General features: G+C 41.0%; 103 protein-coding genes and 1 tRNA gene (2 of these 104 cut by a window edge). 37 read left to right on the top strand and 67 right to left on the bottom strand.

The window, feature by feature from the left end; genetic code table 11:
• Both VS868_RS00800 and VS868_RS00795 read left to right on the top strand, forming a co-directional pair.
• On the top strand, positions 1–673 hold the 3' portion of the coding sequence (locus tag VS868_RS00800; RefSeq protein ID WP_345598873.1) for an aldose epimerase family protein. The gene continues 308 nt to the left of window position 1, outside the view; only the last 673 of its 981 coding nucleotides appear in the window; its start codon lies beyond the left edge, outside the window; the stop codon is at positions 671–673.
• Between the two features lie 119 nt (positions 674–792).
• A complete protein-coding gene (locus VS868_RS00795; RefSeq protein ID WP_266068974.1) occupies positions 793–2,469 on the top strand; it encodes a sodium/sugar symporter in 1,677 nt (558 codons plus the stop codon).
• Between the two features lie 122 nt (positions 2,470–2,591).
• Here VS868_RS00795 and VS868_RS00790 read toward each other — a convergent pair whose 3' ends face one another.
• Positions 2,592–3,632: a UDP-glucose--hexose-1-phosphate uridylyltransferase gene (locus tag VS868_RS00790; RefSeq protein WP_266068973.1), complete on the bottom strand. Its 1,041-nt coding sequence runs from the start codon at positions 3,630–3,632 to the stop codon at positions 2,592–2,594.
• A 5-nt stretch (positions 3,633–3,637) separates the two neighbouring features.
• Complete coding sequence (gene galK / locus VS868_RS00785) at positions 3,638–4,798, bottom strand: galactokinase (RefSeq protein ID WP_345598872.1); 1,161 nt, start codon at positions 4,796–4,798, stop codon at positions 3,638–3,640.
• 104 nt (positions 4,799–4,902) lie between these two features.
• Here galK and VS868_RS00780 point away from each other — a divergent pair, with 104 nt between their 5' ends.
• Together VS868_RS00780 and VS868_RS00775 are read left to right on the top strand one after the other, a co-directional pair.
• Positions 4,903–5,628: an NUDIX domain-containing protein gene (locus tag VS868_RS00780; protein WP_266068972.1), complete on the top strand. Its 726-nt coding sequence runs from the start codon at positions 4,903–4,905 to the stop codon at positions 5,626–5,628.
• 82 nt (positions 5,629–5,710) lie between these two features.
• Complete coding sequence (locus tag VS868_RS00775) at positions 5,711–8,083, top strand: glycoside hydrolase family 2 TIM barrel-domain containing protein (RefSeq protein WP_345598869.1); 2,373 nt, start codon at positions 5,711–5,713, stop codon at positions 8,081–8,083.
• Positions 8,084–8,245: 162 nt separating this feature from the next.
• Here the strand turns inward: VS868_RS00775 and VS868_RS00770 are convergent, their stop codons facing one another.
• Positions 8,246–10,945, bottom strand: coding sequence for a glycoside hydrolase family 20 zincin-like fold domain-containing protein (locus tag VS868_RS00770; RefSeq protein WP_345598868.1), 2,700 nt, complete (start codon positions 10,943–10,945; stop codon positions 8,246–8,248).
• 463 nt (positions 10,946–11,408) lie between these two features.
• Here VS868_RS00770 and VS868_RS00765 point away from each other — a divergent pair, with 463 nt between their 5' ends.
• From VS868_RS00765 to VS868_RS00745, 5 genes are all read left to right on the top strand, one after another.
• Positions 11,409–12,548, top strand: coding sequence for a sialidase family protein (locus VS868_RS00765; protein WP_345598867.1), 1,140 nt, complete (start codon positions 11,409–11,411; stop codon positions 12,546–12,548).
• A 52-nt stretch (positions 12,549–12,600) separates the two neighbouring features.
• Positions 12,601–14,262, top strand: a complete 1,662-nt coding sequence (locus tag VS868_RS00760; RefSeq protein ID WP_345598866.1) for a beta-N-acetylhexosaminidase — start codon at positions 12,601–12,603, stop codon at positions 14,260–14,262.
• 95 nt (positions 14,263–14,357) lie between these two features.
• Positions 14,358–15,884, top strand: coding sequence for a sialate O-acetylesterase (locus tag VS868_RS00755; protein ID WP_345598865.1), 1,527 nt, complete (start codon positions 14,358–14,360; stop codon positions 15,882–15,884).
• A gap of 284 nt (positions 15,885–16,168) precedes the next feature.
• Positions 16,169–17,647 (top strand): Gfo/Idh/MocA family oxidoreductase, encoded by a 1,479-nt coding sequence (locus VS868_RS00750; protein ID WP_266068966.1) that lies wholly within the window; start codon positions 16,169–16,171, stop codon positions 17,645–17,647.
• 300 nt (positions 17,648–17,947) lie between these two features.
• Positions 17,948–21,076, top strand: a complete 3,129-nt coding sequence (locus tag VS868_RS00745) for a glycoside hydrolase family 2 TIM barrel-domain containing protein (protein WP_345598864.1) — start codon at positions 17,948–17,950, stop codon at positions 21,074–21,076.
• A 305-nt stretch (positions 21,077–21,381) separates the two neighbouring features.
• Here the strand turns inward: VS868_RS00745 and VS868_RS00740 are convergent, their stop codons facing one another.
• From VS868_RS00740 to VS868_RS00715, 6 genes are all read right to left on the bottom strand, one after another.
• Entirely contained in the window at positions 21,382–23,196 is a 1,815-nt protein-coding gene (locus tag VS868_RS00740) for a glycoside hydrolase domain-containing protein (RefSeq protein WP_345598863.1), read from the bottom strand.
• A 73-nt stretch (positions 23,197–23,269) separates the two neighbouring features.
• Positions 23,270–24,496 carry a glycoside hydrolase family 27 protein gene (locus VS868_RS00735; protein ID WP_345598862.1) on the bottom strand — a complete coding sequence of 409 codons (1,227 nt, stop codon included), beginning with the start codon at positions 24,494–24,496 and terminating at the stop codon, positions 23,270–23,272.
• A gap of 216 nt (positions 24,497–24,712) precedes the next feature.
• Positions 24,713–26,014 (bottom strand): DUF3472 domain-containing protein, encoded by a 1,302-nt coding sequence (locus VS868_RS00730; protein ID WP_266068962.1) that lies wholly within the window; start codon positions 26,012–26,014, stop codon positions 24,713–24,715.
• A gap of 77 nt (positions 26,015–26,091) precedes the next feature.
• The gene (locus VS868_RS00725; RefSeq protein WP_345598860.1) at positions 26,092–28,083 is read right to left on the bottom strand and encodes a glycoside hydrolase family 20 protein; all 1,992 of its coding nucleotides are present in this window, start codon (positions 28,081–28,083) and stop codon (positions 26,092–26,094) included.
• A 195-nt stretch (positions 28,084–28,278) separates the two neighbouring features.
• A complete protein-coding gene (locus VS868_RS00720) occupies positions 28,279–29,874 on the bottom strand; it encodes a RagB/SusD family nutrient uptake outer membrane protein (RefSeq protein ID WP_345598859.1) in 1,596 nt (531 codons plus the stop codon).
• A 10-nt stretch (positions 29,875–29,884) separates the two neighbouring features.
• On the bottom strand, positions 29,885–32,896 hold the full coding sequence (locus VS868_RS00715; protein ID WP_345598858.1) for a TonB-dependent receptor: 3,012 nt from the start codon (positions 32,894–32,896) through the stop codon (positions 29,885–29,887).
• Positions 32,897–33,318: 422 nt separating this feature from the next.
• On the opposite strand from VS868_RS00715, the gene VS868_RS00710 reads away from it, so the two are divergent.
• The gene (locus VS868_RS00710) at positions 33,319–33,480 is read left to right on the top strand and encodes a hypothetical protein (protein ID WP_266068957.1); all 162 of its coding nucleotides are present in this window, start codon (positions 33,319–33,321) and stop codon (positions 33,478–33,480) included.
• A gap of 43 nt (positions 33,481–33,523) precedes the next feature.
• On the opposite strand, the gene VS868_RS00705 is transcribed toward VS868_RS00710, so the two are convergent.
• The 4 genes from VS868_RS00705 to VS868_RS00690 all read right to left on the bottom strand — a co-directional run bounded on the left by VS868_RS00705 (position 33,524) and on the right by VS868_RS00690 (position 37,693).
• A complete protein-coding gene (locus VS868_RS00705) occupies positions 33,524–34,513 on the bottom strand; it encodes a Stealth CR1 domain-containing protein (protein WP_266068956.1) in 990 nt (329 codons plus the stop codon).
• A gap of 155 nt (positions 34,514–34,668) precedes the next feature.
• Complete coding sequence (locus VS868_RS00700) at positions 34,669–35,733, bottom strand: CDP-glycerol glycerophosphotransferase family protein (RefSeq protein ID WP_266068955.1); 1,065 nt, start codon at positions 35,731–35,733, stop codon at positions 34,669–34,671.
• On the bottom strand, positions 35,730–36,788 hold the full coding sequence (locus tag VS868_RS00695; protein ID WP_266068953.1) for a glycosyltransferase family 9 protein: 1,059 nt from the start codon (positions 36,786–36,788) through the stop codon (positions 35,730–35,732). The genes VS868_RS00700 and VS868_RS00695 overlap by 4 nt, the downstream gene beginning before the upstream one ends.
• A gap of 89 nt (positions 36,789–36,877) precedes the next feature.
• Positions 36,878–37,693 (bottom strand): 2,3,4,5-tetrahydropyridine-2,6-dicarboxylate N-succinyltransferase, encoded by an 816-nt coding sequence (locus tag VS868_RS00690; protein ID WP_266068952.1) that lies wholly within the window; start codon positions 37,691–37,693, stop codon positions 36,878–36,880.
• 221 nt (positions 37,694–37,914) lie between these two features.
• Here VS868_RS00690 and ruvX point away from each other — a divergent pair, with 221 nt between their 5' ends.
• From ruvX to mazG, 5 genes are all read left to right on the top strand, one after another.
• Entirely contained in the window at positions 37,915–38,322 is a 408-nt protein-coding gene (ruvX, locus tag VS868_RS00685; protein WP_345598857.1) for a Holliday junction resolvase RuvX, read from the top strand.
• A 50-nt stretch (positions 38,323–38,372) separates the two neighbouring features.
• A complete protein-coding gene (locus VS868_RS00680) occupies positions 38,373–38,732 on the top strand; it encodes a four helix bundle protein (RefSeq protein WP_345598856.1) in 360 nt (119 codons plus the stop codon).
• Positions 38,733–38,773: 41 nt separating this feature from the next.
• Positions 38,774–39,364: a peptide deformylase gene (gene def / locus VS868_RS00675; RefSeq protein ID WP_345598855.1), complete on the top strand. Its 591-nt coding sequence runs from the start codon at positions 38,774–38,776 to the stop codon at positions 39,362–39,364.
• A 57-nt stretch (positions 39,365–39,421) separates the two neighbouring features.
• Positions 39,422–39,883 (top strand): DUF5606 domain-containing protein, encoded by a 462-nt coding sequence (locus tag VS868_RS00670; protein WP_345598854.1) that lies wholly within the window; start codon positions 39,422–39,424, stop codon positions 39,881–39,883.
• A gap of 89 nt (positions 39,884–39,972) precedes the next feature.
• Positions 39,973–40,746, top strand: a complete 774-nt coding sequence (gene mazG / locus VS868_RS00665; protein ID WP_266071233.1) for a nucleoside triphosphate pyrophosphohydrolase — start codon at positions 39,973–39,975, stop codon at positions 40,744–40,746.
• Between the two features lie 384 nt (positions 40,747–41,130).
• On the opposite strand, the gene VS868_RS00660 is transcribed toward mazG, so the two are convergent.
• From VS868_RS00660 to VS868_RS00620, 9 genes are all read right to left on the bottom strand, one after another.
• A complete protein-coding gene (locus VS868_RS00660) occupies positions 41,131–41,352 on the bottom strand; it encodes an addiction module protein (RefSeq protein WP_266071230.1) in 222 nt (73 codons plus the stop codon).
• A gap of 273 nt (positions 41,353–41,625) precedes the next feature.
• Positions 41,626–44,043, bottom strand: coding sequence for a DUF349 domain-containing protein (locus tag VS868_RS00655; protein WP_345598853.1), 2,418 nt, complete (start codon positions 44,041–44,043; stop codon positions 41,626–41,628).
• Positions 44,044–44,155: 112 nt separating this feature from the next.
• A complete protein-coding gene (locus tag VS868_RS00650; protein WP_345598852.1) occupies positions 44,156–44,890 on the bottom strand; it encodes a shikimate dehydrogenase in 735 nt (244 codons plus the stop codon).
• Positions 44,883–45,905, bottom strand: coding sequence for a DUF368 domain-containing protein (locus VS868_RS00645; RefSeq protein ID WP_345598851.1), 1,023 nt, complete (start codon positions 45,903–45,905; stop codon positions 44,883–44,885). Before VS868_RS00645 ends, VS868_RS00650 begins: the two co-directional genes overlap by 8 nt.
• Entirely contained in the window at positions 45,883–46,830 is a 948-nt protein-coding gene (locus VS868_RS00640; RefSeq protein WP_345598850.1) for a DUF368 domain-containing protein, read from the bottom strand. The genes VS868_RS00645 and VS868_RS00640 overlap by 23 nt, the downstream gene beginning before the upstream one ends.
• 33 nt (positions 46,831–46,863) lie before the next feature.
• Entirely contained in the window at positions 46,864–48,264 is a 1,401-nt protein-coding gene (locus VS868_RS00635) for a tetratricopeptide repeat protein (protein WP_345598849.1), read from the bottom strand.
• Positions 48,265–48,361: 97 nt separating this feature from the next.
• A complete protein-coding gene (locus VS868_RS00630; protein WP_345598848.1) occupies positions 48,362–49,549 on the bottom strand; it encodes an aspartate aminotransferase family protein in 1,188 nt (395 codons plus the stop codon).
• A gap of 4 nt (positions 49,550–49,553) precedes the next feature.
• Entirely contained in the window at positions 49,554–51,386 is a 1,833-nt protein-coding gene (locus tag VS868_RS00625) for an OstA-like protein (RefSeq protein ID WP_345598847.1), read from the bottom strand.
• Between the two features lie 351 nt (positions 51,387–51,737).
• Positions 51,738–52,271, bottom strand: coding sequence for a dihydrofolate reductase family protein (locus tag VS868_RS00620; RefSeq protein ID WP_345598846.1), 534 nt, complete (start codon positions 52,269–52,271; stop codon positions 51,738–51,740).
• A gap of 664 nt (positions 52,272–52,935) precedes the next feature.
• Between VS868_RS00620 and VS868_RS00615 the strand changes: the two genes are divergently transcribed.
• Positions 52,936–54,068 (top strand): IS3 family transposase gene (locus VS868_RS00615; RefSeq protein WP_345598845.1). Its coding sequence is split into 2 segments (ribosomal slippage): positions 52,936–53,197 and positions 53,197–54,068, totalling 1,134 coding nucleotides; the frame shifts between segments, so codons are not numbered across the junction.
• Positions 54,069–54,240: 172 nt separating this feature from the next.
• On the opposite strand, the gene VS868_RS00610 is transcribed toward VS868_RS00615, so the two are convergent.
• From VS868_RS00610 to VS868_RS00535, 16 genes are all read right to left on the bottom strand, one after another.
• A complete protein-coding gene (locus VS868_RS00610; RefSeq protein ID WP_345598844.1) occupies positions 54,241–54,465 on the bottom strand; it encodes a PLDc N-terminal domain-containing protein in 225 nt (74 codons plus the stop codon).
• A 1,219-nt stretch (positions 54,466–55,684) separates the two neighbouring features.
• Complete coding sequence (locus VS868_RS00605) at positions 55,685–56,131, bottom strand: hypothetical protein (protein WP_345598843.1); 447 nt, start codon at positions 56,129–56,131, stop codon at positions 55,685–55,687.
• Between the two features lie 164 nt (positions 56,132–56,295).
• A complete protein-coding gene (locus VS868_RS00600; RefSeq protein WP_345598842.1) occupies positions 56,296–56,820 on the bottom strand; it encodes a hypothetical protein in 525 nt (174 codons plus the stop codon).
• A gap of 49 nt (positions 56,821–56,869) precedes the next feature.
• Positions 56,870–57,187: a hypothetical protein gene (locus VS868_RS00595; RefSeq protein WP_345598841.1), complete on the bottom strand. Its 318-nt coding sequence runs from the start codon at positions 57,185–57,187 to the stop codon at positions 56,870–56,872.
• A gap of 646 nt (positions 57,188–57,833) precedes the next feature.
• Positions 57,834–58,277: a hypothetical protein gene (locus VS868_RS00590; protein ID WP_345598840.1), complete on the bottom strand. Its 444-nt coding sequence runs from the start codon at positions 58,275–58,277 to the stop codon at positions 57,834–57,836.
• A 215-nt stretch (positions 58,278–58,492) separates the two neighbouring features.
• Positions 58,493–59,287, bottom strand: coding sequence for an oxygenase MpaB family protein (locus VS868_RS00585; protein ID WP_266070958.1), 795 nt, complete (start codon positions 59,285–59,287; stop codon positions 58,493–58,495).
• A gap of 59 nt (positions 59,288–59,346) precedes the next feature.
• Positions 59,347–59,616: a hypothetical protein gene (locus VS868_RS00580; RefSeq protein ID WP_266070960.1), complete on the bottom strand. Its 270-nt coding sequence runs from the start codon at positions 59,614–59,616 to the stop codon at positions 59,347–59,349.
• An 84-nt stretch (positions 59,617–59,700) separates the two neighbouring features.
• Positions 59,701–60,003, bottom strand: a complete 303-nt coding sequence (locus tag VS868_RS00575) for a hypothetical protein (RefSeq protein WP_266070961.1) — start codon at positions 60,001–60,003, stop codon at positions 59,701–59,703.
• A gap of 6 nt (positions 60,004–60,009) precedes the next feature.
• A complete protein-coding gene (locus VS868_RS00570) occupies positions 60,010–60,294 on the bottom strand; it encodes a hypothetical protein (protein WP_345598838.1) in 285 nt (94 codons plus the stop codon).
• Positions 60,295–60,525: 231 nt separating this feature from the next.
• On the bottom strand, positions 60,526–60,825 hold the full coding sequence (locus VS868_RS00565) for a transcriptional regulator (protein WP_345598837.1): 300 nt from the start codon (positions 60,823–60,825) through the stop codon (positions 60,526–60,528).
• Complete coding sequence (locus tag VS868_RS00560; RefSeq protein WP_345598835.1) at positions 60,822–61,436, bottom strand: hypothetical protein; 615 nt, start codon at positions 61,434–61,436, stop codon at positions 60,822–60,824. The genes VS868_RS00565 and VS868_RS00560 overlap by 4 nt, the downstream gene beginning before the upstream one ends.
• Positions 61,437–61,647: 211 nt before the next feature.
• Positions 61,648–62,919 carry an adenylosuccinate synthase gene (locus VS868_RS00555; RefSeq protein WP_266070966.1) on the bottom strand — a complete coding sequence of 424 codons (1,272 nt, stop codon included), beginning with the start codon at positions 62,917–62,919 and terminating at the stop codon, positions 61,648–61,650.
• 11 nt (positions 62,920–62,930) lie between these two features.
• On the bottom strand, positions 62,931–63,386 hold the full coding sequence (locus VS868_RS00550) for a transcriptional repressor (protein WP_266070967.1): 456 nt from the start codon (positions 63,384–63,386) through the stop codon (positions 62,931–62,933).
• 23 nt (positions 63,387–63,409) lie between these two features.
• On the bottom strand, positions 63,410–65,611 hold the full coding sequence (locus VS868_RS00545) for a RelA/SpoT family protein (RefSeq protein WP_266070969.1): 2,202 nt from the start codon (positions 65,609–65,611) through the stop codon (positions 63,410–63,412).
• A 40-nt stretch (positions 65,612–65,651) separates the two neighbouring features.
• Positions 65,652–66,884, bottom strand: coding sequence for a M48 family metallopeptidase (locus VS868_RS00540; protein ID WP_266070970.1), 1,233 nt, complete (start codon positions 66,882–66,884; stop codon positions 65,652–65,654).
• A gap of 1,055 nt (positions 66,885–67,939) precedes the next feature.
• On the bottom strand, positions 67,940–68,740 hold the full coding sequence (locus VS868_RS00535; RefSeq protein ID WP_345598833.1) for an RNA methyltransferase: 801 nt from the start codon (positions 68,738–68,740) through the stop codon (positions 67,940–67,942).
• Between the two features lie 115 nt (positions 68,741–68,855).
• Here VS868_RS00535 and VS868_RS00530 point away from each other — a divergent pair, with 115 nt between their 5' ends.
• On the top strand, positions 68,856–69,299 hold the full coding sequence (locus tag VS868_RS00530; protein WP_345598832.1) for a hypothetical protein: 444 nt from the start codon (positions 68,856–68,858) through the stop codon (positions 69,297–69,299).
• Positions 69,300–69,456: 157 nt separating this feature from the next.
• On the opposite strand, the gene VS868_RS00525 is transcribed toward VS868_RS00530, so the two are convergent.
• The 4 genes from VS868_RS00525 to VS868_RS00510 form a co-directional block, all read right to left on the bottom strand.
• Complete coding sequence (locus VS868_RS00525) at positions 69,457–70,770, bottom strand: amidohydrolase family protein (protein WP_345598831.1); 1,314 nt, start codon at positions 70,768–70,770, stop codon at positions 69,457–69,459.
• Positions 70,771–70,780: 10 nt separating this feature from the next.
• Positions 70,781–73,738 (bottom strand): amidohydrolase family protein, encoded by a 2,958-nt coding sequence (locus VS868_RS00520; RefSeq protein ID WP_345598830.1) that lies wholly within the window; start codon positions 73,736–73,738, stop codon positions 70,781–70,783.
• Between the two features lie 65 nt (positions 73,739–73,803).
• Positions 73,804–74,874, bottom strand: coding sequence for a DUF3810 domain-containing protein (locus tag VS868_RS00515; protein WP_345598829.1), 1,071 nt, complete (start codon positions 74,872–74,874; stop codon positions 73,804–73,806).
• An 803-nt stretch (positions 74,875–75,677) separates the two neighbouring features.
• Complete coding sequence (locus VS868_RS00510; RefSeq protein ID WP_266070976.1) at positions 75,678–76,169, bottom strand: DUF559 domain-containing protein; 492 nt, start codon at positions 76,167–76,169, stop codon at positions 75,678–75,680.
• A gap of 389 nt (positions 76,170–76,558) precedes the next feature.
• Here VS868_RS00510 and VS868_RS00505 point away from each other — a divergent pair, with 389 nt between their 5' ends.
• Positions 76,559–78,022 carry an aminoacyl-histidine dipeptidase gene (locus VS868_RS00505; RefSeq protein ID WP_345598828.1) on the top strand — a complete coding sequence of 488 codons (1,464 nt, stop codon included), beginning with the start codon at positions 76,559–76,561 and terminating at the stop codon, positions 78,020–78,022.
• A 75-nt stretch (positions 78,023–78,097) separates the two neighbouring features.
• Here the strand turns inward: VS868_RS00505 and VS868_RS00500 are convergent, their stop codons facing one another.
• The 3 genes from VS868_RS00500 to VS868_RS00490 are packed head-to-tail and all read right to left on the bottom strand — an operon-like array spanning position 78,098 to position 80,808.
• A complete protein-coding gene (locus VS868_RS00500; protein ID WP_345598826.1) occupies positions 78,098–79,216 on the bottom strand; it encodes a peptidylprolyl isomerase in 1,119 nt (372 codons plus the stop codon).
• Between the two features lie 15 nt (positions 79,217–79,231).
• On the bottom strand, positions 79,232–79,789 hold the full coding sequence (gene gldI / locus VS868_RS00495; protein ID WP_345598825.1) for a gliding motility-associated peptidyl-prolyl isomerase GldI: 558 nt from the start codon (positions 79,787–79,789) through the stop codon (positions 79,232–79,234).
• A 2-nt stretch (positions 79,790–79,791) separates the two neighbouring features.
• Positions 79,792–80,808 (bottom strand): bifunctional oligoribonuclease/PAP phosphatase NrnA, encoded by a 1,017-nt coding sequence (locus tag VS868_RS00490; RefSeq protein ID WP_345598823.1) that lies wholly within the window; start codon positions 80,806–80,808, stop codon positions 79,792–79,794.
• 164 nt (positions 80,809–80,972) lie between these two features.
• Here VS868_RS00490 and VS868_RS00485 point away from each other — a divergent pair, with 164 nt between their 5' ends.
• The gene (locus tag VS868_RS00485) at positions 80,973–81,392 is read left to right on the top strand and encodes a nucleoside-diphosphate kinase (RefSeq protein ID WP_266070981.1); all 420 of its coding nucleotides are present in this window, start codon (positions 80,973–80,975) and stop codon (positions 81,390–81,392) included.
• Positions 81,393–81,446: 54 nt separating this feature from the next.
• Here the strand turns inward: VS868_RS00485 and VS868_RS00480 are convergent, their stop codons facing one another.
• From VS868_RS00480 to VS868_RS00455, 6 genes are all read right to left on the bottom strand, one after another.
• The gene (locus VS868_RS00480) at positions 81,447–82,091 is read right to left on the bottom strand and encodes a protein-L-isoaspartate(D-aspartate) O-methyltransferase (RefSeq protein WP_345598822.1); all 645 of its coding nucleotides are present in this window, start codon (positions 82,089–82,091) and stop codon (positions 81,447–81,449) included.
• 708 nt (positions 82,092–82,799) lie between these two features.
• Positions 82,800–82,946, bottom strand: coding sequence for a hypothetical protein (locus tag VS868_RS00475; protein ID WP_345598821.1), 147 nt, complete (start codon positions 82,944–82,946; stop codon positions 82,800–82,802).
• 163 nt (positions 82,947–83,109) lie between these two features.
• Positions 83,110–83,256, bottom strand: coding sequence for a hypothetical protein (locus tag VS868_RS00470; protein WP_266070987.1), 147 nt, complete (start codon positions 83,254–83,256; stop codon positions 83,110–83,112).
• 267 nt (positions 83,257–83,523) lie between these two features.
• Entirely contained in the window at positions 83,524–83,820 is a 297-nt protein-coding gene (locus VS868_RS00465; RefSeq protein ID WP_266070989.1) for a DUF721 domain-containing protein, read from the bottom strand.
• Positions 83,804–84,238, bottom strand: a complete 435-nt coding sequence (locus VS868_RS00460) for a lipocalin family protein (RefSeq protein WP_266070991.1) — start codon at positions 84,236–84,238, stop codon at positions 83,804–83,806. Before VS868_RS00460 ends, VS868_RS00465 begins: the two co-directional genes overlap by 17 nt.
• The gene (locus tag VS868_RS00455) at positions 84,235–85,314 is read right to left on the bottom strand and encodes a DNA replication/repair protein RecF (protein WP_266070993.1); all 1,080 of its coding nucleotides are present in this window, start codon (positions 85,312–85,314) and stop codon (positions 84,235–84,237) included. Before VS868_RS00455 ends, VS868_RS00460 begins: the two co-directional genes overlap by 4 nt.
• A 138-nt stretch (positions 85,315–85,452) precedes the next feature.
• On the opposite strand from VS868_RS00455, the gene VS868_RS00450 reads away from it, so the two are divergent.
• From VS868_RS00450 to VS868_RS00420, 7 genes are all read left to right on the top strand, one after another.
• On the top strand, positions 85,453–86,223 hold the full coding sequence (locus tag VS868_RS00450; RefSeq protein WP_266070995.1) for a tetratricopeptide repeat protein: 771 nt from the start codon (positions 85,453–85,455) through the stop codon (positions 86,221–86,223).
• 11 nt (positions 86,224–86,234) lie between these two features.
• Positions 86,235–86,732: a 6,7-dimethyl-8-ribityllumazine synthase gene (gene ribH / locus VS868_RS00445; RefSeq protein ID WP_266070996.1), complete on the top strand. Its 498-nt coding sequence runs from the start codon at positions 86,235–86,237 to the stop codon at positions 86,730–86,732.
• Positions 86,733–86,844: 112 nt separating this feature from the next.
• Positions 86,845–87,144, top strand: coding sequence for a hypothetical protein (locus tag VS868_RS00440; protein WP_266070998.1), 300 nt, complete (start codon positions 86,845–86,847; stop codon positions 87,142–87,144).
• A complete protein-coding gene (mutL, locus tag VS868_RS00435; protein ID WP_345598820.1) occupies positions 87,145–88,998 on the top strand; it encodes a DNA mismatch repair endonuclease MutL in 1,854 nt (617 codons plus the stop codon).
• Positions 88,999–89,766 (top strand): rhomboid family intramembrane serine protease, encoded by a 768-nt coding sequence (locus VS868_RS00430; protein WP_345598819.1) that lies wholly within the window; start codon positions 88,999–89,001, stop codon positions 89,764–89,766.
• Complete coding sequence (locus VS868_RS00425) at positions 89,766–90,677, top strand: rhomboid family intramembrane serine protease (RefSeq protein ID WP_345598818.1); 912 nt, start codon at positions 89,766–89,768, stop codon at positions 90,675–90,677. The genes VS868_RS00430 and VS868_RS00425 overlap by 1 nt, the downstream gene beginning before the upstream one ends.
• Complete coding sequence (locus VS868_RS00420; RefSeq protein ID WP_345598817.1) at positions 90,677–91,714, top strand: endonuclease/exonuclease/phosphatase family protein; 1,038 nt, start codon at positions 90,677–90,679, stop codon at positions 91,712–91,714. The genes VS868_RS00425 and VS868_RS00420 overlap by 1 nt, the downstream gene beginning before the upstream one ends.
• Here the strand turns inward: VS868_RS00420 and VS868_RS00415 are convergent.
• The 13 genes from VS868_RS00415 to VS868_RS00355 all read right to left on the bottom strand — a co-directional run bounded on the left by VS868_RS00415 (position 91,703) and on the right by VS868_RS00355 (position 104,295).
• Positions 91,703–92,335 (bottom strand): WbqC family protein, encoded by a 633-nt coding sequence (locus VS868_RS00415; protein WP_345598816.1) that lies wholly within the window; start codon positions 92,333–92,335, stop codon positions 91,703–91,705. The genes VS868_RS00420 and VS868_RS00415 overlap by 12 nt on opposite strands.
• A 9-nt stretch (positions 92,336–92,344) precedes the next feature.
• Positions 92,345–93,910, bottom strand: a complete 1,566-nt coding sequence (gene lepB / locus VS868_RS00410; protein WP_345598815.1) for a signal peptidase I — start codon at positions 93,908–93,910, stop codon at positions 92,345–92,347.
• 40 nt (positions 93,911–93,950) lie between these two features.
• Positions 93,951–94,649, bottom strand: coding sequence for a 4-hydroxy-tetrahydrodipicolinate reductase (gene dapB / locus VS868_RS00405; RefSeq protein ID WP_345598814.1), 699 nt, complete (start codon positions 94,647–94,649; stop codon positions 93,951–93,953).
• Complete coding sequence (locus tag VS868_RS00400) at positions 94,649–95,227, bottom strand: DUF5683 domain-containing protein (RefSeq protein ID WP_345599856.1); 579 nt, start codon at positions 95,225–95,227, stop codon at positions 94,649–94,651. Before VS868_RS00400 ends, dapB begins: the two co-directional genes overlap by 1 nt.
• The gene (locus VS868_RS00395) at positions 95,223–96,128 is read right to left on the bottom strand and encodes a ParB/RepB/Spo0J family partition protein (protein ID WP_345598813.1); all 906 of its coding nucleotides are present in this window, start codon (positions 96,126–96,128) and stop codon (positions 95,223–95,225) included. The genes VS868_RS00400 and VS868_RS00395 overlap by 5 nt, the downstream gene beginning before the upstream one ends.
• A gap of 6 nt (positions 96,129–96,134) precedes the next feature.
• Entirely contained in the window at positions 96,135–96,899 is a 765-nt protein-coding gene (locus VS868_RS00390) for an AAA family ATPase (RefSeq protein ID WP_266071008.1), read from the bottom strand.
• A gap of 172 nt (positions 96,900–97,071) precedes the next feature.
• Entirely contained in the window at positions 97,072–97,953 is an 882-nt protein-coding gene (locus VS868_RS00385) for an SDR family oxidoreductase (RefSeq protein ID WP_345598812.1), read from the bottom strand.
• 213 nt (positions 97,954–98,166) lie between these two features.
• Entirely contained in the window at positions 98,167–100,251 is a 2,085-nt protein-coding gene (scpA, locus tag VS868_RS00380; RefSeq protein WP_345598811.1) for a methylmalonyl-CoA mutase, read from the bottom strand.
• A 3-nt stretch (positions 100,252–100,254) separates the two neighbouring features.
• The gene (locus tag VS868_RS00375) at positions 100,255–101,646 is read right to left on the bottom strand and encodes a methylmalonyl-CoA mutase subunit beta (RefSeq protein ID WP_345598810.1); all 1,392 of its coding nucleotides are present in this window, start codon (positions 101,644–101,646) and stop codon (positions 100,255–100,257) included.
• Positions 101,647–101,688: 42 nt separating this feature from the next.
• Positions 101,689–102,006, bottom strand: a complete 318-nt coding sequence (locus VS868_RS00370; protein WP_266071094.1) for a septum formation initiator family protein — start codon at positions 102,004–102,006, stop codon at positions 101,689–101,691.
• A gap of 18 nt (positions 102,007–102,024) precedes the next feature.
• A complete protein-coding gene (gene udk / locus VS868_RS00365; protein ID WP_345598809.1) occupies positions 102,025–102,633 on the bottom strand; it encodes a uridine kinase in 609 nt (202 codons plus the stop codon).
• 49 nt (positions 102,634–102,682) lie between these two features.
• On the bottom strand, positions 102,683–103,117 hold the full coding sequence (locus tag VS868_RS00360; RefSeq protein WP_345598808.1) for a cytochrome c: 435 nt from the start codon (positions 103,115–103,117) through the stop codon (positions 102,683–102,685).
• Positions 103,117–104,295 carry a PQQ-dependent sugar dehydrogenase gene (locus VS868_RS00355; RefSeq protein WP_345598806.1) on the bottom strand — a complete coding sequence of 393 codons (1,179 nt, stop codon included), beginning with the start codon at positions 104,293–104,295 and terminating at the stop codon, positions 103,117–103,119. The genes VS868_RS00360 and VS868_RS00355 overlap by 1 nt, the downstream gene beginning before the upstream one ends.
• A 63-nt stretch (positions 104,296–104,358) precedes the next feature.
• On the opposite strand from VS868_RS00355, the gene VS868_RS00350 reads away from it, so the two are divergent.
• Complete coding sequence (locus VS868_RS00350; RefSeq protein WP_345598805.1) at positions 104,359–104,514, top strand: hypothetical protein; 156 nt, start codon at positions 104,359–104,361, stop codon at positions 104,512–104,514.
• A gap of 137 nt (positions 104,515–104,651) precedes the next feature.
• Complete coding sequence (locus VS868_RS00345; protein ID WP_345598804.1) at positions 104,652–105,233, top strand: Crp/Fnr family transcriptional regulator; 582 nt, start codon at positions 104,652–104,654, stop codon at positions 105,231–105,233.
• Between the two features lie 150 nt (positions 105,234–105,383).
• On the opposite strand, the gene VS868_RS00340 is transcribed toward VS868_RS00345, so the two are convergent.
• The gene (locus tag VS868_RS00340; protein WP_345598803.1) at positions 105,384–105,806 is read right to left on the bottom strand and encodes a PIN domain-containing protein; all 423 of its coding nucleotides are present in this window, start codon (positions 105,804–105,806) and stop codon (positions 105,384–105,386) included.
• The gene (locus VS868_RS00335; RefSeq protein ID WP_345599855.1) at positions 105,806–106,057 is read right to left on the bottom strand and encodes a DUF6364 family protein; all 252 of its coding nucleotides are present in this window, start codon (positions 106,055–106,057) and stop codon (positions 105,806–105,808) included. The genes VS868_RS00340 and VS868_RS00335 overlap by 1 nt, the downstream gene beginning before the upstream one ends.
• Positions 106,058–106,308: 251 nt before the next feature.
• On the opposite strand from VS868_RS00335, the gene VS868_RS00330 reads away from it, so the two are divergent.
• From VS868_RS00330 to VS868_RS00305, 6 genes are all read left to right on the top strand, one after another.
• On the top strand, positions 106,309–106,836 hold the full coding sequence (locus tag VS868_RS00330) for a YceI family protein (RefSeq protein WP_266071103.1): 528 nt from the start codon (positions 106,309–106,311) through the stop codon (positions 106,834–106,836).
• A gap of 37 nt (positions 106,837–106,873) precedes the next feature.
• Positions 106,874–107,365, top strand: coding sequence for a hypothetical protein (locus VS868_RS00325; RefSeq protein WP_345598802.1), 492 nt, complete (start codon positions 106,874–106,876; stop codon positions 107,363–107,365).
• A 2-nt stretch (positions 107,366–107,367) separates the two neighbouring features.
• Complete coding sequence (locus VS868_RS00320) at positions 107,368–108,000, top strand: DsbA family oxidoreductase (RefSeq protein WP_345598801.1); 633 nt, start codon at positions 107,368–107,370, stop codon at positions 107,998–108,000.
• A gap of 57 nt (positions 108,001–108,057) precedes the next feature.
• A complete protein-coding gene (locus VS868_RS00315) occupies positions 108,058–108,627 on the top strand; it encodes a YceI family protein (protein ID WP_266071107.1) in 570 nt (189 codons plus the stop codon).
• Positions 108,628–108,712: 85 nt separating this feature from the next.
• Positions 108,713–109,162 carry a DoxX family protein gene (locus tag VS868_RS00310; RefSeq protein WP_266071108.1) on the top strand — a complete coding sequence of 150 codons (450 nt, stop codon included), beginning with the start codon at positions 108,713–108,715 and terminating at the stop codon, positions 109,160–109,162.
• Positions 109,163–109,364: 202 nt separating this feature from the next.
• A tRNA-Pro gene (locus VS868_RS00305) sits at positions 109,365–109,439 on the top strand.
• Between the two features lie 129 nt (positions 109,440–109,568).
• Here the strand turns inward: VS868_RS00305 and VS868_RS00300 are convergent.
• Positions 109,569–111,548 (bottom strand): PAS domain S-box protein, encoded by a 1,980-nt coding sequence (locus tag VS868_RS00300; protein ID WP_345598800.1) that lies wholly within the window; start codon positions 111,546–111,548, stop codon positions 109,569–109,571.
• Positions 111,549–111,982: 434 nt separating this feature from the next.
• Between VS868_RS00300 and VS868_RS00295 the strand changes: the two genes are divergently transcribed.
• From VS868_RS00295 to pxpA, 3 genes are all read left to right on the top strand, one after another.
• A complete protein-coding gene (locus VS868_RS00295) occupies positions 111,983–113,521 on the top strand; it encodes a YifB family Mg chelatase-like AAA ATPase (RefSeq protein WP_345598798.1) in 1,539 nt (512 codons plus the stop codon).
• Positions 113,522–113,529: 8 nt separating this feature from the next.
• A complete protein-coding gene (locus VS868_RS00290) occupies positions 113,530–114,681 on the top strand; it encodes a DUF2891 domain-containing protein (RefSeq protein WP_345598797.1) in 1,152 nt (383 codons plus the stop codon).
• Between the two features lie 87 nt (positions 114,682–114,768).
• Positions 114,769–115,343 carry the 5' portion of a 5-oxoprolinase subunit PxpA gene (pxpA, locus tag VS868_RS00285; protein ID WP_345598796.1) on the top strand. Its footprint extends 163 nt past the window's final position, so only the first 575 of its 738 coding nucleotides appear in the window; the start codon lies at positions 114,769–114,771; its stop codon lies beyond the right edge, outside the window.

Genomic DNA, 115,343 nt, shown 5'->3' with positions numbered 1-115,343 from the left:
ATTTTCTTATAAATTCTGGAAACTCATTGAGCAGGGAGAAGGGCATAATCCATACGTGGTGCTGGAATATTTTTCTCCTGATGGGGAAGAGGGCTACCCCGGAAATCTTACAGTTCGGGTAAAATACACGCTTACAGAAGAAAACGAGGTGAGTATAGCTTATTGGGCAAAAACAGATAAAGACACTGTGGTGAATATTACCAACCACGCATATTTTAACCTGAATGGTAGTGGTGATGTGAATGGTCACCGGCTCAAGATTCCTGCAGATGCATTCCTTGAGCCCGATGCCCAACTGGTGCCAACAGGAAAGATGACCGGTGTGACGGGTACCGAATTTGATTTTAGGGAGGTAGCATTAATAGGAGAGGTGCCGTTAGATACCGTGTATCAATTGAACGGGAATGGAGAAAAGATCTTTCTGAAAGGAGACAAATCGGGAATAAAGCTGGAGGTAGAAACCAATCAGCCGGCTGTGGTGGTTTACGTTCCCGAAGATCTGCCCACAGATTGGGAGTATTCTACAGAGGTAGGATCTGAACGTGCTGCAGTATGTCTTGAGACCCAAAAATTTCCAGATGCCCCGCATCATTCCCATTTTCCATCGGTAAGATTAAGTCCGGGAGAAACTTATGAGAATACCACCAAATGGAAGTTTATAACCGGTTCATAACTTTAACTGTATAACTTACCTTTATTTTTGCTAATCTCTTATATTTAACAAAATTTTAGTAGGCCCCGACCTGCGTGGTGGTGGCCTGCGATCACTAATTCTCCTTAATTTTTGGTTTTATGGAATTTGCATTACTCGATAAGATAATTTTTGCCTGCTATGCATTGATGATCATTGGGATAGGACTATGGGTCTCCCGTGGCAAAGGAAAAACTTCAGAAGATTACTTCCTGGCAAGTAAGTCGCTTCCGTGGTGGGCTATTGGTACTTCGCTTATTGCGGCCAACATTTCCGCAGAACAATTTATTGGAATGTCGGGTTCCGGTTTTGCGATCGGGCTGGCTATTGCTTCATACGAGTGGATGGCGGCTATTACACTTATTATTGTGGGGAAATACTTTCTTCCCATTTTTATTGAAAAGGGGCTGTACACCATTCCCGAATTTATTGAGGTAAGGTACAGTACGAACCTAAAAACAATCCTTGCGGTCTTCTGGATCGCACTTTTTATATTTGTTAACCTTACATCGGTTCTCTACCTGGGTGCTACTGCTTTAGATACTATTGTAGGTTCGGGAGATGGATCTATCTTCCTGTATTCTATTATAGGACTTGCGCTGTTTGCAGCTGCCTACTCTTTGTATGGCGGACTCGCTGCCGTGGCATGGACAGATGTTGTACAGGTGGTTCTTTTGATCGTGGGTGGTTTGATCACTACTTATATAGGTCTTTCTCATGTTTCTGAAGACGGCGGAATTATTTCGGGAATTGTCACCATATACGAACAGGTGCCCGAAAAATTCTCTATGATCCTTGAAAAAGGAGAGATCATTACCCCTGGCGGGAAAGATGCCTGGTGGGATCTTCCTGGTTTGGCTGTTCTTCTTGGAGGGATGTGGGTAGCAAACCTTTACTACTGGGGCTTTAACCAGTATATTATTCAAAGGACCCTTGCCGCCAAGAGTTTGCGGGAGTCTCAAAAAGGGATCATTCTTGCAGGGTTTCTGAAGCTTTTAATTCCGTTGATCGTGGTTGTACCGGGAATCATCGCTTATGTGATGAACACCGGCCCCGGCGGAGCTTTTGGCCCTGAATTTACAGATCCTTCTTTTGTTGCTGAAGGTGGCAGGATCATTAATGACAATGCTTTCCCATGGCTGATTAAAGAATTTGTGCCAATTGGGTTGAAAGGGCTTGTATTGGCAGCTCTTGCGGCGGCCATAGTTTCTTCAATTGCCTCTATGCTTAACTCTACTGCAACCATCTTTACAATGGATATTTACAAGCCGTACATACAAAAAGGAGCTTCTGAAAAACGACTTGTAACTGTAGGAAGGCTTTCAGCTACCCTTGCCCTTGTCATTGCTGTGTTACTGGCGCCACAACTTAGAAGTTTAGGACAGGTTTTTCAATATATTCAGGAGTACACAGGGGTGGTTAGCCCGGGAATCCTGGCCGTGTTCATGCTGGGCTTGTTCTGGAAAAAAACGACCAACAATGCAGCTATTTTTGGGGTGCTGGCTTCTATTCCTATCGCCCTCTATTTTAAAGTAGGTCCTTCAGGATGGATTGATAGTCCGATTTTCGTGGAATTGCCATTTATGCACCAAATGTTTATCACCTGGATACTTACCATGGCGATTATGATGTTGTTTAGCTATGTTGAGAATAAAGGTGCAACGCATCCAAAAGCGATAATTATTAGCAAAAGCCTCTTTAAGACAGGGCCGGCCTTTAATATTGGTGCTTTTGCGATCTTATTGATCGTAACAATGTTGTACGCAATTTTCTGGTAGATCTCTTCGGAAGTTTTTAATAAAAAAAGACCGTCAAATGATGGTCTTTTTTTATTTGGACGGCTTCAGAAATTTATATGAATAAAGCTGAAGAGGGTTTCAAAAATGGCATTTTTGACACCTTATTCCAGCGTGTAATGTTGGTCTGGAAGTTCCCTAAGAGTTTCTGCAGCCTGTTCAGCAGTGATGTCCCTCTGCGGGCTGGCAAAAAGCTCATATCCCACCATGAATTTCTTCACTGTTTTAGACCTTAACAGCGGGGGATAGAAAGACATGTGGAAATGCCATTCGGGATAATCGCTGTTGTTTGTGGGCTGTTGATGGATTCCCGAAGAATAGGGGAAAGAGGTTTGAAACAGGTTGTCGTATTTTATGGTGAGCTGTTTCAGGATCTCTGCATAAGCTTTTTCCTCTTCCGCAGTAAGCTGGCCAATATGTTGCATTTGCCGCCGCGGGATGATCATGGTTTCGTAAGGCCAAATTGCCCAGTAGGGCACAAGGGCAACAAAATGTTCATTTTTAATGACGATCCTTTCTTCTAATTTTAATTCCTGCTCAAGGTAATCTCCTAAAAGGCTTCTCTTATTGCGTTCCCAGTATTTTTTCTGATGTTCGGTCTTTTTTTGTACTTCTACCGGAACAGAAAGCTGTGCCCATATTTGCCCGTGTGGGTGCGGATTGCTACACCCCATCATGTCGCCTTTGTTCTCGAAGATCATAACGTGATTAATATCTTCCATGTTACCCAAATCGGCATATTCTTCTTTCCATTTTTGTACAACCTTAATGATATCTTCTGTCTCCATTACGGGCAGCGTGAGGGAATGATCGGGGGAAAAACAAACTACCCGGCAAAGGCCTGTTTCAGAACTTGCCTTTAACAATCCATCTTCAAAGTCTTCCTGTGGGCCTCCCGGCAATAATGCAGAAAAGTCGTTTCTAAAAGTATATGGCTCAACATACTCTGGATTCGTGTCTCCGCTAGCCCTTTTATTTCCGGGGCAAAGAAAGCAGTCGGCGTCATAAGAAGGCCTTTTTTCTTCAGCCACTTTTTCAAGTCGCCCCTGCCAGGGCCTTTTGGTGCGGTGGGGAGACACCAGGATCCATTCTCCTGTTAGAATATTATACCTTTTGTGAGGATGAGTATTGAAATCTTCAGACATGAATATTAATTTTTGATGAGGTAGGTACCCTGTTCGGGTGATACGACTATAGCTTCAGGAGTGATGTTGAATTCCTTTTGATATGCTTCCGAAGCAATTTTTATAAACTCTTCAATAGCGTTTTCTTCAATTAAATTAATGGTGCAGCCACCAAAGCCGCCGCCCATCATCCTCGCACCTTTAACCGGAGCATATTCGGTAGTGAGATCTACCAGAAAATCCAGTTCTTTACAGCTCACCTGGTATTCGTCGCGCAAGCCCTTGTGAGACTGGTACATGAGCAGCCCAAATTGTTCGAGGTCTTTTTGCTTCATAGCTTCTACGGCTTTAAGCACTCTTTCATTTTCTGAAACCACATAATGGGCCCGGGTGTAAAGCAGCTCGGGCAGGGTGTCTTTAAATTCGGCCAGGCGTGCCAGGTTAACGTCTCTTAGCGAGGCAACTTCGGGGTATCTTTGGTTTATAAATTTCACGGCCTCCTCACATTCTTTTCTGCGGGTGTTGTACTCGCTCGAGGCAAGGCTGTGTGAAACTCCAGTATTTAAAAGCAGCAGTTTGTGACCTTCAAAATCGGCCGGAATATAAGTAGCTTCAAGATTGCGGCAGTCAAGCAAAATGAGATGTCCCTCTTTACTTAGAATCGAAGAATATTGATCCATAATCCCGCATTTTGTGCCCACATAATTGTGTTCGGCATTCCTCGAAAGTTCGGCTATGGCCTGGCGGGAAAGATCGAGGTGAAAGAGTTCGTTCAGGCCAAAGGCTACTCCGCATTCCAGCGCAGCAGAAGAACTTATGCCGGCACCCACGGGTAGATCACTTTCAATAATGCAATCAAAACCTTCGGGATATTCCCCAAGTTTCTGTATTTCGTTGACCACCCCTAAAATGTAATTCTCCCACTCTTCATCACTTCTGGAGATTTGCCGGAGATCAAATTTTAAGTATTTCTGGTAAGTTTTGCTGTACACGTTGCAGGTGTAGGGAGTGTGGTTGGCTCTAAAGTGCAGCTTAATGGTCTTATCTATTGCTGTAGGCAGCACAAAACCATTGTTATAGTCTGTATGCTCACCAATAAGATTGATCCTGCCGGGGGCATATACCGTGAATTTTTTTTTAAAATTTCTGAAAGGTTCTGGTACGGTATCTTCCGTTATATTTTTCACAATGCTGAAAATTTAATTTTCTCAAAGTTAATAATTGTATATCGTACAATCATTTTTTAATCCGAAAAAAAATGGTTTTTTTGTAGTAAGTAATATCACTGTTAATGTACGAAGAAAAAGAGGGGCTGCCGGCTGTCACGAGAAAGTTCTATGAGCAAAGCGAGAAGATGTTGGTGGCGACAGATTGTATCATCTTTGGGTTTGACGCCGGAAGTTTAAAGCTGTTGTTGTTTAAAAGAAGGGTTTCGCCTTTAGAAGGGCAGTGGTCGCTCATTGGAAGTTTTGTGAAGCTTGATGAAGACGTTTCGGCTGCTGCCGAAAGGGTGCTCGAGGAGATCACAGGACTCAAAGAGGTCTACATGGAAGAGCTGAAGGTGTATGGCGCTGTAGACAGAGATCCCGGCTACAGGTGTATCTCGGTAGGGCAATATGCCCTCATCAGGCTCAATGAATACGATAAAGAGCTGGTAAAAGAACATGGAGCGGTGTGGCATGATGTGAACGATCTACCTCCTTTGGTGCTCGATCATGAACAAATGGTTGCCGACGCTCTTGAAAAACTCAAAAATAAAGCCCGGTACCAACCATTGGGGTTTGAATTACTTTCCGAAAAATTTACAATCCCGCAGCTTCAGAGTGTTTACGAGGCTATTTTTCAAAGGGAGCTCGATACCCGCAACTTCCGCAAAAAAGTTTTCTCTCATAATGTGCTTGTAAAACTTGATGAAAAAGATAAATCTTCCTCAAAACGCGGTGCATTTCTCTATAAATTTGACCACAAACGCTACAGCGACCTCATAAAAGGCGGAAGCGACTTCGGCGTGCTATAGGAAATTCTTCAGAAGAAATTTTTTCTAAAAAGTCTTTTTAATTTCAAAAATAATGGTAATATTTACATTTATAAACTGCTGTATGAAACAACAGTTAAAAGCTATCATTTTAGTCTGTTTATCCCTTACTTTTTTTGGTTGCGAGTCCCTACCTCCTTCCAAAAAAGTAGGGGCACAGCAGAAGCTTCCCCGACAGGTCATCAACTTTAACAACAACTGGAAATTTTACCGCGAAGATCCTTCAGGTTTAACAGAAAGACCTGTAGAAGAAGTGGTTTTGCCTCATTCTGTAAAGATCGAGCCTTTGGTGGTGAATGACCAGTGGCAGGGAAAATCGCTTTACAGCAAAGATTTTCCTGTTGAAAAGGTCAAAAATGAGAAGTGGTTTTTCCATTTTGAAGGCATAATGCAGGAGGCGCGCGTGAGCATCAACGATTCTCTGGTAAAGACGCACAAAGGCGGTTATCTTCCTTTTACTGTCGACGCAACGCCTTTTTTGAAGAATAATTCCCAAAACATCATACAGGTAGAGGTCATTAATGTTGATGACGCCACCATTCCTCCCGGAAAACCGCTGGCCGATCTCGATTTTAACCTTTATGGCGGCATTTATCGCAATGTGCAGCTCATAAAGACCAATCTGGTACATATTTCAGATCCCGTTTATGCAAAAGAGGTGAACGGCGGCGGAATTTTAGTGCATTTCGATAGCGTTTCTTCGGAAAAAGCTTCCGGATTTGTAAAAGTGCATGTTGTCAATGATGCTGAAGCTGAAAAAGAACTGAAAGTGCGTGCCATTTTTACTTCGGAAGAAGGCGTGAAAATGACATTTTTGACACCTTATAAAAAACTGGCTTCCGGCGGGGATGAACATTTTACCGCTGAAGTTTCCGTAGAAAATCCGAAGCTTTGGAGCCCTTCTCATCCGAATTTATACGAACTGGAAGTTGAAGTTCTGGAAGGCGAAGAAGTTATAGACCGGCAGGCCATCACCACCGGGATTAGGAAGATCGAACTTACAGGAAACGCATTTTATCTCAACGGCCAGGAATTGTTCATTAATGGCACCAACCGCCACCAGGAATATCCTTACGTTGGTTACGCCATTTCTAATGAAGCCAATTATCGCGATGCCTACAAAATTAAACAGGCAGGTTTCAACTTCGTGCGGCTTTCACATTATCCACATGCCACGGCTTTTTTGAAAGCCTGTGATGAGCTGGGTTTGCTGGTGATGAATGCCATTCCCGGCTGGCAATTTTATGAAGAAGGGGAATTTGTGGAAAATGCGCTACAGGATGTAAAGGATATGGTTTGTCGCGATCGCAATCATCCCAGCGTCATTTTTTGGGAAAATTCTTTGAATGAATCGGGAATGACTGAAGCATTTATGGTGGAAGCCAATGAAATCCTTAAAGCCGAACTGCCTTATGACAATACTTTTAGTGCCGGCTGGATAGATCATCCGGCTTATGACCTGTTTATTCCGGCGCGGCAACATGCGCAGCCTCCGACTTATTGGAATGACTATAACAAACCGAATCGCCCCATTTTAATCGCTGAATATGGGGACTGGGAATATTACGCCCAGAATGCCGGTTTTAACCAGAAGGCTTTTGGCGATCTTAAGGAAGAGGAGCGAACAAGCAGGCAATTAAGATCTGCCGGTGAAAAAAGGCTTTTACAGCAGGCATTGAATTTTCAGGAAGCTACGAATTCTAACTTAAAGGGCGAACAAACTATAGGAATGTCCAACTGGCTCATGTTCGATTATAACCGCGGATATGCCAATGATCTTGAAGCTTCAGGGATTTCAGATATTTTCAGGATCCCAAAATTCAGTTACTACTTTTATAAGAGTCAGAAGCCGCCATATCAGGGGAATTTTTCAGAACCTATGGTGTATATCGCCAACTACTGGCAGCCTAATTCCGCCCCAGATATCACTGTATACAGCAATGCTGAAGAAGTGGCTTTATACCTGAACGGCGAACTTATTGAGAAAAAGAAACCGAAACGCACGTCCTTTTCAGATGAATTGTGGTATCCGCCGTACACTTTTTCCATTCCTGAATTTGTTCCGGGGGAATTAAAAGCAGTTGGATTCATTGACGGGAAAGAAGTCGCCACACATTTGGTACGCACGCCGGTCGAGGTGTCAAAAATGGCACTTTCGGTAGATATTTCGGGAAAGGAGATTGCACGGGAGACTTCAGATGTAGTTTTTGTCTATGCCAAACTCCTGGATGAAAACGGAACCCTGGTTCACAACGCCAGTTTGCCGGTGACTTTTGAGATCACTTCCGGAGAAAATGCTGAACTCATTGGCGAAAATCCCGTAAAAGCCGAAGCAGGTATTGCAACTATCCTTTTAAGAACAAAAGAATTCAAGGCTCCTGTAACCATTGAAGCTACAGCAGAGGGTATACCTGTTAGCAAAATTAAGGTCGAGTAAGTGAGCCTCATTTTTTTATGATCTAATCTCAGAATAGTTCATTTTTTTCTGCTGAAGGACTCAGCAGATGGAAGATATACCTGTAACAATAAATCAGGCTGTCATAAAATCTAGAATCATTTCCCATGAATTTCAAGACAGCTGATTTATTGATTTTCTTAATTATTTAACCACAATCTCATCTATAAAGATGAAGCCTGGTTTACCGGCTCCTGTATGCCATTCAGGTAACATTCCCCGGGAATTTATTTTTACTTTGAGAAATCTTGTCTTCAGTTTTAAAGGCCCAGAAGAAAACTCCAGAATTATTAAACCCTGATCTTTTTCATCTACAGGACTATTTGCCTGAGCGACTTTTTGGTAGATTTTTCCGTCTTTAGATGCGTAAAATTCTACATTTTTTGGCAGCATAATCCATGAAATTAAACGCTGATAAAAGTCGGCTGAAATTTCATTTACTTCAGTTGGGGCACCCAAATCAAGTACCACTTCTACATCCTGGCCGGCATAACCCTGCCAGCGGCCATCTGCAAAATTTTCGGAACCTTTGAGTCCGTCGGTTAAGCCAGCTGGACCTCCGGCTGTATAGGCAGGGTTGGCGGTGCTGTAACTGCCCTTTATTTTTGGAGTAATACCCAGCGCTTTATGAACATTGAAGAATCTTGAAGAGATTTCTCCGGCTTTACCATCATTATATCCTCTTGCCTGTACCAGGGTGTTAGAATTTATACTCAGATTTCCATTATATACGGGGGAGTCTTTCGTGGGTTCACTGCCATCAAGACTGTAGTACAATTTAGTTTGAGGGAAGAGGCTGTTCAATTCTATTTTCATTTCACCAGGTTGAATGGCCTGCCCCGCTTTTATAAAAACATGAGTTTCTAAGTCTAATAAATCCTGCGCCTGTGCATCGTATTTTTTCAGGTTTTCATCGAGCCAGTAAGCTCTGTTTTCCTCTTGCCAGGACTGTACATATGCTATTTTTAGCAGGTGAAGTTCGTCTAGTAATTCCTCCCTTTTTTGTTTTATTAGCTTAAGGTTAACCCCTTCTTTGTTGTTATAAAGTTTCTGTAATTCTAATATAAAAAGGTTCTTTTTGGCAGTGTAAGCGGCACGTTGTGCTGCCAAAGCTGCAACCCTAACTGCTGTTTTATTGGTATTTACCTGCCGGGTTTTTTCCTGCAGTTCAAGCATTAACTTATTCGCTTCTTTGAGCATCTTCTGGTTCGCAGCCGCAATTGATGCTGTTTCTTCTTCGGGATAAAACTCGTAAATACTGCTCCAGGTAGAGGCATTAGCCATACTTGAAAACACGGAGATTTCTCTTAGCTGTGCAAATTTATTAAGGCTTTTCATTACACTTGACTTCCCGGTGACCCCAAAGAAGAATTGATCTACTCCCTTGTCAAATATTTCACGCCGGTTCTGTCTTTCCCGGCTGGCCTGCTCTTCTTCCTGGCTGGAAATAGGGTTCCAAGACATTTCTGCTCCCCAAATCATTCCGTGCCAGTTAGCATTAAACAAGGTTTCGCCATCATCATCCCAGGCTGTATTTATCATTCCCATGGCACCATATTCTTTTCCGTCGCGCACGTAGTTAGCGATGTTTTTAACCGCGACATCCAGGTTGGGATAGATCTCGCTCCAGCTTCTCACGCCTGGAGCTACCATGAAATCAAAACCTGACTCATCAAAAGGTACAATAGCCTCATCAAAACTGTCTCGCGGATCATAGCCCCAGGAGAGGATAATGAGATCTTTTGGGAGCTGTTCAATAATTTCCTGATGGTTTACCGCAATGTCTCCCCACATCATAGTGCGTTTACCGTACTTTTTCAAAATCCAGTCCAGTTTATTAATATGCATAGCATAAACGGCTTCCATTCCTAAAGAATCAACCAAATCTTTTGCTTTCCCTGAACCCAGTCCGTCTGTTTCATCGGCTCCTATATTGAAAAAAGGATGTTCATAGGCTTGGGCAGCATCGCCTAAGTAGGTTTCAAGAAACTTGTAAGTTGCAGGACTACCCGGATTTAAATTCCATTTATTGTCGGCAATATTATCGTAAAAGGGAATTTTCAGGATTTCTTCCATATGTCCGAATGCCTGTTGATTGCCTATAATGGAGACATGATATGGAGCGGCAAATTTCTCTAATTCAGTAATTTCTGCAGGGGTAAAGGCATCAGGAGGTGCGATATCGGCAAATTTTTCATTGCGAAGGGTGTGCTCGGTGTACAGGTTTATAAAATTCAGTTTATATTCTGAAAGCGTTTTAATTACATACTTTACATAATCTAAAGTAGGGATGGGACCCCGGCTAATATCATCCATCCAGCCTCGATATTCAAGGGCAGGCCAATCTATAATTTCGGTTTCAAAAAGGGCATTTTCTTCTGATGTTTTGAGAAGTTGTTTCAGAGTTTGAACCCCATAGAAAAGCCCCTGAGAGGTATTGGCAATTATGCGGATTTTATCATCTATTTTGAGCCAGTAGCCCTGTGGGCCGATCTTCTGAAGAACTTCGGATGAAGGAAGTAAATTTTTTGGAATAGAAACAGCCCCTTCACTTGCAGAATAGAGAATAATATCAGCTTTTTTGGCTGTTTTTACAGTCGATAATTTTGCCTGTGCTTTTTCTGAAAATACTTTTTTTAATTGTTCTAATGTAAAATTATTATGAGCCGTTTCATTAGTCCAGACCCTGGAATTATTAAGATTAAAACTATGGCTGGTTTTTTGGTTTATTTTCTGAGGTTTCGGAATTAAAACCGTCTCTTGAGCCAAAACCTGTTGTGATATTAAAACAAGTAAAAAGAATATTGCTCCCTGACTAAAAATAAACCTGGTTCTCTCCTTCATGAAGTGAAGGTTGTAAGTGGAAAGTAATCTGCTATGGTTCATTCGCGATGTAGACTATAAATGAAATTCAAAAATTGGCTGAGGGTGTTGTTTGGTATTTGGAGATACTTTAGGCTATTATTTTGTTTTATAAGTTTTGAAAACCTTGCTAAACTGTTAATCAAGTCCTTCTGAGTCTTTATATTTTTTACGACTTCCTTCAGTTTTTGCACTAGAAGAAATTCACTAAAACTTTTGTTTAAATGTTTAATAAAGATAATAGTTTCTATCTATAAGTAATTCGAAAGTTAAAATAAAAAGGATACAAAAGAAATTGTTTTCAAATTTAACGGAATTTTTGAGTTAAATGCTATCTTTGAGTTTCTGAAGGTTATCTCAGGCAAAATTTTCAGGTTTTAGTTGCATCTCCACAAGAAAGATGCTTATCATGAATTTTATACCCTACATATATAAATCATCTACAATGAAAAAGCCCCTTCTTATTTTGACTTTTGCTGCTCTTAGTGCCTGCAATTCGTTCAATTCCTCTAAAACATCCAAGCCGTCACAAGAAAATATATCTAAGGAATTGGAATTTCACAATCTTTTTAGTGCAGAAAACAATCCGGATATTTCCTGTTATCGTATTCCGGCATTGGTGACAGCTCCAAATGGAGATTTAATTGCCGCTATTGATGAACGGGTTCCTTCCTGTGCAGACCTTCGTGGTAGCGGGAATATTAATATTGTGCAGCGTAGAAGTTTCGATAACGGTAAAACCTGGACCACTAAAGAAACCGTCATAGATTTTCCCGAAGGCCGGTCAGCTTCAGACCCTTCAATGATTGTCGATGAACAAACCGGGGAGGTTTTCCTGTTCTACAATTATATGGACCTGGATAAAGAAAAGGATGTGTACTACTTGCATGTTATGAAAAGTAGCGACAATGGGAAAACCTGGACCAGCCCCAAAGATATCACTGCTCAGATCTCCAAAGAAGAATGGCACAACGATTTTAAGTTTATTACTTCGGGCAGGGGTATTCAAACTTCAGAAGGAAGGTTATTGCACACTCTTGTAAGATTAAAAGAAGGCGTTTATTTATTTGCCAGCGACGATCATGGAGACACCTGGTTCCTTATCGACTCTCCTGTAACACCGGCCGATGAGTCTAAAGTAATACAGCTAAGTAATGGAGATTATATGATCAACTCCCGTGTGAATACAGGGGAAGGTCACCGTTATGTACATATTTCGGAAGATAAAGGAAAAACTTGGAATATAAAAACCGAAGAAATCCTTGTGGATCCTGGAAACAATGCCAGTATTCTCCGTTATACTTCTGTTGAGGATGGAGACGATAAAAACAGGCTTTTATTTTCCAATTCCAACGATGCAAAAGCTCGTAAGAATTTAACGGTTAGAATTAGTTATGATGAAGGTGAAACCTGGAGTGAAGGGAAAACTATTTATACAGGTGGTGCGGCATATTCGTCGATGACAATACTTGAAAATGGTGAAATAGGAGTCTTTTTTGAAAAAGATGATTATAAAGAGAACTCTTTTACCAGCTTTTCTTTGGAATGGCTGACTAATGGTGAAGACAGTATTAACAAAGAATAAATTATTATAGAATTCAATTTTTGCCGATTAAATCGTTTCTAAATTTATTGATATGAAAAATATTTTACCATTTCTACTTTTACTAATTATGATAAGCTCTTGTGAAACAGGGAAATCATACACGGAGTATAAAGACGTTGAAAATACTCCTGAAGACTATGCCATAATACCACTTCCTGTTAATATGAACACCGCGAAGGGCAGGTTTTTAGTAGATGACAACACACACATTGTTACAGAAGATACACTATCTAAAGAGGCTGCTTTCCTGGATGAGATGCTTTCTACAGCTTCAGGATTTAAGATAGAAACTACAACTTCTACAGAAAAAAATGATCATGTCATTGTTCTCAAACTTGATTCTGAAATTCAGGAAGAAGAAGGTTACAGGCTGAAGGTTAGCTATGATCAAATAGAAATTTCCGGAAAAACACCACAAGGGGTTTTTTATGGAATTCAGTCTTTACGCTTGTTGATGCCTCCATCAGCTGAAGTAGAACAAGTTGAAAGTTTGACTATCCCCGCTGTAGAAATAGAAGATGCTCCTCAATTCTCTTATCGCGGGATGCACCTGGATGTGGGTCGTCACATCTTCCCGGTAGAATTTATAAAAAAGTATGTCGATTTACTCGCGCTACATAAAATGAACCGTTTTCACTGGCATTTAACCGAAGATCAGGGCTGGCGTATTGAGATTAAAAAATATCCGAAACTTACTGAAATAGGTTCGGTAAGAAAAGGAACTATGGTTGAAAAGAACTGGGATGAAAATGACGGAAAAGAATATGGAGGTTTTTACACCCAGGAAGAGATGAAAGAAATAGTGGCTTACGCTGCAGCCAGGCACATTACGATAATTCCAGAAATTGAAATGCCCGGCCATGCTACAGCTGCTTTAGCTGCATACCCGGAGTTAGGGAATGGTACAGGACCTTATGAAGTGGAAACTAAATGGGGTGTTTTTCCTACAATTTTTGCTCCTAAAGAAGAAACTTTTGAGTTCCTGGAAGATGTGCTTACAGAGGTGATGGAGTTGTTCCCGAGTGAATATATACATATTGGGGGAGATGAAGCTCCTAAAAAGGAGTGGGAAGAGAGTGCACAGGCACAGGCGGTGATCAAACGTGAAGGTTTGAAGGATGAACATGAATTACAGAGTTATTTTATACAACGAATCGAAAAGTTTCTTAATGAAAACGGTCGGCAAATTATAGGTTGGGACGAGATCCTTGAAGGTGGTTTGGCACCTAATGCCACAGTAATGTCCTGGAGAGGTTCTAAAGGTGGTATTGAGGCGGCTAAACAGGGTCATGATGTAGTAATGACCCCTAACGATCACCTGTATTTTGATTATTATCAGTCCAAAAATGAAGATGAACCCCTGGGAATAGGTGGTTTTGTGCCTGTTGAAAAAGTTTATTCTTTCAACCCTGTGCCAGAAGAACTCTCAGAAGAGGAAGCAAAGCATATTTTAGGAGCTCAGGCTAATTTGTGGACAGAATATATAAAAACAACCGATCATGTAGAATACATGGTTTTACCCCGGCTCACAGCTTTATCTGAAGTGAACTGGACACCCTCTGCGAAAAAAGACTGGGAAGGTTTCCTGTCAAGACTGGAGGTAATGAAAGAGCGTTATGAGGCGCTTGATTATAACTATGCAACTCATGTATTTGAAGAGGAGCAAAATTTAACAGAAGGTAAACAACAATAACCCTACACTTATTTGATGTGAGTCTAAAAACTCCTGTTCATCGAAATTTTTAACTTTCAATGAACAGGAGTTTTTTTATAATATCCTGAGGCTATATGATGATCAAGAATAAATTTTTATTTCAAAAATGGTACACGATATTGACATTTTTGGCTCTCCATTTAACTGGGTATTCCCAGGTTACCATGCCCTATTTCTTTTCAGATAATATGGTGTTACAACGAGACATGCCCATTGTAATATGGGGGGAATACCTCCCTGGAGAAATTGTACAGGTCAAATTTTCTTCAGAAGTGAAAGAAGTAGAGACCAGTGCCGATTCATCCTGGCAGGTCTCTTTTTCAGCCTTGCCGGGCAATGCCGTCCCCCTGGTTTTATCGGTTTACACCAAAACCGATTCTTTGGAGTATTCGAATATTCTCATTGGAGATGTGTGGCTGTTAGCGGGGCAGTCAAATATGGAATGGTCGCTGGGGCAGGAGATGCATTATGAAACCGAAAAGGAACAGCTCGCTGGTTCTGCACTTCGCTTTTATAATCCACAATATGTTGGTAAAGGTATTTATGGTGAAAAATACTCTGAAGAAGATCTTGAAAAACTGCATCCTGCCGGTTTTTTTAGGGGTAGCTGGGAGGAGAGTGCACTGCCGCAGGTGGCGAAATTAAGTGCTGTAGGCTATTACTTCGGAAAAGAAATACTTCAACATGAAAACATTCCGGTAGGCCTCATAAATCTAGCTGTTGGTGGTGCTCCAATCGAAGCCTTCATTTCCGAAGAAACGCTTTTAAAAGACCGAAAGTTTCGAAATAAAATTTCTGGGAATTGGCTCGAAAATGACGAATTACCCGTTTGGGTTAGAGAAAGAGGAGAGCAAAATGTTGGAGGAGTTGCTTTGTATAGTAACCAAACAGGGGCCAATCACGCTTACAAACCGGGATTTATCTATGAATCTGGAGTCAAGCCTATTGTAAATATGCCCATAAAAGGCGTTTTATGGTATCAGGGAGAAAGTAATGCTCAGGAGTTACCACGAGTTTTAGAGTACCCCCAATTACAGAAATTACTGATTAAAAGTTATCGGGAAAAATGGCATCAAAACTCCCTGCCTTTTTATTGGGTACAGCTTTCTTCTATAGATACTACCAATTATAAGTCGCAGTATTGGCCACTGTTTCGCAATCTGCAACGGCTTCTGTTACAGGAAATAAAACATGCTGGCATGGCGGTAAGTAGTGATGTGGGTAACAAAAATGATGTACATCCACGCAACAAAAAAGTGATAGGTGAAAGGTTGGCGCGGTGGGCATTGCGCAATGATTATAACAAGAATATTGAAGTTTCTGGTCCTTTACCTATAGGGGCGTCCTATTCTCAGGGGAAAGTGATCATCAATTTTGCACACACCGCAGGAGGCTTAAAAACGCCAGGGGAAGAAGCCGTTCAAGGTTTTTCTTTAAACGGAAAACATCCTGTACCGGGTATAATCGACGGGACCAGCATTATTATAAAAACCTCTCAAAAGCCTGAAATGATATACTATGGCTGGCTTCCCTATTCTTCAGGAAACCTTATGAACAGTGAGCAGTTGCCGGCTTCCACTTTTCAAATTGGAGTAGATTAAACAGCAAGCGTAAATAGAGACTCCTAAAATGTCATTTTTGACACCTTACAAAATGGACTAATAGAATGTATTAAAACTTTAAAGCCTTCAGGGAATAAAATTGATTTTTAAGTTTTAAATAAGATAACGAAATTTTTATTCTTTTAATTTTCTTACTAAAATGAAATTTTAACTTTCATTATCGAATATTTTAATACTTTTTTATATTTTTGAGAATCAGGTTTCATCATTAATTAACCATTCTTCAGCAAAGAAAAAATCAACAATAAATAAAAATATCTATTATGAGTGCAGATCGCAGATCGTTTTTAAGAAATATGGCCCTTGGATCGGGCGCTATTGCTACCGGGGCATTTTTAAAATCCTGTGCCAGCGAGGAGAAATTATCGCAAATTAAAGCTGCTGCAAGCAGGCGGCCGGCTATGAATTTTAATATGTCGGGTTATGCTGCACCTGCACTTGATACTGTTCGGATAGGGATTGTGGGGATTGGAGATCGTGGGGCAGGGGCTGTAGAGAGAATGACTTTTATTGAAGGTGTAGAAATTACAGCGCTTTGTGATACCCGGCAGGCTGCTGTTGATGGAGGACAGGAAATACTGAAGAAAGCCGGATTACCAAAAGCAGCTGAATACGTAAATGGTGAAAAGGGGTATATAGAGATGTGCCAAAGTGATAATATTGACCTGGTGTATATTGTTACTTCCTGGGAATGGCACATACCCATTGCTCTTGAAGCTATGGAAAACGGTAAGCATACGGCTGTTGAAGTTTCTACTGCACGTACCCTGGAGGAATGCTGGCAAATTGTTGAAACTTCTGAAAGAACCCGCAAACATTGTGTGATTCTTGAAAATTGCTGCTATGACTTTTTTGAGTTAATGACCCTTAACATGGCAAGGCAGGGTGTTTTTGGAGATCTTGTACATGGGGAAGGGGCGTATATCCACGATCTTGATTACTGGCACTTTAACCGGCCTCAGGATGATAAAATGACCGATGGTGCTTATGATAATTACTGGCGACTCAAGGAAAATAAACGTCATGCCAACGTATATCCTACTCATGGTTTAGGTCCAATTTGTCAGGCTATGGATATTAATAGAGGAGATAAGATGGACTTTCTTACCTCTATAATGAGTGACGATTTTACCCTGAGCAAAAGAATTGAAGAAGAAGCTGAAAAAAACCCCGATTTAAAACAATTTGTGGGAGCCAATATGAGGGGAAATATGGACATCCAGCTTATCAAAACTAATAAGGGTCGTACCATCATGATTCAGCATGATATTAGTTCACCCCGACCTTATTCCCGTATTCATATGTTAAGCGGTACCAAGTGTTTCGCCCAAAAATGGCCTTTACAGCACATTGCTTTTGGTCATGAGATCGCCGATGCAGATAAAATGAAAGAACTTGAAGAGAAATATACTCCCGAAATTGTACGTAAAGTTGGAGAAATGGCTAAAAAAGTTGGCGGCCATGGGGGGATGGATTTTATGATGGACTGGAGGTTGATTGACTGTCTTAGAAATGGACTTCCCATGGATATGGATGTTTATGATGCCGCTGCCTGGAGTAGTATAACTTCATTGAGTGAATGGTCTATTGCCAATAAATCTAATTCTATTGAAGTACCAGATTTTACTCGTGGGGCCTGGAAAACTAACAAACCTGTGAATTTAACTTTAGAAGGCGGAGGTACTACCGGAGTAAGAAATTTAGATAGAAAAGCAAACAGCAAGCAATTATCTGTTGAATAGGAGCTGTTAAGTTTCCTAAATTTTAAATGAAAGTCTTTCTGTAACCAGATGTGTTTTTACCTCCTTAGTATGTACTTTCGTGTATCCCTTGTAATAGTTCCTGTCCTGGTACAGGACAGGAACTTTATAAGAAGTGCATCCTAATTTTATATTTATTTTGGTTGTTGGTTTGTGGTATGATGATGTGGGAAGAAACAAAAACTTCAGCTGGAATGGAAAATACCCGGAGGTTCCAAAAATGTCATTTCAACTGAATATTTTTTCCGAAGCTAACCCCTAATTAAATCAAAATTAACCTCTATGTCCATGCGTTTATTTAGAAGTACCTCAACAGTAATACTGGCTTTTTTTTCAGTATTCCAACTTGTGATTGCACAAGATCGTAAACCCGATCCAATATTTGAGAACCCAAATGTGCAGGCAGAAAACAGGCTCCCTATGCGTGCTGCTTATTTTCCTTATGAAAACAAAGAATTAGCCCAAGAGAGGAACAAAGAAGCTTCTAACCGTTTTCTTGACCTAAACGGAACCTGGAAATTTTTTTGGACCGAACATTATAATAATCTTCCCGATAATTTTGAGGCTGTAGATTTTGACGATTCGGGCTGGGACGATTTTAAGGTGCCGGCAAACTGGGAATTTAATGGCTATGGAACACCAATCTATGTGAACCACCCTTTTGAATTTGCCGTTAAGAATCCAAATCCGCCTTTTATTGAAAATGAAAAAAATCCTGCAGGTATTTACCGCAGGGAGATAGAACTCCCTGAAAACTGGAGTGATATGCCGGTATTTATCCATTTGGGAGCTGTAAAATCGGCTTTTAGACTCTATGTCAATGGCGAGTATGTGGGCTTAGGTGAAGATAGTAAACTGGAATCTGAATATGAACTTACCAATTTTGTTAAACCTGGTAAGAACCAGATTACTATAGAAGTGCGTCGCTGGAGTGACGGCAGTTACCTGGAGGCGCAAGATTTTTGGCGCATTAGTGGGATTCAAAGAAATGTCTATTTATACGCCCGTCCAAAAGTGCATTTTTACGACCTCTTTGTTAAAAGTGGATTAACCAATAATTATACTGACGGAGAGTTTTCAGTAGACCTGGAGCTTTGGAACCATACTGATGAAGATCAGGGAGAAAATACAGTAGTAGTTAAACTTTTTGACGCTTCTCACAATGAAATTTATAAAGCTGAACAAAAGACAATTGGTCTTAAGCGGAAGCTTGGAAAAACAGTGCTTCAGTTCAAAGAATTAATTCCGAATGTACACCATTGGTCGGCTGAAACACCAAATTTGTATACTCTCGAATTAACACTTTTAGATTCCGAAGGAAAGGTGAAGGAGGTGATTCACACCAATGTTGGTTTTAAATCTTATGAAATAGACGGATATCAGTTTTTAGTCAACGGTAAATCTGTTTGGTTTAAAGGCGTAAACCGCCACGAATCTCACCCAGAAACTGCTCATGTAATGACACGGGAGCAGATGCGCGAAGACATTCGTATTATGAAAGAGCTCAACATGAATGCGGTGAGACTTTCTCATTATCCAAATGATCCTTACTGGTACGAGTTGTGCGACAAATACGGATTTTATGTTATTGATGAAGCCAATATTGAATCCCACGGGATGTATTACGAACCTGAAAGCACTTTAGGTAACGATCCTGAATGGGAGCATGCCCACATGTTGCGAATCAAAAGAATGGTAGAGCGGGATAAAAACCATCCTTCGATTGTTGCCTGGAGCCTTGGAAACGAGGCAGGGAATGGGTATAATTTTTATAAAGCCTATAACTGGCTTAAAGGCTTTGATCCTACCAGGCCGGTGCAATACGAGCGTTCTACTACCGAGTGGAATACTGATATCATTGTACCTCAATACCCTCACCCGGCGTCTATGGAGCGTTGGGCACAAAGTAACCCCGATCGTCCATACATTATGAGTGAATATGCTCACGCAATGGGAAATAGCCTTGGTAACTTTAAAGAGTACTGGGAGGTTATAGAAAAATACCCTCAACTACAGGGAGGATATATTTGGGATTGGGTAGACCAGGGAATTTACAAGGAGGTAGATGGAGAAAAGGTGTTTGGCTATGGCGGCGACTGGGGGCCTGAAGGTACTCCAAGTGATAATAACTTTTTAATAAATGGAGTTATTATGCCCGATCGTAGCTGGAATCCACACGCGAATGAGGTGCGCAAGGTATACCAGGAAGTAGGTTTCAGTTTAACTGAAGATAAAGAGAAAGTAGAGATCTTCAATAAATATTTCTTCAGGGATCTTTCTAATTATGAATTCTCTGTAGAATTGCTCAAAAATGGAGAAGTGGTAAAATCTGAAAAATTAGGAAGTTTTTCTATAGCTCCAAGAAATACAGTTGCAGTAGAGCTTCCTTTTAGTGTGCCTACAGATACGACAGCAGAATACAGGTTGCATTTTACCGGTATACTTGCTCAGGAAGAAGGTTTTGTAGCCCCCGGTACTCTTTTAGCCGAAGCCGAGTTTGCTGTTACTCCTCCTGTTTCTGAAAACCAGGTTTTAGAAGCTGTAGATTTGAAAGTTGAAGAAAAAGGTGACCTGATAAGCTTTTCAAAAGGTTCTTTTTCAATTAGTTTTAATAAAACAACCGGAAGGTTTTCAGATTATAAGTACAAAAGGGATGTTCTCATAGAAAAAGGTCCGCAATTAAGCCTTTTTAGGCCCCTGGTTGATAATGACTTTGGTGGCGGACTAAACAGGAAACTTGATTATCTAAAGCAGCCTGAACTTGAAGTTGTAGAGTTTACGCATGGTAAAAACGCAGAAGGTGCCACTCAGGTTAAAGTTATTTATGACGTGTTACAGGGAGATGCCAAATTGACCCAGGTTACTACCATCTTCGATGATGGCGTACTCAAAGTGGATAATAATTTTGAAGCCGTTAAAGGGGATCATGAGATGTTGTTAAAATTCGGGAATGAGTTATTGCTTCCGAAGAAATTTGACACTTTTAAATGGTATGGTCGTGGCCCATGGGAGAGTTATGAAGACCGAAAATTTAGCGCCATGGTTGGCATCTACAAAGGAAGTGTTGAAGAGCAATACCATCCTTATATAAGGCCACAGGAATCTGGTAATAAAACAGATGTGCGTTGGGCCGAGATCTCAAATGGCCGTAATACAGGTATCAAAGTAAGTTTTACTGAAGACCTGCTAAATGTTTCGGCATTACCTTACTCTAAGGAACAATTGTATCCTTCTTCAGAAAAAGGACAGGAAAATTCCAGACTCTTGAAAAAAGGGGAACATACCTACCTGGATATTGATTTAAAACAAATGGGTGTTGCTGGTATTAACAGCTGGGGAAGTTTAGCCTTAGAAAAATACCGTATGCCCTTTAAAAATTACAGTTACAGCTATATTATTAAGCCGCTGTAAATTTTTGGTTGAGCAGTAGTGCAGCCTGTCAGATTTTGACCTTACCTAAATCTGGCAGGCTTCTTTATGTTTAAAAAAAAAAAGGAGCTACTTATTAATGAATATTGAATCCGCATCTTCTAAGTGTCTCAAGGAATAGGACACAATTCCGCTCATGGTCAAGATCAGCCTTTATTTACTGGCTGAACAGGAGAATATATAGGCTTAATCCTCCACAAAATTTGAAGGTTATGGAGGTTATGTAGAGGAATTCTTCAGGTGAAAAATGCCATTTTTGACAAGCTTTTTTGGGTACATCAGGCCTTCTAAAAGGAATTGATTACAAGCTTTGCTTTCTCTATTACTTCGGAAGCAGTGGTTTGGTCAAAGTTGTTATTACTGAAAAGATGCAGGATTTCCTCCAATTCTTTTAGAGCCTTTTGATTATTGGTATTTCTGAATTCTTCTTTCAAAATCAGAATTTTTTCATACGCCTGAATGCCTGCAAGGAGTTTTTCAAATCTTATGGAAGTCCTTCCACCGGGATAAACAAAATAGGTGTCTCCCGCAGCCCAGGTAGTAAACCTGCTGTCTAGTAAAGGTTCTTTAACCCAGCTGGCATAAGCCCAACGCAGGTATCCATCAAGACCTTGTGAAGCTGCATACCAGCCATACCATTCGCTCTCGGCCGGCGGACTAAAAGTAAAACTGTTGGGAGCAGCATGTGCACAACTGGTATAAAAAGTACTAATCTTGCTATTGTTTTTACGCTCCTCCTTAACTTCCTGGGGAAATGACTCTTCCATAGAAAGACAGTAGTCATCAATTTCTTCATATAATTCTGGATGGTTTCCACCTGCAAATGAAATCTTGAAATTTGCATCGGCTGCTTTAATGACCTTTATGGTTTCCTGCATCACTTCCATAGGGCGCTCGTCCATAGAAATATAGGTTTTGTGAAACCAGCCTTTTTCTTTGAGATGGGCGGCAAATGAGGTGAGCATTGCGCCCCACATTTCTTCATATTCTTTTTCCCCGGGTTCCGTTTCTACAATTTTCATAGAATTACTGGCTTCATCAAAATATTCAAAGGATAACCGCCATGGCACCATGGAATAGCAGTTAATTTGTTTATCTACGCCCATTTTTATTATGAACTCTACCCACTTATCAAAAGCGGTAAAGCCAAATTCCCATTGCCCATTTATTTTCCGCTTCCAGGTCACCATAGATTGAAAGGGGTCATAGGTTTGTCCGTTCCAGGGTTTATTCATAATAGAGGCAGTAATAGATTTTCCTCCGGCATTGGCGTAATGCTGAATATCTTTTTCCATAGCTTCAAAATGAGCCTTACTCCACAGTTCGGTTTGATAGTAACGTGCAGCAGCGTAAGGGTTTTGCCAAAGATCGAGGTGAAAACGCCATTTTTGAGGGGTTGGTATTTTTCGGTCTTTGACGTTAATCTCAATTCTCAGTTTTTTTATGACTTTTTTGCCATCCAGTACTTTTAAGGTTCCTGTATAGCTTCCGAGAAAAGCATTTTGAGGGATCCATATTTTCACCCATCCGGGACAGGTCGAATTTTTAGGAATTAAAAGGCTTTTAGTGAGATGATCTATAGGGTCGGCCACAAGGGTAGAATCAAAATTTTTAGCGTTTCTGTGACCGCATGCTCCTTTTTTATCTTTATTGAGTTCATCGGTCATTACATAGCGCACAAACCCTGTAGAAATAGTTCTCTGTTCTATTCTCCACTTTTTATTACTGTTATGCACTAAATCGCTCACTTCAAAGGAAAGTTCTAAAGGAGATTTAACTGCCGAAACCACGAATTGGGCAGATACCCGCTCACCCTTCCAGCCGGTCATCTCAACCTTATTGGAAATATCCCCGACCCTGGCTGGTTCCTCTTTTTTGTAGCGAGTATCAGTGTTTCCCCAGCCTATTACATTTTGACGCTTATTCTGCCACAAATGCACCGGAGTAGGAATGGGGTTCGAAACTTCAGAGTAAGTCTCTGGAAATTCATGCTGTCCTGTTATGTTATCGGAAAAATTTTGATCTACAGGATTTTGAGCCCACATTGGAGCATCCAGGAAGAAAAATGCAAATACCAAAAAAACTGACTTGATGATGTTCATAACAAGAATTTAGACTTCTGTAAAAGAAATATAAGTTGAGGTGGTAACTTAAACCAGTGATATTAAAAAAGTGTTATCGACTCAGTTTAAACACTAATGTTTCGTGGGATTGAACTTGGAAATTTAATTTGTCAGTTTTTCTGTAATCTTTTTTGCTCCATACATCCAGCAGTTTATATTTTCCGTCCAAACCTAAACTGCCTAGGTTCTCTTTAAATCTTTGTTTTTTTTCAGAAGTATTTAAGATACCAACTGCATAATTTCCATCGGTTAAAGGTTTCACGAAAACCTGCCAGTTGTCTTTATTAATTACTCTTTTGCCCTGTTTGCCCAATGGATCCTGATCTATGGCAATTATATCTTTATTAGTTAGAATTCTCTGGGTTTCTTCATCCATATTTCTCACGTCATTGCTTATCATCAATGGGGCAGCTATAAGAGACCACAAACTCATTTGGCTTTGATATTCGGTATTTGTGGCACCATGACCACCCTGATCTCCAGAAGGGCCACTTTTGCCATGAAGCCCCACCACAAGCATATCTGGGTCATTCCATCCTCCCGGACCGGCATATTCATCCAGTTCAGCATTGATTTCCAGAATATCAAGTATTCCATAACCAATACTTTCTTCATGAAGGTTGGTGCCTTCGGGAGCGTTTGCACTCCATTTATCCCGAATATCATAAGTGGTTCGCCACAACTGTCCGCCAGCCTCTTTAGCCCATAGCCAAGGCTCCCGCTGTCCCCATTCACATACAGAAAACACGATCTGCCGCCCAGAATTTTGCAAAGCATCAGCCATTTTAGAGTACCTTTTCTCTGCAGTTTTTCTATCGGTTGGGGCACCACAGTAGTCGTATTTTAAATAGTCTACATCCCAGGATGCAAAAGTTTTGGCGTCTTGTTCTTCAAACCCCAGACTGGCTGTGTACCCGGCACAGGTAAGTTGTGCCGCATCGGAATAGATACCAAGTTTCATTCCCTTGCTGTGAAGGTATTTTGCCAGAGCTTTAATTCCTGAAGGAAATTTTTCAGGATCGGGAATTATATTGTTTCTTTTATCGCGACCTCCCTGCCAGCCGTCATCAATAAAAATGTACTCATAACCCAGCTCTACAAGACCTTCCTCTACCATAGCATCGGCCATAGATTTGATGTCTTGTTCATTAATATCATCTCCAAAATAATTCCAGGTCATAAATCCCATGGGGGGAGTAGGAGCCAACAGGGAGTCCTGGGCACTTGAAAACAATGAGAAACAGAGTGCAAGCAGTAGAATTAGGGGTTTAGGCGTCATAGTAATTGTGTTAAGAAGGTTAAATACAGGTTATTCAGTTTTTAGAATACGATTTACAATTTAGTATAAAGCCAAATTTTTCAGTCTCGAAAGTATAAGCTTTTAATTTTGAGTTATATAATTCATTATTAGATAAATTCGTAATCGAATAATTTACCTTTTGTTGTGATAGCTACTAAAAATTTAATTATTTAAAGGAAAGATGTTGATTAGGATCTACGGAAGATTTTCAAATTTTATTTGAGGAGCAGAACCATTTTCCTTGCGGCTAAACTCTGTTTCAACTTGAGTAAAATCGTTGAAAAATCCACAGTTCTTCAAATAATAACCTTCATCGATTTCACCACCTGCATAATCCAGCCGGTCTTTTTGGTTAGCCGTGGCATCGGCTGTAAAGATAGCCTTGGTGAGTTCTATCCAGCCCTTGTCTTTATCATAGATCCACTGGTTTTTATAATGAGCTTTTCGAGCAGTATCACCGGTGGCAGGCACAAAATTTTCTAAGAAAGAATATAAATTACCAAGGTAATTACTTGCCTTGGGTCTTTTAAAACTGGCGATAAGCTCCCACTGGTCTTTTTCAGGTGTGTAAAAATAGGCGGTATAGACAGTATGATCGGGACCGGCAGGTTCGCCTTTTAATAGGAAACGGTAGGTTGTTCCTGCTTTCCACATATAGCGTTTAAAACTTTGCCCGCCTGAACCTTCGTTGCCGAATTCGCCCGTATTCACTCCGTCGCCTTTTTTAAGTAATACGATTTTCTGGTCTTCGGGGATCTCAGCAGGATCTTGCGTGTCGTAAGGGCTCCATACCGAGAAAAGAATGCGGCGTTCGCTCTCAGAATTTACCTGTATGCCAAAATAGCCGTGAGAAAATCCGTTTGCCATATAATAGGATCCAATTACATCTTCGCCTTCGGGGACTTCTATTTCGTTATAAAAATATAGTGTTTTTTCACTTTTCTCCGGAATAGGGTAGCGGAGGTGTACAGAGGGACCCCGACGCCCAAAATGGAAATTGTCTATTACAAAATTCACATCGCCTTCTGCAGCATTTCCGGCTAATAAGACTTCATTTATATCCACAGAAACATCTGGATCTGGCTGTAATATTTCCAAAATAAGTTCCTGGTATCCAGACTGGTTGATTGGATACTCTCCCAGGTAAACATCACCAAAAATGTCATTTTTGAGAGGTATTTTCTTACTTATACCATTTAAAGTAGCCTTTAAAATAACTTTTTCAGAAGAGGTCTTTAAGTGTAAGCCCACACTTAGTTCGCCTTGCCCTGAAATCCTGAAGTAGGTCTTTAGAGGTTCGCTGCCGTTCCAGTTTCGGATTCCTTCTTTTGTTATAGTTTGATGATCGTGCTGTTCATTGTGGGAAATCCATGAATTTTCTCCTGCGGGAATGCGTTGTGTATACTGTACCGATGCTTCTTTAGAAGACTCCTTATTTTCACAGGAAATCAGGAGAATATTTAATAGAACGATTACTAAAAGCTGGAATTTTTTCATTGTAAAGACGATTATTAGATTATTCAGAAGAAATTGAAATTAATGACTCCAATTCATTTTAGAGACCCAATGGGTGGTCAAAAAGGTCTTTTTTCTTCAAGCTGTTTTACTTTAATATTTTGGATGACACCCTGAAAGACTGATTCTACTGAGGAGCCAAAGAATTCTAAAGGAATCAAGGTTTGGATATTCTTACTTCCAATTAATTTTCCATCAGCGTATAAAGTGGTTTTGCCTTTTTCACCCAATATTCTCAAATGAGTTGTTTTGTCGATAGGAATATTATGTTCAAAAATTATCACATTTGGTTTATGAGAGGTTAGCGGGGTATCTCCTTCTGTTTGATTTGCCCGAACAATGGCAATACCTCTTTTTGTGTATGAGGTGTCATTTTCCTTAAAAGTATATTCCAAATCTGTATAAACTGTGGCCAATTGTGAAGATAACAGTGCTTCTTTACCGGGAGAGGAGCTTGTTCTTTTAAGGGTAATTTCTGCAGACCAGGGATATTCTAAATTCTTTAATGTTGTGCAAGTCTCTTTTTTTGAACTTCCGGATAAATCAATTTTATTTTTGCTGAGTATGATATTTTCATTCGTGAAATACCGTGACAGGATCGAAGTGTTCGGAATTTTTATTAAAGCTGTTGCTTTACTATTAAATTCTTCTACCGAGTCGTAGGCTTTTGTCCCCCACATTTTTTCAGAAAAAACAAATATGGATGGCAGCACGAGTCGTGCAATTTCAGAAATATTGTATCCTGTGGGGCCAAAGTCATTCCAGATATGTAATTTACTTCCCAGGAGATTTTGATCACCTTGCGACAGGTTTTGTTCCTTTTTATTACTAAAGATGAGAGGGCTCCATTCTTCATAAATAAATTTATTGTTCACCCCGTAATAAGGAGCTCCGGGAACTATGTAGGAGAAATAGTGGGAAGAATTAATTAAACTATATCCTTCCTGGGATTTATCTTTGGCAGCACTGGTTTCCCACATGTCTATGATCACATCATTGTCTATTGTTGTGTTACCTGGCATATTTTCAAATCCGGACCAGATTCGGGCATTTTTTCCGTGTTTTTTGACAACTGTATTAAAGTGATTTATATATTTTAGGAATGTGTCTCCAATTTTAAATTTGAGGGAGTCGTCTTTTATGCTGTTAATACGATACTCATCTGTACCTAGATGAAAATCTGGAGCGTTAAAATGAGGAATAACTTCTGCCAGGATTTCTTCCATAAATTCGTACGTATCTTCATTAGTAATATCCAGGTAATTTGGACTTAGCCAAGGGCTCTTAAGATCGGGTCGTATATTTGTAAAGGCCAGGGAATGCCCAGGGGAATCTATCTCTGGTGTAATCGTAATACCGTAAGAGGCTGCAAAATCCTGAAGTTCCTCAATCTCTTCCCAGCTATAATAGCCATCTTTTGCTGTGAGTTCGGGATATTTTTTGCTTTCCAGGCGGTATGCACTGTAACCTCCCCAGGAATTATCACTAAGATGTAAATGAAGTTCATTCATCTTTACCCAGGCCATAATCCTAATAAAATCCTTCAATTCATCTACAGTAAAAAACTTGCGGGCCACATCAATCATCAACATACGTTTTTCGTAAGTTGGGAAGTCGATAATTGTGCCGGCTGAAAGTTTACCATTTTGGTTAGCCTGAGAGAATAACTGCAGCAATGTTCTGGTAGCGTGAACCAGGCCATTATATGAGTCGGCTTTTATAGCAGTATTCATACCCAGTTCTATCCGGTAAGCGCCCTTTTGAGCATGAATATTCAAATACGCTGTGTCAAATTCCAAATTTAGAACAGAATCACCCGGAGCATCTATAAGGGGAATTCCAAGATCTATCAGTTCAAGTTTAAATCTGTTTAACAGTAGTTGTTCTTTATCATTAATATTAGAAGGGAATTTTACATGTATTGCTTTAAAATGTATTTGACTTCCCGTGGGATTCCACTGTTGGGGTGCAGGAATGATATTTATGGAATTTTGGGCAAGAACACAGAAGTGGACTAATGCAACAATAAAGGTTAGAGTTAATTTTTTCATGAAAATCGGGGGAGGAGTTATACAATTAGCTACAGCCTGATACAGGATCTGAGCAACAGAAACAAAAATATAGTAAAAGCCCTGCGGAAATTTCAGCAGGGCATTACAATAGAGGCTAAAATTCAAATAGTTAAATAGTGTATATTTTGTTTCTTCTAAATATTTAAATAAATTAAAATAATAAATGACAAAGTTTTAATATCCTGTATTATTCGGTTTTAAGTTAGGATTTTTATCAATTGCCCCCTGTGGAATAGGTAAGAGATAGTTTTTAGGAGCTTGAAATTGACGGTTCTCAATTAAGTTTGCAGGGAGGTTCAAAGATACATTATGGTCCCCATTTGGTTGTGTGGATTCGAGAACTGTTCCTCTTTTCACACCTATTAAATCTCCATTAAGAACATCACCGGCAATTTCCCAGCGTATTATATCATCTCTACGTAATCCTTCCATAGCAAATTCCACGCGACGTTCATTTCTCACCAATTTTCTTAAACTTTCTTGAGATGAATATTTAGCCCTGTCTACTGCAGGCATATTTGCTCTTAACCGTACTTTATCTATGGCTTCATATAGTTCATTGTCTATTTGTCCTAACTCTACCTTCGCTTCAGCAATGGTTAAAAGCACTTCGGCATATCTAAAAATATAAATATCATTACCCATATTCCAATACGGTGAACCTGGATCTAAATCCATAAAAGTTGTATACTTTTTAAAATTATAACCAGTTTTAGAAGCATTGTCGGCTGTGTTGTAGTAGTCATTACTGCCTTCTTCTATAGATCGGTACACCTGGTTTGCAAAAACCTGACCTGGATAAACAATCGTTGCTCTCAATCTTGGATCCCTGTTTTTGTATGGATTGGAGGGATCATACTCTCCTGTTTCTCTGGCTTCTTCGATGGTTTTCCCGTCAGCCATTTCAAAGGCATCTACTAATGATTGTGTAGGAACTACTGAAGACCAGCCCCCAAGTCCATTGGGTAAAAACGGAGTAAAATCCCTAGCATAAAAGTCTGCAGTGTGCTGTACCGATAAAATCACTTCGCTGTTTTGTTCATTTGCCGGATCAAAAAGACCTTCAAAAGTTGGGTTTAATGAATAGCCAGATATCTCTTTAGCAGTTGTCAAAGCTTTGCTGTACTCTTTAAAGTAGAGGTAATATCTCATAAGCAATGCTTGAGCTGCGCCCTTTGTAGCTTTACCATATTCTCCTCCGGGATAAGATTCTGGGATTACTCCAATTACATCCTTTAATTCGTCTTCAATAAATTTGCGGATGATCTCCCGGGAATCTCGTGGAACTTTAGCTTCTTCGGGAGTGGCAAAGTTTTCGGTAATCAAAGGTACATCGCCATAATTCGTAGTAAGTACATAGTAATTATATGCTCTAATAAAACGTACCTGAGCTTTATAAATGGCCCTTTTTTCTTCTGAGACTTCAGTTGCTTTATCTACATTTTCAAGAAATTCATTACTTCGGTTTATGGTTCCAAAATTATAATATGAAGCCCCCGGGTCTGCTGCAGAAACATTTCCATTACCTATGTTGGTCCAGCCTTCCCATGGGAAATTATTATATGCGTTATCTGAGCCTGCATCACGGTACATCAGGGAACCTCCACTTTCAAATCCATTATATATTCCCGTGAGTGCCAGCTCTAAATCTTTTTCATTTTTCCAGAAAGTGGAAGGGGAGAGAGCGTCATTTGGTGCTGTTTCTAAAAATGAATCGTCACAAGCACTTAACGTAACTACTATTCCCAGTAAGTATATTATTTTTCTCATATTTTTTAAATTAAAAAGTTAAGTTCAATCCTACCGAATTAGTCATTACGACTGGATAGCTGCTACCACGTCCTGATGGTGCTTCTGGATCCCATCCTTTGAGATAATTTGTAACTGTAAAGAGATTTTGGGCACTGTAATACACTCTAAGGCGTGAGATATTCCAGCTTTCTAAAATATTTTGGGGAATGTTATATCCAATTTGAAGGTTTTTCATCCTCAAATAATCTGTGCTCCTCAACCAGTAACTTGTTGTTGAGTTTTGTGGCATACTAGGGCCATATATTCCATCTACGAGTCGTGGTACACTAGTGTTGGTATTAGTTGGTGTCCATCTATCTAACCAAATGGCAGATGGTTTTTGGGCATCGCCGTTAACGGCTCCAATAGCATCAAAATCCATATAGCCATAAGCACCTGTTGCACCTTGGAAGAGGGCTAATAAATCAAAGTTTTTATATCCCAAGTTTAAATTAAAACCAAAATTGAAATTTGGTGTAGAGTTACCTAATAGCACCCGGTCATCGGCATTTACTTCGCCATCTCCATTGGTGTCAACATATCTTAAATCACCTGGCTTTATCTGGTTGCCATATATTGTATTGGTGGGATAATTATCAATACCTGCCTGACTTTGGTGTAAACCATCTGTTTTATAGCCGTACCAGGCATCCAGAGATTTTCCTAATTGGCGAATTTGGCGTCCACTAATAATTTGATCGGTTCCTGCCAGTTGAACCAATTCATTTTTATTGTAGGCCAGGTTTGCTCCAAAGCCAAAATCAAGGTCTCCAAATGTATCCCTGTAATTCAGGGTAGCTTCTATCCCTTTATTGTCAAGTTTTCCAACGTTATCGAAGAAGTTATTTAAAGCAAATTCATTAGGCGCCGGCACTTGCATAATAATACCTTCGGTAAGTTTTTTATACACATCTACAGTTAGATCTAGCCTGTTAAATATTCGTGTGTCAAGCCCTAAACCATAACTGGTAGTTTTTTCCCAGATCAAGGCTTCGTTTTTTGCATTTATCACGGCAGCACCAGGAGTTATGGTGCTATTAAATGGGTAGTCGGCACCTAATCCTAAGGTAGGAATTGTTGGGTAATAGTCATCTAAGGCATCCTGGTTACCCAGCTGGCCCCATGAGGCTCTAAGTTTTAAATCATTAAATATGCTTTTGGCGTTTTCAAAAAATGCTTCTTCTGAAATTCTCCATCCTGCCGAAAAGGAGGGGAAAACTCCCACTCTGTTGTCTTCAGCAAATCTGGAGGAAGCATCAGCGCGTACATTAGCCTCAAGTAAGTAACGTCCATCAAAATCATAATTTATTCGGCCAAACCATGATACCATATTTAAATCTCTTGTATAGCCTGAGTTCTTCATTCCATTGGTAGACCCTGCATCTAAATTGGGGAGTTCGGTACTTGGGAAGTTTTCACGGTAGGCGGTAGTTCTTTTATAATTAAAAGATTCGGCATGATAACCAGCTAATACCGCTACATTATGTACTTCATTTAGCGTACTAAAATAATTGGCTGTTAAATCTAATGTGTTTCGTGTGCTCGAGCTTAAATCTTCAAGTAATTTTGTAGGCCCGTGATATTTCGAAGGGTTGTATTGAATCTCTTTATTCATTTCTGAATTATCAGATTCAACATTTCTATGAGAAACTAACGCTTTTACATTAAGGCCTTTCATTAAATCAACTTGAACTGATCCAATACCTACAAATGTTTTTCTAAGGTAATTTATTTGTGGGCCCATATCCAGCCAGGCTATTGGGTTACCATCTGAAATTGTACCGTAAGTTCCATCTTCATTTTTATAAGGAATCCAGGGGGCAATTCTATTAGCTTGTCTTATTATTTGGTCTATACCACCTCCTACATACGCATTATTTGGTTGTTCACGATCCATCTGAGTGTAGGATAGATTCATATTTGTAGTAAGCCATTTCTTGGGGGTAAGAGTTAAATTAAGCCTCCCGTTATATTCGTTCTTTCCAGTATGTTTAATTATACCTTCTTGTTTTTGATGATTTATTGATGCCCGATATCTAGTGAAATCTGAACCTCCGGATATTCCAAAGTTATTGGTCATTACAAATCCTGAGCCTTGATAGAGCAGGTCTTGCCAATCTGTATCTGGATGTCCGAAAGGATCTGAACCATTACGGAATAATTCCAAATCTTCTTCACTGAATTTTGCTGCTTTTCCGCTATTTTCTAACGCTTCATTGTAAAGAGTGGCATAATCATAAGATCCTAAATAATCTGGAAGTTTAGTTGGAGACTGCCAACCAATATCACTTGAAAAATTGACGGTGGGCTCACCATATTTACCGGTTTTTGTGGTTATCAAAATCACTCCATTCGCAGCTTTTGACCCGTAAATAGCCGCTGAGGCTGCGTCTTTTAATACCGAAATACTCGCAATATCATTGCTTTGTACATCATTTAAGGAGCCTTCCACCCCATCAATCAAAACCATTGGGGAGGCCTGGTTTAAGGTGCCTGTTCCACGAATTCTTATAGTCCCGCCATCAGCTCCTGGCATTCCTGAAGATTGCCTTACAGAGACTCCCGGCAGAAGACCCGAAAGGCCTGCAGAAACGCTCGTTATAGCTCTGCTTTCAAGCATATCTCCGTCTACAGAAGCAACAGATCCGGTAAGATTTACCTTTTTCTGGGTGCCATAACCCACCACTACAACTTCATCTAAAGCAGCGGCACCTTGCTGGAGCGCGATATCGATTTCGCTTTTGTTGTTAATATTAATTTCCTGAGTGGTGTAGCCTAAGTATGAAATTACTAAAGTTGCGTTGGCGGGAGCCTCAAGGACAAAATTCCCATCAAAATCTGTCATGGTGCCATTAGTAGTACCTTTTTCAATGATGTTGACACCTGGAATGGGGATTCCTGAATCATTGTCTACGACTTTTCCGCTTACTTCTACTGTAGTTTGTCCCAACATAATGATGGAGAAAAGTAGAAAATAAGTGGTTATTACGATTTTTTTCATAAGTCTGGTAGGGTTGTTTTTGGTTAGTTTTAAGAAGTTCAACAGAAATTAAATAGTAAACGAAAGAATTTATTCTTCGATAACTTCTGCTAAGTTATGTTTTTGCGTATTAATTCCAAACAAAATATTAATAATTATTTATGGAATTATGAATGTTTTGCTGTTTGTGAATGTATATTTTGTAACGTATGCCTTATGATATAGGGGTTTTGCCTCAATTTTGAAAATTTTTTTTAAAATTGTAAAATTGGAGGTGTATATAAATTAATTCAAATTCGGAAGTATTAATTAGCTAAATAATAGCTAAACGAATGTTTCTAATTTCCGAAATATTTCATTGTCTTTTGTAAAGACAAATTTTTTCATAGTTTTAGTTGAACATTTAAATTGTCAACTTTATCACCCATCTTAAAACAGAATTTGTGAATATATACACGCAACAGGAAATTACAGGGCAGCCCGAAATATGGCGGTTAACCTTTGAATTGATTCAGCAGAGATCGAAGGAAATAAATGAATATTTACAGCCTATTTTGGCAAAAAAAGGAATTGCAGGTTCTCCTGGCTGGTGCTGGGGGGAATAAAGTTTCTTTGGCTTTCGCTTTGCAGCTTTAAAATAGGAACTTTTTAGTTATTGTTAAGTTGTTTTTCTATCCAATTCAAAATATAATCTAATATTTTATCGTTTGCCATATCCAAACTTTGGAAGGTGACGAAAAGTTTTCTCTGATCTTTTTTATACCACTTCAGCTTTAACTTGGTCAACCATAGATTTTTGTATGATCTAAAATATGTTAGTTGTGAATAATTCCGATAATGATAAGTATCATTTTGAATTTCCAGATGCTCAGATAAGGAAGATAAAATAAATTGATTTTCATTTCTAAACCTGTGCTGGATGTTTTCTCTTAATACAGAATCTTGTTTAAAAAAGTTAACAAGAGTTGACTTTCTAACACTAACCGGAGTGTGGAAACGTCTAACATACTTATCCATTTGAGCTAATCTGGCGCTATTTTGTTGTAATCTCTTAAACCCCGTATTTTTCTTCTTTATGGGAATGTTCAAAAGATTCAACACAGCATGGTATTTTTTTCTTAATACCCTGTTCTCATTAAACTGTTGCCATTCACCTCTTATAATGGGTTCTCCATCAATAAAAAAATCATCTACTGATGTTTCTTTCATTATGAAAGTATCATCATTGAAAATAATAAAGTGCTCAGATAAGTTGGGTATCTTAAATAACATAGAGATAATGGAGCACGAGTTGAAAGTGGGTAGATATTCTTCAAAACCCCTAAAAATAACTTTGTGATCAACAAGTTCAAGGTTTACTCCATTCTTTAGAGCAAGTGATTGCAGGGAATCAAAGGACTCAGGCGACTGATTATCGGTTACCAGGAAAATATTCTTAATAAAAGGAGCAAATTTAATTATCGATTTAATTGCAATGTCTATTTCTCCAATTGAATTATATCTTTTAAGGTGGTTTTTAGAAGAGAAATTAATTTTAGATTCAGAATAAGTATTAATCTTTTCCTGCCAATTTCTATCATTTCCATTCACCCACGTGATAACGGCATCAACTTGAATATTTTCTACAGGTTTTGTCATTCAGTAAGAGTTTAATCAGAGATTTTTATTTCAGGAAGTTAATTTTGAGAAATAAATAATACCAAAATTATGGATAATCTTTATAGATCATGGTTATAGGTATACTAAAATCATGAAAATCACAATAATAGTAAAAAAAGTATAATTAGTTGGTGTTATTTAATGGTTGGGGGTCTCCGATATGTTTTAAGTGGAAAATAACTAAGCTTTCTTCGTTCTTTAAATTTCCTTATAAGGTTCCAGGGTTTCGGCTTAAGTTCTGTTTTGTCTGCGTGAAGAAATTCCAGGCAAGCATCAATTAGTCTTTTGCTGGATATTCCATCCTTATACGGATGCACTCTCTGATTAAATTCCTTGATGTTTTCCAGAAGTTGTACTTGTGGGTCGAGAGCTTCGGTAAGTGCAACTTCCACATCCCTTACTTCAGTAACATTAATGAGCTGTGGTCCGGGTTTAGAATTTCTAAAGGTAACCACCGGTTTTTCCTGCAGTAAGAACTCTGTAATAACCGAGGTAGAATCTGCAAGCAACACATCTGCTTCCTTAAAAAGAGGAATTAGGTTAGTGGTTTCATAATAGGTGAGATTTTCATTCTGAATTTCCCGAAATTTATTAACGATTTCTTCAGGCAATTTTGGATGCAGTACTACCTTAAACTCCCATTCTCCCCTTTTTGAAAGTCGCGTAATTTCTTTGACCACATCATCATTATAGGCGAGGCTAAGTCGTTCGGTAAATGTTGAGGCAACCAGAATACACGGTTTTTCCCTGGGTTCATCATGTACAGGAAAAAGAGGATCCAGTTTGGGCCAACCTGTCTCGCGTACCTCGAAGTGTTTGTGTTTTTTTTGCAGTTCTAAAAATATTTGAGTGGTTGAAGGCCCGTGTGTACAGTAAAGATCAAAGAAACCTCTTATCCTGAAATGTCCTTTTTTAAAGTTTCTTTTGCTGGTTTCAAAGCCATGAAACACCTGAACTTTTAGCCCTGGAATAAAATCGGCAATGGTATTAGTGATACTTAGAACCACGTGAGGTTGATAATCCATAACCTCTTTAATGTTATCAAGTGCTTGTTTTTCACTGCTGATTTTTTCTCGGGTCTCTTCCCGGTCGGCAAACCATTTTACCTCATATCCACGTGCTAAAATTTCTTTCTCCAGTGGCTCTCCAATAGGGAATGCGTATGAATAGCTAATGTAGATTAGGAAGCGATAATTCATAGGTCGAGGTTTTTAAGAAAGGATTCCAGCTTTGGTTGAATTAATTCAGGTCTAAACACTTTATAGTATTTCAGGTTTTTTGCCCTAATTTCCTTTTCTTTTTTATTCTGAAAAAGGCTGGGCTCATAGTCTTCCAGATGAACAGAAACTTTATCTCTGTCATCACAGTAAATTCCCCAGTAATTCTTTTTTATAGAAGGGGAATGTATAGAAAAAGTAGGGACTGCCAGTGCTTTGGCAATATTAGCTGCTCCACCTTCATTTCCTATGAAAATATCACAGTTGGCACAATTTGAAATATAATCTGCCAGTTCCCTGGCGTATAGGTTGAAAAATATCCTGGACCTGGTGGTTTCAGAGCATAGGTTATAGATAGCAATAGCTTCTTTTTCCTGTGATGGTGAATAATTAAATAAAATCTGACTATCCTTTACCTGGTTAGCCACGGTATCGAGAAGTTTGGACATATAAGCAGGAGGATAGCTCTTGTTGCCGGAGCTTCCTAAAATCCCACACATAATAAGAGGATTACTATGACAAATTCCGCCTTGTTCAAGATGAGTAGCGGCTTTTTCTTTCTGAAGCTTTTCCAGGTATATTTTTGGACGGGAATGCATAGGAAAATCCGTATGAAAGGCCTGTAAAAACTGCATTCTGTTTTCTATAGCCAGCCCGGCACAGGTAGACGGATTTTTTATATTCTGAAAGGTTTGTGAGTAAAAAGGACTGGTATATTTCTTATGATAACTCAGCCTGCAGCTAGCTCCCGATAATAAGGAAATTATTCCTGTACTTATCTTGGAATATATATCGATGACATGGGTGTATTCTTCTTGCCTGATGCGATTAACAAACTGCAGAAACCTGAAGGGGTTCTTATTAAGCCCCGAATTATAAATAATGAATTTGTCAATAAAAGGATTGTTCTCAACAACCGGTAAAGTGTGAGGCTGAATGAGGTAATGAAGTTCTGCTTTTGGGAACTTCTTGTGAAGGGCTTCAAATAAGATTGAGGATGTAAGTACATCCCCAATCATTTTTTGCTGTATGATCAATACCTTCATTTAACTAATCCCTCCAAAGGAGAGAATTCCTTTACTTACACAGACCGAATATGTTCTTTCCAACAGAATGAAAAAGTGAGCTATACAGCCACATTGTGTTCTCTTAGTGCATCGTTAAGAGAAGTTTTTTTGTTGGTGCTTTCTTTTCTTTTCCCAATGATCAGGGCACATGGCACCTGGTATTCTCCTGCAGGGAACTTTTTTGTGTAGCTTCCGGGTATTACCACCGAACGGGCAGGTACAATACCTTTCATCTCTACAGGTTCATCGCCGGTAACATCAATAATTTTTGTAGAGGCGGTAAGAACTACATTGGCACCCAAAACAGCTTCTTTTTCGACCTTTACACCTTCAACCACGATACTTCTGGATCCTAAAAAGGCATTATCTTCGATAATTACCGGTGCGGCCTGTAATGGTTCAAGAACACCCCCAATACCAACACCGCCACTCAAATGTACGTTTTTTCCAATTTGGGCACAGCTACCTACTGTTGCCCAGGTGTCAACCATAGTGCCTTCATCAACATAAGCTCCAATATTCACATAGCTTGGCATCATGATCACACCGCTTGAAATGTATGCTCCATGGCGGGCTACTGCGTTTGGCACCACTCGTATCCCTTTTTCCTTATATCCTTTTTTAAGGGGGATTTTATCGTGATATTCAAAGATGCCTGCTTCTAAAGTCTCCATTTTCTGAATAGGGAAATACAGCACTACAGCTTTCTTCACCCATTCGTTTACCTGCCATCCTTCGGCTGTGGGTTCGGCAACACGTAGTTTCCCGTTGTCCAAAAGTTCAATTACCTCTCTTATGGCGTTGGTAGTTTCAGATGTATTTAGAAGTTCCCTGTTGTCCCAGGCTTTTTCTATGATGTCTTTTAAATGTTCCATGCTCAGTATTTTTCCTGTTTTAAATCATTTGCACAATCCGGAATCAAATTCCGGTAGAAATATCTGTCAAAAATGGCATTTTTGAAAGGCTTTTTTTGTGCCGGCTTTTAGCGGTGCGAAGGTAATACATTTAACTTGAATTAGCCGAAGCCTTTAGCTGTGTGGCGGGTATTGACTTGTTTTTGGGTTCTCGAATTAAGACGTATCTTTGCAGCTGAATTATGGGAAGGATACTCGCACTTGATTATGGTACCAAACGCACGGGGGTTGCGGTTTCTGATGAGCTAAAAATTATAGCCTCGGGACTCACCACTGTTCCCACAGCTGAACTTTTGACTTTTCTGAAAAAATATTTTTCCGAAGAAAATGTTGAGCTTGTTTTGCTGGGTGAACCAAAACAAATGGACAGTACGGCCTCGCAAAGCGAAGTTAATATCCAGGAATTCCTGAAAAAGTTCAGGGAAATTTTTCCCGAAATGAAGCTCGAAAGAGTAGACGAACGTTTTACCTCCAAAATGGCTTTCCAGTCAATGATTGACAGCGGACTTAAAAAGAAGCAAAGGCAAAACAAAGCCCTTGTAGACGAAATAAGCGCGACAATTATTTTGCAAAGCTACCTTTACAAGTAATTAATATTGAATGTTTTATATTGAATATTATTTATTTCAAAAAGGGGCTTATGAAAGAAATTATTAAAAAGAGGTCAAATGTGTTTGCGCATAATTGTGTGAAATTAGCTGTTGAGCTGCCAAAGAGCAGACTGGGTAATCATATTGAAGGGCAGCTTATAAGGTGTTCTACCTCGGTTGCAGCCAATTATCGGGCTGCTTGTTTAGGTCAGTCAAAGCGGGCATTCATTTCAAAGCTGGGAATTGTAATTGAGGAGGCTGATGAATCAATTTTCTGGCTAGAATTTTTGAGAGATGAAGGTTTGGGAACAGATACGTATTTTGCTCAAGTCCTTAAAGAGGCAAAGGAGTTAACTTCAATTTTTATTGCTTCCAGGATAACGGCCTTAAAGAACCTGAACCAACAATAGAAGACAAGAGATAATATTCAATATTCAATACAAAATATTAAATGATACTTCCAATAACCGCTTACGGAGATCCGGTGTTAAGAAAGAAAGCGAAAGATATTTCTGCCGATTATCCTAAACTAAAAGAATTGATTGAAAACATGTGGGAGACAATGTACGGCGCCTATGGCGTAGGGTTGGCTGCACCACAGGTGGGGCTTCCTATTCGTATATTTATGATAGATACTTCCCCGTTTGCCGAAGATGAAGATCTTTCTGAAGAAGAGAGAAAAGAACTGGCTTCTCTTAAAAAAGTGTTCATCAATGCAAAAATCCTTGAGGAAAAAGGAGATGAATGGGCTTTTAATGAAGGTTGTCTCAGCATTCCTGATGTTAGGGAAGATGTCTTTAGAAAACCTGAGATAACTATCGAGTATTTTGATGAAGACTTTAACAAGCACACCCAAAGCTATAAAGGGCTTGCTGCGCGTGTGATTCAGCATGAATACGATCATATCGAAGGAATCCTGTTCACAGATAAGCTAAGTAGTCTCAAAAAGAGGCTTATAAAAGGCAAATTGACCAATATCTCTAAAGGGAAGATACAGGTAGATTACCGCATGAAGTTTCCTGAATTAAAAAAAGGCCGTTAATTATTTTTGTTTTCTAGGCAGGAGGTAAGATATTTGCGATCCAAAATTTAAATAAATATGAAGTTAGATAAAGTGTTATCAATTTCGGGAAAACCGGGATTGTATGAACTTAAGGCTCAAACCCGGGGCGGATTTGTAGCCGAATCTATGTTAGACGGAAAAAAGATCTCTGTGAACATGCGCCACAATGTGAGCCTTCTCAGTGAGATTGCCATATATACCTACAGCGAAGAAGTTCCTCTACGTGAGGTATTTCAGAAGATCTATGATAAAGAAAATGGGGGAGAGGCTATAAGTCATAAAGAATCTAAGGCCAAACTGGAAGAATACTTCAGCGAAGTGCTGCCCGATTATGACGAAGACCGCGTTTATATCAGCGATATTAAGAAGATCATTCAGTGGTATAACCTGTTGGTGAGCAAAGGGATTATAAACTTTTCTAAAGGAGACGAAAATGCTTCCGAAGAAAGCGCAGAAACCGAAAAGACTCCAAATGATACAGGCGGCGAAGAAGAATAGCCGCAACAATAAATTTATTTAAAACCAACTGATTTCAGTTGGTTTTTTCTTTGGTTAAAACTTACCTTTCCTTCTTTAAAGATCACATCATGAATTCACGACAAGAACAGCTTAAAGCTTTTGACCGCTTACTCACCATAATGGACGAGCTACGGGAACAATGCCCCTGGGATAAAAAGCAAACCTTGCAGAGCCTGCGGCACCTCACTATTGAAGAGACATACGAGTTGGGAGATGCAATTCTTGACAATGATTTGCAGGAGGTAAAAAAGGAGCTGGGTGATCTTTTACTGCACATCGTATTCTATGCAAAAATAGGAAGTGAGACTAACGATTTTGATATTGCCGATGTGGCCAACAGCATTTCTGAGAAATTAATAAGCCGGCACCCACATATCTACAGCGATACAAAAGTGAATAACGAGGAAGATGTTAAACGCAACTGGGAACAGCTGAAGTTAAAAGAGGGCAAAAAAAGCGTTTTAGAAGGGGTTCCTGCGTCTTTACCGGCACTTGTGAAGGCAAGTCGCATTCAGGATAAAGTGGCGGGTGTAGGCTTTGACTGGGAAGAACCGCAGCAGGTATTCGAAAAGTTACAGGAAGAACTGGGGGAACTGCAGCACGAGATTAATTCTGAAAATCAGCAGAAAATAGAAGAGGAGTTTGGCGACGTGATGTTCAGCATGATCAATTACGCCCGATTCTTAAAGGTGAATCCTGAAGATGCACTGGAGCGAACCAACAAGAAGTTTATTAAGAGATTTCAGTATCTCGAGGCCAAAGCAAAAGAACAGGATAAGAGCCTTAAGGATATGACGCTGGCCGAAATGGATGTCTACTGGGAAGAAGCGAAGAGGATTTAAACGGCTTTTGGCTTGGAGAGACAGGAGGTCAGGCTTTGCCAGAGAATGATACTGATCTTGAATTCTCTGTTTCGTCTATTTCTGTCGTCTCCGAATAATCTCAGGATTTCGGCTACTGTGTAAAACTCCCATAATTATTATCTGGTTTTTTTCTTCTTCGACTACAAAAAAGATGGAGTATGGAAAACGCCTGACTATTGACTGTCGAAATTCTTTATACTTCCGCGGGTATTGAAGAGGGGATTAACCGATAGAATCGATTTCCTTATTCACTTCACGTTTAAATTCTTCACTTAATTCTTCTTTTCGTTCACTGTACCATTTTTTCGCCCCCTCTAGATCGTGCCGAACTATAGGATGTATCTTAGTTTTATAATTCATCCTTTACCATTCCTCTTTGACTTCATTCCAATCCAATAGATCTTCAGGATTTTCTGAATAACTTTGGAGACGTTTATCTAATTCCTTCTTCTGAACTGGAGAAATACGTTCCTGTGCTTCTTTTTCTTTTTTTAGTACACGCTCTAATGCCTCCATCACGCTTTCCTCTTCAACTGTCATCAACTCCTCTATGAAGTGATACTTTCTGGCTGATAAATTATCCATAGCATTTTGTTTTCGCTTACATAAAGATACAATTATTGTGTAATATTTCTCTTTTCAAATACTCTAGGGAAAGTTTAACTTGTTTTAAGTAGCTCTCGAAATAGAAGTTTGTTTCCCGCGGCCATTTTGAATCTATTTCAGATTCTTTTTAATCTGAAGAAAAGAAACGATGAGAACATGGAGCAATTTTAGATTGACCATAAGAACTCCAATCAAAAACACCCCTTAAAAATGTCATTTTTAAGGGGTGTTTTATGTTTCTGGTAAAGAATTTTATTCGTCGTAAAGAGACTTTACTTTCTCCAGTTTCTCTTTCCAGATCTTAAGCTGCTCCTTGTGATTCTGGATGTTCTTGTGAACTTCCTGTACCAGCGGATTCTTATCATCAACGTTAGAGAAGAACTGCAGGTTGTTTTCCAGCTGCCTTATTTCGGCTTTTGTTTCCTCGATCTTCTTTGTAAGGAAGTAATGCTCGTTGTTTAGCTTTCTTGAATCATCAGAATTTTCGAGGGCCTGGACCTTGTTCTCGTACTTGAGCATTTCGCTCTGTTTCTTATCTAGATCCAGCTTATCAAAAGCCTGGTCAAGGGCTTTGTTGAACTTTCCTTCAATGTAGCGTTTGCTGTGTGGCACGCGGCCCAGTTTTTTCCATTCCTCAATAAAGTTTTTGATGGTGGGAAGATCCTTTTTGCGATCGCCGCTAAGCTCAATATTCTTTAGCTTTTCAAGCAGGTCTTTCTTTTGATCAAAAGTTTCATTTTCTTCTTTGTTCTCCTCATTTCTGGAAGCGTGAAGCCTGTCAAAATAGTGATTACAGGCAGCTTTGAACTTTTTCCAGATCTTATCGCTGTCTTTTCGGGGAACGTGGCCAATATTCTTCCAGTCGGTCTGGATCTTTTTCATAAGCGGCGTGGTGACTTTAAAGTCCTCGCTGTCTTTATGTTCTTCGGCAATCCTTACCAGTTCCTGCTTTTTCTCAAGATTGTCGTATTGTTCTTTTTTCTGGTTCTTGTAAAAAGAGTTCTTGTTGCGGTTAAAACTGCGTACAGCCTCTTTGAACTTCTTCCAGGTCTCGTCGTTCACGTGTCGCGGCACCTTTCCTGCATTGAAGAATGCTTCCCTTAGGGCTTCAACTTCAGTAATCTTCTGTTGCCATTGCTTGTGCGACGTATATTTTTCCGAAGCAATACCTTTTATCTGATCAATGATTTGCTGCTTCTTCTCAAGGTTTTTCTCAAAATCCTTTTCCAGCTGCGCAAAATACTCCTGTCTCTTGTCATGAATCTGCTTGGTGGCATCGCTGAATTTTTGCCAGATATCTTCCCTGTACTCTTTTTCTACGGGGCCAAGATCTTCTTTCCACATTTTGTGCAGCATTTGTAGCTCCCTAAAAGCACGGTTGGTATCCGGCTCTTGTGTAAGCTCTTCGGCCCGGGTTATGATCTTTAATTTCTGCTCAAGGTTGTGCTTGAAATCAAGATCTCTAAACTCGCGGTTAAGGTGCAAAAAGTCGTAAAAGTTCTCAACGTGGTGGTGATAGGTATTCCAAACTGTGTTGTACTTATCACGAGGGATTGATCCTGCCGTTTTCCAACGATCCTGCAAATCTTTAAAATGTTTGTAGGTGGTGTTGATATTCTCTTCAACATCAATCAAACCCTTTAATTCTTCAATGATCTCCAGCCTTTTTTCCAGGTTTTTATTAAGGTCCTGCTTAAGTTGCTGGTAATGCTTATTTCTTTTTTCCTTGTAGTCAAAATACAGGGAATTAAAACGCTTTTTTAAGGGAGTAGAGTAGTGGAAGTCAATAATATTCCCGCCATCAGCAAGAAATTCTTCTTTCTTCTCCTCAATTTCCTCGTCTTGTTTGGCATTAAACTCAGCCCGTATTTCTTCAACGTGCTCTTTAATTGCCTGTACTTTTTCGTTTTTGAGAAGTTTTTCCAGTTCATCGGCGAGGGCTTCCTTGCTCATGGCGTGGTAATCTTTCTTTTCTATGCCATGACGCTCGGCAGTGGCTTCGTCTTCGCTGTCTTCAGCAACGGCATCATCCATTTCGCTTTGAGCATCTTTGGGTGCCTTTTGCTGCTGTTCGTCGTCTTTAGTCTCGTCATTTTCTTCGGAAGAATCTTCAACTTTCTCTTCGGAAGTTGCCGGACTTGAGGTGTCAAAAAAGGGATTTTTAACTTCCGTTTTTTCTTCGGAAGTTTTCCCGGTATTATCTTCTGCATTGGCCGAAGGCTCTTCATCCTCATGATCGCTTTCTAAAGCCGATTCGGGCGAGGTAACTGGCTCAAGTCCTTTTTTATCCTCGGTCGATTTGGCTTCATCTACCATGGCATCTTCAATATCTTTACTTTCCTTTTCTTCTGAAGGTTGTGCAGTATCAGCAGCTTTATTGGGAGTTGGCGTAGTTGTTTCTTTTTTCTGAGAAGCCGGCTGCTCTTCCCCCTCATCATCACTTTCCAAAAACGATTCGGTAGAGGAGCCGGGTTCGGCATTCCTTCTATCTTCACTCGCTTTCGACTCGTCTACCATAGCATCTGCAATGGAATCTCGCTCCTCTTTCTCTTCGGAAGCTTTTTCAACATTTTTTTCTGTCTTTTCGGCTCCGGTTTGGGCCTGGGAATTCAGGTCTTTGTTTTGATTTTCCTGTTGTTCCTGGTTTGACAGTTTTTCTTTCTCAGACATATCTTTCAATGTTAGGGTTCAATATTCAGTAATAAGTCTGAAAGATAATAACTCCCCACGTACCTAACAAGGGATTGCGGCTATTTCTAAATGTAAAGTTAAAGACCGGCTTTTAGTCCCGGTTCCATATTTCCCAGGCTTTGAGCGCCTGAAGTTCCAGCATTTTCTCCCCGTTTAAAACCGTTGCTCCACGGGCAGCAGCCAGCTTCATTAATGCTGTTTGCGGCGGATTGTAAATGAGGTCGAATAACAGGTGCCTGGAACTGAGGTAATTTACCGGGAGCGGCGGATATTCTTCTACTTTTGGATGCGTACCCAGCGGTGTGGTGTTTATAATGACAGTGTGTTCCTCAAGTATCTCTTCGGAAAGTTGCTGGTAAGAAATGGCATTTTTGGAAGGTGAGCGGGAGACAAGGCGGGTTTTGATATCCAGCGAATTCAAAGCGTAATTAACAGCCTTGGAGGCGCCACCCGTGCCCAAAATAAGTGCTTTTTTGTGGTGTAGCTTCAGGAAGGGTTTTAAGGCTTCCGAAAATCCGAAGTAATCGGTGTTATAGCCGGTAAGACTCCCGTTTCGCTCTACTTTAATGGTGTTTACTGCACCGATTTGTTGGGCTGTTTCATCAAGACTATCCAAAAAAGGGAAAATCACCTCTTTATATGGAATAGTCACATTAAGACCTTTTAATTCCGGATTTTTGGCGAGCACTTCAGGAAATTGCTTGATATCCTGCAGGTCAAAGTTTTCATATGTGGCGTTTATGCCTTCACTGGTGAATTTTTCAGAAAAATACTTCCGTGAGAAAGAATAGGAAATATTACGTCCTACGAGTCCGAATTTACGCATGAGATCTTTTGTTTTTAAGTTCGGCCAGGGCCAGCCACAATACGAGAACGGTTCCTGTAATGATAAAGAAAATCGCGATCCAGGTGCTGGGTTCATCTATTGCCGGCAGGTACCTGTCATAATTGCCTACGATCTTATTCCCGTTTTGATCCAGCAAAAATACACCTTCGGCATTTCTACGGAATTCTGCTTCTTTCCATGGCCATACCACTCCCAGGGAGCCGGTGATAAAACCAATAATCACTGCAAAAGTGGCATTTTTGAAATGCTTCAGTAAATATCCCAATATGTGAGACAGGGAAACGAGCCCGGCCACAGATCCTGCCGTGAATACGAGTAATACCTGCAGCAGGCGCAATCTTTCGGGATCGTCAAGAAAACCAAGGTCAAACCTGAAGAGATCGGACAAGGTGAGGTACAGCGCATTGACGGAGTCTACCAGCAGCAGCACGTAGTTGCCCAGGAGAATAAGAATGAAAGAACCGGAAAGCCCGGGAAGTGTCATCCCAGAAACTCCTACAATTCCGCAGAAAAAGACAAACCAGAGATTGTCATTCTGCGCGGCAGGTTCCAAAAAGCTGATGCTCACGCCGGCAATGATACCAAGAAGCATAAAGCCAATGTTGCGGCGGTTCCACTCTTCAAAATCTTTACTTATGTAATAAATGGAGCCCAGGATCATTCCGAAGAAAGAAGACCAGACGTAAAGCTCGTAATGTGTTATTAGGTAATCGAGCAGCAGGGAAATGGAAAAATAGCTGATGACCATTCCTAAAACAAGCAGCGAAAGAAAGCGCCCGTTGGTGTAATACCAAAGGCTGCGAAACCTTCCGTTTATCAATAATTTCAGGGAATTGATGTTGACACGGCGAAGGGAAAAAATAAATTCCTCATAAAAACCGGCAACAAAAGCCACCATCCCGCCCGATACGCCGGGAACTTTATTGGCAGCCCCCATAAGGACTCCCTTGATCACCAGGAATATTTTATCGCTAAACGTTCGGGTTTGCTGCATTGTCCTGCACCGGCTTTTTTTCTGCGAGGCCCTCTAAGATAAGAATAAGAGCAAACCCTGCAAGCATGAGCATAAAGGCCTGAAAGGTGTGAGGCTCTGAACCAAAATTCCAGGGCATTACAGATTCGTCTCTTAGGGTGATCACCTTGTCACCGTACTGGGCAGTTTCCAGTTTTAACTTCCACGGCCAAATCTTGTTGAGAGAGCCTGCGATAAACCCTGTTAATGTTGCCAGGGTTAGGGTGCTGTAATTGCGGAAGAGCCATTTGAGGAGCCGGGAAAAGGAAAGTAATCCAAACACAGCGCCTAAAGCTACTATGCCCAATATCTTTAAGTCGAACTCATGTGCTGCTTCACTCACGGTTTTGTATGCTCCAAGGAGCACCAGGATAAAGGCTCCCGAAATTCCTGGTAATATCATTGCACAAATGGCAATGGCACCTGCAAAGAACAGGTAAAGATCATTTGGTGCTGCAGCTAAGGGTGGCAGCGAGGTGATATAGAAAGCTACTCCTGCGCCTATTACCAAAAAAAGGAACACGTTAAATGTCCATTTTTCGATTTGTTTTGCCACGTAGTATATGCTTGCCAGTACCAGCCCAAAAAAGAAAGACCAGATAAGGATTGGGTGGTTCTCCAGCAAGTAATTGGTGAGTCGCATCACAGTAAAGATGCTAAACAGGATTCCGCCTAAAAGGGCAATGATAAAGTTGCCGTTAAATTCCTTCCACATTGCTTTAAATCCCTCATTCTTCCAGGTGTAAAGCAGCCCGATTTTCACCCCGCTAATGGTAGAAATGAGCTCCTCATAAATCCCTGAAATAAACGCTATGGTACCACCGGAGACCCCGGGAACAATATCGGCCGCTCCCATGGCCATTCCTTTTGCAGTGAGAACAAGGTAATCTTTAAAGCTTCGTCGCATCGTCTGGTTTTGAAGTGCGCAAAGTTATAAGAATTAATTGCAAGATTTTAGGTGCATCTTTATTTTCTCCTTAACCGATTTTCTTGCGAAAATAGAAGGGAAAAGCTCCTCAATGATAATGTAATAATCAGAATCCATTTTAAGGGCGTTATTCAAATGCGTATTTCCTTTTTCGGGTTCGTGCAGCATGAAATATAGGCCGGCAAGCCGGTACTCAATCTCGGCCGTTTCAGGATAAAATTCCACGGCCTGTAACAGGTTTTGTACGGCAGCCTCGAATTCCCCTAAATCAATAAGTACGTCGCATCTTTTCACCCAGGTTTCCAGCTCATAGTTTCCCAGTTCGAGTGTACGGCGGTAACCTTTTTCAGCTTCTTCAAGTAGGTTTAACTGATTGTTAATGCGGGCATACCTCTTCCAGTACAGCACATTCTCGCTGTCAATATTGATAGCTTTATTGATGTAGTAAAGGGCTTTCCGAAAATTCTGCTTTTTGTAAAAGAAGTCTGTGATGGCTATCCAGCCTTTGTCCAGCAAAGGATCTTCATGAACCGTTTGGCGGTAATTCTTTAACGCCAGCTCATCAAGTCCCAGTTTTTCATAACATTTCCCAATACGCAGGTACGCAAAAGAGGTAGGATCATCAAGATCCATGGTAATGCTATAATTTTCAATAGCTTCATTAAACTTGCCCAGTTTTTCCAGCACCTTTCCTTTTTCAAGATAAGCTCCTATAAAAGTATCGTCACTAATGATGGCAAAGTCAAAAGCCGAAAGGGCTTTGTTGTAATCTTTAAGATCAAAGTACTGTTTTCCCAGCTGGTGCCAGGCTACTTCTGAATATGGGTTCGTATCGAGAAATTTGTTAAGATACGCTATGGCTTCGCGTTTTTGTTCAAGAAAATCAAAGCAATACATGATGTTGTAGAGCGCTGAATAATCTTCTTTATCGGCTTCAAGGCACTTCATGAAATTGAGCTTTGCGTTCTCAAAATCTTCCAGGAACAGGTATTCCATTCCCAGCAGGGAGTACACGTCGGCTTCGTCGTAGCTCATTTCGAGAGCAACCTCGAGCATTTGAATAGCTTCCTGGTGTTGATCTTTCTTTGAGAGTATGTTAGCCTTTTGAATATAGATTTCCTCATTTGAGGATTCCAGGTCATAGATCTCATTGAGAATTCCTTCGGCCTGATCTAATTTATCTTCAAAAACCAGGATCTCCACGCGCAGCAACTTCAGGTTAACCGAATATGGGTGTTGTGAAAGCCCAAGCCTTACAGCTTTTTTGGCAAGTGTAATTTTTCCGTTCTCTAAATAGTAATGAATAATATTTTCAAACTCATCGGAGTCGAAGAACAATACATCATTCGTCTTCAGCATCGATTCAAAACGAGTAAGGGAGAAATTGTTTTCTTCGTTATGGCTTAATAGCATAAGCAGTGATTTACTGATTTATCCAGTATTAAAGTTATAAATGTTCTACAGCGACCGGGTTAAAAATGAATTATGTTGTTAACAAAGTAATTAACACCTATTTGTCCTGCAATAAATCATTTAGTATGTCAATAATTATGCCGCATCCTTCTTTTATTTCACTCATTGAAATAGTAAGCGGCGGCGTAATTCTAATAGCTTTTCCTTCAAATAGTAACCAGAACAAAATCAAGCCTTTATCTTGCGCTCTCAGCACAAGTTCGTTGGCAATTTCTTCGGAAGTTAATATAGGAGCGAGCATTAATCCGCGTCCCCGTACCTCAGAAATGAGCGGGTGGACCAATAGTTCTCTGAATAATTGCTCTTTTTGAAGGGTTTGTGCAAGCAGGTCTCCTGTTACCAGTTCTTGTAATGTTGCCAGAGCTGCCGCCGCAATCACAGGATTTCCACCAAAAGTAGTGATATGCCCCATTTTTGGATTGGCACTAAGCGTATCCATTATTTCTGAAGAGGAGGTGAAGGCACCAATGGGCAGTCCGCCACCCATGCCTTTTCCCATCACCAGAATGTCGGGTACGGTGTTGTAATTCTGAAAGCCAAACAGTTTTCCGGTGCGCCCGAAGCCCGGTTGGATTTCATCGAGGATGAGGAGGGCACCCACTTTTTCACACTTGGCTTTTACCTTTTTTAGATAGTCGTTTTGAGGCTGAATAAAGCCTGCACCACCCTGAATGCTCTCCAAAATAACGCCTGCCGTATTTTCATCTATCTTTTCAAGGTCTTCCTCACGGTTGAACTCAATCCAGGAAATATCGGGGATCAACGGGCGGAAAGGCTTTTGCCGCTCCTCGTAGGTCATGAGGCTCAACGAGCCCATGGTATTCCCGTGGTAAGCGCTCTTTGCTGCAATAATTCCAGATCTTCCGGTATAGCGACGGGCAAGTTTTAAGGCTCCTTCAATGGCCTCGGTTCCCGAGTTAGTCAGATATGTTTTTTCCAGCGGTGCCGGGAGATGTTCTGCGAGCAACTTACACAATTCTATAGCGGGCCCCTGTGCATATTCGCCGTACACCATAACGTGCAGGTACTTTTCTGCCTGTTCTTTAATAGCGTTTACAACACGAGGATGGCAGTGGCCCAAAGTACAGGCCGAAACACCTGCCACAAAATCTAGATGCTTTTTGCCTGCTGTATCATAGATGTACGATCCCGAAGCATGGGAAACTTCCATTGCCAAAGGGTAAGGCGAAGTTTGCGCCTGATATTTTAAAAAATCCTGTTTCAATTCTTTAGTCTCTTTTAGGTTGGGTGGCAACGGCAGGGGAGATGGTGTCCTGCTGTTGTGCCGGGCGCGGTTCCTGGCCCGGAGTAGGCTGAATACTGTCCATTGCTGGGAGGCTGTCCAACTCTTCCTGTCGTAAGAGTGGTTCTGGTTGAGCAGCTTTGCCCGCATTTGGAACAGTATCTACAGTTCTTTCCTGAAGATCTTTTTCCTGTAAACGGCTCTTGTTATTCAGCAAAGGTCCTTCCCGCGACTCATTGTTAAAAAAGTTCTCTTCTTCTTCAGGCATTGGTATCCCCTGTATCTTCACCGGCTCATAATCTGGATCGTCAATAAAGAGATCTTCTACAGAATTCAGTCTTTCTTCACCACGCCAGTTAAAGCCCTTAAGGGTACGCTCTTCTTCAGGAAGTTCACTTTCAGGATAAAGAATTCCGTCGACATTATTAAGATAATCGACCATGCTTATCTCTTCATCTTCAAAGAAAACAGAAATAGAGCTCGACAGGGTTTTATTGATGCCAATCAAATCTCCAGCGTCATTTCTCATGTAATAAAGTGTCTCGGTATTTTTTACCAGGTCCACCTGATCTAAAGCATTATCTTTAAACTTTCCATACATCTGCAAACCCTTCAGCTGATTAAACCCGCCCAAGCTGTCACGCTGAATCATAAATGCATTATCATATACTTTGAGAGAATCCATTTCTTCGGTCACAACATTGTTGAGCAAGTGAATGGTATCTCCTGTTAACTGGTTGTTTTCTGACCACATTACCGGTCTGCCCAACATTTGCGTCAACCCGGTTTTTTCCCGTACATGAATAGAATCACTCTTACCGCTCATATTGCTCTTGTACAGGCGCACGCCATAAAAACCACGGATGATCCTGTCTTCGGGTTTGCCGGTAACCATTAAGGTATCTGCATGAATATAGAGAGAGTCCTGCTCCTGAACGCTCACTGCCACCGCACGTTTTGTGATAAAAACTGAATCTTTTTCCCTAAAAACTTCAGCGTAATGTCCTCGTATAACACTTTCATTAATGGTGTCTGTAACCTTTATATTATTTGTGGCCGAAGCAAAATTGGTATTCCGGTTAAAGTACAGGCTATCCCCCTCTAAAATCCGGTTTTCATAGTCAATTCTTGAATTTTTCACAAAATAACCGGTATCGCCACGGGTGTCGTAGAACCCCCTTTCGGCGTATATTGTAGATTGATCGCTCGTTATTGTTGTGGGGCCATAGAAATAAGCGTGACCATTATCAGAATAAAAATCCAGCTGAGTAGACCGCAAAACATAATCGGGATTGGTAATCACCACTTCCGAAGCGAAAGTGTATTTTTCATCTTCCAGGTAGTAGCGACCAATTCGGCTTTTAAGTACACTGGCAGTATCACGTATAGTTCCACCGCTGCGGTAGTAGGCCTGCTGTTTTGTGCGGTCAAAGAAAAGCGTGTCGGTTTGTAAGCTGGTTTGTGGGTTGCGCATAAAGACATTTCCGCTGGCAAAGGCAAACTGCGTATCGCCATTGTATTCGGCATACTGGCTGGTCATGGTGATGGTATCACCCTGTTCCATACGCACATTTCCGTAGGCTTTAAAGAAGTTCTCTTCGGCGTAATGAATGGCCTGATCGGCCCACACTTCAATACCCTGGTGAATAAAATGAACCTGCTCGTTCACCTTACTCAGAATAAAGGCACCCGGATAATTCTCTTCATCTTTTAGAGTACGTTCGCTTTCATAACGAATCTTCTTTTCTTCCTGGCTGTAACTGCTGAAGCCTATGAAAAAAAAGATTGTAAAGAGATATAGAACCTGAACGTACTTCACCAGTAGAATTTTGCTTCAAAAGTAATGAATTCTGAAGGAAATAGGTGAGCTGCTGAGATCTTTTAAAGATTGAAATATCAGGTATTTCTATAGTAGAGAAACTTCCTACAGCATCACAATTACGTTAAGAACGCATTCAATTTTTGCCATTTTTGACAGATTAATTGGTATGGAGGGTATTGTACTACAGGAAACACCTGGGCATGGATGTCAATAAAATAAAAGTAAAGGTTGCTCATAACTCCTGAGTGGCACTTTGGCAGTAATCAAAACTGAAGCGCCTTATAAAATAGGTGTGGCAGCATAAAAAACTATGACTTTTTACAGGAAACATGGTTGGCGGTTCTTTTTTTATTTTTTCCGTTTGTAATGGAGTTGCGTCAAGCCTGTTTCAAATGTTTTTGCTTTTACAAATTCGAGTATTTGTTCAGGTCGCCCGTCTTTAAATAATCTTGTCCCATTACCTAACAAAACAGGAACTACAGAAATAATAAATTCATCAATTAAGTCATTTTTTAATAGTTCATTAATTACTTCAGCACCACCATCACAATAGATATTTTTTCCGTTCTTAGATTTGAGTTGTTCTGCTAAATCAGTGATTTTACCTGTGTAAAAAGTTGTTCTGCCAACATTTGGTCTTTGGGTTCTTGTTATCACATATACATCCCTTTGGCCATTGTCGTAAAATGATGGGCCAATTTCCTGAAGCACGTAGTCATAGGTTTTTCTACCAATAATCAAGGTGTCTATGGAATCTGTAAATTCATTATAACCATAGTCTTCACCTTCTTTTTCTACGAGTTTTAAGAAACTCAAGTCATCATTAGGTTTTGCAATGTACCCATCTAAGCTTGTGGCAATGAAAAGTGATATTTTTCGCATCTGTTTAAAATTTAATGTTTTTGCAAAATTAATTTTAGAAAACCCTTTGCATTTTGTATAAATGCGATATTTTAAAGTAGTGAAGGTATTTGAGATTTGAATTTTCTTTCTAATTGCCGCACAGTGATATGAGTCCGCTTTGAAAGTTCTGAAATTCTCAATTTCGCTTTTGAGGAATGAATATCGCTGATTATAGACTGTAGTTGGTTCTCTTTGTTTTTAATTCTGTCTGAAAAATATTGGTTTAGATAATTAAAGTGGTTTGCAAGGATTTTATCAATATTTAAGGAATTGGGTTTTCAAATGAAAATAAATACAGGAAATATCTCTCAAAAAAGCCATTTTTGGATAGCCATTATTTGCACAGGTCTTTTATTCAAGCTTATATTTTGTTAATCGCATTCTCAATAGCATTTTTACTTTCAAAGTATTTTGCTTTTACAAGATTAAATTCTTTATCGTTTTTTAATGTTTCGCGTAAAGTTAATGTTAGAAAATCGTAATTCGTAAATTTGGTGGGTGTGTTTAGGATATTGGTTAACCAATTCCACATTTTTTCTTTTCCGATTTCTTTTTCTATTGCTATAAAAATAATAGGTGCAAATGTAAGCTTCCCTTAAAACCGAACTGTTTAAAAGTAGAATAATTCTTAATTTTAAACAGTATGAAAAAAAGTAAATTTTCTCCACAGCAAATCTCTAAGATCCTCAAAGAATTCGATAATGGTAAAACAGCTGCCGAGATCAGTCGTGAATATGGTGTAAGCACCGCTGCTTTTTATAAATGGCGAGAGCGTTTTAGTGGTATGAATGGTAAAGAGCTTAAGCGACTTAAAGAACTTGAAGAAGAGAACCGTCGACTCAAGCAAATGTATGCCACCCTTTCTCTGGATCATGAGATGGCTAAGGAGATCATCGAAAAAAAGCTCTAAAGCCTTGCCGTAAGAGAACTATAGCTAAAGAACTTGCTCATTACGGTATAAGCAGGGCGTGCCGTGTCTTAAAAATGAGCAAGAGTGTGTTTTATTACACTCCTCTCCCTAAAGATGATAAACCCATAGAAGAAGCCTTACAGCAAAAGGCAGAGAAGTATAGTGAGGAAGGTTTTTGGATGGCTTATGAGCGACTGCGTAAGGAAGGAAAGCCGTGGAACCATAAAAGAGTTTATCGTGTATATAAAAACCTTGGCTTAAGCCTAAGGCGCAAAGTGAAGAAAAGATTACCAGCGAGAGTAAAAGAACCCTTAGAAGTGCCAGAGACCCTTAATCATACCTGGAGTATGGATTTTGTAACAGATGTTCTGGATAACAAAAGAAGATTTAGAGCATTTACTATTATTGATGATTACAACCGGGAAGCACTTCATATAGAAGTTGATTTTTCCTTGCCCAGCAATAGGGTAATTTGGGTGCTAAACCATTTAATTAACCGAAGAACCAAACCTCAAAAGATAAGAATGGACAATGGTCCTGAGTTTATTGCTAAAATAGCTTCAGAATGGAGTCAAATGCATGGGATCAACTTCCAATATATCCAACCAGGAAAACCTACACAGAATGCTTTTATTGAACGATTTAATGGGACGTACAGAAGAGGAGTCTTGAACAAATACATATTTGAAGATTTGGATCAGGTAAGAGAGCAAACTCAGGTATGGATGGATGATTACAATAACCAAAGACCACACGATGCATTAGGAAAAATGGCTCCAATAGAATATGCAGAATATAATTCTCTATTAGCGACTTCAGATAAAACCAAAAACAATAATTTTATATCATCAAGCAGTTCTAATTAGGGGAAGCTTACAGGTAACGTCCCGTATAAAAACAGTGCGAACTGTCGAGCTTGATTGTCCGCAGGACAATCAGGCGTTGCAAGCGAGCACGGACTTTCGATTTGAGACAGGTTTAAGCATTGTTTTTATACAGTGTTGGCAGCTGACTTTTTCCTCTCCAGGATTATTAATATTAAGAGTTTTTATTGAAGTCAGGATTGAATTTTTTAGAGTCTTTAGTATATTTTTTTCCGAACTGGAAGTAGACTAACGAGCCTAAAATCGGAAAAATAAATATTAAGATTATCCACAACCATTTCATACTTTGATTTTCAAATCTGGATCGGGAAATATCTACCAAAGCCCATATCCATAAAATCGCAGTTAAAACAGTCAGTGTAATTAATAAAATTGTCATAGTATTTGTTTTTTAGTTTGCTGCCAACGTCTCGAATAACACAAGTTGCGGCTTGGTGACTTGAATTTGTCCGTTAATGACTTATTTTAAAGGTAGTCAAAAATGGCATTTTTGAGAGGTATTCCGCAATTTGTGTTATTTATTGTTGTGAATCCGTAGCGACAGAGCCGAGTGAGCTCGTACTTAGCATTTTTCTTGATTAGTTTTTTAATCCGCAACAGTGAGAATCAGTTTTTGTGTTGAGTTAGGTTTGTTTCCTTTTTTTCAATTCTTAATTTTTAATCCGCAACAGTGAGAAAATTAATTTCGGGACTGAGTGGAGTCCTTTTGTTTTTATAGATTCCAAAATCCTTCTTTTTGAGTATCAACTAGAAAATTAGAAGAATTATTCTTGCGTTTGAGTGGAAATCTGCAGTCACTTTTAATTTTAAACCGACTGAGTAATTGTCCGTTTTTTTGATCTCCAGGAGTTTAGAGAATTTATATTTTTTAACGCGTTTTGAGTGGAGTCCGGAGCTATGGTTCACAACGTCCCGGTTAACGCAAGTGCGGAGTTGGGGAACGAAATTGATCTTTTAATTACTCTTTTTAAAGGTACTCAAAAAAGCCATTTTTGACTGGTCTGCCGTATTTGTGTTAACCGTTGTTGTAAATCAGTGGCGACACATCTGAGTGAGCACCAAAGATTTGCCGCTCCGTTTTCCGTCTGCTTTGTTTTTAATTTGAGTTAATATTTATCTTTTTAAGTCCGCCAGAGTGATACATTTTTCTCCGGCTGAGTGGCAATCCGAGATTCATTTCCTATTCTTGTTCTCCAAAAATTTTTGACGGCTCAGTGGGATCAGCTTTTTTCCCACTTTATTAATTCAAATTCTTTTACATAATATACAGAGATAAGACATCCAAGAACTGGTAATGCGAAACATAGAATTGAAAGAACTACTTTTTCTTTTAAGGCTAATTTTTTATTAAGAAGAATGTATGATAAAACAGATAGGAATATACCAATCAGAGTGTAAACTATAAGATTGTGAAGCCAGTAAGGGAGAAAAAAATTAATCGATTCGTTCATCATACTATTTTATTTTCTTGTCAGGAGCCATTGTTTACAACGTCTCGTATAAAAACTGTGCGAGCTGGTGAGCGTGATTGTCCGCAGGACAATCCGCTAAACAAGCGAGCACTAACTTTCGATTAAAGACTGATTTAAGCATTGTTTTTATATGTTGTTGGGCAACGTTTTTTTATTCCCCAGAGTAGTTTTTACTCCGTTTATTTCCACACCGCTTTTCAAATTCGTTTTTTGGATATTGTAATAAGGTTCCCATTCTTCTAAAATCAATTCATTGTCGGCTGTCCAACCAGTTATTCTAAATCCATCCGGAATTAGTCCTTTTTTAAGGTCAGATTCATTTTCCTTATCTTCTATAACTGACCAAAAAACTCTCGAATATCCAAATCCGCCATTATCGAATTGATATTCATAATATCTAAATTTTTTATTCGGAGAAACTGAGTCGGAAATAAGAACAAAATCCGCTTCTTTCAGAGAATGCTCTGAATGAAACGCTTCTGTGACTTTGTCAAAATCCGAGTTAAGTTTAAATCCGATTCCAATAATTCCGATCAGAATTATTCCAATTATTATTAAAATCCATTTTTTCATTCAGTTCCCGATTTTTTATGTTGCCCAACGTTCCCGGTTAACGAAAGTGGCGAGTAGGGAAGATCCACTTGTCCGGCGTAACGCTTCTTTCTTATGGAAATAAAAGTAGGAAATTATCTCTCAAAAAAGCCATTTTTGTTAACCGTTGTTGCCAGTAGTATTTTTTAATTGTCTTCTACTGATTTTGCCTTTTGGTAAAGAGGTTCAGGAACAGCAGTCTGTAATTTTTCCATTTCATCTTTTATATGAGCACGCAGGACTTTTTCTTCCTCAGGGCGTAAATTATCAAGAATTCCGACTCTGCCGTAAAAACTGATATTTTCATCATCTTTATGAACAAGAACTATTAAAGGATATCCGTTTTGGGCTTCAAACATATCCAGGTTTTCTTCCATTCCGGTTTTTGGAGTCGGTCGATCTAAAAAGTAAGTAAATCTGACATTTTTTACAGTCGGATTGTCCAAAGGATCACTTGTCCGGTAAACAGCAGTAATGATTCCTTGTACTTCATAAAAATCATCTTCATTATAATCCGAATATTGTTTCTCCGATTTACAAGAAGAAAGTCCGAGGATAAAAAGTAAAGTTATTAGTAAGGCTTTTTTCATATTACTGGCAACGTCCCGTATAAAAAATAGTGCGAGCTGGCGAGCTTGATTGTCCGCATGACAATCAGGCGTTGCAAGCAAGCACGGAGTTTCGAAATGAGACAGACTTGAGCATTTTTTTTATACAGTGTTAGGCAACGTTATTTTCATTCACGCTCTTTAGGTCCGTTTCCAAAATTTCCCACATTTTTAAAAGAATATCCGATCTTTTTCTAACTTGCTGAAAAAGCTCTTGCCCTTGGTCAGTCAGATTATATTTTCCTTGCTCCTTTATGACTAAATCTTTGGTCAGTAGCCATTTTAAAGAGGTCTGCATTTCCCTTTGAGTAGGAACAGAATGATTAATTCCGTCCGCCACCGCTGAAATTCCCGCCTCATTTGTTCCACGTTCTTGGGACGCCAATGCAGTAGCTAAAAATATCCAGGAAATGGTTTGGTAGTCAGTCATAGTGCTTCTTTTTTACCAGTCAGTTTTAATGTTGCCTAACGTCCCGTATAAAAACAGTGCGAGCTGGCGAGCTTGATTGTCCGCAGGACAATCAGGCGTTGCAAGCGAGCACGGACTTTCCAATTGAGACAAGTTTGAGCATTTTTTTTATACGTTGTTGTAAAAATGTGCCGCCCGCCCGAGTGAGCCGTTCTGCTTTTAACTCCGCTGCGCTTTGTTTTTAAAGTTCTAATTTTCTTACCTCTCAAAAATGGCTTTTTTGCGCCCTCTTATCTTTTTCAGCTGAGTGAGAAAATCCGCTTCACTTTTTTTTAAAAATCAATCTTTCTTAGGTGTCAAAAAAGAAAATTTTAGCTGCTTTTAATTATCCGTTTGAGTGAGCAATCCGTCACAATTTGTCTTTTAAACTTCGAAATATCTTTCCTTCCAAAAATGGCATTTTCAAGGTCCGTTATATTTGAGTCAGTTTTATTTTTTCCGCGTTTTGTTTGTCAGCGGCATTTTTTACAACGTTCCCGGTTAACGAAAGTGGCGAGTAGGGAAGATCCACTTGTCCGGCGTAACGCTTCTTTCTTATGGAAATAAAAGTAGGAAATTATCTCTCAAAAAAGCCATTTTTGTTAACCGTTGTTGCCAGTAGTATTTTTTAATTGTCTTCTACTGATTTTGCCTTTTGGTAAAGAGGTTCAGGAACAGCAGTCTGTAATTTTTCCATTTCATCTTTTATATGAGCACGCAGGACTTTTTCTTCCTCAGGGCGTAAATTATCAAGAATTCCGACTCTGCCGTAAAAACTGATATTTTCATCATCTTTATGAACAAGAACTATTAAAGGATATCCGTTTTGGGCTTCAAACATATCCAGGTTTTCTTCCATTCCGGTTTTTGGAGTCGGTCGATCTAAAAAGTAAGTAAATCTGACATTTTTTACAGTCGGATTGTCCAAAGGATCACTTGTCCGGTAAACAGCAGTAATGATTCCTTGTACTTCATAAAAATCATCTTCATTATAATCCGAATATTGTTTCTCCGATTTACAAGAAGAAAGTCCGAGGATAAAAAGTAAAGTTATTAGTAAGGCTTTTTTCATATTACTGGCAACTCGTTATATGAAAACTAATATAGTGTTTTATCATATTAAAGTTGCGGGATAACAACAGGTTTTTCTGTTCTTTTTACGACCCTATTTTATTCAGGATGTGGTGGTAAAGTGAGGGGAGGGGTTCTTCTGCAGGTTTAAAATTTCGTAAAGAAAAGCTACAATAAAACCACGATGAACCTCAGTAAAACCTTAGTAAAATCTTTCTAGTAACTGACTTCAGTGGGTTTTTGATTCGTGTTTTTAAACCTGTCCAAATCTTTTATCTGGTCCTTATAGTCATTGGGGAGTAGTAGTGATTTGGCAATATGGTCCAGTTTTAAGTACCGCATGATCTTATAGGTTGTTAGCGCAGGTGGTATGATGGGGTTTGAAGTCAGGTGGAGTAGTTCTTTGACCTTTTGTGGGCATACCAGTTCCTGTACTTTTAACAGGAACCAGTAGCGCACAGGGCCAAGATGCTTTTTGTACTGCCGGTAGAGATCTTTGCTGTACCTGCTGTCTTCCAGGTCCTGTTCCAGGTGCTGTTTTCTTTGTGACAGCCAATCATTATAGTTTGGTGGTAAGTCTTCGATTTCCATTGCCTTTCCTACCCGGTAGAAGACGTCCAATACTTCTTGTTTTTCATCTTGAGAAAGTTTCCGCTCCAGTAGTTCATAGGCTCGAATGGAATATCCAATGAGCATAAAAAGTACATCCCGGTATGCCCACTGCGGAATTTTGTTGCCCCGCTGATTTTCTACTCCGCTGTGGATGGCATTGATCCTCTTGATTGCTCCTATTGCCTCGGAATGGGAGAAGAACACGATTTGCCTGGCATAGGTTACGGTTGAAAAGAGCCGGCCTAAAGGATCGGCGGGTAGTTTTCCGGTAAAGTACAGCCAGTCTACTGCTTTGTTTAAAGCAAACTCGGCCGATGCACCTGCAAAAATGACCAGGATAGTATCACTCTTACCCCAAATCTCTCTTACTATCGATTCTTTCTTTACAAAATATTCCATACTTCAGGACTCACCGTTTCTCTCTTTTGTGCAATTTTCCTGCCTGTTTTCCAACTTTTTTATAGACCGTATATCTCCGCAAGATCACTTATTCCGAGGGTAAACCAGAGAATGACAATACCAAGAATGATCTTCAGCGCAACCGGAATATACAATCTGAAATGTTTTTCAAAAGCACGGCTCATGGGTGGCACGAAAATGAGGGCCAGAAAAAGATATATCAAGCCGGGTACAGGGTGTACCAGTATAAGGTTGAGGACACCGAGAGCGACCAACAGCAGACCGAATAACCAGCCGCTCAATTTTGATATGTATTTATGCCAGATCATCTTATTCTTTTAAAATTAGCTATTTATTAATGGATCCTGATCCATTCAATACTATCTGCTCCTGTAAATTTCACAACCATGGTTTTAGTGTGGAAAGGCACAAGACCAAATCGCTTTTCCCGGACTCTTTAGATAATTTGTGTCCACCCTGGTTGGTTCTCCCAGAAGGTTCAATACTTCCGGCTTCTTCAGCTTTCGGAAATTTGTGTCTTTCATAAGATCCTTCAGCATGCTGTCTCTGTAAGGAAAACTGAAACCATCTTTAAAATGCCATTTTTCAGCATCAAAAGATATCGCAGTGGTTTCAGGGATATTTTCCGTAGCAAGAATTGGTTTACAGGAGAGACAGCAGGCGAGGAGCAGGGAGTGAATAAGGATTGCTTCCATACGGTATTAGCTGCCGGCAAAGGGGCTTCCAAATACACCTACGGCTAGTTCGGCCCAGACCAGGAAAAGTACTCCCAGAATGATGGCACAAATGATAAGGCGTTTTTGACTGTCTTTCACCTTTCTTAATATCAATTCTATGATTAGACCAGTGCCATAGAGGAGGATGGCTGCCACGATAAAATCGAAAAGGTCCCAGTTCACTTCCTGGCTGAACTGCATTCCAAGGAGAGGAAGAAGTAAAAGAAAAGTGGCGGCAAGTAAGATAACAGTTAGTCTTTTGGTTTTCATAACGTCTGATTTTTATAGTTGTTTTTGGTTTAGGAATTCCTGGAATCGTTTTAAATATTAAGATCTTTCAGATTATCTCCTCCTAATACAAAGGATGTAGCAGTATAACTAAACATGATCTTCGAAGTATTCTGCTGTAAAAAATGTCGATTGATTTCCGTGGCCGTCATTATGTTCAGGATTTTAGTTATATTAAAGTACTTTGAAATTCAAAGTGTATAGGTAAAAAAATTACTTTTGTGATTTGATAAGGTTTTCCAGCGCTGTGAGGTGTTCTTCAAAGGCTTTTCTTCCCGATCTGGTCATTGCATATTTTGTATTGGGTTTTCTGTCAATAAATGCTTTTGTCACTTCAATAAAATGCTCTTTTTCCAGCGCTTTTAAATGACTGGCTAAATTCCCATCTGTCACCTCGAGGTAATCCTTGAGAGAAGAAAAATCAAGCGTATCATTCACAGCCAGGACCGACATGATGCCGAGGCGTATCCTGCTCTCGAAAGCCTTATGCAAACCATTTATAGATATTTTCACCTTTCGTACTTGTAGTTCACGTAAATGCCATATATGATATGCAATATTCCGAAGCCAACAGCCCAAAACATCAAGCCATACTGTGTAAAATATATTGCCAGCAGCCCCAGCACCAGCTGGGCAATGCCAAAATATTTTACATCGCTGAAGGTGTAATTTCCGGCATTGTAGAGTGCGAGGCCATAAAAAATTAATGTAACGGGTGCCAAAAATGCCAGCAAACCTTTGGCTAAAAATATCAGTGAGATAAGCCCGCCGGTAACCAGCGGAACTGCCATACTTTTAAGCATGCTCTTTGCGGCTGCATTCCATACTCTCTCCCTGCGTTCCCGGCCTTTACCGACTGAAAAAAAGACTGCAGTTGTGATAGCCAAAAGCAGGACTAAAGTTCCTGTTAGTAAAAGGCTCAACACTTGTTCTTTTGAAGCAGCTTTGTACAGGAGAGACTCTTGTTGATCAAAAATCCCGTGTACAGAATAAACACCTGCTAAAGCGTATACACCTGCCAATACGCCCGAAACCCCGCTTAGGGAAAGGAATTTAGTTGATCGTTCCATGATAGACCGTATCTCCCGAAGGTCTTGCATATAATCTTCTTCAGTCTTCTTCATTTAAAAAGTACTTTGAGTTTCAAAGTTAGTGAATAATTTTAAATGTTCAAGAGGAAAATGTATGAGCTGGGGTTTTAAATTTTTCAGAAATTCGGTGCTGACGAAAATTTGGGTCGTATTATAATAGCAGTTATTGATGCTGATTGAGTTTAAGCATAAAAAAAGGTGCTGTTTTCGCAACACCTTTCAAAAATGACATTTTTGAGACCTTTTAAAGTTCGATGGTCTGTAGCCTGTCTGGCCCTACCGAAACGATTTTTACCGGGATCTCCAATTCTTTTTCAATAAAAGAAATATAATCTTTCAGTTCAGTTGGCAATTGGTCTGCCGAGCTTAGTTGAGTGAGATCCTTCTCCCAGCCTTTGAAATGGGTGTAAATGGGAGTTACATTCTCATGTTCAATATTGTATGGCAGGTGGGTGATCTCTTCGCCACGATAGTTGTATGCGGTACAGATCTTCAAGGTGTCAAAACCGCTCAAAACATCGGCTTTCATCATGATGAGTTGGGTAACGCCACTTACCTGTACTGCATATTTTAATGCTACCATATCAAGCCATCCACAACGGCGGGCTCTTCCGGTAGTTGCACCAAATTCTTTACCAACACGTCCCATGGTCTCCCCATCTTCGTCAAAAAGTTCGGTAGGGAAGGGGCCACTTCCAACGCGGGTTGTGTATGCTTTAAATATTCCGAAGACTTCCCCTATCTGGTTTGGAGCAACTCCAAGACCCGTACAGGCTCCTGCCGCGGTAGTATTTGAGGAAGTAACAAAAGGATAGGTTCCAAAATCAATGTCGAGTAAAGATCCCTGGGCACCTTCAGCAAGAATAGTTTTTCCGCTTTTTTGAGCCTGGTACAGGTATTCTTCACTATCAATAAACTGCAGCGATTTTAGGGTTTCTATAGCCTTAAAGAATTCGGTTTCAAGTTCACTAAGGTTGTATTGTACGTCTACGTTGTAGAAGCTTATCATAGCCTCATGCTTGTCGGCCAGGGTGCGGTATTTTTCTTTCCAGTCGCTTAACTCAAGATCTCCAACTCTAATTCCGTTACGGCCGGTCTTATCCATATAAGTAGGGCCTATTCCTTTTAACGTAGAGCCAATCTTGGCCTTGCCTTTTGAAGCCTCACTGGCAGCATCCAGCAAACGGTGGGTAGGTAAGATTAAATGTGCTTTCCTGGAGATTACAAGTCTGTCTTTATAATCTACCCCGGCTTTGCTCAGGTTATCTAATTCTCTCTTAAAGATAACAGGGTCTATTACCACGCCATTTCCTACAAGGTTTAACGCATCTTCGTGAAAGATGCCCGAAGGGATGGTGTGAAGTACATGCTTTTGACCATCAAATTCTAAGGTGTGCCCTGCATTTGGGCCTCCCTGGAAGCGGGCGATGATGTTATATTGTTTGGTGAAAACATCTACTATTTTTCCTTTGCCTTCATCTCCCCATTGTAATCCAAGAAGTAAGTCTACTGCCATAAAAATTCAGGTTATTCGGTTGCTTTTTTGTTTCCGTAAAAATATAAGGAATGATTGTTAATCTGTATATCAAACACTTCTTCTATTGTTTGCTTGATAGCCTGTACCCGTGGATCACAAAACTCGATCACCTCACCTGTATCGGTTAAGATAATATGGTCGTGGTTACGGTCAAAATATGATTTTTCGTACTGGGCCTGGTTGTTGCCAAACTGGTGTTTTCGCACAAGTCCGCACTCCAATAGCAGTTCAATGGTATTGTATAATGTAGCACGGCTCACGCGGTACTTTTTGTTCTTCATTTTGATGTAGAGCGACTCTATGTCAAAATGTTCTTCGCTGTTGTAGATCTCCTGCAGGATGGCGAAGCGCTCGGGAGTCTTTCGATGTCCCTTCTCTTCCAGGTATTTGGTAAAGACATTCTTTACTACTGCCTGGTCATTTTTGTTCACTACTTTCTTGCTCATGATATGGGTGCAAAGGTATAAGATTATTCACGTGTCACCTTATCTATACCGTTTATTTTTTTGAGGTGTTCAATGAGTTTTTTAAGAAGGCTGTTGTTCTTGACCACAACCGTGATCCTGCCCGTAAAAATGCCGTCCTGGCTATCAAAATTAATATTTTTAATATTGGTATTCATGTTGTTGGAGATCTCACGGGTCACGTCGTTCACCAGGCCAATATTGTCTATTCCTGTTAGCTTGATCACCGCCTTGAACTCTTCCTGGGTAGAATCTTTCCATTTAGCCTGAATGATCCTGTAGGCAAAATTGCTCTGTAGCTGGATGGCATTGGGGCAGTCTTTTTTATGGACTTTAATACCCTCGCTTACCGTAATAAACCCGAAAACATTGTCTCCCGGAATAGGGTTACAGCAGTTGGCCAATTTATAGTCGAGAATTTCTTCATCGCGCCCAAACACCAGCTGGTCATATTTTGCAGTGATCTCATCGCGGTCAATGTCCTCAACCGTGTCCTGTTTTCTTATCTTATTTTTAAAGAAACTTACCAGGGCGTTGCTGCGTGAGGCTGCATAGTCCTTCAACTTCTGGTTGTCTATAGTGCCCACCCCAACCCTGTAAAAGAGGTCGAGACTTGTTTTTAGCTTAAAGAAGATTACCAGTTCATTGATGGTCTTTTCATTAAACGGGATCTTTTGGGCCCGTAATTTTCTTGAAAGAATGGCTTTTCCTTCTTCGGCGATATTCTTCTTTTCCTCTTTAAGGGAAGATTTAATCTTGGCCCTTGCCCGTGCCGTAGTGGCATAGTCGAGCCAGTTGGAGTTGGGCTTTGCTTTTTCTGAAGTAATGATCTCTACCTGGTCGCCGGTTTTAAGTGTGGTGCTTAGCGGCACCAGTTTACTGTTCACCCTGGCACCACGAGTGCGCAAACCAATTTCTGTATGTATGCTGAAGGCGAAGTCTAACGGGGTAGCTCCCTTCGGAAGGGATTTTAGTTCCCCCTGTGGTGTAAATACAAAGATCTCTTTGGAATAAAGGTTCAGCTTAAACTGCTCTACAAAATCTACTGCGTTTACTTCCGAATTTTCCAGGGCTTCCTGAAGTTTGTTTACCCATTCATCAAGGCTGTCTTCCTGGTTGCCCTGCTTGTATTTATAATGTGCGGCATATCCTTTTTCGGCGATCTCGTTCATTCGCTCACTGCGAATTTGCACTTCCACCCATCGGCCTTTAGGTCCCATTACAGTAATGTGCAGGGCCTCATAACCGGTCGACTTTGGGGAGGAGATCCAGTCGCGCAGGCGGGTAGGGTTGGGTCTAAAATGATCGGTCACGATTGAATAGATCTTCCATGCCAAAAACTTCTCATTGGCAGCATCACTTCCGTAGATGATCCTTACCGCAAACTTGTCGTATACCTCGTCAAAAGTGACATTTTGGTTCTTCATTTTTCGCCGTATCGAGTAGATCGATTTTGGCCGTCCCTTGATGGTGTACTTCATATTTTCCCTGTCAAGGGAATCCTGAATCACCTTAGTAAATTCAGCGATGTATTTGTCCTGCTCTTCCTTGCTTTCCCGAATTTTCTGAAGGATCTCGTTGTAAACTTCAGGTTCAGTATATTTTAATCCCAGGTCTTCAAGTTCGGTTTTGATGTTGTACAAACCAATACGGTGGGCCAGGGGAGCGTAGATGTAAAGTGTTTCTGAAGCGATCTTTTCCTGTTTGTCTGTCCGCATGGAATCCATCGTCTGCATGTTGTGCAGTCTGTCGGCGATCTTAATAATAATCACCCTCACGTCATCATTCAGCGTAAGCAGCATTTTCCTGAAGTTCTCGGCCTGCAGGGAAACATCTTTATCATGTTCAAGGTTAGAGATCTTGGTAAGCCCGTCTACAATTCGCGCTACGGTATCACCAAACGTCTGCTGAATGTCTTCAAGAGTAAAGCTGGTGTCTTCTACCACATCATGTAAAAGGGCAGCAGCAATAGATGTCGCGTCAAGCCCAATTTCCGAAGCAACAATTTTGGCTACGGCAATGGGGTGAAAAATATAAGCTTCGCCCGATTTGCGTCGCTGATCTTTATGGGCATCTACCGCCACATCAAAAGCCTGCCGAATGAGCTTTTTATCATCATCGGTAAGGGTTTGGTAGCTTATGCGCAGCAGTTCCTTGTACTGCTGGGCAATGTCTTTGTTTTCTTTTTCTATAGCGGCTTCCGTCATGATCTAAAAATACAATTAAGATTGAAAACAGGCAATTTAATTACCTTTCAAGATTCCTGAACCGTTTGTACAATGGCGGATGAGAGTAATGTACAAAAACATAAGCAGGGTGCGGGGTAAGATTGCTTAAGCTGTTTTTTGACAGCTTCTTTAATCCACTAATCAAAGGTTGTGCCTTATAGGTTTGTTTCGCAAAATTATCGGCCTGATATTCAAACTTCCGGGAGAGATAGTTCATGATGATCCCGGTAAGTTCAGAAATGGGGCTGTACAAAATTCCGAAGGCTACCAACCCTATGTGAAACCCTGGATTTTCCACTCCCAATGCTTCCGAAAGTAACGGGTTGCCCACAAAAAGAGACAAAATCCAAAGGGTAAACCCTGTGCTTAGAATGCTTATTACCATGTTGATGATGATGTGGTTCTTCTTGTAATGTCCCACCTCATGTGCCAAAACCGCAACAATCTCCTCGTCCTGCAGGTCGTTGATTAAAGTGTCGTAAAGGGTGACCCTTTTCTCATTTCCAAAACCCGAAAAATAGGCATTGGCCTTAGTGCTTCTTTTAGAGCCGTCTATCACAAAGATCTTTTCGAGAGTAAAACCTTCTTTTTGGGCATAGGCCTCTATCTTATTCCGCAGGGAACCTTCGGAAAGTGGAGTTTGCTTATTGAAAAGCGGAACTATTAACCTGGCGTAGAACATATTCAGAAAGATACTGAAAGCCGCCACTAATATCCATGCGTACCACCAGAAGTTACCGCCTGCGAACTGGTAGAACCACACTATTAATGCCAGTATGCCGCCGCCAAGAACGATCATCATTCCCCAGCCCTTTAGCTTGTCTAAAATGAAGGTTTTGGGAGTCGTTTTATTAAAACCGAATTTTTCTTCTATTACAAATGTGTGGTACCACGAGAAGGGAAGAGATAACAGGTCGCTCCCGAGCATAATAATGCCGAAGAAGATCAGCGCTATCAAAATGGCGTTATCTGAAACTGATCGTGCAAGAGTATCAACAAAATCGAAGCCATCGAGGAAAAGGAACAGCAACAATACCACCACCGAAAATGTAGAGGAAACCATCGCGAATTTGTAGTTCGATTTCTTATACCGCTGTGATTTCTCATATTCCTGCTCGTCAAAAACATCTTTAAGCGAATCGGGCACAGGATCATTATAGTGTTTGGCATTCAAGGCATCCAGGATCTTATCGACTAAAAAATCAATAATGATGATGCCTACAATGATCCAAAAAAGAGTATTTGCTGTCAAATTTGTTGTTTTCGGCTAATATAAGCAGAATCTTTATTGAAGAATTAAGATTTAAAGGGACAAAACTTTTGTGAAAAGTGAGAGTGGAAAGTTGTGCGTTCAGGATATAGATTGACCACTAAAGTCAACTTATATGAAATCTAATTTTTCACCTTAAGAAGAAATATTCTTATTACCGTCCCCTCCGCCGGAGTGGTGCCTGCAAGGCGGGGTGGGTTTAGGTTCGGAATTGTAAGGTTGGGAGGTTAAGATCTTTTTACTCTTTATTGTCGGATATTTTTGGCCACGAATTCACAAATAATATGTTTAACTAAAAGCTATTCCTTTTCCTCTGAGTGACTTTGAGTAGCGATGATCAGTGTTGTAAAGATTGAAGTTCATATTGGATTCAAGAATCATTCACCTTAAAAATAAATATTCTTATTACCGTCCCCTCCGCCGGAGGGGTGCCTGCAAGGCGGGGTGGGTTTTGGTTCGGAATTGTAAGGTTGGAGGGTTGGATTTTTTTACTCTTTATTGTCGGATATTTTTGGCCACGAATACACAAATGTTTTTTTGTTTCTCTTTCAAAGTGTCCCTTCCTCCGGAGGGGTGCCTGCAAGGCGGGGTGGGTTTTGGTTCGGAATTGTAAGTTTGGGAGGTTTTGATCTTTTTACTCTTTATTGTCGGATATTTTTGGCCACGAATTCACAAATGTTTTTTTGTTTCTCTTTCAAAGTGTCCCTTCCTCCGGAGGGGTACCTGCAAGGCGGGGTGGGTTTTGATTCGGATTTGTAAGGTTGGGAGGTTTGGATCTTTTTACTCTTTATTGTCGGATATTTTTGGCCCCGAATTCACAAATAATATGTTTAACTAAAAGCTATTTCTTTTCTTCTGAGTGACTTTGAATAGCGATGATCAGTGTTGTACAGACTGAAATTCATATTGGATTCAAGAATTATTCACCTTAAGAATAAAAATTCTGAGTACCGTCCCCTCCGCCGGAGGGGTGCCTGCAAGGCGGGGTGGGCAATTAAAGCAAACCCGCAACATTAAAAAAAGTATCCGAAATCTAATTAACGCCGCTGCCTTTTTGCTTCAAAAATTAATATTCCCGCAGCAACCGATACGTTCATGGAGTCTATTGCTCCTTCCATGGGGATGATAATGTTTTGGGTAGTATTTTCCAGCCACTCGCAACTTAGCCCTGTGGCTTCAGTACCTACCACAATGGCACTACCGCCGGTGAAGTCAACACTGTGATAAGGAACAGAGGCCTGTAGTGCGGCTCCAAAAATGGCAATTTTTCGCTCCTTTAAAAAAGCAATAATTTCTGAAGTACTGCCGGTGGCGATCTTATTTGTGAAGATGCAGCCTACACTACTGCGAATGATGTTTGGATTGAACATATCTGTCCGCGGATTGGCAATAAGTACGGCATCTACAGCTGCAGCATCGGCGGTGCGCAATAATGCTCCTATATTTCCGGGTTTTTCGGGGGCTTCGGCGACGAGAATCAGCGGATTCTTTGTTTTGAAGGTCAGGTTTTGCAGGGAAAGCTCCCGGGAACCCACAATTGCCAGTACCCCTTCGGTACTTCCGCGGTATGCGATCTTTTGATATACTTCCGAAGAAAGTTCGGTCACATCAACAGGATTGGAAATTAATGAAAGCAGATTTTCGGCTTTTTCAGCAGGAAAGAGATCAGATGAATAATACAGTTCGGTGACCTGGTAGCCTCCTTTTATAGCTAAATTTATCTCCCGGATGCCTTCTACTACAAAGACGTGTTCTTTTTTGCGGGCGCGCGATTTTTCCTGTAACTGTAATATCCTCTTTACCGCCTGATTCTGAAAACTACTTATGAATTTTTGCATGCTGCAAAGATAGAAAACTTCGGGTTTGGTGCAGTAATAGTGGCGTAGGGCATGGTAGGATTTTCAGGATTGGAAAAAAAGCGGTATTTTAACGGGAAAACGAAAAACCACTTTTATGGAAAAGAAAAACAAGAAAAATAAGCCACTTTCAATGCCTGATGCTTTTAAGGTGCTCAGCTTTATTTTTGCCGCTATTTTGATTACTGCCTGCAGTAAAAAGATCACTTTCCCGGTTTCTAATGTAGTACCCGCTGCTGAAGCCGTTGTAAAGGTCGATAAAGATAACAACCAGAATTATGAAGTCGAGCTTGAGGTGAGTAACCTTGCAAGCCCCAACAGGCTTACGCCTTCCCGGGCACATTATGTGGTGTGGATGGTGACCAAAAAACACGGCACCATTAACCTGGGTCGGCTGGATATCAATCGCAAGAACAACGGGAAATTGACCACCAATACACCTTATGAACCTATAAGGATATTTATTACTGCCGAAGATGACAGTAAACCTGTACTGCCTTCTACGCAGGTGGTACTAAATTCGGAAGATTTCAAAGTATAAAAAAAAGAGGCTGATTGAAATAGTACTAATCTTTTCTTCGGAAATTTTAGAATCTACTGATCCTAAATTTTCAGAAGTAGTTAGAACCTGAAAACCTTCAGGTTAAACGGGATTAGTTTTTCAATCAGCCTCCTGTCAAAAATGGCATTTTTGGAGATTATTTTTTCTCCTGCTGGCCGTATTTTTCAGTATATCTTTTTGCCAGCTCTGTCTGGTGGCTTTCCAAACTTATTTCACGCCCCTGAATAAATGCCCGGGCAACTTTATTGGTACGCATATCCAGTGCATCTCCTTCACTAATAAAAAGAGTGGCATCTTTACCGGCCTCCAGTGTTCCAAGGCTGTCGTCAACCCCCAGGATCTTTGCAGTGTTTGAAGTGATCATTTTAAGAGCGTCGGCTTTACTGAGGCCGTAACCGGTAACTGTACCTGCGTAAAATGGCAAATTTCGGCTGTTCATTCTTTCCATGTCACCGCTGGTTTCCAGCCCCACAAGAATTCCTTCCCGATTAAGCAGGTAGGCGAGTTTGTAGGGTAGGTCATAATCCTGATCTTCCATTTGCGGGGTTTCGTGCACACGGCCTACAAGTACCGGAACATTGGCTGCCTTGATTTGATTGGCTACTTTAAAAGCATCGTAAGCGCCCACAAGCACTACGTTTTCCAGTTGATGTTCTTCTTTAAAAGCCAGGACGTCGATAATCTCTTTTTCTGAATCGGCGTGGATGTAAACTTTCTTTTTTCCGTTAAATACAGCTTCCATAGCCTGGAAAGGCAGATTCGCTTTTTCCTGGGGTCCTGCGAGATAGGCTTTGGCATTTTTAAAAAATGAGCTCAATTCCTGAAGGTCTTTTGAGTAATCATCATTCGGTTTTATACCGGGATCTTCCCCCATCCACCAACGGCCTCTGCGAACGCTGTTAGGCCAGTTAATGTGCAAACCATCATCTTCTTTTAGTACGGCATCTTCCCAGTTCCAGGCATCAAACTGTACAATAGATGAGGTGCCGGAGATCCTGCCGCCCCGCGGCGCGATTTGCCCTACGAGCACGCCGTTGGGACGCATACTTTCCACCACCTGGCTTTCGGCATTATAAGCGATGAGACTGCGAACGTGAGGTAAAAGTTCCCCAAGTTCATCTTCGTCATCACTTTGTACCACCGCATCAATTTCTACCAACCCCAGGGTGGAGTTAGGGGCGATAAATCCGGGATAAACGTGTTTGCCTTTAGCATCGATCACGGTACCGGGATATTGACGATTGGTGGAAGCCGCATCGGTCACCGTAGTTAATTTTCCGTTCTCAAAGATGATCACGCTGTTCTCAATAACTTCGCCATTCCCAACGTGGGCAGTGGCACCAACTATGCTTATCGCACGGTCTTGCGGGGGCGCCGGAGTTTGTTGTGCTATGACCGAACCTGCAAAAAGGAGCAGGACCGGCAGGATATATCTTTTCAAATTTTTCATACTTCAAATTTTAGAGGGTGTCACAGTGCATTTCTTCTTTGCTGGAATTCTTTACCGGCTGCGTCTTAAGACCATTGTTTTTGGCCTTTAGCATTTGGGAGGTGAGCAGGTTTTTCTGCTTTTCCACTTCCTTTCTAAGTTGTTGATCTCTTTCCAGATCAAAATACACTACACCTTCAATAATAGTTTTTTCAGGCTTGGCGTAAACAGAAAGCGGATGGGCATTCCACAGCACTAAATCGGCATCTTTTCCTTCTTTTATGCTTCCCACACGGTCATCGATGTGCAGCAGTTTTGCCGGATTAAGAGTTACAAATTTCCAGGCTTCCTCTTCAGAAATGTCCCCGTATTTCACACTTTTTGCCGCCTCCTGGTTCAGTCTGCGGCTCATTTCGGCATCATCACTGTTAATGGCGACTGTTACACCGGCATTATGCATAATGGCAGCATTTTGCGGGATGGCATCTTTTACTTCATATTTATACGCCCACCAGTCAGAGAAAGTAGAACCTCCCACGCCATGTTCGGCCATTTTATCGGCTAATTTGTAACCTTCCAAAATATGTGTAAACGTATTTATATTAAAACCGAATTGCTCGGCTACCTTCATCAACATATTGATCTCACTTTGAACGTAAGAATGTGCAGTCACAAAGCGTTCGCCGTTAATGATTTCCAGGATGGTTTCCATTTCAATGTCCTTGCGATAGGGTTTGCCGCTCTTTTTTAGCTGCTCATATTCGCGGGCACGGGTAAAATAATCTACAAATACCTGTTCCACCCCCATACGGGTTTGTGGGAAGCGGGAATTGCTGTCCCAGTTTGCCTGTTTTACGTTCTCTCCCAAAGCAAACTTGATGAACTTTGGTGAATTGTCAAGAACCATTTCCTGTGGAGTAGCTCCCCATTTCATCTTTAGGATGGCCGACTGTCCTCCAATTGGGTTAGCCGATCCATGAAGTAGCTGCATTGTAGTTACTCCCCCGGCCAGGTTCCTGTAAATTCCAATATCATCGGGATCTACTACATCTTCCATCTGCACCTCGGCCGATGAGTTGTGTCCCGCCTCATTCACGGCCGATGCCGCCAGGTGAGAGTGCTCATCTATAATCCCGGTAGTAAGGTGCTTTCCTGTAGCATCTATTACTGTAGCACCACGGGCGCTAAGGTTTCTGCCAACTGCAGCAATCTTCCCATTCTTTACCAGTACGTCGCTGTTTTCCATGATGCCTTCAGCTTCATTGGTCCAAACCGTAGCATTTTTGAAGAGTACATCCTGTTGCTTCGGAAGCTCCTGAAATCCATAAGCCATATTCGGAAAGGTTACAGGAAGTACTTCGGGGTGTTCTTCAGATTTTTCATCTTTCTTTTCTGAAGCATCTTCAGTGCGGGTAGCAGTAAAACTGGTTGCTGTACCATCTCCTAAAATGGCTTTTCCGCTGAAGGTTTTTGCGTTATTAGAGATTCTGGCGCTAAGCCTGGTGTATTCAGTTTTTGTAGTATCGGGAGAAGATAGCAGCAGGTTAACCCAGTTGTTGCTGTAGTTGATCTTTGAACCTATCTTGCTATTATTGGTGCTAACTTCAGCCTTGGGTTTTGAAGGCTCACCGCTGATCTTTACCGTGTAGGTATCGCTGCCGACCTTGACATCATAAGTACCGTTGAGGTTCACCAGGTCAATGTCTTCAAATACAGTTCGTTTGCCCTGAACCCAATTCTCGTATATAGTGGTTTCCTTGTCAAAATAGTCGCCAGAGGTAATGATAAAATTCGCCCAGGCACCTTCTTTTAAGGTTCCAAGTTTATTTTCATGGCCTATAAGTTTTGCAGGCACGGTTGTTAAGGCAGCAAGGGCATCTTTTTTATCAAGTCCATAAGCCACTGCTTTAAGTAAATTCTCCCTGAAATTCTTTTCGGCATCATGAGATGTGATGGTGTAGGGAACTTTCTTCTCGCTAAGCATTTTGAGGTTTGCCGGTGCCTGGTTCCATTCTTTCATGTCTCCCAAAGTGGCGTAGTTGGCCATGTACGGGTCTTCCATATCAAACGGCTCGGGGTAATTAACGGGTACAATAAAGGTGGCATTGGTGGCATTTATGGCATCAAGTCGCTCAAATTCATTTCCGCTGCCCACAATCACATACTGCACACCCATTTCGTCACCCACTTTATCGGCACGAAGTTCATCCAGTAAATTGTCGGTTTTGAAGATTTGAAGGAGGTTTTTGTTCTCATTAAAAGCTTCAAGAGCAAGATCTTTATTGTGGGCATTACCCTTCGCGTACCAGTCGGCGTCAAGATAAGTTTGTCTAAGCAAAGCCATGGCACCCATTTTAGAAGAAGGGTAGACCTGTTTTGATTTTGCACTTTTTTCAAAGGAAAGATATTGTGCAGACTCTTCATCAAGTATTCTGTCTCCTTCAGTTCCTTCGGAATTTAAGGCGATAAGCATTCCGGTACCACGCACAATTCCGTCGGGCATGTGAGTATTAACTACGCCAAAACCAAGCTTTCTCAGCTTTTCGGCTTCCTCTTTATTATAGGAGAAGTTTTCCAAAGCCGAAGTTTCGGGCCTTATATGGTCATTCCAGTAATAACCTTCGCGCCCGGCATCGTACTGCGGATTCCCGCTGTAGGGGCTGCCGCCTTCGCTTTTCGGTTTTTCAATCCCAAAACTCGAGTAAAGATCAATAAAGGAAGGGTAAATTGTTTTTCCTTTAAGGTCAATGACTACAGCATTTGCGGGAATTTTAATGTTTTTTCCAACGGCGGTGACCTTTCCATTGCGCATGGCCAGCATCCCGTTTTGAATAACGGTGGAAGGATCTACATAAATGTTGGCGTTCGAAAGAACTGTGAAGTTGGTATTTTCCTGAGCCTTAACGGCATCATTCTTAGGAAAATACTCCTGCGCCTGCAGTCCGGTTACGGCACTAAACAGCAGGCAGAATAAAAGTTTAATTCTCATAAAATTGTTATAGGATTGGAATTTTGAGCAGGTAAGTTAGCAAAAAAATGAGAATGATTAACTTGTTATAATTTTCCTCTGCTTTTGTGATAATTTACCAGCAGCGCCACCACGTAACTGTAGCTCTTCATTCCCTGTGGCTGATTATTGGCCACCAGGAAGGAATTGTAGGTAAACATAAAAATTGGTTCGAAAGGATTTTTGTGGCTTTCCCAAAATTCCCGCACCTCCCGGTAGTTTTCCTTTACCCCAAAGTTAAGTTCTGAGGCAAACTTTTCGGCTAACTCAGGATCCCGGCGATAAAGTTCGCTAAGGCAATAGCTTAAGGCAAAGGTGTAGCCCGAATAGTTGAAATATGGATCAGGATGGTTCATCGTGGTAAGACAGGCGAGAAAATTGGCCTCATTTTCTTTAGCAAAACCCAACTGATGACCAATTTCATGGCTCGCGGTAGTAGGAATCTTGTAAGCCACAATTTGCGTGTTTACCTGCCCTTCGTTGGTTAGCGGATTTAAGTAACCATTAAAACCCATATAGGTAAGGGGAACGCTGTAGAGAGAGCACTTTAGGCTGGGCACGTGATAATCAAGTTCCGGAAAATCCTCTTCAATATTCTTATATCCTTCTACCGATAATTCTAGGAGTTCATATTTTGAATAAGGAATTTCCACCTTTACCGAATCATCGCCGGTAATAGAAAGATGAAGTTCGTTGGAGGTGGCAATAAGATCTTGCGTTAATTCTACCAGTTCTTCTGTAGTGTAATCATTTTCAATTTCCAGGGCGGCATGAAGCGGCAACCGGTAATAATTAAAACCCCAAAAGAGGTTAAAGCAAAAATAGATAAGAGATAATACGGCAAGAGCATTTAATATCCATCGCCGGGGATCTTTGAATCTTTGTTTTATTCTCAATACTATCCAGCGAATAAGCATAATCACCAGTAAAGCGTACAAAAGATCCCCCAGAGAAAACGGAAAGAATCCGAGGGTTTTTCTCAGTAACGCCGAAGTAATGGGATAAATGCCATTGCTGTACCACTTTTCCACAAATAGAGGGTAGTTAGCCAGTACCTTAATCAGGATGATCTGAACAGGTAAGAACAGGGTTAGAATTAAAGCAACTTTTTTCTTCACCTTTCAAAAATAGGATTTTTAAGGATCAACCTGCAAGAGACAGCAGCCAAGACTTTAATAAAATTATCGGTATTTTGGATGAAACCGGGAAAACCTGAGTAGAACAATTTTCTTCTGATTGTCCCCTCCTCCGGAGGGGTGCCTGTAAGGCGGGGTGGTAATTCGTTGTTCAATACTCGGATATTTTTGGCCACGAATTCACAAATGATTTTTATTATCTCCAGACGATCTCTTTCTCCTGAGCGTAACCCTAGGCCGGGGGTGATGGTCTTCAGAATCTCAATTTTTATCAGAAATAATACTTTTATTACTGAATTTCTCTTCCGAGTGTCCCCTCCGCCGGAGGGGTGCCTGAAAGGCGGGGTGGTAATTCGTTGTTCAATACTCGGATATTTTTGGCCACGAATACACAAATGATTTTTTATTATCTCCAGGCGATCTCTTTCTCCTGAGCGTAACCCTAGGCCGGGGGTGATGGTCTTCAGAATCTCAATTTTTATCAGAAATAATACTTTTATTACTGAATTTCTCTTTCAAAGTGTCCCTTCCTCCGGAGGGGTGGCCGAAGGTCGGGGTGGTAATTGTTTGTTCAGTACTCGGATATTTTTGACCCCAAATTCACAAATGATTTTTATTATCTCCAGACGATCTCTTTCTCCTGAGCGTAACCCTAGGCCGGGGGTGATGGTCTTCAGAATCTCAATTTTTATCAGAAATAATACTTTTATTACTGAATTTCTCTTTCAAAGTGTCCCTTCCTCCGGAGGGGTGGCCGAAGGTCGGGGTGGGAGTAGACTATCAATCTATGAATATTTATCAATTATATACTGCATTAGATTTTCCATAACCCGTTCAACATCCATCATTACCTCAGTAGCACTCACTTTCCAGACCAGTAAACCCAAATTTCGGAGATAATTTTCCCGCCGATCATCATATTCTTGCTTTTCGTTATGGCTGGAACCATCTATTTCGACGACCAGCATTAATCCCTTAACGTAAAAATCTACAATGTAATGTCCAATGACACGTTGCCTGTCAAAATCAATATTGTAAAATTTTCCTTTATGAACCTGTTGCCAAAAAACGATTTCCGGAAGATTCCCCATTTTTCGTAAAGCTCTTGCTCTATTCCTTAGATTTTTTTCTGCGGGTAAGTAAGGAGAAGGTTTGCGGTATATGGGAATAGCATCTATAGTTGTAAGAACAGGAGCATTCTTTCCCACCCCGTCCTGCGGACACCCCTCCGAGGGAGGGGATCCATTTTGAGAATTTTCTTTTTCATTATTGCTCATGATTATAAGTTAATTAAAATTCAGGACAGTTATATAGTAACAAACTGTGCCTTGGATATTTTATCATACCGAATGGATAGGTAATCCAATCCTTCTTTAGAGTCCCCTCCTTCAGAAATAGCCTTCACGATCACAATTTTTCTCAAATAACACCTCTTTTTTTGAATTTTTTCTTCTGAGTGTCCCCTCCGCCGGAGGGGTGCCTGAAAGGCGGGGTGGTAATTGCTTGTTCAGTACTCGGATATTTGTAGCCACTAATTCACAAATGATTTTTTGTTTATCTATCAAAGTGTCCCCTCCTCCGGAGGGATCCTGTAAGGCGGGGTGGGTTGTTTAACTCTAATGCTCTACGATTTCTTATATTTGTGAGAATTCAAACTTAGAACATCATGAACGAAGAAATAAGGGCTTTAGAACCTAAGCCACTCTGGAATAAATTTGCCGATCTCAATGCGGTTCCCAGACCTTCAAAAAAGGAGGAAAGGGTAATCGAGTTTATAAAGAACTTTGGGAATGACCTGGGGCTGGAAACCGAAGTTGATGAGGTGGGAAATGTCATTATACGTAAACCTGCAACCCCGGGCATGGAAAACAAAAAGGCGGTAGTGCTGCAGTCTCACCTTGATATGGTGCATCAAAAAAACAGCGATTCCAATTTCGATTTTGAAAATCAGGGGATTGAGATGTATGTTGATGGTGACTGGGTGCGGGCAAATGGGACTACCCTGGGAGCCGATAACGGACTTGGTGTAGCCACCATGATGGCCATTTTGGAAAGTAAGGAAATTGAACACCCGGCTTTAGAAGCACTCTTTACCATAGATGAAGAAACCGGAATGACAGGAGCCATGGGCTTAAAACCCGGACTGCTTAAAGGGGATATCTTGCTTAACCTCGACACCGAAGAAGATAATGAGATAGGAATTGGATGTGCCGGTGGCGTAGATATTACTGCTTCCGGAACTTATACAGAAGAACCTGTGCCCGAAGACTCTATTGCCTACTGGGTGCAGGTGAAAGGCCTGCAGGGAGGACATTCAGGAATGGATATCATCAAAGGTCTTGGAAACGCAAATAAGCTCATGAACCGCATTCTCTTCGGCGGGTATGAAAACTTCGGAATGAGAATTTCTGAAATAAATGGCGGCGGCCTCCGTAATGCTATTCCGCGGGAAAGTGAAGCTGTAGTAGTGGTTGAGAAAATTCAGAAGGAAGATTTTACAGCTGAAATTGGGAAAGCCATTCAGCAGATTAAGCAGGAATATAAAACCCTGGAGCCAAAGCTTCTTATTGAGGTTTCAGAAACTGAAGCCCCTCAAAAAGTGATGGAACTGGGAGCCCAGGAGTTATTTCTGAAATCTATTTACGCTGCTCATAACGGCGTGTACAGGATGAGCCCCGATATTGAGGGCCTTGTGGAAACTTCTAACAATGTGGCGCGCGTAACTGTCAAAAATGGCAAAATTGAAGTGCTTTGTTTGACGCGCTCTTCGGTAGATTCTTCAAAGACCGATCTCGCTAACAGCCTTCGCGCCGGATTTGAACTTGCTGGTTTTGAAGTGGAGCTCTCGGGTGCATATCCCGGATGGGCTCCTAATATGGATTCTCCCATTTTAAAGGTGCTCGATGAACTCTACCGAAAAATGAATACCGATGAACCCGATATTGCTGCCTGCCATGCCGGCCTGGAATGCGGAATCTTAGGAAAGAACTACCCCGAAATGGATATGATCTCTTTTGGACCAACTATTTGCGGCGCACACTCACCCGATGAGAGGGCAAGTATATCTTCAGCTCAAAAATACTGGAGCTTTGTACTTGAAGTATTGAAGAACATTCCGGAGAAGAAGTAATTCTTTAGGATCATTTAAATAAAAAAGCTTCCAAAAATGTCATTTTTGGAAGCTTTTTTTGTGAGGATTTTTCTTCTACTGGATATCTACCATCTCAACTTCAAAAATAAGATCGGCAGATGGTGGAATTACTGGAGGTGCACCATTTTCTCCGTATCCTAAATGAGAAGGAACAAACAGTACTGCTTTATCTCCTACCTGCATTTGCTGCACGCCTTCTTTAAATCCGGGGATCATAGGTGCATCTTTACTGTATAGCATTGGCATAGGGGCATATCCTCCCATTTGCTGTCTTCTTTCATTAAGCACACCTGCTTCTTCGGCTACTTCGGCAATGTTGGTATCAAAAAGATCACCAGAGCTCAAATAGCCTTTGTAGTTTACCCTTACGGTATCTCCCTGTTGTGGCTTTGGGCCTTCACCTTCTTCCAAAAATGCAATCTGGAGACCGCTTTCAAGTTCTTTAGCACCGGCTTTCAATTCCTCGTAACGCTGAGCGTTAGCAGAACGCTGCTCGTTCATTTTGCGTTCCTTTTCTTCAGCTTCAGCCTTAAAATCGGCTAACTCCTGAGTAAGAACTTCAGCAGCTTTAAAATTCTTGGCTGCCTGGCCTTTGCGAATGATCTTTACTTCCTGCATTACCACATCTTCAAGAGGACGATCATTTGCGCCTGTTTCTAAGTTTCCAATAGCCTCTACCACATCCATACCTTTTACAACCTCACCAAACACGGTGTGCATGCCGTTGAGCCACGGAGTTTCTTTTAAAGTGATAAAGAACTGGCTTCCGTTTGTGTTAGGGCCGGAGTTTGCCATGGAAAGAATCCCTGCAGAATCATGGGTGAGCGTGTCAACGATCTCATTTGGGAATTTGTAGCCCGGGCCACCTGTACCGGTACCCTGCGGGTCACCTCCCTGGATCATGAAATCTCCAATCACACGGTGAAAAACGAGTCCGTCGTAAAATGGCTTATTTTGATATTGTTCTTCGGCCATGGTAGTGGTACCTTCGGCAAGAGAAACAAAGCTGGCAACCGTCATTGGGGTCTCTTTAAAATAAAGTTCAGCGATAAAGTCTCCTTGGTTGGTCTTGAATTGAGCGTACATTCCGTCTTCAAGATCTGGATATTCGTCATTACAGGCAGTAAAAGCAAATAGCACACTGCATAAAAGCAAAAAATTGATTTTCTTCATGTTTAAATTAATTGTTTAGTTGTTATTTTCCTGATTAGCTTCAGGTGCTTCTGAAATATCTATGAGGGTAACCGTAGAAATCAACGGCACATCTGCTCCTATACGTTTTTTATCTCCGTAATACCCGAAAGCTTTGTGAGAAGGAAATAAAAAAGTGACTGTTTCTCCTTCTTTCATAAGCTTGAGCCCCTGTCGCAGTCCGCTGAAGAGTTCTTCCTGGTCTATGGCATAGGTGCGGGGAGCGATCTCATCATCGGTATAAATATCACGGCCACCAAGAGTTTTTAGGTTGTAATCGAATTCTACAACATCTCCAAATTTTGGAGTCTTAGCAGCGGTGGTATCTTTTTTATTGTAATAGTACCAAAATCCGTTAGCCGAAGAAATGTACTCCCGTGTAGTATCGGTTTCAATGATCTTCTGGATCTGGGCTTCTTCTTCGGCTACAATTTTCCGGTTGCGCTCTACAGCTTCATTAATATAGGAACCCGACTCCTGTGTCACCGGTCTTCTGGCTTCAGGTGACTTGCACGAAAAAAGGAGCAGACCCGTAAACAGTATTATATATTTCATTTTCATAGTGCCAGGTTTGTCTTATAAGTAGGCAAGATACTAATAAATCTTTCTACGGTCTCCTGCAGGGAAAGATCACTTTTGCCTCCTGCGGCGTTAGTGTGGCCGCCGCCTTCAAAATAACGCCGGGCAAATTCATTGACCGAAAAAGTGCCTTTTGAACGAAAAGATATCTTCACGATCTTCTCGGCTTCATTTTCGATAAAAATGGCGGCAAAAACTATACCTTCTAGAGAGAGGCCATAGTTTACAAAACCTTCAGTATCTCCTTTTTTAAAGTTATGCCTGTCCAGTTCTTCCTGTGACAAAGTGATGTATGCCGTACGCAGGCCTTCTACTACTCTCAGGTTTTGCAGTGCGCATCCCAAAAGCTGCAGTTGCCCGTAAGAACTGGTGTCAAATACATTTTCGTGGATAGAAGTATTGTCGGCCCCTTTTTCAATAAGATCGGCTATCACGCGGTGGGTGAGACTGGTGGTAGATCTATACCTGAAAGATCCGGTATCGGTCATTATACCTGTATACAGGCAGGTGGCGATCTGCGGAGTGATCTTTTGTGCCAGGCCAATATTTTCTATAAAGTGATAGACCATCTGGCAGGTAGAGCACATGGTAACATCGCTATAGGTAACATCGGCATAATCATCGGGCTGTTGGTGATGGTCTATCATCACAAAAGCAGCTGTGGCCTCCTGTAGTGGTTTGTACATATCGCCAGCTCGTGAGAGGTGGTTGAAATCGAGCGTGAAGATCACATCGGCTTCAGCAATAATCTTTTCACATTTTTCGGTATCCCTGTCATAAAGCAGCGTTTCTTCTTCGTAAGGCATCCACTTTAAGAAACTAGGGTAATCATTGGGAGCGATAAGATTTACGTAGTGCCCCAGTCCCTCAAGCAGGATCTTAAGAGCAAGTGTAGAACCCATCGCATCACCATCGGGCCCTTTATGGGGAACAATAACGATCTTCTTTTTGCCTTCAAGTAACTCCTTTATTTTGGAAATATCTTCGTTTGTCATAGAGAGCGAAGATATTGAATATTTGAAGATTCAAAAAGTACTTACTGCAGTTCCTAAAATGTCATTTTTGACAGCCTTTATCTGCGGAAGATCGAATAAAAACCTATGTACCTTGTATATGGCCCTGATTTGATTATTTTTACAGCAAAATTAAAAACTAAGTAATGGCAGAAAATAGAACTTTCACCATGATTAAGCCCGATGCAGTTGAAAAAGGACACATTGGCGCTATTTTAGAGCAGATCACTGCTTCAGGATTCAGAATTGTTGCGATGAAACTTACGCAAATGACACGTCGCGATGCCGAAAAATTCTACGAAGTACACAGTGAACGTCCATTTTACGGGGAGCTGGTTGAATTTATGAGCCGCGGGCCAATCGTTGCCGCTATTCTTGAAAAGGAAAATGCTGTTGAAGATTTTAGAACCCTTATTGGGGCTACAAATCCTGAAGATGCTGCCGAAGGTACCATTAGAAAGAAATATGCTGCTTCTGTAGGTGAAAATGCCGTACACGGAAGTGATAGCGATGAGAATGCACAAATTGAAGGTGCTTTCCATTTCGCCGGAAGAGAAATGTTCTAAGTAACTTCTGAAATAAGATCAAAAAACCACCTTTTTAGGTGGTTTTTTTATTTTTCACCCTCCGTAGCTGCCACCTTTATCGGCCCGCCCTGTCATAGGGACAAAACGCACCGGGAGCAGGGTCTTTTCTTCAAATTCATCCTCCCCGGTTTTGTAAAGCATTACCAGTTGTTGATTCAAGCGGCCAACAGGCGCCAAAAGTCGGCCTCCCACTTTTAATTGATCTTTAAGCGGCTGTGGAATTGAAGGAGGTGCCGCGGTTAATATTATAGCATCAAAAGGTGAAAACTCTTTCCAGCCCGAATATCCGTCACCGTGTTTGGTGGTGATATTGTTATAATCTGTCTTTGCCAAATTCTCTTTGGCCAGCTTTGCCAGCCATTCAATTATTTCCACGCTATAAACCTTTTTTACAAGGCGTGAAATGACCGCCGCATTATACCCGCAACCGGTGCCTACTTCCAGGACTCTTTCATCTTTCTTCAGCTGTAGCTGCTCTGCCATGTAAGCTACAATGTATGGCTGACTAATAGTTTGGTCCTTTCCTATGGGGAGCGGCCTGTCTTCATAGGCCTTTTGCTGTTTGTCTTCGGGAACAAAGAGAGAACGATCCACTTCCTGCATAGCTCTTAGAACATCAGAATTAGAAATGCCGCGTCCTTTTAATTGTTGTTCGATCATTTCTTCTTTTCCGGTCATAATGCTGTTCCTGGATAGATTTCTAAAAAGTTAGTGAAAAATGCCATTTTTGGAAAGTAATTCCGTGTCTTTTTCGGAATTGGGTAGGGGTGGGAAGGGCTTCGGCACGGATTACAAATCCGCGCCAGTTGGTTTTAAAAAAGTTGCTTAGAAATGACATTTTTGGAAGGTATTTCAGGAGTTTTTCAGAAGAAAGGCCTCTCGACTCCGCTCGAGGTGACATTGGATTTCAAAAAGCGTTCAATTCCGCTCGTGGTGACGTAAGGAGAGATACCGGCACGGATTACAAATCCGCGCCAACGGGTTTTAATGAAGGTGCCGAGAAATGACATTTTTGGGAGGATATTTCAGGAGTTTTTTTAGAAGAAAGGCCTCTCGGCTCCGCTCGAGGTGACATTGGATTTCAAAAAGCGTACAACTCTGCTCGAGGTAACGTAAGGAGAGATACCGGCACGGATTACAAATCCGCGCCAACGGGTTTTAATGAAGGTGCCGAGAAATGACATTTTTGGGAGGATATTTCAGGAGTTTTTTTCAGAAGAAAGGCCTCTCGGCTCCGCTCGAGGTGACATTGGATTTCAAAAAGCGTTCAACTCCGCTCGAGGTAACGTAGGAGAGGAACCGGCACGGATTACAAATCCGCGCCAGCTGGCTTTATAAAAGGTGTTGAAAAATGACATTTTTGGAAGGTATTTCAGGAGTTTTTTTTCAGAAGAAAGGCCTCTCGACTCCGCTCGAGATGACATTGGATTTCAAAAAGCGTTCAATTCCGCTCGAGGTAACGTAAGGAGAGATACCGGCACGGATTACAAATCCGCGCCAACGGGTTTTATAGAAGTTGCTGGGGTATGCCATTTTTGGAAGGTATTTTAGGAGTTTTTTTCAGAAGAAAGACCTCTCAACTCTGCTCGAGGTAACGTAAGGAGAGATATCGGCACGGATTACAAATCCGCGCCAACGGGTTTTAAAGAAGGTGTCGAGAAATGACATTTTTGGAAGGTATTTCAGGAGTTTTTTTTCAGAAGAAAGGCCTGTCGGCTCCGCTCGAGGTGACTTTGGATTTCAAAAAGCGTTCAACTCTGCTCGAGGTAACGTAAGGAGAGGAACCGGCAGGGATTTCAAATCCGCGCCAACGGGTTTTAAAGAAGGTGTTGAAAAATGACATTTTTAGAAGGTATTTCAGGAGTTTTTTTTCAGAAGAAATACCTCCCGACTCCGCTCGAGGTGACATTGGATTACAAAAAGCGTTCAACTCCGCTCGAGGTAACGTAAGGAGAGGAACCGGCACGGATTGCAAATCCGCGCCAACGGGTTTTAAAAAAGTTGCTGGGGAATGACATTTTTGGAAAGAAAATTCTTCCTGAGCGATAACCGAAGGCTCGAGGTGACAGAAACCTTAAACCTTGAACTTTAAACTTTGAACCCGGGAGAACTAACGTAGAATTAATTTTTTAATAAGATCCCTTCCCAGTTCTTCATTCAGCATTTTTACGATCTTCTCTTTGCCGTAGCTCAATTCTTCGCGCAGTACCGAAGAACTCAGTTGTACGTAAAGGGTATCCCTGTCAAGTTTTATAGAAGTGGTATATTTTTCTATGGCAGGCCCCATCTGGCTGTTCCAGACTTCGCGAACGTGTACCTTATCAAGGCCCTTCTGCAATTTGTTGTCGCTCACAAATTCTTTAAGAGCTTCACTTATGCTTATATGTTCGTTAATCCTCTTTGCCATAGTTTCCTGAATATGGAGTAAATCGTTTATAGGTATAGATAATTCCCCTGGGGTTGATGACCACCAGCTCATTCTCTTCCGAAGAAATCACTGTTTCTTTCCAGTTTGCGTAGGGGGTAGTATAGTACAAATTAATGCTGTCATTTTCAAGTTTAACCTCAAGTACTTCTTCATCATTTGTGGTGATAAAGCTGCCATCAATTTGGGGGCGCACTTTTTTTCTAAAGCCTTTAAGACTGTCTACTTCTATAAAATCTACAATTTCGGAATATTTGAATTCTTTGGTGATCCCTTCGGGAAGTTCGGCTTTTTTAATTTCCCAATATCCGTTGAGGTTGTCCACTTTTTCTCGGGAAGAATCGGTATTGCATGAAAGCAAGATCATTCCTAAAAGGAATACAAAAATGGCATTTTTCACAGGTAAAACATTTTATAAGTTTGTGCGGTACTTTTAACCACTTTTTCTGTACGTTCTCCGTGGGTGTCACTTATAAAAAGCTGGCCCAACTCATCTGTAGCAACAAGGTCTACGATATGTGCCACCCTATTCTCATCCAGCTTGTCGAAAATATCGTCCATGAGCAGAATGGGAGAGACCTTTGCCAGATCTTTAATAAAATCGAATTGTGCGAGTTTAAGAGCAATCAAAAATGATTTTTGCTGCCCCTGTGAACCGAATTTTTTTATGGGATGCCCTTCAATCTCAAAAATTAGGTCGTCTTTGTGTGTGCCCACGCCCGTGTATTGCAGGGCCATATCCTTCTGCAGGTTTTGTTCCAGTTGATCTTTGAAATCGCCGTCTTCCAGCTGACTCTTATATGTAATGGAAACTTTTTCGCGACCATTACTTATTATAGTATAACGCTTCTGAAAAATGGGAATAAAAGTTTCGAGAAAAGCTTTCCGTTTTTTAAACAGGATGTTCCCAAGATCTTCCAGCTGCATGTCATAGACTGAAAGTGTGTCCCTGTCAAAACTGTTATTGGCTGCAAAATACTTCAGCAGGGAATTGCGCTGTGCTAAAATCCTTCCGTAGTCAATGAGACTGTTGAGATATTTATTGTCGCTTTGAGAAATAACACCATCAATGAACTTTCTACGGGTTTCGCTGCCTTCAATAATAAGGTCACGATCTGCCGGAGAAATTATTACGGTAGGGATAAAGCCAATATGTTCACTGAATTTTTCGTAGGGTTTGTTGTTGCGCTTAATGACTTTTTTCTGTCCGCGCTTGGCACTAACAATAATTTGCTCTTCCCGTTCATGCTTCTCAAAAATGCCATCTACAACAAAAAATTCGGCTTCGTGATTTATGTTTTGGCTGGTGATGGGATTAAAATAGCTTTTCCCAAAAGAGAGGTGATATATGCTATCCAGCACATTGGTCTTACCAATTCCATTATTTCCAACTATGCAATTAATTTTGCGGTCAAAATCAAATTCGGCCGAGGTAAAATTCTTGTAATTTAGTAAGGAGAGGGTTTTGAGAAACATAAGAAGCTGTTATTCAGTGCTGTAATAGCTACACTCAAGGAGGCCTTAAGCCGGTGCAAATTAGCATAAATAAACAATTTAATTCCCTTTTAATTTTAAAGAAATATTCTATTTTTGCGCTTCAATTAACGTTTATTTATGGCTACTTACAAGAAAAGAGGATATAAGCCCAGTAACAAAGAGGAGCAACAGGCTGCTGTTGAAGATCATTCTACAACTGCAGAAGTGTTTAATTCCCTTGATGAAGGTGCGAGTAAAACCGAGGCATGGGTTGCCCGGAATCAAAAGTATATTTTTATCATCATTGGAGTTGCTGCAGCGGCTATCCTTGGATATCTTGCTTACGAAGAGTTTATTCAGGAGCCTAAAGAAGCAGAGGCTGCCAATGAGATGTTTATGGCGCAGCAGTATTTTGACAATGCGTTACAGGCATCGGGTGCACAAAGTGACTCTCTTTTTAACCTGGCTTTGACAGGAGGAGAAGGTAAGTACGGTTTCCAGGACATTATTGAGAACTATGGTTCTACAAATGCCGGTAACCTTGCTCTTTACTATGCAGGTATGGCGTATCTTAATACTAACCAGTACCAGCAAGCGATAGAAGCTCTTGACGATTTTGAGAGCGACGATCAAATTCTTGCGCCGCTTGCAAAAGGGGCTATTGGAGATGCATTCCTGCAACTAGACCAACCCGAAGAAGCTTTGGGTTACTATGAAGAGGCTGCCAAGTTGAGAGACAATAACTTTACTACTCCAAAGTTTTTACTGAAAGCTGCAGTGACGGCAATTAAATTAGGAGATGGTGCTGCTGCCGAAAAATACCTTAGCAGAATAGAGACTGAATATCCGGAATCTGTAGAAGCAAATAGGGTAAAAGTTTATCTTGGGCAGGCACAGACAATGCAATAGTAAAACATAGTATGGCTACAGAAGGAAATAATCTTTCAGAATACGATAAAGACAAAATCCCAAACGCGAAGGAATTCAGGTTTGGGATTGTTGTTTCTGAATGGAATGGAGAAATAACCGAAAATCTTTGCCGGGGCGCCATTGAGGTGCTTCTGGAACACGACGTGTTGGAACGAAAGATAGTACGCTGGAATGTTCCCGGAAGCTTTGAGCTTATATACGGCTGCAAAAAAATGCAGGAATCTTACGATATGTTAGATGCTGTTATTGCTATAGGCAGTGTGATTGAAGGCGAGACAAAACATTTTGATTTTGTATGCCAGGCTGTCTCGCAGGGCATCAAAGATCTCAATTTGCAAAGTGATATCCCCGTGATCTTTTGTGTTTTGACCGACCAGAATAAGCAACAGTCTATAGACAGATCTGGAGGGAAGCATGGGAATAAAGGTGCCGAGGCGGCTGTAGCAGCTATTAAGATGGCACAACTGCGCAAGGATTCCAGGATCTAGCCCCAATTTTTGTTAAGGCATTATTTTTGTGTTATTGAGTTTGCTCATCTAAACTTCGGAAATTTTGAGCATTTTCAGTAAATTTGATATTTCCGGGAAATAAAAAGAAGTAATGCTAAAACTCAACATTTTTTCAGCACGAAAGAAGAACAATCGGTATAACTATACTCCGCGTTACTATAAAGGCAAGGATACCGGGAATGTTTACAGTTTCGATACTAAGATCAACAAGTTCAGGCAGGCTACCAATGCCGTAGATTTTGGTTCCCAGTGGAAAGAGGCGCGTGAAAGTAGCCGCCACCGTGGAAACAGGGAAATTAATAAAACGGTTCTTGTCATCATTGCCATTCTTGTTCTTATATTTCTGTGGATCATAGACTTTGATTTATCCATTTTTAGCAATCCCTATTAAATGACAGATGTTATTCATCTCCTGCCAGACCATGTCGCCAATCAAATAGCAGCAGGTGAGGTGGTGCAGAGGCCGGCTTCTGTTATTAAGGAATTGCTGGAAAACGCCATTGATGCCGGCGGTACCAATATAAAGATCCTTGTAAAAGAAGCTGGAAAGACACTTATTCAGGTTACCGATAACGGGAAAGGCATGAGCGTCACCGATGCACGATTGTGTTTTGAACGGCATGCCACTTCCAAGATCAATTCGGCCGAAGACCTATTCAGTCTTAAAACTAAAGGGTTTAGAGGTGAGGCGCTTGCATCTATTGCCGCAATTGCGCATGTTGAACTCAAATCACGGCGGCAGGATGACGAAGTGGGAACCTGTATTAAAATTGAAGGCAGTGAAGTCACTTCGCAGGAAGCCTGCGTTACCCCGGTTGGAACTACCATTTGTGTTAAGAACCTTTTTTATAACATTCCTGCCCGCAGGAATTTTCTTAAAAGTGACACGGTTGAACTGCGTCATGTAATAGATGAATTCCAAAGAGTCGCATTGGCGCATCCTGCTATACAATTTTCCCTTTTTCACAACGGCAGTGAACTTTTCCAGTTACCTGAAGCCAATTACCGGCAACGCATTGTGAATATTTTTGGCGGGAAGACCAATGAAAAACTGGTGCCGGTAGAGGAAGATACCGCTATAGTAAAAATACATGGTTTTGTAGGGAAGCCCAAATTTGCCAAAAAGGGCAGGGGAGAACAGTTCTTTTTTGTCAATGACAGGTTTATTAAAAGTCCTTACCTCAATCATGCTGTGACTGCAGCCTTTGAAGGACTTCTAAAAGATAAAGCTTACCCCAGTTATTTTCTCTTTCTTGATGTTGACCCTAAAAGTATTGACATCAATATACACCCCACAAAGACTGAAATAAAATTTGATGACGAGCATGCGCTTTATACCATCTTGCGCAGTTCAATAAAACATAGCCTGGGGCAGTTCAATGTAGCACCGGTACTTGATTTTGACCGGGATTCGAGCCTTGATACGCCTTATGATTTTTCTCAAAAGGAGATCACTCCTCCAAAGGTAGAGGTAGATCCTAATTTTAATCCGTTTAAAACGGAAAGGTCGGGAGGAGGATACACTCCAAACTACAGAACTGAAAAGTCGGCCGGCAGCTGGCAAAGCCTGTATAACGGTTTGCGGAGTGAAGGAACCGAAAGTTTTTCTACAAGAACACAGGTAGAGTTTGAAAGTGACCAGGTTACAGGTAACCTCTTTGGGTTGAAAGATGAAGGGGAAGCCGGAGGTACTACTTTTCAGCTTAATAAAAAGTATATTGTCACTACCTTAAAAAGCGGAATTCTCGTTATTGACCAGCAACGCGCCCATACCAGGATTTTGTATGAAGAGTTGCTAAAGAATATTACGGTTACTTCGGCTGTTAGCCAGCAGTTATTATTCCCGTTAACTATCCAGTTTTCTACTAATGAGATGGAGTTGCTTAAGGAGATCAAAGATTCCCTGGAGCAAACCGGTTTTATTTTTTCAGAAGTAAAGAAAGATGGCGTGGAGATCAGCGGAATTCCAACGCTTATTTCAGAAAGCGAGGTGGAGATTTTACTTGAGCAGCTGTTGCTAGACCTGGAAAATGAAGTGCCGGGAGCGGCTTTTTCGCAGGTAGATACGCTGGCAAAATCCCTGTCGAGAGGAATGGCTGTAAAATCGGGGACAGCTTTAAATATCGCAGAGCAACAAAACATTGTAAATAGTCTGTTTGCATGTAAAGAATCAAGCTTATCGCCTTTTAATAAACCTGTATTTATTACCTTAACTGTAGACGAATTAGATAAAAAGTTCATGTAAATGGGAAGAATGACCGAAACCGTAAAGGTTCTTTTGATTATTAATGTCATAGTTTATATAGGGAGCCAGGTTTTGGGGGATCAGGCCTATCAATTATTTTCCCTTTGGTTTATTGAAAATGATAATTTCCAGTTTTGGCAGGTGGTTACGCACATGTTTATGCATGACCCCAGCAGTATATTTCATATTCTCTTCAATATGTATGCGCTTTGGGCATTTGGAAGCCCTATAGAGCAGGTGCTGGGAAAGAACAAATTTCTTTTCTTCTACTTTTCGGCAGGAATTGGAGCTGCCATTATTCACACCCTTGTAAATTATTATCATTTTCAGGCCGGGTACAGTGCTCTTCTCGATGCCGGGTTTGGTACTACAGAGGTAGAACAGTATTTGCGGGAGTCTTATGCTTCTATTGCCAGCAGTGGCGAGTTTAGGATCCCTCAGGGCGTAGATCAGGATGTTTTGAGGACGATGTTCCAGACTTACCTTACACCTGCTGTGGGAGCATCGGGTGCAATATATGGAATCCTTGTAGCGTTTGGAATGATGTTCCCAAATGTGGAGTTGTTCCTGCTCTTTGTACCGGTACCCATAAAGGCAAAGTTCTTTATTCCGGCATTAATTGCACTTGACCTCTTTTCCGGTTTGACTGGATATTCTATATTTGGAGGAGGGATTGCTCACTTTGCACACCTGGGTGGCGCTCTCTTTGGTTTTATCATGATGTGGTACTGGAAAAAGAACCAGTTTAACCAAAACCGTTGGGATTAATGAGAAGTAGGGATAACATAAGAGCAAAGATTGCAATGGCTACGGTGAGCGAAAAACTCATCGCTGTCAACGTTATTGCCTTTGTGCTTTTTTTCTTCTTTAAAACCCTTGCCTTCCTGTTTAGTTTTGATGCAGATTCTATTCTGGAGTGGTTGGTGTTTCCGAAGGAGCCGGGAGAATTTTTATTTAAGCCCTGGTCTATTATCACCTATGCTTTTCTTCACAGCGGCCTGTGGCATTTGCTGTCAAACATGTTGATCTTATACTTTTCGGGAGTCTATTTCCTCACTTATTTCTCTCCAAAAAAGCTTCTGAATTTCTACTTTTTGGGAGGTATTTTTGGGGCCCTTGTTTATATGGCCAGTTATAACTTATTTCCTGCTTTTCAGGGAACGGGAAGGTCTTATTTAATAGGCGCTTCGGCTGCAGTGATGGCAATTCTAGTGGGAATTGCCACGCATATTCCTCACATGAGAGTTCGGCTTATTTTGCTTGGTAGTATAAAATTATGGTGGATTGCAGCTTTCTTAGTGGTTCTGGATGTGATCCAGATACCAATCTCAAATCCCGGAGGCCACCTGGCGCATTTGGGAGGTGCCGGTTTTGGTTATTTATACGCGAAACAACTTGGTAAAGGAAACAATATTGCAAGTGGTTTTGAGAAGCTGCTGGACTGGATTGGCTCCATGTTCTCATCAGGTAATGCTTCCGGTAAGAGGAGTAATTTAAAGACCGTTCACAAAAGGAAATCTCCAGGAAGTAGTTCTGGCCGTTATAGTGGCGGAATGCGCAACAAAAAGGAGGAACAGGAGAAAATAGATGCTATTTTAGATAAAATTGGTAAAAGCGGCTATGACAGCCTTACCAAGCAGGAAAAGGACTATTTGTTCAACGCAGGAAAAGACAATTAATGAAAGGTCTCAACTGGTTTGACAGGTTCCTGTTCTTGCTAAACATCCTCTTTGCGCTGGCATTGCTATTTTCTTATCTGTTACCCTACATACCACCTGGAAAGTTCGCCCTGCTTTCGGTATTCAGTTTGGGAGTACCTCTGTTGATCATTATCAATATCATTTTTTTACTGTTCTGGCTATTCAGGTTAAAACGGCAGGCAATCCTCTCCTTCGTTGTGCTCTTACTGGGGTTTAACCATGTGACATCTGTTTACGAGGTTTCTTCGGAAGAAGATGGCATGGTTGAAGACAATGTGCTCAAGATCATGACCTATAATGTACGGCAGTTTAACCAGTATGGCTGGGCCGATGATGTGGATATTCCGCAGAAGATAACGGCATTCATGAAAGAGCAGGATCCCGATGTTGTGGCAATGCAGGAGTATTATAAAGGGGAGCTGGAAATAGCAAAAAGTTTCCCTTACGAATATATTAAGCTTAAAGAGGAGAATGCTGAGTTTGGTCTTGCCCTCTTCTCAAAATATCCTATTATAAACTCCGGTTCTTTAGATTTTCCTACAACCAGTAACAATAATGCTATCTATGCAGATATTGTAAAGAACGGTGACACCGTAAGGGTACTAAATGTACATTTTCAATCTTTTGGTATCAAGCCAAACCTGAACAATATCGAAAAAGAGCACTCTAAAAAAGTGCTTTTTGGGATGGGACAGACCTTTGTAAAACAGGAGCGGCAAATGAAGTTGGTAAAAGAGTCGGTGCTGTCAAGTCCTTATCCCGCAATTATTCTTGGAGATTTTAATAATACGGCGTATTCTTATATTTATCGTGAACTAAGAGATATTGGATTCAACGATGCTTATAAAGAAGCCGGCAATGGCTTTGGAAAGACCTTCGAAATATTTGAGATCTTACCTCTTCGCATAGACTTTATCCTGCCGCAGGAATCAATGGGGATCCTTACTTTTCAGAACCACATGGTTCCTTATTCAGACCATTTTCCCATCACGGCAAATCTTAGGTTAGGGCAATGAGATTTTCTGGCTCTGTAAATAGTTGAGAGCGTTTGGACCTTCGTTAAAAATAAGATCCACAATACTAAGATCATTTAAAAAGCCGTATTTTTCTTTAAAAACCTGGAAGTAGGGTTCTAATGACTGAGGTTCATTTTTTTTAGCTTCAATGAGCGATCTTCTGTCAAAAAGGCCTGTCGGTTCTTTAAAGTATTCTTCCGTCTTTTTATAACTAAGATCTAATTGCAGGCAATCGAGAGCAAGTTCGAGGCAACGGTAATTGAAATCCATTAAATAGTCATACTCGCGGTGATAAAGCGGGTAGAACTCATCTTCATAGAACTCAAAGAAAGGGGAGGTGCGGTAAACGGTTTCCAAAGATTTCCAATGCTGCTTTTGCCAGGGGAAATCGTTCTCAATTTTTATATCCTTATATTTTTGATGTCCAGATTTGTTGCCGGTGTGCTTAATAGGAATGTTAAGCAGTAACTTTCCGTTGGCACCATAAATATACATGCGGTTGCGATAGGTTTGTTTTTGATAATTGTCTTCATTTTCAAAAACAAGTTCATCGGCATTGACTATGGCCACAAATTGAGAGACAGGGCCAAAATAGGCAGGATGTAAAAGCAACTTCTGCATTAAAAATTCTTATTTGGTCTTCTTTTTTCTGAAAAAGCTATATCCAAAAAGTCCAACTATTACAACCAGGAAGTAAGGTAGGTAAGAAACCGGTTCTCCCTGTCCTCCTACAGTAGTAAACATACGCTCCCATCTTATTTTGCTAAGACCTGAAGCATTGGGATCAAGGCTCATCCATATAAAGACAGGTTTCCCCACAATATGATTTTCGGGAACATAACCCCAGTAGCGGCTATCTTCACTGTTATTCCGGTTGTCTCCCATCATAAAGTAGTAATCCTGCTCAAAAGTGTAGGATTCTAAAGGCTGTCCATTCAAAAATACCTTATCGTCTCTAAGGGAGATCTTCCTTTCCCGGCCCATTTCTAGGCCCTCATAAGTTTCAATAATTAAGCGGTAAAAACCTACAGTCTCGGGTGTGATCTTTACAGTAGTTCCTTCTTTAGGGATATAAAGAGGCCCCATATTGTCAGAATTCCAGTTAAAGCTGTTGTTGTTTGGAAAGATCTTCACATCCTTTTGGCCAGCCGGAGTTGTAATTTTTTCCAGAGAGGCAACATTGGGATGGTTCTTTAGTCTTTGGTAGTTTTCTTCGGTTAAAGACTGTATGTAAAACTGGTTGGTATTAGGATCCTGATAAAATGCATCGGTAATATCATACATCTTGTACATTGTATAAGGATCAAAGCCCTGGCCTTTTGTAGTACCGGCATAAGAGTACTGTGGCTTTGCTCTGTCGGGTAACTCAAGAGGCTGGTTGTTTATATGAACCTTTCCGTTAATAATTTCAAGAGAATCTCCTGGTAAACCAACAGCCCTTTTTACATAATTAGACTTCTTGTCTATAGGCTTATCATAACGTACTCCCGATTGATCCCTGAACTTTCTCACCGTATCTACCGGCCAGTTGAAGACCACAATATCAGTGCGGTCAATATCCTGAAACCCCGGAATCCTGAAATACGGAATATGAGGTTTGTTCCAGTATGACTTTAGCCCCAGTACAGGAATGGTGTCGTGCACCATAGGAAATGCAATTGAAGTGATTGGTGTACGGGCCCCGTAGTGAAACTTACTTACAAACAGGTAATCTCCCACCAGCAGCGTCTTTTCTAGAGAAGAAGTTGGGATAGTGAACGGCTGCATTACATAAGTGTGTACAATAGTAGCAGCGACTATGGCAAAGAGAATTGAACTTATCCATTCCCCTGCAGCAGTACCCGGGTGCAGGCTGCGGTCTTCCCTGTATTTAACGTCGCTCAGGTAATTGAGGTAATATATATAGAGGCCGCAGGTAACCACCGCCAGTACAGTATCTGTAGTAGAAGTACGCCCAAAGCTACGCACGGTTTCCACCCAAATCACGGGAAACATAATGAGATTAACTATAGGGATGAAAAGCAGAAGTACCCACCACCACGGCCTGTTAATGATCTTCATTAAGATTACCGCGTTGTATACGGGTATTGCTGCCTCCCAGGCTTTGCGTCCTGCTTTTTGATAAAGTTTCCAGGTTCCTGCGAAATGGATAAGCTGAATAAGAAGAACAAACAAAAGCCAGTTTGTAAAAGTCATGAGCGTAGTTTATTTATTGGTCTGCCGTAGTACGATTCTGTTACAAGCCCAGCACGTCTTTCATGCTGAAAACTCCCTTTTTATGCTGAAGCCACTCAGCTGCTATGATGGCACCAAGGGCAAAACCATCACGGGAATGGGCTACATGTTCTATTTTAATGGTGTCAACCTCCGAATTGTAGGAGATTGTATGGGTGCCGGGAACATTTTCTATCCTTTTGGCTGTTACAGGAATTTCGTTCTCCCGGGCATTATCCAGCTGCCATCCGGTTTTATCTGAATTTTCAATGATCTGCTCGGCCAGAGTGATCGCCGTGCCACTTGGCGCATCCAGTTTCTGGGTGTGGTGAATTTCCTCTATCGCCACGTTGTATTCCGAAAACCTCTGCATGAGTTTCGCTAGGTTCCTGTTGAGTTCAAAAAAGAGATTCACGCCCAGGCTGTAATTGGAAGCATAAATGAAAGCGGCCTCTTGTTCTTTGCAAATCTCTACAGCTTCGTCGTATTGTTTGAGCCATCCTGTAGTTCCCGAAACCACCGGGACTTGTTTTTCAAAACAGGCGGTGATGTTCTTAAATGCAGCATCGGGAACGCTAAAATCTATGGCAACATCGGCCTGGCTAAGGTCGGCGTTATCAATATCATTATCAACTTTTAGTACTATTTCATGGCCACGTTCTACAGCTAGTCTTTCAATGGTCTTACCCATTTTTCCGTAACCCAGTAAAGCTATTTTCATCAAAAATTGTAGTTTAATGTAAGGCCATATCCTGTGGTTCCGGTAAATTGATCGTAATCCACATTTGGCTTAAGTGACAAATCTTCACTTACATTGAATTGTTGCAGATGGGCATCAACGTTGGCATCAATAATATTTAATGCATAGAGCCCCAGGGTAACCATTATAGAAACCTCTTTGTTGCGCTGGTAAAAACGTTGAGCATCAATAAGTCCGTCTGTCGATACCCGGGGTTCTCCGTTCTCGTCGTAGAATTCATCATTGGTATTTCCGGCGAGCCTGCTTTTGTAGGCGCTGCGGTAGCGATCATACTGCCGGTCATTTTCAAAATAGAAGTAAATACCCACTCCAAGAGCAGTATAGACTATTGGAATTTTCCAGTATTTCCCATTATATGCCTGGCCCAACCCTGGAAGTACTGCCGAATAGAATGCAGCACGGGCAGGAGAGAGCGGGTCGTAAGGTTTGTAGGCAGGTTCTTCAATCACCAGCTGCGGGTCTACCAGCAGGGAATCTTCCTGTGCCGAGGCTTGCAGGAAAAAAAAACAGGTGACAAAGAACGCTATGAGATTTTTAATCTTCACCCTGAATGATCTTTTTAATGCGATTGAGATCTTCTTCGGAAGTAAAAGGAATAATAAGCTTTCCATTTCCCTTTTTTGACACCTTAACATCAACCTTAGCCCCCAGTTTTTCTGAAAATTCTTTGATGCTTTTCTTTACATCCCTGGAAATATTCGAGGTGGAAGTGGCTGTTTTAACTTCAGGTTTTCCTTCCTGAAGGTTTCTAACCAACTTTTCAGTTTCACGCACCGAAAGAGAATTGGCAAGTATTTTTTCATAGATCTCCAACTGCACCTGTGGATCTTCAATATTGATGAGTGCCCTTCCATGGCCCATGCTTAAAAAGCCGTCGCGCATTCCCGTCTGCACAATAGGATCTAATTTCAGCAGTCTAAGGTAATTGGCAATAGTAGATCTGTTTTTACCAATTCGGTCACTCAATTGTTCCTGGGTAAGGTTGATTTCATCAATAAGTCTTTGGTAAGATAATGAAATCTCAATAGGATCAAGGTCCTGCCGCTGAATGTTCTCTACAAGGGCCATTTCCAGTGATTCCTGGTCGTTGGCAATACGAATATAGGCAGGAATGGTTTGCAGGCCTACCAGTTTTGACGCTCTAAAACGTCTTTCTCCCGAAACGAGTTGATACTGGTTATAATCGAGTTTTCTAACCGTAATAGGCTGAATAACTCCTAATTCCCGTATCGAAGAAGCGAGTTCGCGCAGCGACTCTTCATTGAAACTTGTTCTTGGCTGAAAAGGGTTTACTTCAATAGCATCCAGGTCAAGCTCTACAATATGCCCAACCAGCTTATCTGCATTCTTATCTTCTGCCGACTTTATATCATTTTGCGGATCTTTCAGTAATGCTGAAAGTCCTCTTCCCAAAGCTTGTTTCTTTGTCGCCTTCGCCATCTGCTCCTATGAGTTTTTCTTTATAATTTCATGTGCAAGACTAAGATAGTTACTTGCACCTTTACTACCGGCATCATAGTTTATAATGCTCTCTCCATAACTGGGGGCTTCACTTAAACGCACATTTCGCTGAATGATTGTTTTGAACACCATTTCGTCAAAATGCTTTTGTACTTCTTCCACCACCTGGTTAGACAACCGTAGGCGGGAGTCGTACATGGTAAGCAGTAGGCCTTCAATATCCAGTTTTACGTTGTGTATTTTCTGAACACTTTTAATAGTGTTGAGAAGTTTCCCAAGACCTTCCAAAGCAAAATATTCACACTGAATAGGAATAATTACCGAATCGGCTGCTGTGAGGGCATTAAGTGTGAGCAGACCCAAAGATGGCGCACAGTCAATGATCACATAATCGTATTGTTCCCTAAGGTGTCCAATAGCCTTTTTCAGCATGTACTCCCGCTCTTCCTGGTCAACAAGCTCAATCTCTATGGCCACCAGGTCAATATGTGCCGGGATGATGTCGAGGTTTGGGGACTCAGTTTTCATAATGGCTTCTTCAGCCTTAATAGAGTGCTCCAGCAACTGGTAAGTTCCTAACTCGACCGATTCAACATCTATTCCCAGACCCGATGTGGCATTCGCCTGCGGATCGGCATCGATGAGCAAAACTTTTTTTTCAAGCACCCCGAGAGATGCCGCCAGGTTTACTGAAGTTGTAGTTTTACCTACACCTCCTTTTTGATTTGCAACGGCAATGATCTTACCCATTCAGTTATTTTGGATTTAAAGGGTAAAAATACAATTTATTATAGGTTTACGAAAGGTAAATTGTTAACAGGTTTTTAGCATAGCCTGTAAAGAAAAAACCCTTCAAAAATAGCATTTTAAAGGGTTCATCCTGTTAATTGTTCTTAATGGTTTCTGCGGAAGAAGCCTAAGTTTAGTTATTCTTCTTGGCCTTGATCATTTGCTCCAGCATATCCCACATTTCCTCGGGAATTGCTTCCAAAAGATTGAATTGTCCGGCTCCTTTAAGCCATTCGCCGCCATCAATGGTGATCACTTCACCATTGACATAAGCTGAAAAATCGGAAACCAGATAGGCAGCCAGATTCGCCAGTTCCTGGTGTTCTCCAACCCGCTTTAGCGGCACTTTTTTAGCCAGGTCAAACTTCTCCTTCAGGTCTCCCGGGAGTAGCCTGTCCCATGCGCCTTTGGTAGGAAAAGGTCCGGGTGCAATGGCATTCATTCTTATTCCGTATTTCGCCCATTCTACGGCGAGCGACCGCGTCATTGCAAGTACTCCGGCTTTTGCTGTGGCACTTGGCACTACATAAGCAGAGCCTGTCCAGGCATAAGTGGTGACAATATTTAATACCGTTTTCTTCTTTTCACCTTTGTCGATCCAATGTTTTCCAAAAGCTAAAGTACAGTTCTTGCTGCCTTTTAAAACTATGTCAATAATGGTGTCAAAGGCATTGGCACTTAAACGTTCTGTGGGAGAAATAAAGTTTCCGGCAGCGTTGTTCAGCAAAATATCTACAGAACCAAATTTTTCTACTGTTTGTTGCAGCATGTTTTCAACCTGCTCGTAATGTCTTACATCACACTGTACCGGCAAACATTCGCCCCCGGTTTGCTCTTCAAGCTCTTTAGCGGTACCCTGCAGTTTTTCCAGGTTTCTCGAAGTGATCGCTACTTTTGCTCCCAGTTCAAGAAAATACTTTGTCATCGCTTTTCCAAGGCCGCTGCCACCGCCGGTAACGACTATTACTTTTCCTTTAAGCGCGTCGTCCCGGAGCATTTTTTGAGTGTAATCCATAGTGGTTGGTAGTTAGTAGTTAGTATTGAGTAGTTAGTATTGAGTAGTTAGTATGGAGATTGTTGACAACTTTTTCATGTCTCTTTTTAATGTTATAATTTTCCAGAGAACTTCCTTAAACCTTAAACCTTAAACCTTAAACCTTAAACCTTAAACCTTAAACCTTAAACCTTAAACCTTAAACCTTAAACCTTAAACCTTAAACCTTAAACCTTAACTAGGCTCGTCAATAAGGATTTCCAGAAGTTTTATTGCTGCTTCACTAATCTTTGTACCGGGGCCAAAAACGGCTACGGCACCTGCGTCAAAGAGAAACTGGTAGTCCTGTGAAGGGATCACCCCTCCTACAATCACCATAATATCTTCTCTGCCGTATTTCTTGAGTTCTTCAATCACCTGTGGCACGAGTGTTTTGTGGCCTGCAGCCAGAGAAGAAACTCCTAAAATGTGCACGTCGTTTTCCACTGCTTGCTTTGCAGCTTCTGCCGGGGTCTGGAATAGTGGTCCTATGTCTACATCAAAACCAACATCGGCATAACCTGTAGATACCACTTTGGCGCCACGGTCATGACCATCCTGTCCCATTTTGGCCACCATGATCCTTGGGCGACGGCCTTCCTGTTCCGCGAACCTGTCGGCCATTTCTCTCGCTTTTTTAAAAGAAGCATCGTCTTTTATCTCTTTTGAATACACTCCACTAAATGATTTTATCTGTGCTTTGTACCTGCCGTAAACTTCTTCTAAAGCATCGCTTATCTCCCCAAGGGTAGCGCGTTTTCGGGAGGCATCTACGGCCAGCGCCAGTAGGTTTTCCTGCCCCGATCTTGCTGCTTCGGTAAGTTTTTGAAGGGCTTGTTTTACTTCTTCATTGTTTCTTTCGGCTTTCAGTTGGTTTAGCCGCTCAATTTGCTGCCTTCTCACTGACTGGTTGTCTACTTCAAGGGTAACAATAGGATCTTCTTTGTCCCTGCGGTATTTATTTACCCCCACAATAATATCCTGGCTACTGTCAATCCTTGCCTGCTTAATGGCTGCGGCCTCTTCAATGCGTAGCTTTGGGATTCCCGCTTCAATGGCTTTGGTCATCCCGCCCAATTCTTCCACTTCCTGGATGAGCTCCCAGGCCTTATGAGCTATTTTATCTGTAAGTTCTTCTACATAATAACTACCCGCCCATGGATCTACAGTTCTGGTGATCTGGGTTTCTTGTTGGAGGTGCAGCTGTGTATTTCTCGCAATCCTGGCAGAGAAATCTGTAGGTAGGGCGATAGCCTCATCAAGGGCATTGGTGTGCAAACTCTGGGTACCTCCAAAAGCAGCAGCTGCGGCTTCAATAGAGGTACGTGCCACGTTGTTGAAAGGATCCTGCTCGGTCAAACTCCAGCCGCTGGTTTGGCTGTGGGTTCTAAGCGCAAGGGATTTTTCGTTCTTCGGGTTAAACTGTTTTACCAGTTTTGCCCACAGCATCCTGGCTGCCCGCATTTTGGCGATCTCGGTAAAATGATCTAAACCTATGGCCCAGAAGAAGGACAAACGCGGAGCAAAACTGTCTATATCCATTCCGGCTTCAAGACCTTTCCTGATGTATTCGAGTCCGTCGGCTAATGTATATGCGAGTTCGATCTCACTGGTAGCACCTGCTTCCTGCATGTGGTACCCGGAGATACTAATGCTGTTGAAGCGGGGCATATTTTTGGAAGTATATTCAAAAATATCAGAAATGATCTTCATTGAAGGAGTAGGAGGGTAGATGTAGGTATTCCTTACCATGAACTCCTTTAAAATGTCATTTTGAATGGTTCCTGAAAGCAGTGCAGGTTTTACGCCCTGTTCTTCGGCAGCCACGATGTAGAATGCGAGTATAGGCAGCACCGCCCCGTTCATGGTCATGGAAACCGACATCTGGTCTAGCGGGATCTGGTCAAAGAGCACCTTCATGTCTTCTACCGAGTCTATGGCAACCCCTGCTTTACCAACGTCTCCCACCACTCTTTCGTGGTCACTGTCGTACCCGCGGTGGGTAGGAAGATCGAAGGCTACAGAAAGCCCTTTTTGACCCGCAGCGAGGTTGCGGCGGTAAAAGGCGTTACTTTCTTCGGCAGTTGAGAACCCGGCGTACTGCCGAATGGTCCAGGGCCGCATCACGTACATGGTACTGTAAGGCCCACGTAGGTATGGCGGAATTCCCGCAGCAAAATTGAGATGAGGCAGATCCTTGTATTCACAAGTGTTTTCAGGTCTTTTTGAATCTTTTTCGGTATTTTTCAGCTTTAAATGCTGAAGATCCTTTCTGCTCATATCTTATTTTTCGCCGTTAGTACTTTCTTCTTTTTGTAGTCTTTCCTGTTCGGTTTTTTCTGATAAACGTTTTTCTATCACCGGCTGAAGCAGTGTCTTTCGCGGCTTTTGCTTCACAAAAGGATACAACTCCAGCTCTTCTTTCATTCTGTCCTGTGAATTAGGATATTTGTTGGTGCCAATAAGCACTAGTTTCCCTTCATTGAATTCTTCCTGTTCTTTGGCGGCACTTTCAGAAATCTTCTTCTGAATAATTCCTTCCTTTAACTGAGTAACAAAGCCACCGCCACTTTCAATATTTTTGAAAATATCTAAAGCCTTATCGGCCATTTCGTGGGTAAGGGTTTCAATGTAGTAGCTGCCTTCAGCAGGATTGGCCACTTTCTCAAAGTAGCTTTCGTGCTTAAGTATCAGTAACTGGTTGCGGGCTATGCGGCTTCCGAAGTTATTGTTTTTATGGTAAATGGCGTCATAGGCCATATTGCAAACGCTGTTGGAGCCACCAAGCACTGCGCTCATACATTCTGTAGTAGTGCGCAGCAGGTTTACATTATAATCGTATAAAGTTTTGTTGCGGCGGGTGGGCTGTGAAATGATATCACAGCTGGAATCAAAGCTATATTCGCTGCTAAGGGTTGAAAATAAAAGGCGCAGCGCCCTTATTTTGGCAATCTCAAAAAAGTAATTTGACCCTACCGAAACAAGGAACTGGAATTTTGCCTTTTTTGACACTCCAGGTTTGTTACCTATATGGTTAAAGTATTCATTGACATGTGCCAAAGCATAAGCTAGCTGCTGCGGAATGGTTGCACCGGCATTTTGGTAAAGGCCAAGGTCAACTGAAATAAATGATCTTAAATTTTGACATTTTTGAAGCAGGACATCAAGTATCTTGTGGTCTTCCTGCTGGTCTTTAAACCAGTTGCCGCTGCGGGCAAGGTTGCCAATAATGTCAAACTGCAAAAAAACATTGGATCCCGGTTTAACCTGCTCATCCAGTTTTAAGAAATATTCTTCGGAAGCAAATTCAGGCTTCAGGTATATGGGAGTTTCAGAATTTAGGCCTTCAAAAAGCTCTTTTAACGCTATCTCTTCTGAAGGTAGGATAAACCAGATGCTTTCGGCGCCTTTCCGAAGGGATTCGTGTACTTTTTTATTGGCTTTTTCAGCAGAAGAGACATAGATCTGCTCTGTAACGTGCCAGTTTAACGGGTTGTTAAGCTTTGCAGGTTCGGGAGATTCTTCGGCATGGTAAAAAGGTTTAACATTGATGCCGTCCAGAGATTTCCATACCAGCGTTTCATTATAATCGGCACCTTTCAGGTCATACTGTATCTTCTGTTTCCACTGTTTGGCCGATACTTCTTCAAACTCATTGAACAAATTCTCTCTCATTTCCATAAAATTAAAGGGCCTCTAAAATGACATTTTTGGCACCTAATCTACTGCTTCCTTATACTCAATGATAAAGATCTCTTCATTTTCCCTCTTCATGAAATATTCCTGCCTGGCAAATTTTTCAAGTTCGAGAGAATCGTTAAGATTATCCATTATGGCTTTGTCGCGTGAGATCTCATTGAGGTAATAGTTCTTGTTCTTTTTCAGGTCATCGATCTCAAGGTCGAGTTCATGGTGAATTAACCAGGAGTTACTGTCCAGAAAAAGCATCCAGAAGCAAAAAGCCGCCAGCACCAGCGTATATTTGTTGGCGAAGATGCGTACCCATCTATTATTGCGGATGTCTTTTAGCTTCATAACCCGAAATATACAAAATTACAGTAAACGTTGGCGTATGATTGTTTGCACAATATCAACAGCTACTGTGTTGTAGCGATTTGTGGGGATAATGATATCTGCAAACTCTTTGGTAGGTTCTATGAACTGCTGGTGCATAGGCTTAAGCGTGGTTTGGTACCTGCTCAAAACCTCTTCCAGGTCACGGCCCCTCTCGGCAATGTCGCGCTTAAGACGGCGAATAAGCCGCTCATCACTATCGGCATGCACATAGATCTTGATGTCAAACATCTCCCGAATGTCGGGGTGGGTGAGGATGAGGATACCTTCAACGATGATCACCTTTCGGGGTTCTATGGTAATGGTTTCTCCCGTGCGGTTGTGCTGCTTGAAAGAATAAACAGGCTGCTGAATGTTTTTGCCTGCTTTTAAATCTTTAAGATGAGAGACCAGCAGGTCAAAATCTATAGATTTTGGGTGATCAAAGTTAATTTTGGTACGCTGCTCGTAAGTGAGGTGACTGGTATCCTGGTAGTAGGAATCCTGGGAGATCACATCTACTTCTTCATTTTTGAGCTCCTCGATAATCTGGTTTACAACAGTAGTTTTTCCGCTCCCGGTACCTCCGGCAATTCCAATGATCAACATATTTTAATTTTCGGCAAAGGTAATTATTTACCGATTTACTAAATATGGTTTATTTTTTTATAGCGGCTACTTCTTCTTCGGTCACCTCGTTACTTACGCTGTTGCCCCAGGAATTGTTAATGTAGTTCATCACATCGGCAATTTCGCGGTCGCTTAAGCCCAAAGCGGGCATAAGATTGTCGTATTTTTCACCATTGACTTTAATAGGGCCGCGCAGGCCAAATTTAATGGCGTGTATAGATTCTTCCTGCTTTTCTTTAATCCAGTTTGAATTCTGAAGCGGTGGAAAAACAGCTTTTATGCCTTCACCACCCGAAAGATGGCAGGAAGCACAAAAGTTGTTGTACACCTGGGCGCCGCGCGAAATGCTCTCTTTCATTTCGGGAGAGAATTCTACCCGGGCAGTTTCTTCAGTTTTTTCTTCGGAAGAATTCCTGCATCCGCATAAAACTACCAGCAGGCAGGCCGTTAAGAGTTTCTTCATTACTGTTGCTTCGGAATAATTCTAACAATACCTTTTCCTTCTACTGAAACATACAGGTCACCTTCAGGCGATTGTACAATGTCTCGCACGCGTCCTATTTGTTCCAGGATCTTTTCCCGGGCAAGTACAGTTTTTCCGTCAAGCGTTAAATGCTCCACGTACTGAAACTTTAGAGAACCCACTAAAAGGTCTCCCTGAAGTTCGGGATATTTGTTTGAAGTTACATGTACAAAGCCGCTTGGTGCAATTGAAGGAACCCAGTAATAAAGAGGATCTTCAAAATCTGGCCCCGATGTTTCATCGGTAAAGGAAGTGCCGTCATAGTTAATTCCGTAACTTACCAGAGGCCAGCCGTAATTAGTACCTTTTTTTACTACATTAATTTCGTCGCCTCCCTGTGGGCCGTGTTCATGAACCCAAATCTCGCCTGTGCTTTCATTGTAGATCATTCCCTGCGGATTCCTGTGACCGTAAGAGTACACGGCTTTAACAGCTTCTTCCTGTCCTACAAAAGGATTATCCTGCGGAATGCTGCCATCAAGGTTAAGCCTGTAAACTTTTCCGCCGTCACGGGTAAGGTCCTGCGGGTTTACGTCGCGATCGCCGCGGTCTCCAACGCTAAAGAACAAATGCCCCTGCCCGTCAAAAGATATTCGGGAACCAAAATGTTGACCACGGGTAGAGTTGGGCGTGGCTTTATATAAAACTTCTTTACTGGTTAACTGGTTGTTCTCCAGTTTTGCACGCATTAATGCCGTATTGCCACCTTCGCCTTCACCTTCTTCGGAAGCATAGGTGAAATAGATCCAGCCATCGCTTTCATAATTCGGGCCAACGGCTACATCCAGAAATCCGCCCTGGCCGCGGTTATAAACTTCGGGTGCGCCCTGTACCTGTTGCTTTTGTCCGTCTTTAAATAAGATAAGGTCTCCATTCTTTTCGGTGATAAGAATGCTGCCATCGGGCAGGAAGTCCATACCCCATGCAATCTCAAGATCGGGGACAACTACTTCATATTCGTATTCGGCCGTAGTGAGTTCTTCTTCAGGAATGGTGACAGGAGAATTTTGAACAATAGTATCATTGTCTGTCACCTGGTTGGGGTCTTCAGTTTTACCATTGTTTTCACCGCAGCTAACAAAGCTAAGGGCGAGGCTAAGAATAAATAATCTTTTCATCTTAAGAGTTTTCTGTTGGTTGAACGTCCCGTAAAAGGGAACTTCAAAGATAACAAGAAAAACATGAAGATTGGAAATGAGCATAATGACGAAAAAAGAACAGCCCAATATGCCCTTTTTGAGAGGGAAGAAAGTTTTGAAGAAATAGTTAGGAAGGCTTTAAAGCTTCAACATCAAGCAAAAAGCTACTTCCCTTGTCAATTTAGAAGACCGCTGTGAAAACAGAGGAGACATTTTAAACTCCTGAAGTGTCAAAAATGGCATTTTATAAGCTTATTCTATCATAGGAGCAGGTGATGAGAAGCGCATAAAGCTTCAGAAATTATATCTATCTTTAGCCCATATTTCGCTTTGCCATGTTTGAATTTCTACAAAAAAAAGTCAATGATACTATCACCGTGAGTGAAGAGGAATTCGAGTATGCTAAAACCTTATTTCAACCCAAAAAACTTCGGAAAAAACGCTTCATCCTGGAAGATGGAGATGCCTGTATCTACACCATCTTTGTAGAAAAAGGGCTGCTTAGAAGTTTCACCATAGATGAAAAAGGTAACGAGCACATTTTGCAGTTTGCGCTTGAAGGCTGGTGGAGCGGAGATCTTTACAGTTTTCTTACCGGAGAAGCTTCAGAATATAATATTGAGGCCTTAGAAGACAGTGAGCTTTTGCTTATCACCAAGGCATCCTGGGATCAATTGCTTGATAAAGTTCCGGCTTTTGAACGCTACTTCCGGATTCTTATCCAGAACAACCTTATTGCCACCCAACGCCGGCTCATGGGAACTTTTAGCACCACGGCCGAAGAGCGCTACCAAAAAATGCTGAAGCAATTCCCCGATGTTATTCAGCGGGTGCCACTTCACATGATTGCCTCATACCTTGGAGTGACACGCGAAACGCTGAGTCGTATTCGCAGCCAGATTACTTCCGGTTCATAAAAATACCTTTCAAAAATGTCATTTTTGACGCCGTCGCGGTTAACGAAAGTGGCGAGTAGGGAAGTTCCACTTGTCGGGTGTAACGAGTTCTTTCTTATGGAAATAAATGTAGAAAAATAGTTCTCAAAAAAGCATTTTTGTTAACCATTCTTAGTCATTAGCTCTTCCCTTTAAATATGTTTCAGGAGTTAAAATGGCTAGTTTACTCTTTTTAAAATCTTTTATATTTCGAGTTAATATTATTTTTATTTCTCCGTTCTCGATAGCTGAGAAATTTTGTAAGGCATCTTCAAAATCCTTAAAATTGGAATTTAAAGCTCCTAAAACAGCTTCTTTATCCATTTTTATAATATCAATTATATTTAAAAGTTGCTTTATTTTCTCAATTATGATTTCGTGCTTGGCTGATTTGCTTAGCAAATAATATACGTTACAAATTATAACCGGAGTTGTGAATCCTTTTATTTTGTTCTCTTCACATAAATTGAGAATTTCCGTTGCAAACTCTGCAAATGGTTCTCGATCAAAAAAGAAATCCAATATCACATCTGTGTCAATAAGAACTTTATCCATTATGAATATTTTTCCTCTAACCTGTTCCTTAGTTCTTTCTTATAATCCATATCTTTTTTAGGCATTTTAAAGGAACCTTTTAAAGATTTCACAACCGGATTTAGTTTATCTCTTTCTGTTCTTTCTTCTTTAGTCAGAGTCTTCAAATAATTTTCAATAATGTCGGACAAGCTGCGATTTTTATCTTTCGCATATTCTTTTGCTCTTTTAATTACTTCCTGTTCAATTGTCAGGGTCAGCTTTGTGTTCATCATCTTCGTTTTTGAATAATATAAATATACAAAGAATTTTTATGCACGTGTATATTTCAATTTTATTACACGTTTCTTGAAGTTTGTGGCAAACTGTTTTTTAAACTCAATTGGGTACTGGTTTGAAGATGAGTCCTTCCGCAGAAAAGCGTGACATAGATCACGTTCATTTATTATCATAGGTCATTGGCTACGGCCTTATTCGCCCGTAAATTTGCCCTGTAAATAATTAATAATTTAAAATAAAAGATATGGCGAGTACAAAATGGAACATCGACCCAACACACAGTGAAGTAACTTTTAAGGTAAAGCACTTAATGATTTCTACAGTTACAGGAAAATTCAAAGTTTTTGAAGGTGGCGCCGAAAGTGAGGGCGATGAATTCAAAAAAGTTAACAATGTTGAATTCAAGGCTGATGTTAAATCTATAGACACCAGTAACGAACAAAGGGATGAGCACCTAAGATCTGGCGATTTCTTTGATGTTGAAAAACATCCTTACCTTGTTTTTAAGGCTGAAAGCTTTGACGTGAACAAAGATACGGTTGAAGGCCAGCTTACTATAAAAGATGTCACTAAAAATGTTGTTCTGGATGTGGAATACGGCGGACAGGTGGTAGATCCTTACGGACAAACCAAAGCCGGACTTACGGTATCGGGAAAAATTAGCCGAAAGGAATTCGGTTTAACTTACCATGCTGTTACCGAAGCAGGAAACGTGGTGTTAGGTGATCAGATAAAAATTAATGTTGAAGTTCAGTTCGTAAAAGAAGCTTAATTTCATTCAAAGTTAAAGAGCGGGCAGAGCTAAAAAAATGAAGAAGATGGTGAAGAAAACTGTAGCAATTATAGGAGACATTGGTAAATTTTGCCCTGCTCTTGCAATGGCGGCGGTACAGCAGGACTTGCGCCTGCTGTTTATCTCCCGCAATGAAGAGGTTGTTCTGGATGTCAAAGCTCAACTGGGCGAACTGCAAAATGCTACCGAAGTAGAATTTAGCTCTTGTGAGAAAGAAGGTTGCTGGGAAGCCGATATGATCGCTTTTACCAGGCCCGAAGAGATTGAACCTGTTCTTTTTGATAGAATCAAGCAGGTTTCGACTCAAAAAACCGTAGTGGTAGTTTCCCATCAACCTGTAAAGGCTTCAGAGCATGAGAAGCTTTGTTTCCAGGAACTGCTGCCACATTCAAGGGTGGTGGAGCTGGAAATAGAAGGTGCAGAATTCCGCATTTTTGGAAGGAATTCAGAAGCAAATCAATATGTGCAGGAGTTTTTTGAAGCTGCCGGTTATCAACAAATTCAATAGTTATGGAAGTGAAAATATGGTCAGACGTAAGATGTCCTTTCTGTTATATAGGAAAGAGAAAATTTGAAGCTGCGCTGGAAAAGTTTCAGCATAAAGACAAGGTGAAGGTCACCTGGAAGAGCTTTCAGTTGGATCCAGGCCTTCAAACCAGGACAGACATCAATACGCTCGATTATTTTGTAGAAACCAAAGGCGTGACCAAAGAACAGGCGCGGCAAATGTTGAGCGGTGCTACCCAAATGGCAAAAGAAGTAGGACTTGATTTTCATCTTGAAGATTCGGTGCTGGCTAATTCTTTCAAAGCCCATAAACTCATCCAGATGGCAAAATCGAAAGATTTGGGTGATGAAATAGAAGAAGCACTATTTAAAGTCCATTTTGAAGCGTCAAAAAATATAGATGATACTGAAGTTTTGGTGGCCACAGCTGCTTCAATAGGAATGGATGAGGCCGAAGTTGGAGCTATGCTGGAGTCTGACGACTATGAATACGAAGTAAAACAGGATGAACTGGAAGCGCGGAATATTGGCGTGCGCGGAGTTCCCTTCTTTGTGTTTGACGACCGTTACGCCATTTCGGGCGCGCAACCTACCGAAGCTTTTTTGGAAACACTTCAGAAAGCAATGAACAATTAACGATTAACAATTATCAAGAATCCAAAAATTTAAACTTTAATTAAAAACTCTACACAAATGAAAAATTTACTTTCTTTATTAACTATTGCTTTTTTAAGCACGGGCGTTTTTGCTCAGACCACCTGGAAAGCTGACAAGGCCCACTCGCAGGTTTCCTTCGGAATTACGCACATGACAATTTCGGAAGTTGAAGGCCTTTTCAATGAATTTGATGCTACAATTGAAGCTTCCGAAGAAGATTTTAGCGATGCAAAATACACTGTTGAGATAGAGGTTCCTTCTATAGACACCGGGGTGGAGATGAGGGACAACCACCTTAGAAACGCCGATTTCTTTGATGCTGAAAAGTATCCAAAAATGACATTTGTAAGCACTTCTTCAGAAAAAGTTGGCGAAGGTAAATACAAAGTGACAGGTGATCTTACTTTTCATGGAGTGACTAGGCCCGTAACGCTTGATGTTTGGCACCGCGGTACTGTAAAAGATCAAAAAGGGAATTTAATTTCAGGTTTCGCCATAAGCGGTGAGGTAAAAAGATCTGATTTTAACCTGGGACCCGATTTTCCTGAAGCAGTATTGAGTGATAAGGTGGTAATAGACGTTGACGCTGAATTTAAGAAAGCTTAAAAATAATATTTTTGGTGCCGGGGCCTTCAATATGTTTCCCCTACAAAACATTTCTGGTTTCCGGCTCCTTTTAAACAAATAGAATATGCTGCATACATTTTTCAATAGAAACTATACAAACACCCAGGTAGATGTGGTGTTGTTGATGCTAAGAATTGGCGTTGGGTCAATGATGCTGGTTCACGGCTTGCCAAAGCTCGAAATGTTAATGGCAGGAGGAGAGGTGCAATTTCCCGGTGTGATGGGTATGAACCCCACACTTTCACTAACTCTTGCGGTATTTGCCGAGTTTTTCTGTTCCATTCTACTAATACTAGGGCTTGCAACCAGGTTTGCTACAATCCCTTTAATTATTACCATGCTCATAGCAGTTTTTGTGATACACGCAAATGATCCTTTTGCAAATCAGGAACTGGGGCTGCATTATTTATTAACGTACCTGGCGTTACTTATATTGGGGGCAGGCAAATTTTCTGTTGATGCTTTCCTGATAAGAAATGTGGAGAAACAGCAGCCGAAGAATTCTTTAAAATAATGCTTTAAAAGGTAATTTTCAGAAGATTTTCCGGGAGTGACCGGATTTTTCTTGAAAAACAACAACTGGTGGAGAACCCCTGAAAATACGCTCACTTCAGAAAATTTTGAAAAAAGAGCAGGAATAGGGTTTCAATGCCAACTTCTTTTTTATATTTGCAGCCGCTTACAGGTTAAAGTAAGTTATCAGCATTAGCTGATCTCGGGGTGTAGCGTAGCCCGGTTATCGCGCCTGCTTTGGGAGCAGGAGGCCGCAGGTTCGAATCCTGCCACCCCGACGAAAAAAGCCCTGCACGAAAGTGCGGGGCTTTTTTGTTGGATTTGACCCACCTAATCAGTAAGAAACTATAAAGATAAAGACAGGTGAGAGGTTTTGCCTGGACAGTAAAGTTTCTTACCTGGACTTGTTACCCTCCAATTTTATCACCTCTTTTTAAAGTTATTTCAAACACGGTGCCCTCTCCAGGTACGCTGAAAACTGAAATTCTTCCGCCCATGGTTTCTACCTGATTTTTTGTAATAAAAAGGCCTATGCCTCTTGCGTCCTCATTCCCGTGAAAGGTTTTGTACATCCCAAAAATTTTATCGCCGAATTTATTCATGTCTATTCCTACACCATTGTCTTCAACTTTTATAACCACTTTTTCAGGATCCTGTAAGGCAGAAAAATTGATATAAGATTTTCTTCCGGTTTCTCTGTACTTAATGGCATTTGTAGTCAGGTTGAGAATTATACTGTCGAGATAAGCAGGTAAAGCCATTACTTCCAGATCTTTGGGGATGTAATTGAAAATAACTGTTTCTGTATCGGCAAGAAGAGGGTGAACAGATTTTATAACTTTTTCAACTGCATTATTGAGATTGAGACACTCCAGGTCTTCATGCGTTGACTTATTTGAAGTAACTATCTTCTCTAGATCATAAATCGTATCTTCTAATTGCCCCGATGCCATCAGCAGCATCTGTACAATCTCATTTTCGCCATGTTGCGGAATTTCTTCAAGATATAAGTTCATCAAATTTTTAAAGTTTGCTGAATGGTTTCTCAGGTTGTGAGAAACAATATTGGCGAAATTTTTTAATCGGCTATTCTGTTCTTGCGTAATATGAAGAATGGAAGAGATTTCTTTTTGAGCTCTTTTTAGCTCCTTAATATCTGTGGCAACAGAGAGATAGCCGGTTATTTGATGATCTTTTTCTATAGGAGTAATTGTCACCTGTACAGGCATTTCTTTTCCGCCCTTAGCTTTAAAGTTCCACTCTCTCGTATGAGGTAGCCCATGATCTGCGAGGAACTTCAGGATATCTGTAAGTCCGGGATTTTCATCAGGGAAATTTAGCAGTTCATTTCTCCTTTCCTGAATTTCCTGCTCAAGGTGTAATGCGGCATAAGGTAATTTCCCTATTACCTCTTCTCTTGTAAACTTTAATAAATTTTCTGCGCCCTTGTTGAAGGAAGATATAATACCGTTTCTGTCAAATCCAATAATACTAACCTGTGAACTTGCTTCCAGTATATTCTCTAAGTCACTTAAGGCTTTTCCCAATTCTTTTTGGGTTTCTTTTAGCGCTGTGGCGTCGGTCATTTGTGAAATAAAGTATAGTGGTTGTCCCGTGGAATCACGTACAAGAGAAACAGAAAGGATGATATAAACGAGATTGCCATTTTTATGGAAGTACCTTTTTTCCATCTGGTAAAATTCCCGTTTCCCTTCTACAAGCTCGTTTAGAAGAGACAGGTCAGCTTCTAGATCATCGGGATGGGTAATATCCTGAAATGTTAGCTGTTGAAGCTCTTCAGGACTATAACCTACTATCTGGCAAAGCCTTTCGTTGGCCTCGATCCATCGTCCTGTGGGATCTAATAAGGCCATTCCAATAGCAGCATTTTTAAAACTACCTTCAAAAACCTGCCTGTTTATTCGATCATTTTCACCTCTTTCTTTTATCAGCTGTAATTCGGAAATTTCTTCGGAAGAAAAATTCTTTCTGCGGAATGCCACTAAAACTAAGTCTTCACCTTTTTCATCTTTGGTTAGATAAGAAAAAAAGTCCATTGTTAGAATGTACCCCTTGAAGTGTCTCAATCTTAAGACTCCTTTAAATTCACCCTTTGCGTAATTCTGAATATCCTGAAGTTTACTAAAGATATTCAAATCTTCAGGGGCAATAATTTTATTCCATTTAAGGATCTCATCTGGTTTGTCGCGCAGATCTAATGTTTGCAATAATTTGGGGCTAATCCATTTTTCTTCTGGAGCAGAGGGGTGAAAAAGAATATAACCTTGTAGGGCGTTATTTTGAACGGCATCAAACAAGTCTTCGTTCTGTAGAAGAATCTTGTAGACGTTCCATTTTTCTTTTTTTAGTGGGGGTGTAGGGTTCAAGGGCATCTTTTAATATCCGAGTTCTTTCTTACTAATTATTCAAATTCCAGATTTGCTTTATCTCTCATTTTTTTATGAATTTATCCTCTTTATCAATTTGGGGCTTTTTATATCATACAGAAATGTATTACAAAAATAAATTAAAAACTTACAATAGAGGGATGTCATCGGGTTTATAGTACCTGATATCGATTTTTCATGTACTGGTTAGGGATTTAAATTATTGGTTTACAGGTTGATGAATTTATTTGTAAAAGTTATACTGATTAAGATTATTTCTGTATAAAATGATTCCTTCATTGTTCTTCAGACTTAACAAATTCCTACACTTACCAAAAAAGGGTTTTGTCTCTGGGATTCTAATTATTGTTTAAACAGAACATTAAGATCTTAAGCCGAAATTTTTACTACATTTAGTCAAAACATTTTATTTAATGCTGGTAAAGGTTTACGGTAGTGCAGTTTTTGGTGTTGAAGCCACGACCATCACGGTCGAGGTAAATGTTGACACCGGCATTGGATATCATCTTGTAGGCCTTCCCGATATTGCTGTAAAAGAAAGCAGTTTCAGGATTGCAGCCGCTCTAAAAAATGTAGGGTACAGCCTTCCGGGGAAAAAGATCACCGTAAACATGGCACCTGCCGATCTTCGGAAAGAAGGTTCGGCTTATGACCTCACCTTCGCGATGGGGATACTTATGGCTTCAGGCCAAATTAAAGCCACCAACATAGGAGATTATGTCATCATGGGAGAACTTTCTCTCGATGGAAGTCTGCAGCCTATAAAAGGTGCTTTGCCTATAGCCATAAAGGCTAAGGAAGAAGGTTTTAAAGGTTTTATACTTCCGAAGCAAAACGTGAAGGAAGCGGCTATTGTAAGTGGACTGGAAGTGTATGGCATTGAAAATATAGATGAAATAATCCGCTTCTTTGATAAAGGCCAGGCTTTAGAAAGGACCGAAATTGACACCAGGAAAGAATTCTTTCAGGAATTGGAAAATCCGGAGCATGATTTCGCCGATGTTAAGGGACAGGAATCCATAAAACGCTGCATGGAGATTGCTGCAGCCGGCGGTCATAATATTATTTTAATTGGTCCGCCGGGAGCGGGTAAAACCATGCTCGCAAAACGACTTCCGAGTATCTTGCCGCCCATGACCTTGCACGAAGCTTTAGAAACTACAAAGATTCACAGTGTTGTAGGACGCGTAAAGGAAAATGTGGGGCTTATGGCTCACCGGCCTTTTAGGAGTCCGCACCACACGATTAGCGACGTTGCTTTAGTCGGCGGCGGGGCATATCCACAGCCGGGGGAGATCTCCATGTCTCATAATGGCGTATTGTTTCTCGATGAACTTCCGGAGTTTAAAAGAAGTGTTTTAGAGGTAATGCGACAACCGCTGGAAGACCGTGAAGTGACTATTTCGCGGGCAAAATTTACAGTGACTTATCCATCGAGCTTTATGCTTGTGGCCAGTATGAATCCGAGTCCCAGTGGGTTCTTCAATGATCCCGGTTCTCCCGCTACATCTTCTCCCGCCGAGATGCAAAGGTATATGAGCAAGATAAGCGGACCTTTGCTCGACAGGATTGACATACATATTGAAGTAACTCCCGTTCCTTTTGAGAAGCTAAGTGACGACAGGCGCGGAGAAAGCAGCCTGGAAATAAGAAAAAGAGTAACTGCTGCCAGACAAAAACAAACGGATAGGTTTGCAGATAATGACAAGGTTCATTACAATGCGCAAATGAATGTAAAACAAATTAGAGAACATTGCGCGCTCGACCCAGACTCCATGAACCTGCTCAAGGTGGCCATGGAGCGGCTTAACTTATCTGCCCGGGCTTATGATCGCATTCTGAAGGTTTCCCGTACTATTGCAGATTTAGAAGATTCAGATAAAATAAAAGGAGCTCACATAAGTGAAGCTATACAATACCGCAGCCTCGACAGGGAAGGCTGGCTAGGATAATTTAAACTATGAAAAAGAAATTTTTAGTGATCGCTGCGATTGCAGTAATAGCCTGTAAAGGCAATGATGAAGCACCGGTTACCGAAGGGATGGAAACAGATTCTACCCTCGTAGATGAAGCTGTAGCTATGTTAGAACCCACACAAGCTGTTGTGCTTACTGTAGAGGAAGCTAATAAACTGGCCCAACTTCCTCTTAATTGTATTAATGTTGAATATCCCAATAAGCTTAACCAAACCCTCTCGGGTGCCGGAGATATTGGCGAACCCAAAGAACTGCACCCCGCCTTTTACGGCTGTTTTGACTGGCATTCTTCGGTACATGCACATTGGTCTCTGGTGAGTTTGCTCAGGAAGTTCCCTGAAATGAAAAAAGCCGAAGAAATTCGGGAGACTCTAAAGAATTCTCTTACTGCCGAAAATATCAGGCAGGAAGTGAAATACTTCAGCCGGGAGCAGGAGGGGAGTTTTGAACGCACCTACGGCTGGGCGTGGATTTTAAAACTGGCCGAAGAGCTGCATACCTGGGAAGATCCCTTAGCAGTAGAGCTGCGTGAGAATCTGCAGCCTCTTACAGATCTTATGGTGCAGAAGTTTAAGGAATTTCTTCCGAAGCTTAACTACTCCATAAGAGTTGGCGAGCACACCAATACAGCCTTTGCTCTTGCGCTGGCACATGATTATGCTGCCACCACGGGAGCAGAAGACTTGCGGTTGTTGATTGAGAAAAGAGCAAAAGATTACTATTTGAACGATGACAATTGCCCTATTGAATGGGAACCGGGAGGATTCGATTTCTTGTCGCCCTGCCTGGCCGAGGTCGATATTATGCGCCGTGTTCTTCCTAAAAAAACCTTCAATTTGTGGATGAAGGATTTTCTTCCGCAGTTGCAGAGCAAGGATTTTGCCATGGAAGTAGCCGAAGTGAGTGACAGGACCGACGGAAAATTGGTTCACCTTGACGGACTCAACTTTAGCCGGGCCTGGGTGTTTTACGGCCTTGCCAATCAATATCCCGAACAATACGGGCATCTTCGCACGCTGGCCAATGAGCACGTGGCGTATTCATTTCCTAACCTCGTGGGCGATAGCTATGAAGGAGGGCACTGGCTTGGGAGTTTCGCTTTGTATGCTATACAGGAAAGTAATAAAAAGATGTAAAAGCCTTGATCGTAATTCTGCTCCCGAAAGATCTTAACCCATTATTCGGGGTGAGAGGCTATTACTAAAAATTGGAGAGCTACAACTATGAAAAAAATACATATCAATTGCGATCTTGGAGAAGGAGGGGAGCACGATGGGCAGCTTATGCCGCTTATTTCGGCGTGTAATATTGCCTGTGGCGGGCATGCAGGCACGTTAGAAACCATGCAGCACACCGTAGACCTCGCTATGGAAAATGGGGTAGAAATAGGCGCTCATCCGTCGTATCCCGATAAAGAAAACTTCGGAAGGGTCTCCATTCCTATGGAAAGTGAAGAGCTTAAAAGAAGCCTGGTGGCGCAAATTATGAGCCTAAAGCAAATTGCAGAAGCTGAAGGGGCGGTGCTCACCCATGTAAAGCCTCATGGCGCTCTTTACAATGATGCTTTTAATAATGCTGAAGTTGCCAAAATTATTGTCGATTCTGTTCTTGAATTCGGAAATGATCTGGTGCTTTATGTGGCCGAGGGTTCTGTAATTAGTGAGTTGGCGAAAGGTAAATTAGAGATAAGATATGAAGCCTTTGCCGATAGAAATTACAACCCAAATGGCAGCCTTGTAAACCGAAAAGAAACGGGTGCCGTGATCACCCACAAAGAAGAGGTTTTTAACCATCTTTT

Source organism: Salinimicrobium sp. 3283s (assembly GCF_039602225.1).
GTDB classification, from domain to species: domain Bacteria; phylum Bacteroidota; class Bacteroidia; order Flavobacteriales; family Flavobacteriaceae; genus Salinimicrobium; species Salinimicrobium profundisediminis.
Note: the sequence above shows the minus strand (reverse complement) of the source record. Positions and strands in the feature narration are given on the sequence as shown.

What these genes read in the sequence shown, in the direction of transcription:
- VS868_RS00315 (WP_266071107.1), top strand. Translation starts at nt 108,058, where the DNA reads ATGAAAAATTTACTTTCTTTATTAACTATTGCTTTTTTAAGCACGGGC.
- VS868_RS00295 (WP_345598798.1), top strand. Translation starts at nt 111,983, where the DNA reads ATGCTGGTAAAGGTTTACGGTAGTGCAGTTTTTGGTGTTGAAGCCACG.
- VS868_RS00590 (WP_345598840.1), bottom strand. Translation starts at nt 58,277, where the DNA reads ATGAAAAAAGCCTTACTAATAACTTTACTTTTTATCCTCGGACTTTCT.
- VS868_RS00765 (WP_345598867.1), top strand. Translation starts at nt 11,409, where the DNA reads ATGAAAAAGCCCCTTCTTATTTTGACTTTTGCTGCTCTTAGTGCCTGC.
- VS868_RS00575 (WP_266070961.1), bottom strand. Translation starts at nt 60,003, where the DNA reads ATGGAAGCAATCCTTATTCACTCCCTGCTCCTCGCCTGCTGTCTCTCC.
- VS868_RS00795 (WP_266068974.1), top strand. Translation starts at nt 793, where the DNA reads ATGGAATTTGCATTACTCGATAAGATAATTTTTGCCTGCTATGCATTG.
- VS868_RS00745 (WP_345598864.1), top strand. Translation starts at nt 17,948, where the DNA reads ATGTCCATGCGTTTATTTAGAAGTACCTCAACAGTAATACTGGCTTTT.
- mutL (WP_345598820.1), top strand. Translation starts at nt 87,145, where the DNA reads ATGACAGATGTTATTCATCTCCTGCCAGACCATGTCGCCAATCAAATA.
- VS868_RS00420 (WP_345598817.1), top strand. Translation starts at nt 90,677, where the DNA reads ATGAAAGGTCTCAACTGGTTTGACAGGTTCCTGTTCTTGCTAAACATC.
- VS868_RS00645 (WP_345598851.1), bottom strand. Translation starts at nt 45,905, where the DNA reads ATGCAGCAAACCCGAACGTTTAGCGATAAAATATTCCTGGTGATCAAG.
- VS868_RS00340 (WP_345598803.1), bottom strand. Translation starts at nt 105,806, where the DNA reads ATGGATAAAGTTCTTATTGACACAGATGTGATATTGGATTTCTTTTTT.
- VS868_RS00375 (WP_345598810.1), bottom strand. Translation starts at nt 101,646, where the DNA reads ATGAGAGAGAATTTGTTCAATGAGTTTGAAGAAGTATCGGCCAAACAG.
- VS868_RS00760 (WP_345598866.1), top strand. Translation starts at nt 12,601, where the DNA reads ATGAAAAATATTTTACCATTTCTACTTTTACTAATTATGATAAGCTCT.
- VS868_RS00465 (WP_266070989.1), bottom strand. Translation starts at nt 83,820, where the DNA reads ATGGCAAAGAGGATTAACGAACATATAAGCATAAGTGAAGCTCTTAAA.
- VS868_RS00585 (WP_266070958.1), bottom strand. Translation starts at nt 59,287, where the DNA reads ATGGAATATTTTGTAAAGAAAGAATCGATAGTAAGAGAGATTTGGGGT.
- VS868_RS00640 (WP_345598850.1), bottom strand. Translation starts at nt 46,830, where the DNA reads ATGCGACGAAGCTTTAAAGATTACCTTGTTCTCACTGCAAAAGGAATG.
- VS868_RS00790 (WP_266068973.1), bottom strand. Translation starts at nt 3,632, where the DNA reads ATGTCTGAAGATTTCAATACTCATCCTCACAAAAGGTATAATATTCTA.
- VS868_RS00530 (WP_345598832.1), top strand. Translation starts at nt 68,856, where the DNA reads ATGGAAAAGAAAAACAAGAAAAATAAGCCACTTTCAATGCCTGATGCT.
- gldI (WP_345598825.1), bottom strand. Translation starts at nt 79,789, where the DNA reads ATGAAATATATAATACTGTTTACGGGTCTGCTCCTTTTTTCGTGCAAG.
- VS868_RS00490 (WP_345598823.1), bottom strand. Translation starts at nt 80,808, where the DNA reads ATGACAAACGAAGATATTTCCAAAATAAAGGAGTTACTTGAAGGCAAA.
- VS868_RS00430 (WP_345598819.1), top strand. Translation starts at nt 88,999, where the DNA reads ATGGGAAGAATGACCGAAACCGTAAAGGTTCTTTTGATTATTAATGTC.
- VS868_RS00440 (WP_266070998.1), top strand. Translation starts at nt 86,845, where the DNA reads ATGCTAAAACTCAACATTTTTTCAGCACGAAAGAAGAACAATCGGTAT.
- VS868_RS00550 (WP_266070967.1), bottom strand. Translation starts at nt 63,386, where the DNA reads ATGAGCAAGAAAGTAGTGAACAAAAATGACCAGGCAGTAGTAAAGAAT.
- VS868_RS00770 (WP_345598868.1), bottom strand. Translation starts at nt 10,945, where the DNA reads ATGAAGGAGAGAACCAGGTTTATTTTTAGTCAGGGAGCAATATTCTTT.
- VS868_RS00700 (WP_266068955.1), bottom strand. Translation starts at nt 35,733, where the DNA reads ATGAATTATCGCTTCCTAATCTACATTAGCTATTCATACGCATTCCCT.
- VS868_RS00500 (WP_345598826.1), bottom strand. Translation starts at nt 79,216, where the DNA reads ATGAAGAAAATCAATTTTTTGCTTTTATGCAGTGTGCTATTTGCTTTT.
- VS868_RS00780 (WP_266068972.1), top strand. Translation starts at nt 4,903, where the DNA reads ATGTACGAAGAAAAAGAGGGGCTGCCGGCTGTCACGAGAAAGTTCTAT.
- VS868_RS00605 (WP_345598843.1), bottom strand. Translation starts at nt 56,131, where the DNA reads ATGAAAAAATGGATTTTAATAATAATTGGAATAATTCTGATCGGAATT.
- VS868_RS00330 (WP_266071103.1), top strand. Translation starts at nt 106,309, where the DNA reads ATGGCGAGTACAAAATGGAACATCGACCCAACACACAGTGAAGTAACT.
- VS868_RS00535 (WP_345598833.1), bottom strand. Translation starts at nt 68,740, where the DNA reads ATGCAAAAATTCATAAGTAGTTTTCAGAATCAGGCGGTAAAGAGGATA.
- VS868_RS00370 (WP_266071094.1), bottom strand. Translation starts at nt 102,006, where the DNA reads ATGAAGCTAAAAGACATCCGCAATAATAGATGGGTACGCATCTTCGCC.
- VS868_RS00360 (WP_345598808.1), bottom strand. Translation starts at nt 103,117, where the DNA reads ATGAAGAAACTCTTAACGGCCTGCCTGCTGGTAGTTTTATGCGGATGC.
- VS868_RS00730 (WP_266068962.1), bottom strand. Translation starts at nt 26,014, where the DNA reads ATGAAAAAATTCCAGCTTTTAGTAATCGTTCTATTAAATATTCTCCTG.
- VS868_RS00545 (WP_266070969.1), bottom strand. Translation starts at nt 65,611, where the DNA reads ATGACGGAAGCCGCTATAGAAAAAGAAAACAAAGACATTGCCCAGCAG.
- VS868_RS00655 (WP_345598853.1), bottom strand. Translation starts at nt 44,043, where the DNA reads ATGTCTGAGAAAGAAAAACTGTCAAACCAGGAACAACAGGAAAATCAA.
- VS868_RS00570 (WP_345598838.1), bottom strand. Translation starts at nt 60,294, where the DNA reads ATGAAAACCAAAAGACTAACTGTTATCTTACTTGCCGCCACTTTTCTT.
- VS868_RS00755 (WP_345598865.1), top strand. Translation starts at nt 14,358, where the DNA reads ATGATGATCAAGAATAAATTTTTATTTCAAAAATGGTACACGATATTG.
- udk (WP_345598809.1), bottom strand. Translation starts at nt 102,633, where the DNA reads ATGTTGATCATTGGAATTGCCGGAGGTACCGGGAGCGGAAAAACTACT.
- VS868_RS00560 (WP_345598835.1), bottom strand. Translation starts at nt 61,436, where the DNA reads ATGAAGAAGACTGAAGAAGATTATATGCAAGACCTTCGGGAGATACGG.
- VS868_RS00595 (WP_345598841.1), bottom strand. Translation starts at nt 57,187, where the DNA reads ATGACTGACTACCAAACCATTTCCTGGATATTTTTAGCTACTGCATTG.
- VS868_RS00345 (WP_345598804.1), top strand. Translation starts at nt 104,652, where the DNA reads ATGTTTGAATTTCTACAAAAAAAAGTCAATGATACTATCACCGTGAGT.
- VS868_RS00320 (WP_345598801.1), top strand. Translation starts at nt 107,368, where the DNA reads ATGGAAGTGAAAATATGGTCAGACGTAAGATGTCCTTTCTGTTATATA.
- ruvX (WP_345598857.1), top strand. Translation starts at nt 37,915, where the DNA reads ATGGGAAGGATACTCGCACTTGATTATGGTACCAAACGCACGGGGGTT.
- VS868_RS00720 (WP_345598859.1), bottom strand. Translation starts at nt 29,874, where the DNA reads ATGAGAAAAATAATATACTTACTGGGAATAGTAGTTACGTTAAGTGCT.
- VS868_RS00580 (WP_266070960.1), bottom strand. Translation starts at nt 59,616, where the DNA reads ATGATCTGGCATAAATACATATCAAAATTGAGCGGCTGGTTATTCGGT.
- VS868_RS00520 (WP_345598830.1), bottom strand. Translation starts at nt 73,738, where the DNA reads ATGAGAATTAAACTTTTATTCTGCCTGCTGTTTAGTGCCGTAACCGGA.
- VS868_RS00335 (WP_345599855.1), bottom strand. Translation starts at nt 106,057, where the DNA reads ATGAACACAAAGCTGACCCTGACAATTGAACAGGAAGTAATTAAAAGA.
- VS868_RS00470 (WP_266070987.1), bottom strand. Translation starts at nt 83,256, where the DNA reads ATGTCATTTTTCAACACCTTCTTTAAAACCCGTTGGCGCGGATTTGAA.
- VS868_RS00390 (WP_266071008.1), bottom strand. Translation starts at nt 96,899, where the DNA reads ATGGGTAAGATCATTGCCGTTGCAAATCAAAAAGGAGGTGTAGGTAAA.
- mazG (WP_266071233.1), top strand. Translation starts at nt 39,973, where the DNA reads ATGAATTCACGACAAGAACAGCTTAAAGCTTTTGACCGCTTACTCACC.
- VS868_RS00750 (WP_266068966.1), top strand. Translation starts at nt 16,169, where the DNA reads ATGAGTGCAGATCGCAGATCGTTTTTAAGAAATATGGCCCTTGGATCG.
- VS868_RS00680 (WP_345598856.1), top strand. Translation starts at nt 38,373, where the DNA reads ATGAAAGAAATTATTAAAAAGAGGTCAAATGTGTTTGCGCATAATTGT.
- VS868_RS00690 (WP_266068952.1), bottom strand. Translation starts at nt 37,693, where the DNA reads ATGGAACATTTAAAAGACATCATAGAAAAAGCCTGGGACAACAGGGAA.
- dapB (WP_345598814.1), bottom strand. Translation starts at nt 94,649, where the DNA reads ATGAAAATAGCTTTACTGGGTTACGGAAAAATGGGTAAGACCATTGAA.
- VS868_RS00705 (WP_266068956.1), bottom strand. Translation starts at nt 34,513, where the DNA reads ATGACAAAACCTGTAGAAAATATTCAAGTTGATGCCGTTATCACGTGG.
- VS868_RS00670 (WP_345598854.1), top strand. Translation starts at nt 39,422, where the DNA reads ATGAAGTTAGATAAAGTGTTATCAATTTCGGGAAAACCGGGATTGTAT.
- VS868_RS00610 (WP_345598844.1), bottom strand. Translation starts at nt 54,465, where the DNA reads ATGACAATTTTATTAATTACACTGACTGTTTTAACTGCGATTTTATGG.
- VS868_RS00310 (WP_266071108.1), top strand. Translation starts at nt 108,713, where the DNA reads ATGCTGCATACATTTTTCAATAGAAACTATACAAACACCCAGGTAGAT.
- VS868_RS00385 (WP_345598812.1), bottom strand. Translation starts at nt 97,953, where the DNA reads ATGGATTACACTCAAAAAATGCTCCGGGACGACGCGCTTAAAGGAAAA.
- VS868_RS00475 (WP_345598821.1), bottom strand. Translation starts at nt 82,946, where the DNA reads ATGGCATACCCCAGCAACTTCTATAAAACCCGTTGGCGCGGATTTGTA.
- VS868_RS00660 (WP_266071230.1), bottom strand. Translation starts at nt 41,352, where the DNA reads ATGGATAATTTATCAGCCAGAAAGTATCACTTCATAGAGGAGTTGATG.
- VS868_RS00325 (WP_345598802.1), top strand. Translation starts at nt 106,874, where the DNA reads ATGAAGAAGATGGTGAAGAAAACTGTAGCAATTATAGGAGACATTGGT.
- VS868_RS00620 (WP_345598846.1), bottom strand. Translation starts at nt 52,271, where the DNA reads ATGCGAAAAATATCACTTTTCATTGCCACAAGCTTAGATGGGTACATT.
- scpA (WP_345598811.1), bottom strand. Translation starts at nt 100,251, where the DNA reads ATGAGCAGAAAGGATCTTCAGCATTTAAAGCTGAAAAATACCGAAAAA.
- VS868_RS00425 (WP_345598818.1), top strand. Translation starts at nt 89,766, where the DNA reads ATGAGAAGTAGGGATAACATAAGAGCAAAGATTGCAATGGCTACGGTG.
- VS868_RS00450 (WP_266070995.1), top strand. Translation starts at nt 85,453, where the DNA reads ATGGCTACTTACAAGAAAAGAGGATATAAGCCCAGTAACAAAGAGGAG.
- VS868_RS00555 (WP_266070966.1), bottom strand. Translation starts at nt 62,919, where the DNA reads ATGGCAGTAGACTTACTTCTTGGATTACAATGGGGAGATGAAGGCAAA.
- lepB (WP_345598815.1), bottom strand. Translation starts at nt 93,910, where the DNA reads ATGACTTTTACAAACTGGCTTTTGTTTGTTCTTCTTATTCAGCTTATC.
- VS868_RS00740 (WP_345598863.1), bottom strand. Translation starts at nt 23,196, where the DNA reads ATGAACATCATCAAGTCAGTTTTTTTGGTATTTGCATTTTTCTTCCTG.
- VS868_RS00505 (WP_345598828.1), top strand. Translation starts at nt 76,559, where the DNA reads ATGAACGAAGAAATAAGGGCTTTAGAACCTAAGCCACTCTGGAATAAA.
- VS868_RS00650 (WP_345598852.1), bottom strand. Translation starts at nt 44,890, where the DNA reads ATGCGTAAATTCGGACTCGTAGGACGTAATATTTCCTATTCTTTCTCA.
- ribH (WP_266070996.1), top strand. Translation starts at nt 86,235, where the DNA reads ATGGCTACAGAAGGAAATAATCTTTCAGAATACGATAAAGACAAAATC.
- VS868_RS00415 (WP_345598816.1), bottom strand. Translation starts at nt 92,335, where the DNA reads ATGCAGAAGTTGCTTTTACATCCTGCCTATTTTGGCCCTGTCTCTCAA.
- VS868_RS00725 (WP_345598860.1), bottom strand. Translation starts at nt 28,083, where the DNA reads ATGAAAAAATTAACTCTAACCTTTATTGTTGCATTAGTCCACTTCTGT.
- VS868_RS00525 (WP_345598831.1), bottom strand. Translation starts at nt 70,770, where the DNA reads ATGAAAAATTTGAAAAGATATATCCTGCCGGTCCTGCTCCTTTTTGCA.
- VS868_RS00715 (WP_345598858.1), bottom strand. Translation starts at nt 32,896, where the DNA reads ATGAAAAAAATCGTAATAACCACTTATTTTCTACTTTTCTCCATCATT.
- VS868_RS00735 (WP_345598862.1), bottom strand. Translation starts at nt 24,496, where the DNA reads ATGACGCCTAAACCCCTAATTCTACTGCTTGCACTCTGTTTCTCATTG.
- VS868_RS00485 (WP_266070981.1), top strand. Translation starts at nt 80,973, where the DNA reads ATGGCAGAAAATAGAACTTTCACCATGATTAAGCCCGATGCAGTTGAA.
- VS868_RS00775 (WP_345598869.1), top strand. Translation starts at nt 5,711, where the DNA reads ATGAAACAACAGTTAAAAGCTATCATTTTAGTCTGTTTATCCCTTACT.
- VS868_RS00510 (WP_266070976.1), bottom strand. Translation starts at nt 76,169, where the DNA reads ATGAGCAATAATGAAAAAGAAAATTCTCAAAATGGATCCCCTCCCTCG.
- VS868_RS00290 (WP_345598797.1), top strand. Translation starts at nt 113,530, where the DNA reads ATGAAAAAGAAATTTTTAGTGATCGCTGCGATTGCAGTAATAGCCTGT.
- def (WP_345598855.1), top strand. Translation starts at nt 38,774, where the DNA reads ATGATACTTCCAATAACCGCTTACGGAGATCCGGTGTTAAGAAAGAAA.
- VS868_RS00635 (WP_345598849.1), bottom strand. Translation starts at nt 48,264, where the DNA reads ATGCTATTAAGCCATAACGAAGAAAACAATTTCTCCCTTACTCGTTTT.
- VS868_RS00455 (WP_266070993.1), bottom strand. Translation starts at nt 85,314, where the DNA reads ATGTTTCTCAAAACCCTCTCCTTACTAAATTACAAGAATTTTACCTCG.
- VS868_RS00480 (WP_345598822.1), bottom strand. Translation starts at nt 82,091, where the DNA reads ATGACCGGAAAAGAAGAAATGATCGAACAACAATTAAAAGGACGCGGC.
- VS868_RS00395 (WP_345598813.1), bottom strand. Translation starts at nt 96,128, where the DNA reads ATGGCGAAGGCGACAAAGAAACAAGCTTTGGGAAGAGGACTTTCAGCA.
- VS868_RS00355 (WP_345598806.1), bottom strand. Translation starts at nt 104,295, where the DNA reads ATGAAAAGATTATTTATTCTTAGCCTCGCCCTTAGCTTTGTTAGCTGC.
- VS868_RS00350 (WP_345598805.1), top strand. Translation starts at nt 104,359, where the DNA reads ATGAAGATTGGAAATGAGCATAATGACGAAAAAAGAACAGCCCAATAT.